Source organism: Cupriavidus taiwanensis LMG 19424 (genome assembly GCF_000069785.1).
Classification (GTDB): domain Bacteria; phylum Pseudomonadota; class Gammaproteobacteria; order Burkholderiales; family Burkholderiaceae; genus Cupriavidus; species Cupriavidus taiwanensis.
This window is the reverse complement of the sequence record NC_010530.1, coordinates 1,879,343-1,994,685: the sequence shown is the minus strand read 5'-3', so window position 1 is coordinate 1,994,685 and position 115,343 is coordinate 1,879,343. Positions and strand designations below refer to the sequence as shown.

Genomic DNA, 115,343 nt, shown 5'->3' with positions numbered 1-115,343 from the left:
TCGCGGTTGACCGCGCTCTGGATCTCGGTCTCGGCGCCCTTGCGGATCACCACCACGTTGTCGTGCTCGCCGGTGGTGACCAGCGTCTTTTTCAGCCCGGCGTCGAGCATCAGCATGGTGGCGAAGACAAAGACCACCAGCGCCAGGCCGGCCGCGGTCAGCGCGGTGGTGAGGCGCCTGGCCCACAGGTTGCGCGCGATATAGGTCAGCGGGATGGCCATGGCGGTCTCCTCGCGCTAGCCGATGGCCCGCAGGCCCTCGACGATGCGCACGCGCGCCGCCTGCACCGCCGGCACGATGCCGGCAAAGATACCCACCGCCAGCGCGCACGCCGCCTGCAACTGCATGGTCTGCGGCGACACCGTGAACACCGGGAATACGCCGCCTACCGCCTGCTTGAAAGCGCTGGCCACCGGCGGCGTGGCGAGCATGCCGAGCGCGCCGCCGGCCACGCACAGCGCCAGCGATTCGCCGAACACCAGCAGCGCCAGGAAGCCGGGGCCGAAGCCCAGCGCCTTGAGCGTGGCGTATTCCACGGTGCGCTCGCGCGCGCTCATTGCCATGGCGTTGGCCATGACCGCCATGATGATGACGATCACCACATACGACACCACGCGAATTGCCGCGATGATCTGGTTGGACATGGCGACAAAGCCCAGCTGGAAGGCCTGCTCGGTCTCGGTCAGCGTTTCGGCCAGCGAATTGCGGAACACGCCATCGACCTGGCGCGAGATCGCCGCGGTGTTGTCGGGATTGCCGACGCCCAAAATATAGACGCCGACCTGGTCGGCCTGGCGCGGCGTGCGCTTGCGCACGGTCTCGTTCAGGTATTCCCAGTGGAACACCATCTGTCGCGTGATGGTGCTCTCGTCGCGCCCGTCCATGATGCCGCGCACCACGAACTCCCAGGTGCCGGGATAGATGGTCCCCTTGATGGGGATCACGTCGCCCACCTTGAAGCCGAACTGGTCGGCCAGCTGGCGCCCAACCAGCGCGCCCTTGCGGTCGCGCTGGTAGTCGGCGCGCTGCGCATCCGGGACAATGAATTCGGGGTAGAGGTCCAGGTAGTTGTCGGACACCGCGAACTGCGCGAAGAAGTTCTTGGGATCGCGATAGACCCCGCCAAACCAGTTGGAGCGCGCCACCATCGTCACGCCGTCGATGCCCTTGATGCGGCTTTCGTAGCTGAGCGGCAGCGGAAACACCAGCGAGATCGCATTGCGCGTGACCAGCCGCGCGCTGGAGGCGGCCGAGGCGCCGGCATACCAGGCATCGATCACGGTCTGCAGCAGCCCGAACGCCAGCACCGCGATCACCAGCCCGAACACCGTCAGCGTGGTGCGCAGCTTGTGCCGCAGCGCATTGCGGGCGATCAGCTTGAGCGCGTACATGGTGAATGGAGGCTACGCCGGCTCGCCACGGATCAGCTCCCCCTTCTCCAGGTGGACCAGCGAGCCGGCCGCGGCGGCGGCGTGCGCATCGTGCGTGACCATGATGATGGTTTTGCCGGCATCAGCGTTGAGCCGCTGCAGCATCGCCAGGATCTCGGCCGCCGAGGTGCGGTCGAGGTCGCCGGTGGGCTCGTCGGCGACGATCAGCGCGGGGTCGGTGATCAGCGCGCGCGCGATCGCCACGCGCTGCTGCTGGCCGCCCGACAGCTCCGACGGATAGTGGCTCATGCGGTCGGCCAGGTTGACCATGTCCAGCACCAGTTCCACGCGCGCGCGCCGCTCCGCCCGCGGCAGGCGCGTCAGCATCAGCGGCAGCTCGACGTTCTCGAACGCGGTCAGCACCGGCATCAGGTTGTAGAACTGGAAGATAAAGCCGACATTGGCGGCGCGCCAGTCGGCCAGCGCCGCTTCCGGCAGCTGCGTGATGTCCAGCCCGGCGACGCGCAGCGTGCCGCTGTCGGGCCGGTCGATGCCGGCAATCAGGTTCAGCAGCGTGCTCTTGCCCGAGCCGGAGGGGCCCATCAGCGCGACGAAATCGCCTTCGCCGATCTCCAGCGAGATATCGGTCAGCACCGGCACCGTCTGCACGCCGCGCCGGTACGACTTGGCGACGTGCGCGATCTGCACCAGCGGCGCCGTGCTCATGCGGCGCCCCTCATGGCTTGGACGTGGCGACGCGGCTGCCGTCGCCGATCTGGTCGCCGGGCGACAGCACCACCACGTCGCCGGGCTTGACGCCCTGCACGGCCACCAGTTCGCCCAGCTTGTTGCCGGTCTTGACCGTCATCTCGTGCGCCTTGCCGTCCCGCACCACGTAGACCACCTGGCGGCCGTCGCGCGTGGCGATTGCCGCCGGCTGCACCGCGACCACCGGCTGGCGGTCCTGCGCGGTGGCCGCGCGCGACAGGAAGGCAATCTTGGCGCTCATGTCCGGCAGTACGCGCGCATCGCGGTCGACAAAGCGCACCTTGACCAGCACGGTGGCCTTGGAGCGGTCCACCGTCGGCACGATGCGCGAGACCTGCCCGGCCAGCCGCAGGCCGGGCAGGGCATCGAGCAGCAGCTCGCACGGCTGGTCGACGCGGATCCTGGCGATATTGGATTCGGCGACATCGGCTTCGACTTCCAGCGTTTCCATGTCGGCGATGGTGACGATCGCACCCTTGGTGTCGGCCGCGGCCGAGAAAGGCGTGATGTTGTCGCCCACGTTGGCATGCTTGACCAGCACCACGCCGTCGAACGGCGCGCGCACCACGGTCTGCTCGACCGCCACCTCGGCCGCGCGCGCATTGGCCTGCGCCGACACCACCGACGCGCGCGAACTGTTCACCGACGCCCGTGCCTTGTCGAAGCGCGCCACGTCGGCGTCGTACTGGGTGCGCGAGATCGCGTTCGGCACGATCAATATCCTGGAGCGGCGCAGGTTCACCTCCGCGTCCTTCAGCTCGGCCTGCTGCAGCGCCAGGTTGGCCTGCGCCACCTGGACCTGCGCCTGGGCCTGCGCGAACGACGCGGCCACGTCCTTGCTTTCCAGCCGCGCGATCACTTCGTCCTTCTTCACGCGCGAGCCTTCCAGCACGCCCAGCCATTCCAGCCGGCCCTGCGCCTTCGACGCAACCGCCGCCTTGCGTTGCGGCACGACATAGCCGGTGGCGTTCAGCAGCGTGAAGTTCTGCGTAGGGAAGGCCGAGGTGACGGTGGCGGTCTGCACCGGCCGCGGGCTGGCCAGCCGGATGGCAATGCCGGCCAGCGCCAGCAGCACCACCGCGATGGCCGCGTAGCGCAGCCATCGGCGCCGCGGGCGCAGACGCACGCCGGCCGCGGCGGCTTGCCGGTCGATCTTGAGCCTGGACAGGTCGTGGTCAGCCACTGCGCGCTTCCTCTCGCTGGAATGGGCGGGCTGTCAGTATAGCGGTGATAAGGCGGGACTTCGTGACCTGCGAGGCAGCCAGCGACCGCTTGTTTGCTCCCTCTACGGCTTGTGGGCGACAGGAGAAAGCCAGCTAGTGCTCTCCTTCCACCGCCATCTTCAACTTGCCCAGCGCAAACTCCCATTGCCGCCCGATCGCCTCCAGCGACCGGCGCGCGGCTTCCAGCTGGCCCGGCTCGAATTGCCACAAGCGCTCGCGTCCCGCGCGGCTGTCGTGCACCAGCCCCGCCTGCGCCAGCACCTGCAGGTGCTTGGTCACCGCCTGCCGCGTCATGGCGCTGCCCGCCGTCAGCTGCGCGATCGACATCGCGCCGCCGGCGCACAACGCCGCCACCAGCCGCAGCCGGGTCTCGTCGCCGAGCGCGGCAAACACCGCGGCGGACTGCCGCAGTTCCGGCGCGTCCGGCAGCGCTTCAGGCAACGCCGGCAACATGCTCGCGGATATTGTTGACCTGCGCGTCCCAGCCGCCGCTGTTGATGCGGAAGGCTTCCTGCCGGCGTTCGGGCGGGATCTGGTCAAAGCCGGACTCGACCACGGTCAGCATGGTCCCGCCTTCCACCTCGCGCAGTGTGAATTCCACCAGCGTGGCCGGCTCGTCCGAGTAATCGCGCCCGCGTTCCAGCGGCGCCGGATGCCAGCGCCACGACAGCAGCCGTTCCGGCTCCATGCGTTCGACGTGGACATCGAACTTCAGGTATTCATAACCCGGATAGGTGATGCTGCCCACCACGCGTGCGCCCGGGGCGAAGGTGGCGCCGTCGAAGCGGACGCCGAACCAGCTGCCGAAGGTATCGGCATCGGTCAGCGCGTGCCAGACGCGCGCGACCGGGGCTTCGATCAGGATGCTGCGTTCGATGCGGTCGGTGTTGGAAGGCATGGGCGGTCTCCTGGTTCAGGTATCAACATGCAACGCGATGGTTGCATCGTAGGAGCTCCGCCCGTGAAATGCAACCAAAAGGTTGCAGTTCTGCCATTCCCTCACAGATCCAGCACCAGCCGCTGCCCCTTGCACCGCGACACGCACAGCATCATGGTCTTCTGTGCCGCCTTCTCGGCGTCGGACAGGTACTGGTCGCGATGGTCGGCCTCGCCCTCGACGATGGCGGTCTCGCACGAGCCGCAGATGCCCTCGCGGCACATGCAGTCCACCTTGATCCCGGCCTTCTCGATCGCGCGCAGCAGCGATTCGTCGGCGCCGACCTGCAGCGTCTTCCCGCTCTTTTGCAGCACGGCCTCGAAGGCGCCGCCGGTGGCGTCGACCTCGTTGCGGAATTGCTCGAAGTGGATGCGCGCGGGGTCCCAGCCGGCGGCGCGTGCGGCGTTGACTACGGCATCGTTGAGCGGGGCCGGGCCGCATACGTAGACGTGGGTGTCGGCGGGCTGTGCGGCGATCAGCGCGGCGATGTCGAGCAGGGTGCCGTTGTCGCTCTCGTACCGGTGCAGCTGGCCGGGCAGCAGCGTGGCGGGCAGCACGTCGAGGAAGGCGGCGGACTGCGTGTTGCGGAAGCAGTAATGCAACTCGAAGGCGGCGCCGTGCGCGGCCAGCGCCTGGATATGCGTCATGAACGGCGTGATGCCGATGCCGCCGGCGATCAGCAGGTGGCGGCCGGCGCCGTGGTCCAGGCTGAACAGGTTGCCGGGCGTGCCGATATGCAGTTCATCGCCTTCGCGCACCTGTTCGTGCATGAAGCGCGAGCCGCCGCGCGAGGCTTCTTCCAGCCGCACGGCGATCTGGTAGTGGCCGGGTTCGCCGAGCGTGCTGGTGAGCGAGTAGGCGTTGCGCAGGCGTCCGCCGTCCATGTGGACGACGACGTGGCTGCCGCTGTCGAAGGCAGGCAGCGCGCCGCCGTCGCAAGGTTGCAGGGTGAAGCGCTTGATGCCGGCGGCCAGCGGTTCGACGCGGCCGACGCGTACGCGGAGCGTGTCAGTCATGGCGGTACCTCGGAAATCAGGAAAGGCGGGAAATGCGGGAGGGAAGGCGGGTCGGCATGGTGCCGGCCCGCCCAGGGCGATCAGGTGATCACCGTCAGCCTGGCGGCAATCCACACCACCAGCGCGCCGACGACCAGCGCCACATAGGGCAGGACGCCGGCGCGCGCGTTGGGCAGTTCCATGTCGCGGCGCATCGACTCGGGGAAGCGGCCCTTGTCCTGAATGTAGTGGCGGTAGATGAAGACCGGCACGATCAGCAGCGCGGCGATCAGGCCGTTGCGCAGCGTGTGTTCGCCCTGGAAGTTGGCGCCGGCGCCGACAAAGGCCAGGTCGAAGAAGCCGAGGAACGCGCCCAGCGCCAGCAGCCAGTTCTTGCACTTGTACGGCCGCGGCCAGTCGGGACGGTCCATGCGGTGGATCCAGCCAGACTGCAGGTTCAGGAACACGAAGATCATGTAGCAGACGTTGCTGATCGACAGTACTGCCATGTAGTTCGACATCAGCAGCAGGAACAGGTTGAACAGCAGGTCCGTCCACATCGCGCGCGTGGGCGAGCCGTGCTCGTTCACGTGCGAAAGGTAGCGCGGCAGCCAGCCGTCGACCGACGCCTGGTACAGCGTGCGGGACGAGCCCATCATCGAGGTCATCACGATCAGCAGGATCGCCAGCACCAGCATCACCACGATCACGTTGAATACCACCGCGCCGCCGCCGACGAACCTGGCCATCGCCGCGCCCACGCCGGATCCGTCGATGATGTCGGGTGCCAGCATGCCCTGCAGACCGAGCGAACCCTGGAAGGCGATCGGCACCGCGATGAACATGAACAGGCACAGCACGCCGGACCAGAAGATCGCCTTGAAGGTGTCCTTCTGCGGGTCCTTGAACTCGCGGGTGTAGCACACCGCGGTCTCGAAGCCGAAGGTCGACCAGCAAGCCAGGAACATCGCGCCCATCGCCGTGCTGATGCCGGCGGCGTTCCAGCCGCCCAGCACCGCGGCGCCGGAAGCGTCATGCGTCAGCGGCAGCAGCGGGAAGAAGCTGGTCGAGGGCATGTCGCCGGTGAACAGCGGCACCAGCGCGATCACCACCAGCGGCGTCAGCGAGGCGATGCCCAGGATGCGCTGCGTGGTCGCCGCCGCGGAGGCGCCGCTGTGCTGCAGCTTGAAGGTAATCAGCAGGAACGCGGTGGCGAGCAGGAAGGTGGAATTCACCCGCAGCGTCAGGCCCTTGCTGACGAAGCCCAGGTCCACCAGCGTCAGCTGCCAGGTGTTGATGACGGAATCGGCCGGGAACAGCGCGCTCAGCATATAGCCGGCCGCCAGGCTGGTGCCGAGCGCCAGCATCGGCGACCACGCCACCCAGTTGCACCAGACCGAAACCGGTGCGACGAACTTGCTGTAGCGGACCCAGCCCATCGCGCCGTACACCGACGCGCCGCCCGACTTGTGCGGATACAGGCCCGAGATCTCGGCGTAGACGAAGCACTGGGCAAAGCCGACCAGGATGGCCAGGATCCAGATCACCCAGGCCGGGTTGCCGATGGTGGCGGACACGCCGCCGATGGTGAAGAGCACGCCCGCGGGCACGCCGCTGGTGACCCAGAAGGCGTCCTTCCAGGTCAGCGTGCGCTGCAGTTCATGCGATGGGGCTTGTTGCTGGGTTTGCTGCTGCGGTTGCTGCGCGGGGGCGAGCGGCGCCTGCGCGCCGAGCGACAGCACGTCTTTCTGTGAATACACGATGTCTCCTTGCTTCCCGGGTCGCCGTGTTGCGGGAGCTAGGCTCCGTCACGGTCTGCCGTCTGCGGTCTGGGTGGGTACGTTGCGGTACTGCCTGCCGGGATTACGACGGTCGGGAATGTCTGGCGGGGATTCTGGGGGCGTTTCTCATGGTTGTCTCCTGTTGTCATCCCGGGTTGCCAGTTGCCCGATTCGCAGGGCGCCTGGCATCCCGGTCTGTTGATTTACCAAAAGTAAATTAGATCACCTACGGTGTTTTGGTGAGTATAGGAACGGCGCCGGGCCAAGGCAACGGAAGTTTTGTATCGCGCTGCGAAGTGCCCGGACGTCCCGCTTTGCTACTGCTGCACGGGCTGTCCGGGGCGCGGGCCGCCCAGCGTTTCCACCAGCGGGCGCCCAGCGCGTCCGGCCCGGCGATTGCGCCACCAGCCCAGCAATGTCAGGACCAGCCAGAAGCACTGGGTCAGGAACGACGCGAGGTTGAACGCGCCCGCCAGCGAGATCAGGATGCAGCTCGGCCCGATCACGTTGAGGACGACGGCCAGCCTGCCGGTCGGGGATTTGTGCAGGACCTGCACGGCAAAATGCGCGGCAACGTAGGCGGCAACGCCGACAAGTCCGGTTGCGTCGGTAAGACCCAGGGAGGCCATGGTGGTGTGCTTCGTCAGGCAGTGGTACAGCGGTTGATGAATGCCGTCAGAACGTCTTGGTCAGCGAGACCAGGAACGTGCTTTTCAGCGGATTGGAAACGGACGGATTGCCGGAGGAATCCAGCGCGCCGGTGGTGTATTTGTCGTAGACGTCGGTGCGGCCCCAGCCGCGCGTGTAGGCGCCGGTCACGGTCCAGCCACCCTCGAAGGCCTTGGACAGCGCCACGCGCACGTCGCGGAAGCTGTAGGCGGCGAAGTTGCGCACGCGCTCCTGGCCGTAGTGCAGCAGCAGCGTGACGCCATGGCCCAGGTCGAAGGTGCCGTTGATGTCCAGGTAGCCGGAGCCGCGGCTGTGCAGGTCGTTGCCGGACAGCAGCGAGGCGCTGTTGTAGCCGAAGTAGTCGGGCGTATAGGTCAGCCAGTACTTGACGTTGAACCACTTGTACGTCAGCGACGCGACCGCTTCGCCATAGTTGTATTTGGTCTGCGCGTATTGCAGCTTCGCGCCGGGGTAGAGGTAGTAGTAGACCTGGCCCGCATAGACGAAGTCACCGACGCTGCCCGTATAGCCGGCATACAGGTCCCATTCGACCGTGCCGCCCTCGATGAACTTGTCGCTGATGCTCGACATCCAGGTGCCGGCGGAAAATCCGCTCGGGTGGCTGTAGTCGACGCCGCCCTGCACCGCGGGCTTGCCCCAGGTCTGGCGGAAACCGCGCGACACGTACTGGGACGTCAGCGTCATGTTGGCGCTCCAGGGCGAAGTTGCCGCGGCGGCCTCGGCGGGCGGAACGGTGGCGGTGACCTGCGGCACTGGCGCGACAGCCAGCGTAGTGTCACCGTCGGCCTGCGCCAGCGCGGGCAGCGCCTGGCACAGCAGCAGAGGCAAGGCGCCTGACAGGGCGCAGGACAGCGCTGGTCTGGCGGCAAAGGTTTTGCGCAACATGGTTGTGTCTCCTCCGTGCAGCCGGTCTGGGTTTGTGTGTTGGGTTGCCGGCTTTGGTGGGGGTGGAGGCGCGGCGCGTCCGACCGGGCGCACGCTGCCCGCCGGGACGCTGGTCCCGGCAGCACAGGTGCCGCAGTCAGGGTTCGGGCCGAAGGCCCGCGCGCCGCGCCGCTGGGGTCAGGCAGGCATCGGCAGCGGCATGCGCGCGGCAGGCGGTTGCCCGCGCTCCGCCACCGTCTGCATGCGCGCGGGCGTCGCCTTGTAGTAAGGCGCGGTCGAACGCTGCAGCGGCGCGCGGCCACGGATCACGTCGGCGAGCTTCTCGGCCATCATGATGGTGGGCGCGTTCAGGTTGCCGGTGACGATCTTCGGCATGATCGACGCGTCGACCACGCGCAGGCCCGACAGCCCGTGCACGCGGCCCTGGTTGTCGACCACGGCCATCGGGTCGGAGGCGTCGCCCATCTTGCAGGTGCAGGACGGATGCAGCGCGGTCTCGGCATGCTCGCGCACGAAGGCGTCGATCTCGGCGTCGCTCTGCACCATCATGCCGGGCTTGATCTCGCGGCCGCGGAACTGGTCCATCGCCTGCTGGCCGATGATCTCGCGCGTCAGCCGCACCCCGGCACGGAACTCACGCCAGTCGACGTCGTGCGCCATGTAGTTGAACAACAGGCGGGGCTTGACGCGGGGATCGCGGCTGGCCAGCTTGACGAAGCCGGTGCTGGGCGAGCGCATCGAGCCCACGTGGCACTGGAAGCCGTGCGACTTCACCGGGTTGCTGCCGTCGTAGTTCATCGCCAGCGGGATGAAGTGGTACTGCAGGTTGGGCCAGGCGAACTCGTCGCTGCTGCGGATAAAGCCGCCGGCCTCGAAGTGGTTGGACGCCGCCGTGCCGGTGCCGCGCAGGTACCACTCGATGCCGATCGCCGGCTTGTTCCACCACTGCAGCGCCGGATACAGCGAGACCGGTTTGGTGCATTCGTACTGCAGGTACATCTCCAGGTGGTCCTGCAGGTTTTCGCCCACGCCCCTCAGGTCGACGACCGGATCGATGCCGAACGCCCGCAGTTCGTCGGCATTGCCCACGCCGGAGCGCAACAGCAGCTGCGGCGACGCGATCGCGCCGTTGCTGACGATTACTTCGCGCCGCGCCCGGGCTTCGCGCACGTGGTCGCCCTGGAGATACGACACGCCGATGGCGCGCTGCCCGGCGAACAGGATGCGGTCGGCCAGCGCACGCGTATGCACGGTCAGGTTGGGACGCTCGCGGGCCTGGTCGAGGTAGGCGAGCGAGGTGCTGCAGCGGCGCCCACCCGCGGTGGTGGTGCGGTCCATCGGGCCGAAACCTTCCTGCCGGAAGCCGTTGAGGTCGTCGGTGCGGCCGTAGCCGGCCTGCTCGCCGGCCTTGATAAAGGCGTCGAACAGCGGGCTGATGCCGGCCTTGGGCGTGGTCACGTGTAGCGGGCCGTTGCCGCCGTGGTAGTCGTTGGCGCCCTTGTCGTAGGTCTCGGCCTTGCGGAAGTAGGGCAGGCAGTCGGCGTAGCTCCAGTTCTCCAGCGACCGGGTTTCCGCCCAGCCGTCATAGTCCATCGCATTGCCGCGGATATAGCACATGCCGTTGATCAGCGATGACCCGCCCAGGCCCTTGCCGCGGCCCTGCGTCATGCGCCGGTTGTTCATGTGCGGCTCGGGCTCGGTGACATAGGCCCAGTTGTAGGTGGTGCCCTGCAGCGGATACGCCAGCGCGGCCGGCATCTGCGTGCGCCAGTCCAGGCGCCAGTCGGGGCCGCCGGCCTCCAGCAGCAGCACCGAGACACCGGCGTCCTCGCTCAGCCGCGCCGCCAGCACGCAGCCGGCCGAGCCGGCGCCGACGATGATGTAGTCGTATTCATGGATTGCCTGCATGGTGCAATCTCCTTGTTTGCGTGACGCCGTGCGTGGCGGCCCATGGGGCGGTGCCGCCGCGCACGCGATTGCGAAGTCGGCTGCGCTCAGGCGCCGAACCAGCCCATCGCCTTCGGGGCGAGATTGATATAGCTGTGCTTGAGCTCGGTGTACTCGTCCAGGCCGATACGGGCCAGCTCGCGGCCGATGCCGCTCGCCTTGTAGCCGCCCCACGGCGCTTCCGGGAAGTACGGGTGGTAGTCGTTGACCCACACCGTGCCGAAGCGCAGCGCGCGCGACATGCGGTTGGCCTTGTCCAGGTCGCGGGTCCACACCGCGGCGGCCAGGCCGTATGGCGTGTCGTTGGCGGCACGCAGCGCTTCGGCTTCGGAGCGGAAGCGCTCGGCAGTGATCACCGGCCCGAAAATCTCCTCCTTCGCAATCTTCATCCCGGCCGTCACGTCGGCCAGCAGCGTCGGTTCCAGCCAGTAGCCCTTCCTGAACACGTCGCCCGCCGGCCGCTTGCCGCCGTGGACCAGGCGCGCGCCCTCGGCGATGCCGGCCTGCACCATGCCGAGGATCTTCTCGTGCTGTTGCGCCGACTGCACCGGGCCCATCTGGGTTTCGCCATGGAAGCCGTTGCCGATCACGATGCGCGGCAGGCGTTCGGCCAGCCGGCCGATGAATGCATCATAGATGCTGTCTTCCACCATCAGGCGCGAACCGGCGGAACAGACCTGGCCGGCGTGGAAGAACGCGGCGTTGAGCGCGTAGTCGACCGCGGCATCGAGGTCGGCATCGGCAAAGACGATATTCGGATTCTTGCCGCCCAGCTCCAGGCCGATGCGCTTGAAGTTGCCAGTGGCGGCCTTCATGATGCTTTCGCCGGCAAACGCGCCGCCCGTGAAAGACACCAGGTCCACGTCGAGGCTTTCGGCCAGTTCCGCGCCCACTTCGGCGCCGCCGGTCACCAGGTTGAACACGCCCGGCGGCAGGTCCAGCTCGGCGATCAGCTGCGTGAAATGATGCGTGGTCAGCGGCGTCAGGTTGCTGGGCTTGATCACCACGGTATTGCCGGCGCCCAGCGCGGGCGCGATCTTCCACGCGGCTTGCAGCAGCGGGTAGTTCCACGGCGTGATCAGGCCGCACACGCCGACCGGCTCGCGCAGCGTGCGGCTGATGACATGGTGCGGCGCTTCGTTGACGGCGCCCGATTCCGACGCCACCAGCCCGGCAAAGTAGCGGAAGGTGGCGGCGATATCGCCCATGTCGGTGCGGCTTTCGGTCAGCGTCTTGCCGGTGTTGAGCGATTCCAGATGGGCGAGCTTTTCGGCATCGCGGTCGATCAGGTCGGCGATCTTGTTCAGCAGCCTGGCGCGGTCGCGGATCGTGGTCTGACGCCACGGGCCGTCAAAGGCCCGGCGCGCGGCCGCAATCGCCAGGCGCGCATCGGCGCGGGTGGCTTCGGCGGCCTGGGCAATCACCGATTCGTCGGCCGGGCTGACGATGGCGCGCGTGCCTTGGTCGATGGGCGACTGCCACTGGCCGTCGATATAGAGCTGGGTCTGGATCATTGCTGCGGTTCCGGTTGATCTGGTAGGTTCAGGCGGCCAGGGCGTCGAGCACCATCTGCTGGAAGTGCTGCACGCCGTGCTCGCCGATGGCGGAGGTCTTGTCGTCGGTGACCAGCAGCGGGCCTTGCCCGTTGCGGTAGCCGCGCGACTTCAGGCCGCGCTGCACCGATTCGACGATGCTCAGGTCTTCGGGCTTCAGCACGTTCTTGTAGTACTCGATCAGCTGTTCCTGCTCGGCCGTGGGCGTGCTGTCGCGGAAGTAGAACTCGAAGTGCTGGATGGTGGTGTCGGCATCCACCGGGAACATGTAGAACACGCCGTAGTTGCCGTCGCCCGGCAGCACGTTCAGCGTGACGTTGGGCCACAGCCAGTAGGCGGCGAAGTCGGTGTTGGGGGCGTCGCTGTCATAGGTGAAGGCATCGCTGCCCGAGCGCGTCTGGCCGACCTGGCTGGTGTAGAGGCCGCGCACTTCGTGCTTGTAGGTCTCCATCTTGATCGACTCGACCAGCGCCGGGTGCGCGGTCTGGCAGTGCAGGCATTCCAGGTAGTTGTCGACCACCACCTTCCAGTTGGCCTTCATCTCGTAGGTGAGCTTGTGCGCCGGCACCAGCTTGTCGACGTCCGGGCAGCGTGCGCGGATCTCGTCGTTCAGGCCCGCGGCCAGTTCGGCCAGCGGCTTCGCGTCCATGTCCAGGTTGACAAACACCAGGCCGCAGAACTCTTCCACGCGCACCGGCGTCAGGCCGGCGTTGTCCTTGCAGAAGCCCGGCACGTTCTCGGCGTTGCGCACGTGGATCAGCTTGCCGTCCAGTCCGAACGACCAGGCGTGATAAGGGCAGGTGATCACGTTTTTCGCCTTGCCGGCGCCATCGGCGAACAGCTCGTGCGCGCGGTGCGGGCACACGTTGTAGAACGCGCGCAGCACGCCGTCGCGGCCGCGCACCACGAAGATGTTCTCGCCTGCCACCTGGGCGGTGGCGTACTGGTTGTTCTCGGCCACCTGGCTCTTGTGCATCACGCACACCCAGCTGCGCGCGAAGATGGTCTTCTTTTCCTGCTCGAAGACCTCCTGCGAGGTGTAGTAGTGGGCCGGCAGCGTGTAGGCGAGCGGCGGCGTGGTGCTGCAGGCGGGGGCGGCGGTCTGTTGCATGGGGTGTCTCCTCGTTGATCTTTGGTGCTTTGTTAATTCACTGTCAGTAAATTAAATTACCATCAGTGATGTGAGGGAAAGTCTAGTGAGAAGAGTTGGGGTGTTGCAATTCAAAAAAGCGATTCGAAGTGAAGGGATAATTGTCTTAGCCTATCGATTCGCGTGATTTGCAGCGATGGTGTAAGGTTCGAGTTACTCAATTCACCATCGGTTGAAAAAAAGCGGAGGAGCGCCCATGACCGAAGACACTTTTGCCACGCGCCTGAAGGGGGTGCTGGAAGGCAAAAGGATCATGCTTAAGCAGGTGGCCGAGGCCCTGTCGGTATCGCCGTCGGCCGTGCACAAGTGGACGCGCGGCGGCGAGATCGAATACGAGCGCCTGCTGGCGCTGGCCCGCTATCTGGGCGTCAACTGGCTGTGGCTGCGCTACGGCGAGCAGGCCATTGCCGATCTCGAGGCCAGCACCGCGTCCGACCCGCACATCAAGGAACTGCGCCAGAAACACCTCGCCGAGATCATGGAGAGCGAAGCGCGGATGAAGTTTGCGCAGGAGGTCTCGGGCATCGTCACCTGGGAATGGAACGTGCTGACCGATGGCCTGACCTATTCGTCCAACGACGTCTCGCTATTCGGCCGCCATATCCGCAGCATGGACGATTTCTGGGCCTGCGTGCATCCCGGCGACGTGGCGCGGCTGAAGGAAGTGCTGGCGCGCACGCTGGGCGCGCAGGAGATGCACGAGTGGGAATTCCGCGTGGTGCATGAGGACAACACGCGCTGGATCTCGTCGCGGGCCACGCTGGTGCGTGACTTCGACCAGCGCCCGGTCAAGATGATTGGCGTCAGCCTGGACATTACCGAGCGCCGCCGCGCCGAGGCCGCGCTGCGCCAGAGCGAGGCGCTGCTGGCCAAGGCGCAGCAGATTGCCCACCTGGGCGGCTGGTACTGGAACATCCAGACCGACGACTGCGCCTGGACCGATGAGGCCTATCGCATCTTCGGCTGGGCCCCGCAGGCGTTCAAGGTGACCATGGAGCGCTACCTGGCGTCGATCGTCGAAGCGGACCGCCCGCGCGTGCAGGCCGCGATCCGCGCCGCCATCGTCGACAAGGCGCCGTATCGGGTCGACTACCGCATCCAGCTGCCGGACGGCAGCCTGCGCGACATCCACGAGGAAGGCGAGGTCACGCTGGACGAGCACGGCAACGCGCTGACCATGGTGGGGGCGTCGCAGGACGTTACCCCCTGAAACGGCGGGTCGTACAAGGGGGGCGGGCACGGGCCAGATCATGACAGGGCGGCAGGCATTGCCGCCCTGTTTCATTTGGGCGCGTCGTTTGCGGCACTTGGAGCTCGGAAAGTATCGTTTGTTTCAGTGTTAACCATGACTGGAACATATGTTTCAGGCTCGGCTATGATGGCATCTCCTGGCGCCGGCCCCCGCGCGCCTGTACAAGGAGGAGAAACCATCATGTCCCTGGCCAAGCCAGCCATGCCCCAGTCGCCGGGTCACGCCGGCGCGCTGCCGGACGCTGCAGACACGGCGTTCGCCAAGGTCACGCGCCGCATCGTGCCGTTCATCGTGCTGTGCTACTTCTTCAGCTACCTCGACCGGGTCAACGTGGGCTTTGCCAAGCTGCAGATGCAGCAGCGCTCGGGCTCAGCGACGTGGTCTACGGCTTCGGCGCCGGCATCTTCTTCTGGGGCTACATGCTGTGCCAGGTGCCGAGCAGCCTGCTGATCTACCGCTTCGGCATGCGCCGCTGCATGGCGGCGATCATGATCCTGTGGGGGCTGGTGTCGGCCGCCACCATGTTCGTGACCACGCCGGTGGAGTTCTACGCGGCGCGCTTCCTGCTGGGCGTGACCGAGGCCGGCTTCTTTCCGGCGGCGGTGATGTACCTGAACAAGTGGTATCCGGCGGACCGCCAGTCGCGCATCATGTCGATCCTGTTCCTGGCGATGCCGCTGGGCATGGTGCTGGGCGGGCCGGTGTCCGGCGCGCTGATGTCGGTCACGCACGATCTGCACGGGCTCGACGGCTGGCAATGGATGTTCCTGATCGAGGCGCTGCCGGCCATCCTGCTGGGCCTGCTGCTGTTGCGCATGCTGCCCGAAGCCCCGGAGGCCGCGTCCTGGCTCACGCCGGCCGAAGCCGCCACCATCACGCGCACGCTCAGCACAGAGAACGCGAAGAAGAACACACGCTTCGTCGCCGCGCTGAAATCGCCGATCCTGTGGGTGCTGATGGCGATCTGCCTGCTCTTCAATATCGGCAACTACGGGCTGGTGTTCTGGCTGCCCACCATCATCCAGTCGACCGGGATGTCGTCGCCGCTGGAGATCGCGATGCTGACGGCGATCCCCTACGCCGTGGCCTGCGTGGCGATGAACCTCAACGCCGCGCACGCCGAGCGCACCGGCGAGCGCCGGCTGCACGCCGCGCTGCCGCTGCTGGTGGCAGCGGCGGGCATGTGGGCCAGCACGCTGTTCCCGCACGACACGGTGCTGGCGATGGTGTTCCTGACCATCGGCATTTCCGGCCTGATGTCCACGCTGTCGATGTTCTGGAGCCTGCCTGGCCGCGTGCTGGCAGGCACCGCCGCGGCCGGCGGCATCGCCATGATCAACAGCGCCGCCAGTCTTGCCGGCCTGATCGGTCCGGTGCTGATGGGCGGCATCAAGCAGAGCACCGGCAGCATCTCGCTGGGCGTGCTGGCGCTGGCGGGGCTGATGCTGGCCGCGGCGGTTCTGCTGCTGGCAATCCCGCGCCAGCTGATGCAATCGCGGAGTTGAGCCATGGACCTCGCACAAGGCGCCGATGCCGTCGGTCTGGTGGCGCAAGCCGCGGCAAACTTGCAAGGTCCCGTAGGGCGGCAGGATTGCGAGCACGCCGCCGCGCTGCTGGCCGGCATGGCAGCAATGGTGGCGCGCTTGCGCGAGGCGCTGGCGCAAGGGGAAGGGCAGAATGACCGCTGATACCCTGACCGCTGCCGCCATGGCGGCGCAAGTGCGCAGCGGCGCGCGCCGTGCCACCGATCTGGTGCGCGAGGCATTGCAGCGCGCCGAAGCCGCCGCACCGCTCAATGCCTGCTCGGCGCTGCTGGCGCAGGGCGCGCTGGCGCAAGCCGCGGCGCTGGAGCGCCGGCGCGACCAGGGCCGGCCGCTGCCGCCGCTGGCCGGCGTGCCGTTCGTGGTGAAGAACCTGCTGGACGTGCGCGGCCACGCCACCCTCGCAGGCGCCGCGCCGCGTGCGCAGGAGCCGGCGGCCACGCGCCATGCGGATGCCGTCGAGGCGCTGGCCGCCGCGGGCGCGGTGCCGGTCGCGCTGGCGTCGATGGACGAATACGCTTGCGGCGCCACCGGCGAGAACGTGATCGGCGGCCCGGTGCGCAATCCGCTCGACCCGGCGCGCATCACCGGCGGCTCGTCGGCGGGTACCGCTGCGCTGGTGGCCGCGGGCGTGGTGCCGTTCGGGCTGGGTTCGGATACCAATGGCTCGATCCGCGCGCCGGCCGCGTTCTGCGGCATCTGGGGGCTGCGCCCGACCACGGGCCGCTTGTCCCTGGCGGGATGCGTGCCGTATGCGCAGAGCCTGGATACAGTCGGACCGATGGCCGGCAGCGCCGGAGATCTCGCGCTGGCCTATGCGGCGATGCTCGGCATCGACGTGGCCCCGGCGGGGCAAGCCAGTGGCGTGGCCACCCTGCGCGTCGGCGTGCTGGGCCGCGGCTTTTCCGATTTTGCCGAGCCCGCGGTGCAGGCCGCCGTGCGGCGCATGGCGTCGGCCTTCGGCGCGGTGCGCACCATCGACCTGCCCGACGCGGATGCCGCGCGCGATGCCGCGTCGGTGATCTCCGCCTATGAAGTCGGACGCAACCACCAGGCCATGGATTTCTCCGCGCGCCATGGCGGCTACAGTGCCTTCGTGCGCCAGCGCATCCTGGCCGGTCTGGCCATGCCGCGCGAATGGTATGACACGGCGCGCCTTTACCAGTCGGCGTGGCGGCAGCGGCTGCTGGCGCTGTTCGATGACGTCGACTTGCTGCTGGCGCCTTCAACGCCCTACGCGGCAACGCCGATTGGCGCCGAGACCGTCGAAGGTGCCAGCCGCCTCTACCGGCCGCGTGCCGATGCCGGCCACATGACGCGCCCGTTATCGCTGGCGGGCCTGCCGGTGGTGGCCGCGCCTTGCGCGGGCGAAGGCTTGCCAGTGGGCGTCCAGGTCGTCGCCCCGCCGTGGCAAGAGAGCCTGGTGCTGGCGGCGGCCCGTTTTCTTGAGGCGGAAGGATTGTGCAGACGTGCGGTGGCGCGCTCGATGTAACGACTGTTTCATCAATGCGAATCGTCAAAAACCAGCGGTGTGGCGTCATCGTGCCATTCAATTGGTTCGAGTTTCGAATAACTAAGAAACAAATGTTGCATTGGCTGGGGCCGTGCCCCTATACTGACAACGCGGAGCCGGGTCCGGCAATGACGGGATATCGAGATGCAGAATCAAATGCAGCAGCAAATGCAGCAGCAAATGCAGCAGCAAATGCGGCAGCAACGGCGGCGATCCCTGGCCACCCTGTTGTTGCTGGGCGCAGCAGTGCTGGCCGGCCCCGCGGCGGCGGATACCTATCCGTCGCGTCCGATCCGCCTGGTGGTGCCATCGGCGGCCGGCGGCAGCCCTGACGTGCTGATGCGCGCGCTGGGCGCCGAGGCCGGCAAGTCGCTGGGCCAGTCGTTCGTGATCGACAACAAGCCCGGTGCTTCGGGCGTGATCGGCATTTCCGAGCTGGAGCGCGCCGCGCCTGACGGCTACACGCTCGGTTACGCCAACAACGTTACGCTGTCGATCAACAAGAGCACCTTCCGCAAGCTGCCGTACCGGCCCGACGCCTTCGTGCCGGTGGTGCTGCTGTTCAAGGTGCCGAACGTGATCGCCGTCCGTCCGGACATGCCGGTGAAGACCTTTGCCGAGCTGGTGGCTTACATCAGGGCCAACCCGGACAAGGTTACCTACGCCTCGCCCGGGCAAGGCACGTCCGGCCACCTCACCGGGCAGCTGCTGGCCGACAAGGCCGGCCTTGCCTGGACCCACGTCGGCTACAAGGGCAGCCCGCAGGCCGCGACCGATGTCGTCGGCGGCCAGGTCAATGTGCTGATCGACAACATGCCGACCATCCTGCCGCTGATCAAGGCCGGCAAGCTCAAGCCACTCGCCGTCACCAGCCTGGCACGCTCGCCGTTGCTGCCGGCGCTGCCGACCATCGCGGCGTCGGGCGTGCCCGGTTTCGAGGGCGTGGCCTGGGGCGGCCTGGTTGCGCCGCAAGGCACCCACGCCGACGTGGTGGCTAAGCTCAACCACGCCTTCAACCGGGCGCTGGCCGATCCGGCCATCCGCGAGAAATTCGCCGCGCTGGGGGCCGAAACCGTCGGCGGCACGCCGCAGGCGCTGGCCGGCTATGCCGCACAGGAAACCGACAAATGGGCGGCCGTGGTCAGGCAAGCCGGCATTGCGCCGCAGTAGCGCCGACGACCAGACAAGGACTGACAATGGCATCGCAATCCCCGGCGCCGCAACGCGCCGACCTGCTCTTTCGTCACGCCACGGTGGTGGACGGCACGGGCGCAACCCGCCGCACTGCCGATGTCGCGGTCACGGGTGACCGCATCATTGCCGTAGGCGACTGCGCCGGCATCGCCGCCGACCACACCGTCGACTGCAGCGGACGTGTACTGGCCCCGGGCTTCATCGACGCCCATACGCACGACGACGGCTACCTGCTGGTGCACCGGGACATGACGCCCAAGGTGTCGCAGGGCATTACCACGGTGGTGACGGGCAACTGCGGCATCAGCGTGGCGCCGCTGGTCAGCGGCGCGCCCCCGCAGCCGCTGGACCTGCTGGGCCCGCCCGCGCTGTTCCGCTTCGATACCTTCGCGCAGTGGCTCGACGCGCTGCGCGCGGCGCCGGCCAATGTCAACGTGGTGCCGCTGCTGGGGCACTCCACGCTGCGCGTGCGCGCGATGCCGGAACTGGACCGTCCCGCCAATGACGCGGAGATCGCCGCGATGCGCGACGAGGTCAGGCTGGCGATGGAGGCGGGCGCCTTCGGGGTGTCGACCGGCACCTTCTATCCGCCCGCGGCTGCTGCGACCGAGGCGGAGATCATCGCAGTGTGCGGGCCGGTCCGCAGCCATGGCGGCATCTATTCCACGCACCTGCGCGACGAGACCGACGCCATCGTGCCGTCGATCGAAGAGGCACTGCGCATTGGCCGCGCGCTGGACTGCCCGGTGGTGTTCTCGCACCACAAGGTGGCTGGCAAGCGCAATCATGGCCGCTCGGTCGAAACGCTGGGGCTGCTGGCCGAGGCCGCGCGCCTGCAGCCGTTGTGCCTGGACTGCCATCCCTATCCCGCCACTTCGACCATGCTGCGGCTGGACCGCGTGCGCCAGTCCACGCGCACGCTGATCACGTGGTCCACCGGCTACCCCGCGGCGGGCGGCCGCGATTTCCACGAGCTGATGCAGGAACTCGGGCTGGACGAGGAAGCGCTGCTCGCCAGGCTGCGCCCCGCGGCGGCGATCTATTTCATCATGGACGAACGCGACGTCGCGCGCATCGCGCAGTTCCCGCTGACCATCTTCGGCTCCGACGGCCTGCCGTTCGACCCGCGTCCGCATCCGCGGCAATGGGGCACCTTCCCGCGCATCCTGGCGCGCATGGTGCGCGAAGACCAACTGATGACGCTCGAGGCCGCGATCCACAAGATGTCCGGGCTGGCCGCGCAGCAATACGGCCTGGAAGACCGCGGCCGGATTGCGCCGGGCGCGTTCGCCGACCTGGTCCTGTTCGATGCCGGGCGCGTGCAGGACCGCGCCACCTTCGAAGACCCGCTGCAGCTCAGCACCGGCATCGACGGCGTCTGGGTCAACGGCGCGCGGGTCTGGCAACAGTCCGCGCAGGACGGCGCCGGAGACACCGCCGGCAGCGCGCTGCCCGCATTCTCCGGCCGCGTGCTGCGTCGCCTTGCATCCGACAACCCTTCCGCCGCGCGCCGCTGACGCGCGGCCAGGCACTGCCACCACCACCTCATCATGACCCACGTATTCCATCGCAATCCGCGCCAGCAGTTGCCCGTTGCCGTCGCCGGGCAGGGCATCGAACTGATCGACAGCACCGGCCGGCGCTACCTGGACGCCTCCGGCGGCGCCGCCGTGTCGTGCCTGGGGCACGGCCATCCGCGCGTGATCGAGGCGATCAAGGCGCAGCTCGATACCATCGCCTATGCGCACACCTCCTTCTTTACCACCGAGGTGTCGGAGGCGCTCGCCGAAACCCTGGCGCAGGCCGCGCCTGGCGATCTCGATCATGTCTACTTCGTCTCGGGCGGCTCCGAGGCGGTGGAATCGGCGCTGAAGCTGGCGCGCCAGTACTTTGTCGAAGTGGGACAGCCCGCGCGCCGCCACTTCATCGCGCGCCGCCAGAGCTATCACGGCAATACGCTCGGCGCGCTTGCCATCGGCGGCAACGCCTGGCGGCGCGAGCCCTTCCTGCCGTTGCTGGTGCCGGCGCACCACGTGTCGCCTTGCTACGCCTACCGCGACCGGCTGGCGGGCGAGACCGATGCGCAATACGCGCAGCGCCTGGCCGACGAACTGGAAGCGAAGATCCTGGACCTGGGACCCGAAAGCGTCGCCGCGTTCGTCGCCGAAACCGTGGTGGGCGCCACCGCCGGCGCGGTGCCGCCGGTGGGCGACTACCTGAAGCGCATCCGCGCGGTGTGCGACAAGTACGGCGTGCTGCTGATCCTCGATGAAGTGATGTCAGGCATGGGCCGCACCGGCTACCTGTTCGCCTGCGAAGAGGACGGCGTGGTGCCGGACATCGTCACCATCGCCAAGGGCCTGGGCGCCGGCTACCAGCCCATCGGCGCGATGCTGTCTACGCGCCGGATCTATGACGCCATCGTCGGCGGCAGCGGCTTCTTCCAGCACGGCCACACTTATATCGGGCACGCCACCGCTTGCGCCGCGGCGCTGGCGGTGCAGCGCACCATCGCCGAAGACAAGCTGCTGGCCAACGTGCTGGCTCGCGGCGAGCAATTGCGCACCCGGCTGCGCGAGGCGCTCGGCGACCACCCCAACCTGGGCGATGTGCGCGGACGCGGCCTGTTCGTCGGCGTGGAATTCGTCGCCGACCGCGACAGCAAGGCCACGCTCGCCCCCGCGTTGAAGACGCATGCGCGGCTGAAATCCGCGGCGATGCAGAACGGGCTGCTGGTCTATCCGATGGGCGGCACGGTGGACGGCGTGCATGGCGACCACGTGCTGTTCGCACCGCCGTTTATTTGCACGCCGCGGGATATCGACAATATCGTCGACCGCTTTGTCGCGGCAGTGCAGGCGGTGCTGCCGGTGAGTGTTGCGGCGTGAGGCACTGAGAGCCAGCGCGGGCTTGCGCCAGCGCGCACCCCTACAGCCTGAACTCCCCGACCACCTGCTGCAACTCCGTCGCCCGACCGGCCAGCGCCTGCGACGCGCTGGCCGCCTGCTCCACCAGCGCGGCGTTCTGCTGCGTGACGGTGTCCATCTGTGCCACGGCTTCGTTGACCTGGGCGATGCCGGCGCTTTGCTGTTCCGATGCCGCGGTGATCTCGCCCAGCAGCCCGGTGACGCTGGCCACCGCCTGGACGATTTCCTGCATGGTTGCACCGGCCTGGCCGACCAGTGCGGAGCCGCTGTCGACCTGCTGCACCGAATCGTCGATCAGCTGCTTGATCTCGCGCGCCGCGGCGGCGCTGCGCTGTGCCAGCGTGCGCACTTCGCCCGCGACCACGGCGAAGCCGCGGCCCTGTTCGCCCGCGCGCGCTGCTTCCACCGCCGCGTTCAGCGCCAGGATGTTGGTCTGGAAGGCAATGCCTTCGATCACTTCGATGATGTCGGTGACCTTGCGCGAGCTGGCGCTGATCGCCGACATGGTCCGCACCACGTTGCCCACCACTTCGCCGCCGCGCGCGGCGATGCCCGAGGCGCTGGCGGCCATGCCGTTGGCGGTGCGGGCGCGTTCGGTGTTCTGCTGCACCATCGCGGTCAGCTCGCCCATGCTCGATGCCGTTTGCTGCAGCGCCGCGGCCTGCTCTTCGGTGCGTTGCGACAGGTCGGTATTGCCGGCGGCAATCTGGTGCGAGGCGTCGGTAATGGAGTCGGTGGCGGTGCGGATGCGGGTGACCAGGTCGGTCAGCATGTCTTCCATCTCGCCCAGCCCGCCGAGCAGGCGGCCGAACTCGCCGCCCCGGTCGGTGTTGAATTCCTGGCTGAGGTCGCCGGCGGCCACGGTTTCGGCAATGTGGACGGCTTCGGACAGCGGCGCCTCGATGCCGCGCGCCAGCCCCCAGACCGCGCCCACGGCCAGGCATAGGCCCGCCGCGGCCAGCGCGATCAGCAGGCGCCGCGCATCGGCGCCGTCCTGCATGCGCGGCACGGCCACCGCGGTCCCGATCGCCATCAGCGACCACATGGCGCCAAACGCCGCGCCCAGGCGTATGCGAATGCCAAGATTCTGCATCTCTGTCTCCCGTGTCCCAATGCGACCCCATTGCTTAACGGCCGGGAGGGGCGAGAGCTTTAGCCGCTTCTTTGTAACGAAGGCGACCGGCGGTCGGCTGGCCGGCATGGGGCGCCCGCGACGGGGAATATGGGCAATGCGTCCCGGGCTGTCATTGACTCAATCCAGTCGCTTGCCCGCGGTCTCGGGCACCATCGCCAGCCCGACCAGCGAAATCAGGCCGCAGCCGATCACATAGAGCGCCGGCGCACTGGCATTGCCCGTCAGTTCAATGAGCCAGGTGGCAATCAACTGGGCAAAGCCGCCGAATATCAGCACGCCGATGCAATAGACCACCGACAGCCCGCTTGCGCGGATGCGGCGCGGGAACAGCTCAGTGATCAGCACCACCGATGGCACCGTATTCAACACCAGCAGCAAGGCCAGCACCGCGACCACTGCCAGCAGCATCCCCAGCGACGGCCGCGCGTTAAGCAGCATGAAGGCAGGGTAGATCAGCGCCAGCATGGCCACGCGCGACCACAGGATGGCGGGCTTGCGGCCGATGCGGTCCGACAGCCGGCCGGCTTGCGCCGACAGTGCCACCTGCACCAGCGCGGCCACGCACCCTGCAGCCATGCTGAGCCCGAGCGGGATCTTCAGCACCGTCGCCGCGTAGCTGGTCATGTAGTGCAGCACGATGTAGGTCGCCGAGGTGCCGCCTATTGTCACCAGCACGCCGGCAACCACGACGCGTCCGTGCGCACCGAAGATCCCGGCCAGGCCGGCGCCTTCATGGCCCGGCGCGCCGGCGGCCGGCGCCCCGGCGGTTTCCTCCAGGTGGCGGCGAATATAGAGGCCCAGCGGGATGACCAGGATGCCGATGGCGAACGGCACGCGCCACCCCCAGCTTTGCAGGGCGTCGGGCGACAGCCCGTTGGTCAGCGACAGCCCGACGACCGCGCCCAGCAGCACGCTGACGCCCTGGCTGAACAGCTGCCAGCTGCCGTAGTAGCCGCGCGAGTGGTCATCGGCGTACTCCATCAGCAGCGCCGTCGAGGCGCCGACTTCACCGCCGAGCGCGAAGCCCTGCAGCAGCCGCGCCAGCACGATCAGCAGCGGCGCCGCCATGCCGGCCTGCGCGTAGGTGGGCGCGACCACGAACAGCAGCGAACCCAGCCCCATCAGCCACAGCGTCAGCGCCATCGCCGGCTTGCGGCCGACACGGTCGGCATAGAGCCCGATCAGCAAGCCCCCGAGCGGGCGCGCGACAAAGCCCACGCCAAAGGTCGCCAGGGACAGCATCAGCTGGCCAATGCCGCCGGAAACCGGAAAGAACAGCTTGCCGATCAGCACGGCGAAGAAGCTGTAGACCGTGAAATCGTAGAACTCGAGGCCATTGCCGATGGTGATGGCGGCAATCACGCGGCGGCGGGGCGCGGCGCGCGGGACCGGCGCGACGAAGGCGCCGTCCAGCGGCTGCGCGGGAAGTGGTGTCGACATGCGGTGTCTCCATGAAGGGTGGCGCCGGCCTGCGGGCCGGTCTTGGCAGATGGCGGGCGCGGGTCAGCCCAGGTAGCGCTCGACCAGCTTTACCCAGTAGGTGGCCGCGAGCGGCAGGCATTCGTCGTTGAAGTCATAGCCGGGGTTGTGGACCATGCAGCCGCCCTCGCCGTCGCCGTTGCCGACGATCAGATAGCAGCCCGGGCACGCTTCCAGCATGAAAGAGAAATCCTCGCTGCCGGTCAGCGGCGCCATGTCTTCGATCAGGCCGTCCGCGCCCAGCCAGTCGCGTGCAACCTCGCGTGCGAACTCGGTGATGGCCGGGTCGTTGACCAGCACGGGGTAGCGGCGGTCGTAGCGCACTTCGGCGGTGGCACCGAAGCTCTCGGCCTGCGCATGGGCCAGCGCGGTGATGCGTGCCTGCAGCAGGTCGCGCACGCCGGCCTTCAGCGCGCGCACCGACAGGCGCAGCTCGGCGCTTTCCGGAATCACGTTGGGCGCCTTGCCGGCTTCGATCGCGCCGACGGTGACGATCGCCATGTCGAGCGGATTGACGTTGCGCGCCACCACGGATTGCAAGGCCATCACCATCGACGCGCACGCCACCACCGGATCGACCGCCCGGTGCGGCACCGCGCCGTGGCCGCCGCGCCCGCTGACGCGGATCGTGACGGTGTCTGACGACGCCATGAACGGCCCGCCCAGGAAGCCGAACTTGCCGGTGGGATGGCCGGGCATGTTGTGCAGCGCGAACACCGCATCGCACGGGAACAGCCGAAACAGGCCGTCGCGGATCATCTCGCGGGCACCGCCCATGCCTTCCTCGGCCGGCTGGAAGATGACATGCAGCGTGCCCTGGAAGGGCTTGTGTTCGGCGAGGTAGCGGGCGGCGGCCAGCAGCGTCGCGGTATGGCCGTCATGGCCGCACGCATGCATCTTGCCGTCGAGCTTGCTGGCATACGGCAGGCCCGTGGTTTCCTGGATCGGCAAGGCATCCATGTCGGCACGCAGGCCGATGGCGCGGCCCTCGCCATGACGCAGCGTGCCGACTACGCCGGTGCCGCCCAGGCCGCGATGCACGGCATAGCCCCAGCCCTGCAGGCATTCGGCCACGAGGTCGCTGGTGGCGAATTCCTCGAAGCCCAGTTCGGGGTGGGCGTGGATGCGGTGGCGCAGGTCCACCATTTCTGCTTCGATGGCGCGGATGCCGGGCAGGACGGGATCGGGGTGCATGGCGTCTCCGGTAGGTGCTGGCGCGGAATGATGTGTGCCGATCTTATGCAGCGCCCGCACGAGCCGCCAGCCGCAATACTGTTATCCTGACAACTACTGGTTGTCACCCTGCCGGAGACCCATGCCGATGAAACTGCACCAGATCCAGGCCCTTGTCGCGGTGGCCGATGCCGGCAGCATCCGCGCCGCCGCCCGGCTGGTCGGGCTATCGCAGGCAGCGTTGACCAAGGCGCTGCGCGAGCTGGAAAGCGAGGCGCGACTGCCGTTGCTGTCGCGCACTGCCACCGGCGTGGCGCTGACCGAAGCGGGGCAGCGCATGCTGGGCCATGCCAGGCTGGTGGTCGGGCAGCTCGCCCGCGCCAGTGAAGAACTGGCTACGCTGCGCGGCGAAGGGGTGGGGCGGGTGAGCCTGAGCGTCACGCCGTGGGTCATGCTGACGTTCCTGCCGCGCGTGATGCTGCGCTTTCGCGAGCGCATGCCGGGTGTGCAGGTCGAGATCTTCGAAGGACTGACCGCGGTGGCCTTGCCGCGCTTGCGCGAAGGCACCCTGGACTTCGCGGTGGGGCCGTTTACGGCGGCGATGTCCACGCAGGAGTTCGAATGCGAGCCGTTGTTGTCCTATGGCTCATGCGTCATCGCGCGGCGCGGGCATCCGTGCGCGCAAGCGCGCTCGCTGCACGGGTTGCTGGAGCAGGACTGGGTCGTGAACTACACCGCGGCCAGCTACGAACCCTTTATGCGCAACCTGTTCTGGCAGCATGAGGCGCGCATCGACCCGGCCCGCCTGCATTGCGCGCATTCGACCGCATTGCTGCTGGAGTTGGTGCGCAACGCCGGCATGATCAGCTATTGTCCGCAGCCGCTGCTGTTGGCCGAGCCGATGCGGGGCTGGGTCCACGCCCTGCCGCTGGCCGAGCGGTTCGAGACCAGCCGGCTTGGCATCATTACACGCCATAACGCCATGCGCAGCCCCGCCGCGCAATGCTTCACCGACTGCCTGCTGGAGGAAATCCGGCGCCGCGCGCGTTCGGCGGCGCAAAGGGACATCGAGCTGTTCGATGCGCTGGAGGTCCTGTACTGAGCGCACGGCCGTCGCAGGAATCGGGCCTCGGACAGCGGGGGCCAGTGCCCCGCTTGCCGGCCCGGCCGGGACTGGCGCCCGGCCGGCCCTGCGATCAGGCCGCTTCCTTCAGCGCCGCCAGCGCCTGCCGCCCCGCGACCAGCTGCTGCGCGACTTCGGCCACGCGCGCACCCAGGTGCTCGGCGGTGCGCAGGTCCGCCGGCGGCGGCGCCACCTCGGCGCTGACATCCGCATCCGATTGCGCGGCCGCGCCCAGGAAGAAGCCGTGGCGGTTCAGCGAGTCCTCGGTCGACTTGGAATTGTTGTGGCCCGGGGGCAGGCCCAGGTTGACCCAGTGCATGCCGTGCTGCGCCGCGAAGATGGCGATCTGCTGCAGCGTCGCCAGCTTGTCGCCGGAGCGCGAGGCGGCGTTGGTAAAGCCGGCGGCCACCTTGTTGGCCCACTTGCCGCCCTTGGCGAACACGTTGCGCGAGGTCGCGTCCATGAAGCCCTTGAACTGGGCCGAGGCGCTGCCCATGTAGGTCGGCGCGCCAAAGATGATGGCATCGACCTGTTCCAGGGTGTCCCAGTGCTGGTCGATGTCCTCGACCGGGATCAGCAGGCTTTCGGCGCCCGCAACGCTGCCGGCGCCGCGCGCGACGGCCTGGGCCTGGCGGGCGGTGTGGCCGTAGCCGCTGTGGTAGACGATGGCAACGCGGGTGGAGGCGGTGGTCATGATTTCGATCCTTTTGATTTCGAAAATCTGAATATCGTTATGCTGCGTGGCCTGGCTGAAAGTTTGCGGGCTGCAGCGGCTGGTGAAGGAAGTGTAGGGGGGCGAAGCGGCGCCGGCAGAGGGAGATCCGCAATAAGTTGTTGAAATTATCTGAATGTTGGTGTGGATATGTTACTGGCGCCGGTCCACGGGTTTTCCCCGCGCCTCGGCGCGTAGCCATGGGGCCACGGCCGGGATAAAGTTGCGCTATATCCACCCACGCCCCGGCGCTGCCCGACTTCGCGCCCCCAACCGCTTCCGATTCCCATGAACCAAGGCGGCAGGCAGATTCCGGCGATGCAGCAGCAGCGCCGCTCCCCTTATCGTTTCCCGGCGTTTTCCAAGCTGGCGTGCGCGGCGATGCTGCTGGCCAGTGCCGCCGCGCGGGCGGCGGATGCGCCCGGCACGGCCGTCGCCGCGGCCACCGGCGAGACCTTACCGGACGTGGTGGTCAGCGCCACCCGCAGCGAGCAGCGCCGCTTCGACGCGCCCGCCGCGGTCGACAGCGTGCCGGTCGACCCGCTGCGCAGCGCCACGCCGCTGGTGAACCTGTCGGAGGTGCTGGCCGGCGTGCCGGGCGTGGCGGTGCGCGACCGGCAGAACTATTCGCAGGACCTGCAGCTGGCAGTGCGGGGCTTCGGCACGCGCTCGACCTTCGGCGTGCGTGGCGTGCGGCTGTATGTCGACGGTATTCCCGCCACCATGCCGGACGGGCAAGGGCAGGCATCGACGGCGGACCTGGCCAATGCCAGCCGGGTCGAGGTGCTGCGCGGCCCGTTCGCGCAGCTGTATGGCAATGCCTCGGGCGGGGTGGTGCAGGTGTTCACGCCCGATCCGCCCAAGGATGGGTTCACCGGGCGCGTCTCGACCGGCTTCGGCTCCGACGGCCAGTGGCAGGCCGGCGTGGCGCTGGCCGGCGGCGATGAGCGGCTCGGCGGCTCGCTCGACGCGTGGACCTACCAGACAGATGGCTATCGCGAGCACAGCGCCGCGCGCCGTTACCAGCTCAATGCCCGCGTGGTGGCGCAGCCGGCCAGCGGCACGCGCGTGACCGGCCAGTTCAATTACTTCAACCAGCCGCTGGCGCAGGACCCCCTCGGCTTGACCCGCGCGCAGGCCGACGCCAACCCGCGCCAGGCAGTGGCCGCGGCCACGCAGTTCGATACCGGCAAGACCGTCGAACAGGCCCAGGCCGGGGTGGTGGTGGACCACCAGGTCAGCGGCACCGACAGCGTGTCGGCACGGCTGTACGGCGGCACGCGCAACCTGTACCAGCGGCTGGGCTTCAGCGGCGCCGCGCCGACCTCGTCCGGCGGCATCGTCGACCTCGACCGCACGTTCGGCGGTGCCGCGCTGTCCTGGAGCCGGCACACCACCACTGGCGCGGGTCTGCCGTTGCTGTGGAGCGCCGGGCTCGAAGCCAACGGCATGCGCGACGGCCGCAATGGCTACGTCAACCAGAACGGCGCGCAAGGGGCGCTGCGCCGCGACGAGACCAATACCGCGACCGACCTCGGCGCCTTCGCGCAGTTCGACTGGAGCTTCCATCCGGCTTGGCAACTGGTGGGCGGGGCGCGCGCCAGCCGGGTGCGGCTGGGTATCGACGACCATTTCATCACCGCGGCCAGCCCTGACGACAGCGGCCACGCGAGCTACAGCAATGTCAGCCCGGTGCTCGGCGTGGTCTGGCATGCGCTGGATTCGCTCAACGTCTACGCCAACCTGGGCCGCGGCTTCGAGACCCCCACGCTGACCGAGGTCGCCTACGGCCCCGGTGGCGTGGGCAGCAACCTTGGACTGCAGGCGTCGACCAGCCGCCAGGGCGAGATCGGCATCAAGTGGCAAGGGTCGGGGCAGCGGCTGGAAGCGGCGCTGTTCGATGCCGACAGCCATGACGAGGTGGTGCCGCAATCGAACAATGCCGGGCGCACGGTCTACCAGAACGTCAGCGGCGTGCGCCGGCGCGGGCTGGAGCTGGGCTGGCGCGGCGGCTTCCTCGATCAGGTCGGCACACCTGGCCAGGGCGGCGGCAGCCGCATCGAGGCGGGGCTGGCCTATACCTGGCTGGATGCCTATTTCGGCGATGGCTTTGTCAATGCGCAGGGCCAGGCCGTGGCGGCCGGCAACCGCCTGCCCGGCACCGCGCGCCACAGCCTGGCGGCCGACCTGTCGTGGCGGCCGCTCGCACCACTGACGCTGGGGGCCGAGCTGCGCGTCGACAGCCGCGTCTATGCCGACGACCTCAACACCCAGGCGGCGCCGGGCTATGCCGTGATCAACCTGCGCGCGGGCTACGCCTTCCGCATCGGCCCGACGCGCCTTTACCTGTTCGGGCGCATCGACAACCTGGCCGACCGGCGCTACATCGGCTCAGTCATCGTCAACGAGGCCAACGGCCGCTACTTCGAGCCGGCGCCGGGCCGGCGCTTCTTCATCGGGCTGCGGGCCGCGCTGTAAGCGTGGCGCCGATTGCCTCGGCCGTCTTTGCCCTTTAAGGTGTTGGCTTTGGCCGGCGCGCCCTGGTTCACCGCGGCGCTGGCCGGACCCGGAGCCGCATCATGACCTCGCCCGCGCCCGACGACCGCACCCGCCGCATCATGCTGTGGGTGGTGGCGGTCGGCTTCTTCATGCAGACGCTGGATTCGACCATCGTCAATACCGCGCTGCCTTCAATGGCGCACAGCCTGGGCGAGAGCCCGCTGCGGATGCAGTCGGTGGTGATCGCCTACTCGCTGACGATGGCGGTGATCATCCCGGCCTCAGGCTGGCTGGCCGACCGCTTCGGCACCCGCACCATCTTTCAGACCGCCATCGGCCTGTTCGTGGCCGGCTCGCTGCTGTGCGCCTACGCGCCGACGCTGAACTTCCTGATCGGCGCGCGCGTGGTGCAGGGCGTGGGCGGCGCGATGCTGCTGCCCGTGGGGCGGCTCTCGGTGCTGCGCACCTTCCCGCGCGAGCAGTACCTGCAGGCGCTCAGCTTCGTCGCCATCCCCGGCATGATCGGCCCGCTGATCGGCCCCACGCTTGGGGGCTGGCTGACGCAGGCGCTGTCGTGGCACTGGATCTTCCTGATCAACGTGCCGGTCGGCGTGCTGGGGGCGCTGGCCACCGTGCGCTACATGCCCAATGCGCGGCTGGCCGGCGTCGGCCGCTTCGACATCGCGGGCTACCTGCTGCTGGCCACCGCCATGCTGGCGCTGTCGTTCTCGCTCGACGGGCTGGCCGGGCTGGGCTTCCAGCACGCCACCGTGCTGATGCTGCTGATTGCCAGCATGGCCGCGCTGACCGCCTACGGCCTGCACGCCAACCGGCGCAAGCAGCCGCTGTTCCCGTTGCGGCTGTTCCGCATCCACAGCTTCAGCGTGGGGCTGCTGGGCAACCTGTTCGCGCGCATCGGCAACGGCTCGATGCCGTTCCTGATCCCGCTGACGCTGCAGGTCAGCCTGGGCTATGCGCCGTTCGACGCCGGCCTGATGATGTTGCCGGTGACCGCGGCCGGCATGGCGTCCAAGCGGCTCGCCACCCGGCTGATCCAGCGCCATGGCTACCGGCGCGTGCTGGTGTCGAACACCTTCGTGGTGGGCGTGGTGATGGCGTCCTTTGCGCTGATCACGCCGCAACTGCCGCTGTGGCTGCTGGTGCCGCTGCTGGCCGTGTTCGGCATGGTCAATTCGATCCAGTTCACGGCGATGAACACGGTCACGCTGAAGGACCTAAGCGGCGCCGGTGCCAGCAGCGGCAACAGCATGCTGTCGATGGTGCAGATGCTGTCGATGAGCCTGGCCGTGACGGCCGCGGGGGCGCTGCTGGCAACGTTCCAGTACCGCTTTGGCGGAGATCCCGCGGCGGTGCTGCCGGCCTTCCATGCCACCTTTGTCTGCATGGGGCTGATTACCTGCGCCTCGGCCTGGATCTTCATGCAGCTGGGTGCGCGCGAGGCCGCGCCGGCGATCCCGGTGCAGCATGGCGAGAAGGAGGTGTAGCGCGCGGGCTTGTCCCCGCGTGGCACATGCGCCGCTTTGCGGTACGGCGGCGAACTTCCGGTGCGCGCTCCGGCTCCTATTTCTAAACCATCGGAGCCGGCCGCGGCCGGTAAAAGGAGGCGTCCATGCGGCCGACCGGAAAGCCTGATACCGATTCCGCGGTGCCGCCGTCACCCGCCGCCGCAAGCGGCAGCACGGTGCCGCGCAGCGCTCCGGCCACGCCCGACGGCGCCGGCGCCGTGGCCGGGCCCGCCGCGGCGCCCGGCAAGATCCACAGGGCGGCGCAGCCCGGTTTGATCACGCACCGCGACTGCCCGCCGCCGCACGCGCTGCCGGGCTGCGCCTGCGCCGACATGCTGTCGCCCGCGGCGCGCTATTGCGAGCTGTTCGTCGACGTCCAGCACAGCGGCCTGTTCGCCGACAGCAAGACCTTCCCGGACTGCATCCCCAACTGCGACCCCGACCTGATTGTGGCGCGCTATCGCGAGACGCGCGACACGCCCGGCTTCTCGCTGGCGGATTTCGTGCAGGCGCATTTCACCCGCGCCACCGTGCCGGACAGCCACTACGTGTCCGATCCCGACAGCACCCTGCGCGAGCATATCGACGGCCTGTGGCCGGTGCTGACGCGCGCGCCCGTCGCCCATCCGCCGCTGTCGTCGCTGTTGCCGCTGCCGCACCGCTACGTGGTGCCGGGCGGGCGCTTCGGTGAACTCTATTACTGGGATTCCTACTTCACCATGCACGGGCTCGCCCGCAGCGGGCATGGCGACCTGATGGTGGAGATGACGCGGAATTTCGCCTACCTGATCGACACTTACGGCCTGGTGCCGAACGGCACCCGCAACTACTACCTGAGCCGCTCGCAGCCGCCCGTGTTTGCGCTGATGGTGGACCTGCTCGAACGCGAGCGACTCGCCAGCGCGCTCGACTTCCTGCCGCAGCTGCGCCGCGAATACGCGTTCTGGATGGATGGCGCCGACGGCCTGTGTGCCGGCCATGCGCACCGCCGCGTGGTCTGCCTGCCCGACGGCGCGCTGCTCAACCGCTTCAGGGACGACCGCCCATGGCCCCGCGAGGAGGCTTTTTTGGAGGACATGGAGACCGCGCTGCGCAGCGGCCGCCCGCACCATATGGTGTTCCGCGACCTGCGCGCCGCGGCGGAGTCGGGATGGGACTTCAGTTCGCGCTGGCTGGATGCACCTGACCCGCGCGCCGGCCAGCCCGCTGACCTCGCCACCATCCGCGCCACGGCGATGCTGCCGGTCGACCTCAATGCGCTGCTGTGGCACCTGGAAACGCGGCTTGCGGCGCTGTGCGAGCAGGCCGGCGATGCCGCGGCGCAGGCCTACCGCGCCGCGGCGCAGCGGCGCGAGGCGGCCATCCTGCAATACCTGTGGGACGGCGCCGCCGGCGTCTTCGTCGACTACGACTGGTGCCGCGCCGCGCCGCGCCAGTACCTGACCGCGGCCACCGTGATGCCGCTCTATCTCGGCCTGGCCAGTCCGCAGCAGGCCCAGGCGGTGGCGCAGGCGGTGCAGGCGCGGCTGCTGGTCGACGGTGGCCTGGCCACGACGGAATGCGCCTCGGGCCAGCAATGGGACCAGCCCAACGGCTGGGCGCCGCTGCAGTGGCTGGCGGTGGGCGGCCTGGAGCGCTATGGCCACGAGGCGCTGGCGCGCGAAATTGCGCAGCGCTGGCTGGCCACCGTGGCCAGCCTGTACACGCACGAATGCAAGCTGGTCGAGAAATACCGCATCCGGCGTATCGAAGGCGCCGCCCACGGAGGGGGCGGCGGCGAGTATCCGCTGCAGGACGGGTTTGGGTGGACCAATGCGGTGGCTGGTGCGTTGATGGCGCGCTATGGAGAGGTGCCGGCAACGTGCCGGGCGGGGGATGTGGGGGCTTCTTGGTGAGCGTACCGTTGCTCACGGGGGGTTGGTTGCTGTTGGTGACATGCTGTCGGCTTTTGAACCGCCTGGTTCCGCCCTGCTGGGCGGGTCACTTTTTGGCCGAGCGCCAAAAAGATGGAATGAACGCGCCCCGGCCCGCTCCGATTAAAGGCGCCGGCAATTCAAGTTGTGACATCTGGGGAACGTGAAGGGTAGGCGGGTCCCCCCATCACGAAACGGCATCGATGTGCCAGAGTGGGAGTGTGAGCAACCACGCGAGGATGGAGGGACCCGAGATGAATACTACGACTTACGGCCTCGACATTGCAAAGACTGTCTTCCAGCTCTATTGGGTCGAGCCTTCCGGCAAGTGTTGCAACCGCCGCTTCAACCGTACGAAGCTGATCGAGTTCCTGGCCAAGCGCGAGCCGGGACGGGTAGCGCTGGAAGCGTGCGCGAGCGCGCATTGGTGGGCGCGTCAGTTGCAGGGCTTGGGCCACAAGCCGGTGCTGCTGCACGCGCGCTATGTGCGCCCGTTCGTGCAGACCAATAAAACCGATGCGGCCGATGCGAAGGCAATCTGGACTGCAGCGCAACAGCCGGGCATGCGCGAGGTGGCGCCAAAGTCCGAAACCCAGCAGTGCGTGCTGGCGGTGCATGCCATGCGTTCGCTGCGCATCAAGATGCGAACGATGCTGGTCAACCAGTTGCGAGGCATGCTGGTTGAATTCGGCATCCACTTCCGACGCGGCCGCCAGGCCGGGCTCGACGAGATCGTGCAACGTCTGCCGGAGATCGAGTCTCGCGTACCGCCGACGCTGTTCGAGGCCGTACATCAGCAGTTGCGCAGCCTGGAGAGTCTGGACCGTGAGATTGCCGAGTACGACCGTCAGATCACTGCCTGGGGTCGTCAGGATCGCGCCTGTCAGACTATCAGCGCCATCCCTGGCATAGGGATGCTCACTGCCACGGCCTTGGTGGCGACGATCGGTGAAGCGCGCACGTTCAAGTCCGGGCGGCAGCTGGCGGCATTCCTGGGTCTAGTGCCCAAGCAGACCGGTACCGGCGGCAAGGTCCGACTGGGTGGCATCAGCAAACGCGGCAATCCCTACCTGCGCACCTTGCTCATCCACGGCGCACGGACGGTGCTGAGCCATCTGCGACGCAAGAACCAGGGTGGCTGGAGCCAGGCATTGGCCCAGAAACGCCCCACTAACGTCGTGGCGGTTGCCATGGCCAACAAGACGGTACGCACGGTCTGGGCGCTGTTGGCCCACGAGCGGACCTATGACCGAGACTACGTCTCGGTCAGGCCTGCCTGATGGCAGGCTGAGCAAGCAAGGAAGAATCCGTCCACAGGTTGCGACGGTAATGTCAGCGTGATGGCAAAACAGGTTGGACCGCGGGAGTGCAAGCCCAATTGGTTACTGGTGCGGCAAGCACGGCAAAAAGATAGGGACACTCCCGGCGAAATCCATCAGGGCCCGCAGGCGTGGCCTGCACCGCAAGGCCGGATATAAGTCTGCAGCCAATCCTGTCCCGCCTGATGTTGGCGTTATCTTGCAAACCGGGCGCGTTCATATAAGTAACCAAAAAGCGCGTCGCCTAAGCGGCTGGCTAAGGCGGCGTTGGTGGTTCTGGCGGTTGTGACTTGCGGTCGTGCTGGTGGTGGTTCGACCCTCCTGACGCTACCGGGAGGTGCCTGGCGTCCAAGGTCGGATGGACGAACCCGACTTTAGGTCGGTGGCAGCCTACTAACGGCGTTATTGGTGGGACGCCTTCGGCTGCGCTGCGCGCGCGCCCTATCTCAGGTCTATTGCTCTGGCACGGAGTGCGTCGCTGCGCTCGCACGCGTTGTCGCAGGCGAGCGCAAGGGATTTTCGCTTCCCGCTTGTTTTCTCCCCTCTCCCGCTTGCGGGAGAGGGGCGGGGGAGAGGGCGGGAGCCTCAACGAAGTCGAGCCTTCAACAGCCTCGGAGGCCGAGACCTGTCAGCGCCAAGCGAGCGGCGACGCGTTCCGTGCCACAACCCCAAAACCCATCCTTCAAAACTTGACCGCCACACTCATCCAGTAGCGTCGGCCGTCCTCGACATAGCCGTAGTCGGTGTAGTTCACCTGCTTGTCGAACAGGTTGTAGATGCCGGCGAACACCGAAACGTTCTTGGTCAGTGCATAGGTCGCACCCAGGTCGACAAAGGTGTATGACGGCGCAACCACGGTGCTGGACGACGGTCCGGTGATCGGCTGGCTTTCCTTGCCGCGGTAGTTGACGCGCGCCCAGGCGTTGAGCTTTTCCGACGGGCTCCAGTTCAGCGTGGCCACCAGCAGGTGCATCGGCAGTTGGTTCAGCGGCTGGCCCTGGTACTGGCCGGACTTCTGTTCCGAGCGGGTGTAGGTATAGCTGCCGGTCAGCGACCACGCCTGCGCGATGGGCCAGCGCAGGCTGGCTTCCACGCCGCGCGAGTAGGCGCGGTCCACGTTCATGTACGTGGTCGGGGCCGCGCCGAACTGGTTGGGCCCGTCGGTGCATTGCATAAGCGGGCAGGCCACGCGCGTGATCTTGTCCTTGAAGTCATTGTTGAACAGCGTCACGCCGGCCTGCAGGCCGTTGCCCTTGTCGTAGAGCAGGCCCAGTTCCTGCGACACCATGGTCTCGGGCTTCAGGTCCGGATTGCCGTACATGTTGCCGCCGCGGCTGGTCTGGCCCCAGCCGGCCACGGTCTGGCGCAGGTCCGGCGCGCGGAAGCCGGTGGACACGCCGCCCTTGACGGTCCAGCGCTCGGCCGCGTGCCAGACGCCATACAGGCGCGGGCTGTAGTGCTGGCCGAAGTTCTGGTCATGGTCCATGCGCACGCCGCCGGTCAGCGCAAAGCTCTGCGCCAGGCGCCATTCGTCCTCGGCAAACATGGCCCACTGGTAGCGCTCGACCCGGTTCGGGCCGCCCGCGATCTGATTGCCGGTCTGGTCGTTCAGGCGCTGGTTCAGGTATTCGGCGCCGACCGACAGCATGTGGTTGCCCAGCGGCATGGCCCAGCTGGTGCGCGCGTTCAGGTTCTTGATTTTCATCCGGCGGCTGCGGTTGTCGAACTCCTCTTGCTGGATATAGCTGTCGGAGACGCCGAAGCCCCAGCGGCCGGTATGCGACAACGCGTACTTTTCGCTGCGGTAGTCGGTTTCGGACGAGGTTGGGCAGCCGGTGCGCGGGCACGGCGTGCCGGGCGGCAGCGGCGGCACGGTCTTGCCCACGGTCTCGCTGCGCTGCTGGCGCATGCCGGTGGCCTCGAACACGATGTCGTGCTGGCGCGTGGGCGTCAGCGCCAGCTTGGCGGTCAGGCTCTCGGCGCGGCGGCCGCGGAAGCCGTAATCGATGTCGTCCTCGATGCGGTGCGTGCTCTGGCCGTACAGCTGCAGCCCCAGCAGGTCGCTCTTGAGCGGTCCGGCCAGGTAGAAGTTGCCCTGGTACTGGTTGCCCGAGTCGCTGTGCTGCTGCAGCGTGGCATCGCCGCGCAGCTCGCCGGTCCATTGCTTCGGCACCTTGCGCGTAATGATGTTGACCACGCCGCCCATGGCATCGGAGCCATACAGCGAGGACATCGGGCCACGCACCACCTCGATGCGCTCGATCGCGGCCAGCGGCGGGGTCCAGCTGCTCTCGACGCCGGACGAATCGGAGTTGGTGCGGGTCTCGCGCGAACTCTGCCGCTTGCCGTCGATCAGCACCTGTGTGTACTTGGCGCCCATGCCGCGCAGGCTGATGTCGGTGCGGTCGCCGCCGCCGCTGACGATCACGCCCGGCACGTCCACCAGCGCGTCATTGATGTCGCGGTAAGCCTTGTTTTCCAGGTCCGAGCGCGTTACCACGCTGATCGACGCGGGCGCATCGCGGATGTCCTGCGCGCTGCCCGACGCGGTCACCACCACGGTGGCAAGGGTAGCTTCCGCCTTGGATTCCTGCGCCTGGGCCCAGGCGCCCGCCATGCCCGAGGCTGCGCAGACCGCTGCCAGACCCTTCATCCATTGGCCCCGCGGAATGCCCCGCGGCATGCCACCCGATGATGCCGCCCCAACCATTGCCCGTGCTGCCGCCATCAATGCCGAACCGCTTGCGGCCGCCTGCCTGTCCCTCATTATTTTCCCCACTGCATGCAAATAACAATCATTCTCATATTAGAATTGTGTATGCAAATTGCTTACCAGTCACTTTGGAAAGCTTTTGTTTTCTTGACGTTTCTTGACGGAACCGGGGACCGGCTGCCACCGACTTGCCTGCCAGGCTCCCGGCAAGCTGATGCTGATGTGCTCACACACGCCGCCCGCGCGCGTGCTGCTGATCGACGATGACCTTGAGCTGGCGCAGATGCTGCGCGAGTACCTGGAGCCCGACCACTGCACCGTCACGCTGGCGCACACCCGCGAACAGGGCGAGACCCTGCTCGCCCGCAATGACTACGATGTCGCGCTGCTGGACCTGATGCTGCCCGACGGCAATGGCCTGGACCTGCTGCGGCTGCACCGGGCGCGCTCGCAGCGGCCGGTGATCATGTTCACCGCGCATGGCGACGAGGCCGACCGCGTGCTCGGACTGGAACTGGGCGCCGACGACTACCTGAGCAAGCCCTTCAGCCCGCGCGAACTGCGCGCGCGCATGCACGCCGTGCTGCGCCGCTTCCAGTGCGCGATGCCGGCCGCCGGCGCCAGTCCGTGGCTGGAGGCCGGCGCGCTGCGCCTGAACCTGGCCTCCGGCGAAGCCATCCACGGCGCGGCGCGGTCCACGCTGACCGGCGCCGAGCAGCGCGTGCTGGAAATCCTGATGCGCTCGGCGGGCAGGGTGGTCGCGCGCGAAGAAATCGGCCGCTTCGCGCTGGGACGTGCGCCCGAGCGCTACGACAGAAGCCTCGACACACACGTCAGCGCGCTGCGCCGCAAGCTGTCGCTCGACGGCACCACGTCGCCGCTGCGCATCCGCAACCTGCGCGGCCAGGGCTATCTGCTGGTGCAGGCGCCGTGAACGGCTGGCGGCGCGTGCGCGCGCTGTTTCCGCTGCCGCTGTTCTGGCGCAACTTCCTCACCTTCTGGCTCGGCATGGCCGCGATCGTCGGCATCGGCATGGCGCTGACTGCGGCGGTGGCCTGGTACCGCTTCGAGGCGCTCGACGGCCTGAGCCCCGCCGCGCTGACGCAGGACGCGGTCGAGGTCGCGCGGACCCAGGGGCGTCCCGGGCTGCGGCGCTGGCTGCGGGCGATGGATTCGCATGACTCGGCGCTGGACGTCTATATCGTCGACCACGCGCTGCAGGACATGCTGGGCCGGCAGCTGCCGACACGGCTGCGCAACCACCTCGCCGACCGCATCGTGCCGATGTGGCGCGCGGGCATGATCGGCCATGCGGTTGCGCATGTCCCCCGGCCCGGCGCGCGCGTGTCATGGTGGGACCCGCAGCCGATCGCGCTGCCGGATGGCAGCGAGGTGCTGCTGCTGTTCCTGCCCTTCGATTCGTCGCGCTGGGAGGTGCTGCACCTGTCGCCGGTGGCGCTGGCGCTCGGCCTGTTCGCGCTGGCGGTGTCGGCGCCGCTGTGCTGGGCCCTGACGCGGCACGTGGCTGGCCCGGTGCGGCGCTTGCGCGAAGCCACGCAGGCGCTGGCCGATGGCGCCCTGGCCACGCGCACGCCGCCGGTGCTGGCCCGCCGCGCCGACGAACTCGGGCAGCTCGCGCGCGATTTCGACGCCATGGCGGACCGGCTGCAGCGCCTGGTGGACTGGCGCGAGCAACTGCTGCGCAATATTGCGCATGAGCTGCGCTCGCCGCTGGGGCGGCTGCGCCTGTCGCTGGAGCTGGCGCGCCGGCGAGATGCCACGCTCGCGCTGCAGTTCGATCGCATCGAGCGCGAGACCGGGCGGCTCGATGCGCTGGTCGAGCGCACGCTGCAGCTGGCGCGGCTGCATGCCATGGCGCCGGTGCGCAGCCCCATCGACCTTGCCGAACTGGTCGGCGTGATCGTCGCCGACGCGCGCTTCGAGGCCGCGGCGCGCGACGTGGCAATCCACTGGACCGCGCCGGACGAACTGATCTTCGACGCCGATGCCGTGGCGCTGGGCAGCGCCATCGAGAACATCCTGCGCAATGCCATCCGGTACACCGACCCGGCCGTGCCGGTGAGTGTGACACTGGAGGCCGACGCGGAAGCGATCCGGCTTGACATCGTCGACGGCGGACCCGGCGTGCCGGCCGAGGCGCTGGCCAGCCTGTTCGAACCGTTCTATCGCGTGCGCAGCGGCCCCGGCGATCCGTCGGGCGCAGGGCTTGGGCTCAGCATTGCCCACGCCGGCATCACCTCGCATGGCGGCACGGTGTGGGCCCGCAATGCGATGCCGCGCGGGCTGGCGGTTTCGGTGCGTCTGCCGCGACAGGCCTGACACGCGCCGCAACGCCCGCGCAGCCGCGCGGCCCGTAAGGAGCCGTCTGCGCCTGGCTGCCGCGCTCCAGCCCAGGCGCCATCTCTCTCTCGCAGCCGCGGGCATCTCCTGAAGCCAGCCTCGCCCCGATCGGGCATCCGGACGGGCTCCGGTGGCGTCAACGCATCATGGCGTTATCTGCGCCTGTCAAAGGGAAAATTCCGAACGAGATCTAAGGCTTGCCTGATTGGTGGCATTAAGCGCCATCCCTATATTCCACTTGTCCCCGGGGCGGCCGGCAACTGCACAACCTGATCGGCAGTTGCACGCAGCACGGGGCAAGGCGGGATCCCCCGGATCCGCAAGCCATTGACCTACCAACCTCTGAATCACCCATCATGACCCATCACAAGCTTCTCGCCGCTCTGATCGTCGCCGGTACCGCCATGGGCGCGCAGTTTGCCCATGCCGCCGATGGCACCATCACCTTCAATGGCAACATCACCGCCCAGACTTGCACCATCAACGGCAACGGCACGAACAGCCATGACTTCACCGTGACACTTCCGGTGGTTTCTGCCTCGACCCTGAACGGGATCGGCAAGGTTGCGGGGCAAACGCCGTTCAATATTGCGCTGACCAACTGCACGCCGAACACCGGCAACGTGCATACGTTCTTCGAGGCAGGCCCTACCACGGACGCCGCCACTGGCAACCTGATCCTGGACGCAGGCGGCGCCCAGAACGTGCAGATCCGCCTGCTGAACGGCGGCACCGCCAACACGCCGATCAAGGCCGGCTTCACCGATGCGGCGCAGAACTCGAATTCGGTTCCGCTTACCAACGGCGCGGCCACGCTGTGGTACTACGCGCAGTACTACGCCACCGGCCAGGCAACGGCCGGTGCCGCCAACTCCAGCGTGATGTACTCCATCGCCTACGAGTAAGCCCTGCGTCCCAGGTGCGCAGCGTGATACCGGCGCGCTCCGCACCTTGCACCACCCGATGTCGCGCCGGTAAACCCCTCTGGCGGCCCTCCCCGTTGCCGGTTCGTCCGAACCAGGCGTCCGCTGCCATCAAGAATATGAAGATCAAGTCCCTGATTTCCGCCGGCGTTGTTGCGCTGGGACTCTTGAGTGCAGTGTACGCGCAGGCCTCTGTGGTCATCGCTGGTACGCGGGTCATCTATCGCGCTCAGGAGACCGAGACCACCATCAAGCTGACCAACGAAGGCAAGACGCCCGCATTGACGCAGGTGTGGATCGACAAAGGCGATGCCAAGGCCGCGCCCGCAGCCATCGAGGTGCCGTTCACCGTCATGCCGCCGGTGGCGCGCATCGACCCCGGCAAGGGCCAGACGCTGCGCATCCTTTACACCGGCGAGCCGCTGGCGCAGGACCGTGAAACCGTGTTCTGGCTCAACGTGCTGGAGATCCCGCCCAAGCCAGGCCCGGACCAGGCCGATGCCAACAAGCTGCAGCTGGCCTTTCGTTCCCGCATCAAGCTGTTCTTCCGCCCTGCGGGCCTGAAGGGCACGGCAGACGAAGCCCCGGGCATGATTCGCTGGCGCATCGTCCAGTCGGGCGGCAAGCCTGCGCTGGAAGGCAGCAACCCGAGCGCGTATCACGTTTCATTCTCCAGGATCGAACTGGCCGCTGGCGGCAGGACCGCCCGCTATGAAGACGGCGGCATGATCGGGCCGGGCGAAACCAGGAGCTTCCCGCTGACCGGCGAGGTGGCGCAGGGCCCCGACGCCAGGGTGCGCTTCAACACCATCAATGATTACGGCGGCTCCGCGCACGGCGAAGCCGCGCTCGACGGCGGCAGCGCCCAGGCCCTTTAGCGCTGAACTCCGCGCTGACCTTGTGCCGGGCGGCGCCCGGCGATCTTCCAGGCTGCAAGCCTTCGACTGACGATGCCGCGCAGGCGGCAAGGGCAAGTCTTGCCCGCGCAGTGCCCGTTATCCGGCATAGACCATGAAAACCCAGAAGACCTCGTCGTTCCCGTCGCGGCTGCGTCCGGCCAGCGCGGTGGTGTTGTCCTTGTTTGCCGGCGTGCACGCGTGGGCGGCGCCCGATTCCGGCGGCTCGACCCTGGTCGCCGAAGTGGAATTCAACGACACCTTCCTGCAACAGCCGGGCGGGGTCCGCATCGATGTGAGCCGCTTCAACAAGGGCAACGTGGCCTTGCCGGGCACCTATCGCGCGGAGCTCTATGTGAACGGCCTCTGGCTGGGCAGGGCCGAGGCGACGTTGCGCCAGGTCGGCGCCGATACCCGCAACGTGCAGCCCTGCTTTGACCGTGCCGCGGTCGAGCGCATCGGCATAGACCTGTCGAAGCTGTCGCCCGAGGCCTCGGCCAAACTGGTGGCGGGCTGCGTGGCGCTGCCCGAGCTGGTGCCCGATGCCACCGCCAGCTTCGACAACGGCGAGCAGCGGCTGGAGGTGTCGGTGCCGCAGATTGCCATGTCGCGCACGGCGCGCGGCTATGTCGATCCCAAATACTGGGACGAGGGCGTCACCGCGGCGCGGCTGCAGTACAACGCCAACGTCTACCACTCCGATACGAGCGGCCTGTCGAGCACGCAAAGCTACGTCGGCCTGAACGCCGGCTTCAATGTCGGCGGCTGGCGCTTCCGTCATGTGGGCAACCTGACGCATGGCGATGTCGAGGGCAGCCGCTACCAGAGCGTGCAGACCAGCCTGCAGCGCTCGCTGGCGCCGATCCGCAGCCAGCTCGTCATCGGCGAGGCCTATACGGACGGGGCGCTGTTCGACAGCTTCGGCTTTCGCGGCGTGCAGGTCGCCAGCGACGACCGCATGTATCCGGAGTCGCAGCGCGGCTATGCACCGGTCGTGCGCGGCATTGCCAACAGCAATGCCCGCGTGCAGGTGCGCCAGGGCGGCAACATCATCTACGAAACCACGGTCGCGCCCGGCGCGTTCGAGATCACCGACCTGTACCCGACCGGATACGGCGGCGACCTGGAGCTGGTGATCACGGAAGCCGACGGCAGCGTGCGGACCTCGCGCCTGCCCTATGCCGCGGCCGTCAATGCGCTGCGCCCCGGCATCACGCGCTACAGCATTACCGTGGGGCAGTATCGCAATGTCTCGCTGCACAGCCAGCCGATGATGATGCAGGCAACGGTCCAGCACGGCATCAACAATATGGTGACGGGCTATGGCGGCTTTATCGCGGCGCAGGACTACACGGCCGTGATGGGCGGCGGGGCGTTGAACACGGACCTGGGTGCGTTCGGTGCCGACATCACGCAGGCCTGGACCACCTTGCAGGACGCAGGCGAACGCAACGGCCAGAGCGTGCGGCTGTCATACAGCAAGCTGGTGGCGCCGACCAATACCAACCTGACGCTGGCCGCGTACCGGTACTCCAGCAGCGGCTATCTCAGCATGGCCGATGCCATGGCGCTGCGCGACCTGGAGCAGCGCGGCATGGCCGCCGGCATGTTCATGGGCGGCATCCAGCGCGGCCGGCTGCAAGTCACCATCAACCAGATGCTGCCTCAGGGCTACGGCTCGTTCTACCTGACCGGGTCCACGCAGAACTACTGGAACCGCAACGGCAGCGACACCCAGTTCCAGGCGGGCTACAACAACAGCTACAAGCGCATCAACTACGGGGTGTCGGCATCGCGTCAGTTCAACGTCAACGCCGGCAAATGGGATAACCGGGTGATGCTCACGGTAGGCATCCCGCTCGGCACCGGCCAGCATGTGCCGCACTCGATGACCAGCTTGTCCCACGACTCCACTGGCGGCGCCTCGCTGCAGGAATCGGTGACCGGCACGCTGGGCGAGGACAACGCGTTCACCTACGGCGTCAATGCGGGCTACACCGGCGGGGGCAACAATGTCGACACCGCCACCGTCGGCGCCAATGTCGGCTATGTGTCGCCCTTTGCGACCGTCACCGCCAGCGCCAGCAAGGGCCGCAACTACTCGCAGACCGGCTTCGGCATCAGCGGCGGCATCGTTGCGTATGCCGGCGGCGTGGCGTTCACGCCGATGCCCGGCGACACCATGGCCATCGTCGAGGCCGCGGACGCGGCCGGCGCGCGCCTGGCCAACGGCAGCGGCCTGCGCGTGGATCCGTGGGGCCACGCCATCGTGCCGAGCCTGACGCCGTTCTCGAGCAACCAGATCGAGATCGATCCCAAGGGGCTGCCGATCAGCGTGGCGCTGAAGACCACGCAGCAGAACACGGCTCCCACCGCGGGCGCCATCGTGAAGATGAAGTTCGAGACCGATAACCCCGGGCGTGCCGCGATCCTGCGGGTCATGGGCCCGGATGGGGCGCCGCTGCCGTTCGGGGCGGAAGTCACCGATGCCCAGGGCCAGGCGGCCGGCACCGTGGGGCAGGGCGGGCGCATCATCGTGCGCGGATTGAAGCAGGACAGCGGCGAACTGCTGGTGAAATGGGGCAGCGACGCCAATTCCTCGTGCGTGCTGCGCTATGCGCTGCCGCCCAAGGCGTCGCAGCCGGCCAGTGCGTTGACGGTGCTCGACGCGGTGTGCGTGGCGGCGGCGCGCTGACGTAGGGCCGCGAATTGTCCACTGGCATCCCAGCCGGCCGCGGTGCGGCTGAGGGCCGGGAAGAGCGGGATGTTGATGCATAATCCGTAGGCAAATTCACTGGCCAACGGGTGCCGGCAAACGCCGGCACCGAGCGGCGTCAGGCAAGTTGCTGAGGAGGAGCTTCGCCAATGGCCAATTGGCTGTCTCGCGCAAATAAGCAGTTTCCCGGTCGCCTTCTCGCCGTTGTCGCCGCCTTGCTCATCGTGGTGATCAGCGGCTGTCTTGCCTTGTTTCTGCATAGCCGGTTCCAGCGCGTGGTATGGGAGCAGGCATGGGCCTCGCGCCAGCACTTTGGCGCCGTGCTCGCGGCCAAGGCGACCCACGAGTACTTTATCCGGCGCATGGCCAAGATCACCGGCCCCGAGTACCGGCTGGTGCGCAGCGACCGGCCTGCGACCGAGCTGGAAGCCTCGCTGATGGCCGTGCCCGCGGGCAGTGCGCGCGCAGTCGATGCGCCCGGACTGATCAATGCCGCGACGCTGATGCGCGGCGCGCCGGTGCCCGGCGCCGAGCGGTCCGCGGCGGTGTCGCACATGATCCGCTTTGCCATCTTCGAGCGCGCGTACTGGGGTGCGGCGCCGCAAGGCGTGCGCTCGGTGTTTCTGATGGCGGACGGCAGCGAGGCGCTGGTGACCCCGGCGCTGCCGGCGGCGCTGCCGCTGAGCGGCCCGCTGGTTGCCGATGCCGTCAGCAACTGGGCCAAGGCGCTGGCGCGCCGGACCCGCGAGGCATCGGCCACGACGCCGGCCGGCACGCCGCTGTGGGCCGGACCCTATCCGGACATCAGCGGGCAAGAGCCCATGCTCAGTTGCTTCCTTCCCGTTCGCAACGCCACCGGAGCCCTGCTCGGCTATGCCGCGACGGCCATTCCCGTTCGCGCGCTGATGGGCGGGGGCGGCGTGCCGGGGACCACTCCGGCAGGCGAGCCGGTGGCCGGCAAGCGCGCCATATTCTTCGATGAACGCGGCAAGCTGCTGTTCCAGGGCCGCGATGCCGGCTGGTTGCTGCCACATGCCCTGAGCGAGCGCGTCGCGCGTGAGCTGGCCGGAAGCGAGCATGGCGTGGGCTACTGGTTCGAGCAGGGCAGCTTGATGATCGGCAGCATCGCGCCCGGCCAGGGCTGGCGCGCGGCCTACGCCTATCCGCTGTCGCAGGCGCTGGCGGACCACGGACTGGCGCTGGCGGCGGCGCTGCTGCTCTACGGGCTTGGCATCGCCGCGGTGCTGCAAGGCGCGCGCATGGTCCGTCACCGGATCCTGGTGCCGATGCAGCGCAACGCCGAGCGCATCGAAGACAGCGAGCGCTTCAACCGGACCGTGATGCAGGCCGCGCCGGTGGGTTTGCGGGTGGTGCGTACCGCCGACGCGCATGTGCGGGCCGAGAACGCGCTGGCGGCGCAATGGCTGCCGCTGGATGCCCGCACGCAAGGCCGGCCGTGGCTCGATGCGATGCTGGCGCAGCGTGGCGAGACGCCCGTGCGGCTGGAAGTCAGGGTGCCGGCGGGCGCCGGCGCCGCGCGCGACGTGCTGGTGGTCGGCCGCCGTACCCGCTTCGAAGGCCAGGACGCATTGCTGTGCGCGATCCATGACGTCACGGAAGAACGCGAGGCGCACCGCGAGCTGGCGCGGGCGCGCCAGCTCGCCGACGAGGCCAGCGCCGCCAAATTGCGTTTCCTGGCCACCATGAGCCATGAGATCCGCACGCCGTTGTACGGCATGCTGGGCACCCTGGAACTGCTGTCGCTGACGAGCCTCGCGCACGGCCAGCGCGAAATGCTGTCGACCATCCAGGCATCATCGCAGGTCCTGCTGCAGATCCTGGACGACCTGCTCGACTATTCGCGCGCGGAAGCCGGCCGGATGCACCTGGACAGCGTGCCGTTCGATCCGGTCGACCTGCTCGAATCGACGGTCCGCGGGCACGCGCCGCTTGCGCTGCAAAAGGGCCTGGCCCTGTCGTGCTATCCCGAGCCTGGCCTGCCGTGCCTGTCCGGCGACCCGGTGCGGGTGCGCCAGATCATTGGCAACCTGCTCGGCAACGCGCTGAAGTTCACGGCCTCTGGCCATGTCATCGTGCGCCTGCGACGCGCCCCGGCGAGTGACCAGCCCGATGTGCCGCGTCCCGCCGACGCGGCGGGCACGGTCGCCCTCCTGATCGAGGTGGCGGACACCGGGCCAGGCATCGCGCCCGAGGTGCAGGAAAAGCTGTTCGAGCCATTCGTGCAGGCTGACCCCTCCACCGCGAGGCGCTATGGCGGGACGGGCCTGGGCTTGTCGATCTGTCGGCGCTTGGCCGCGCTGATGGATGGCAGCGTGTCGGTGCACAGCGAGCCCGGCAAGGGCAGCGTGTTCCGCGCCCTGCTGAGGTTGCCGCCGGCGGGGCCGCGCCCGGCGCTGGAGCCGGTGCTGCCGCCGGTGGCCGTGCTGACCGAGGACGACGAGATCCGCAACCATGCCATCGCGACGCTGCGTGCGGCGGGGTGCAAGGCGATCGCCTGCGGCGGACCGGCGCCGGAAGCCGGCATGGTGCTGCTGGTCGCCACCCGGCGTATCGCGGCCATTCCCGAGGGCTACGCCGGCGTGGTGTTCGTACGCGCCGATGGTCCGGCCGAACCGCAGTTCGTGGGCGGCAGCTGGGTGGTCAACGCCTATCACCAGGCCGGCATCATGCGCGCGCTGTGCCTGGCCGCCGGCATGACGCCGGCGAGCGCGCCGCCAGTCGTTTCGGCAGCGGAACCCGTCCCGCAGCTTGGCCTCGAGATCCTCGTGGTCGACGACCATCCCTATAACCGGCTGCTGATGGAGCAGCAACTCGACCGCCTTGGCTGCCGCGCCACGCTGGCGGATAGTGGCGAAGCAGCGCTGGCGCTATGGCCGCAGCGCAGGTTCGACCTGGTGCTGACCGACGTCCACATGCCGGGCATGGACGGCAACGAACTTTGCCGCAGGCTGCGCGCGCGAGGGGTCACCGTGCCGATCGTGGGCCTGACCGCGAGCATCGCGCAGGGAGAAGCCGAGCGCTGCATCGAAGCCGGCATGGACCGCTACCTGTCAAAGCCCGTCCTGTTGGGGCCCCTTGCGGAGTGCCTGCGGGCAGTGCTGCCGGCGCATGCCGCCGGCGCGACGCCATCCGTCGAGCCGCAGGACGAGTTGTCGCGCAGGCCTGACAGCGCCGCCAGCCTGGCGCTGCTCGCGCACACCATGCGCGAGGACTTTGCAGCGCTGTCCGCCGCCGCGGGCAGCGGGGAATGGCAGGCGCTCCGCCACCACGCCCATCGCATGCGCGGCGCCATGGCGCTTGCCGAAGACGGCGACGAAATCGTCGCCCTGTGCCGCGAACTGGAACTGGACGTGGTAAAGGCGCAGGAGGCGGTGCAGGCCCATGTCGATAACCTGGCTTTGTATCTTGCAGCGTACTTCGACGAGCCCGACGATCCGGCAAGTTACCTGAAAGACGGTCCGATCGACCAGCAACGCGATTGGCGGAGTACTATTTAAGGAATACCTTAATTCGGGTTTTTCGGAAGACTCCTAATATTCAAGTCACCGAAGATGACCGGTATCGAATACCGGCTCAGTTCCCGGGCGCAACGATGGTCGGCCGCGGAACAGAAAAAAATCAGGGGGTTAAGCATGATCAAGATAATCATCGCCGACGACCACCCCGTCGTCCTCGACGGGATGAGTCGTGTGCTGGCCCTTGAAGTCGGCATGCAAGTCGTCGGCAGCGCCACCAATTCGACGCAGCTGGTCGCGTTGCTCGAAAGCACCGATTGCGACGTCATCGTGACGGATTACTCCATGCCCGGCGGGCAATTTGGCGACGGCTTGCCGATGCTGCAGATGCTGCGCCGCCGTTATCCCACCACGCGCATCGTGGTCATGACCATGCTGGATAATCCGGCGCTGATCCGCAATATCCAGAAAATCGGCATCTCGGTGATTCTCAACAAGACCGATCCGGTCCAGGAACTGATTCCCGCGGTGCGCGCCGCGTTCAGCGGTTTGAGCTACCAGCCGGCATCGGTGCGCGCCATCCTTGCCTCGGGCGGGCTCGATGAAATATCGCGGCGCCCGATCCTGACGCGGCGCGAACTGGAAGTGATCCGGCAATGCGCGGCCGGCGTGCCGGTCATCGAGATTGCGCGCCAGGCCAACCGCAGCAGCAAGACCATCAGCGCGCAAAAGAGCATCGCCATGAAGAAGCTGGGCCTGGCCAACGATTACGAACTGTACGAATATGCCCGGACCAACGGCTTGCTGGGCGGTGCGGGCTAATCGCGGCCGCCTGGCGGCCGCGGCTGCATGAGCATCCGGTTTTCCGCTTCAGGTCCTTTCCCTCTTTTTCTCCCTGCCGATTCCAGCCGCCGCTGACCGCAGAGGTGATTGGCGGCCCGTGTCCGGCCGCGCGCCGCTCGGCAGTTGCTGATCGGAAAATACCGCGGACATTTCAGGCTTGGCTGATTTCGAAAGCCAGGCGCATGGCCCATCCTGAAAACGGGATAACGCTGGAGCGTAAGGCGGCCATGGAAAAAATCCGGGTGATCGTCGCGGACTCGCAACCTGTGATGCGGCGGCTGCTGGGCCGGCGGCTCGCGGCCAGCGCCTGCATTGAACTGGCAGGCCTGGTTGCAGACGAGCACAGCCTGGTGCAAGCGCTGGGGCAAGGCATCTGCGATGTGGTGGCGCTGCGGTTTCCGCTCGGCAACGGCAACGATCCGGGTAGCGGAGGCTACGCGCGCCTGGGCGCGCGGCTGGCCGCGCTGGGGCGGCAACGCGTGGTCGCCATCGCCAACATCGCGGATCGCGCCGGCGTGCTCCAGCTCATCAAGGATGGCTGCCGCAACGTCGTCACCGCGCGCGACCACGCCGACGAGGTCGTGAAGGCGGTCCGGATGGCACATCTGGAACTGGCCTCGGTCTCGGAAATCGCCTGTGACCTGATCTGGGGCCGGCGCTTGCGCGGCCTCTCCGACCACGACGACTGGGCCGAGCTGCTCACCACCCGCGAAAGCGAGGTGCTGCGGCTCTATCTGTCCGGCCTGTCCGTGACGGAGATCGCGGTGCGCACCGGGCGCACCGTCAAGACCATCAGTACGCAGAAGCAGAGCGTCATGCGCAAGATCGGCGCCGACAACGACGTCGAGCTCGCCGCCTTCGCCATCCAGCGCGGCATGTTGTGAGACGCCTGGCGCCGCGTGCGTGCGGGCTTGTCGGCTATTGAACCGGCCCGGCGCGCCGGCCGGCGTGAATATGAGGTAAGCGATGAAAAGGCTGATGCCGGCCGACAGCAGCGCCGCATTGCCGTTGAGCATTCGCCAGATCCGCTATCTGGTTTACCTGTTCTCGGCCTGCGTGGTGGGCCTGACCGTATTGTCCTGGGGCGTGCTGATCCATTACCGCCTGCGCGAGGCGATCGACCGGCAGGGCATGGTGTTGCGCGCGCAGTCCGAAGCGCTGCAGTCCACGCTGCACCGGGCCGAGGCGCTGACCGTACGCGCGCAGGGCTCGCTGGCGCGGCTCTCCGATATCGGTCTGGCCGACGATGTCGCTGCAGTGAGCGACGCGCAGTGGACCGACCGCCTGCAGCGCCGCGGCGACCGGCCGTATATCGCGTTGCTGGTGCCGCCCGCGACCGCGAGCCAGCCGGGCAAGCGGCTGAAGGACCTGGCTGACGTGATGACGTTCACCTTCCGCGTCAACAACCTGCAATACCGCGACGTGCAGAACGCCTACCTGATCGACCTGCACGCCGACCAGCTGTACGTCATCCCGCGCCGGCTGAATCCGGCGCGCATGCTGTTGCAGCGTGACGACGCGCGCCAGGCCTTCCTGCGCGACACGCTGCAGCGGCTGCGCAGCGAAGACATGGTGGCGCGCCTGCGCGCCCATCCGGGCCAGGCGGTCATGCTGCCGCCGGCACAGGACTGGATCAGCGGCATCCGCACGGTCACCTTTGCCATCCTGGTACAGGATGGCGGCGATCCGGCCGCGGTGCTGGCGATGGAGTTCCCGCTATCACCGATGCTGCCCGACGGCCAGGCCATGGATGGCGACTTCATGCTGCTGACCGACTCCGGCATGGTGCTGAGCGCGGATGGCATGCCGGCCAGTCCGCTCGAGGCGCCCGTCGCCGCGGCGCTCGCGGCCGACGGCGCGCGCCCGGGCAAGGTGCGTTCATCGCTGGTGCGGTACGGGTTGCTGCAGCACGTGATCGTGCTCGACTATCCGCTCGACGCCTGGGGCTGGCGCACCGTGGGCGTGGTCGATCTCGGCCGCGTGTGGCGGCAGTTCCGGGAGAACACGCTGTGGATGGTGGGGCTGACGGGATCGCTGTCGCTGCTGATCTTCGGGTGGATCTGGCTGATCGACCGGCGCATCATGCGTCCGGCGCAGCGCCAGTCCCGGCGCCTGCAGGAGAGCGATGCGCTGGGTCGCTTCGTGATCGAAGTGGCCGGCGTGGGCCTGATGATCGTCGAGCGCAACACGCGCCAGGTGCTGCTGGCCAATGCCGCGGCCCAGTCGCTCATCGACCAGGCCGCGCCTGCCGGCCTGGCACAACTGCAGGACGCCTGCGAAGCGCGCCTGGCGAGCTGCGATACCAGTCCCGAGGGCCCGCCGCAGGTGTTGCCTCGCTTCGATGTCGACATGGCCTGCGCCAATGGCGAGACGCGCTACCTGGAAGTGCGCCTGGTGCAGATCACCTACGACGTGCGCGCGGCCTTGCTGTGCGCGCTCAACGACGTCACCGAGGCGCGGCGCGGCGAGGCGCGCCTGCGTGAGGCCATCCGCGCGGCGGATGCCGCCAACCGGGCCAAGTCTTCGTTCCTGGCCACCATGAGCCATGAAATCCGCACCCCGCTCAACGGCATGCTCGGCAGCATCGAACTGCTGAGCCTGTCGCGGCTCGACCCGCGCCAGCGCGACCAGCTGGCCGTCATGCAGCACGCCTCGCAATCGCTGATCGACATCATCAACGACGTACTCGACTTCAGCAAGATCGAGGCCGGACAGATGTCGCTGCAGCCGCGGCCGTGCCGCCTCGACGAGGTGGTCGAGGAAGTGACGCGCAACTTTGCCGCCGAAGCTGCCCGCAAGCGCTTGCGCCTGCTGTGCATCAACGACCCGTCGCTGTCCGAGCCGGTGATGGCCGACGCGGTGAAACTCGAGCAGATCCTGAACAATCTGATCAGCAACGCGGTCAAGTTCACCGAACAAGGCAAGGTGATCGTCACCGCCAGGCGCAAGCGTTCTGCCCATGGCGGCGGCGCCGAAGGCGTCGAGCTCCGCGTTGTCGATACCGGCATCGGCATCGCGGCGCACGACCAGCGCCGCCTGTTCGAACCGTTCGTGCAGGCCGAACAGTCCGATACGCGCCACTATGGCGGCACGGGGCTGGGTTTGTCGATCTGCCGGCGGCTGGTCGAACTGATGCGCGGCGAGATCCGCGTGGTCAGCGAGCCGGGCCTGGGCAGCTGCTTTATCGTCAGCCTGCCGCTGGCCAGCGCCGGCATCGCGGCACCGGCGGAAGCCTGGCCGCATGCCGCGCTGCGCGGCCTGAGCGTCGGCCTGAACGTCACCTTGCAGGAACTCTACCAGGGCGTTGAGCAGTTGCTGCGTTGCTACGGCGCGCGCGCCGTCAGGTACGATCCCGGCGCGCCGCCGGTCACGCCGGTCGACGTGCTGGTCTGCGACGAAGAGGCCCTGTCGGCCTGCCCGGATGCCGATGTGGTGATCTCCGCGCTGGCGCCGATGGCGCCGGACCTGACCCAGACCCCGGTGGTGGCCTCGCCTTACGCGGCGCAAGGCTTGCTCGCCGCGATCGCGGCCGCGGCGGGCGCGGAGGTCGCGGCGGTGCCCGCCACGGCGTCCGTTCGCACGGAGGCGCCCGCCGCGCAGCTCGCGTTGCTGCTGGTCGAAGACCATCCCATCAACCAGGTGGTCATGCGCGAGCAGCTGGAAAGCCTTGGTCAGTCGGTGGAACTGGCCAGCGACGGCCCCGAGGCGCTGTCGCTGGCGTCGGCCGGGCACTACGACCTGATCCTCACCGACCTGCAGATGCCGGGCATGGACGGCTTCACGCTGGCGCGGCGCTTGCGCGAGGCGGGACAGGCCATGCCCATCGTCGCCATCACCGCGAGCGTGGGGCCCGACGTGGCCGAGCGCTGCCGGCAAGCGGGCATCGACCGCTGCCTGACCAAGCCGGTAGGCCTGGCCACGCTGCGCGAACTGCTCGAGGAGTTCTCCCACAAGTGCGTTGCCGCGCGTACGGAGCCCGACCGGCACGCCGGCGGCGCCGTGCTGCATGCCGATGCGCTGCGCAGCGACCAGCGCGCCCTGGCCGAGGCGCTGCGCGCCGGCGATGCCGACACCTTCGCCCGGCGCCTGCACGGGCTGGCCGGAGCCCTGTCGGTGATGGGCCATCCGGTGCAGAGCCAGGCCTGCCGCTGGCTGGAGCAGACCGTGCGGCGCGCGGGACTGGGCGCCATCGGAGCCGACTGGCAGGCCATCGACGCGGAACTGGAGCAACTGGCGGAGCGGCTGGCATCGCAACGCGGCAGCCACGCCGCCTGACGCACGCGCGCCGTGCCGCGCGTGCCTCACTGCAGATCGGCCAGGCGCTGGCGGCACAGGCTCACGAATTGCTGTGCCGCGGTGGATTGACCCAGGCTCGGATGGAAAGCGAGGATGGCGCGGAATCGGATGGGAACCCCCAGGGGCACGCTGCGCAGGCCGAGCGCGACATAGGTGCGGGCGACCAGGGGATTGGTGATGGCCAGGCCGGCGCCAGCCAGGGCCAGTGAGCATTGCGTATGGCTGTACGGTGTCGTCGCCACGAAACGCGGCGCAATGCCGAGTTCGGCAAAGCACGCCTGCAGCCGTCGTTGCGCCGGGTCGCCGGCATCCAGGCCGATCAGCGGGACGTCGACCAGATCCTCGATGCCCACTTTTGCGCGCGCCGCGAACGGGTGCGTCGCCGGCGCGACGCAAACCGCCTGCACCGCATAGAACTCGGAAGCGGTCAGTCCGCTGGTGTCCGCTTCGTCGCCCATGAAAGCGATATCGAGTTCGCGCTGAAGCAAGCGCTCGCGCAAGCCCCTGGAGCTGTCGACTTCCAGCTGGCAACGAACCCGCGGATAGCGGTGGACGAAGTCCGCCACCGCCGCAGGCGCGACGCTGGACGCCATGGCGTGCAACACCCCCACGCGCAGCACCGTATCTTCATGGGCGCGCAGTTGATCGATCCTGCGCTGCACGGCGTCGAGGCCGACATAGACGCGTTCGACTTCGTCCATCAGGGACGCCGCTTCAGGCGTCGGCACCATGCGCCCCTTGCTGCGGTCGAACAGCCTCAGCCGCGCCGCCTTTTCCAGCTGCAGCACGATCTGCGTCACGGCGGGCTGGCTGATATGCAGCGCTTCGGCGGCCCGTCGTGCCGATCCGAGGCGCATCACCATGCGGAACACCTCGATCTGCCGGGCGCTGATGCCGGTGTCGGCGGCTGTCTCCATCTCGATTCCTGCAGTATAAGTTTTACTTAAGTCGATCATCGGCGCGCCTGCTCACCCCGGGCCTGGCTTCGCATAGACTCGAGCCACTCTCACTCGGGCCTTTACCATGCGCGCCAGCCGCCATCCGTCTCCGGCGAAACCGCTCTCCAATCCGGCAATGCAAGTGCTGCGATGCATCACATGCGAGACCAGCTACCCGATTGCCGATATGCCGGAAGGCTGCCCGGCCTGCGCGGACGCCGGCCGGCCAAGCAGTCTCGAAGTGGTCTACGACACTCAGGCACTGGATTTTGCACCGAAAAGCGGAAGTTATATATGGGGCCATTGGCAACCCTACCTGCACGGCGTGTCCCTGGGCGAGGGCGCCACGCCATGCGTCCTGGTGCCGGCCCTGGCGTCGCTGGCGGGCGTGGCGTCGGTCTGGATCAAGAATGAAGGCGCTAACCCCACCGGCTCGCACAAGGACCGCATGTCGGCGCAAGCCATTAGCCGGGCACTGGACATGGGCGCGCGCGAGGTAGTGCTGGCGTCCAGCGGCAACGCCGCGGTCTCGGCCGCGGCCTATTGCGCCGCCGCCGGACTGGAGTGCGAAGTCGCGACTTACCAGGCGCTGCCAGCAGTGTTTGACGCGGCGCTGCGCCACTACGGCGCACGGCGCGTGGTCTGCGATGACGGCCATGCGCGCTGGGCGCATGTGCGCCGGCGCGTCCGGCAGGACGGTGCGTTTGCGCTGACCAACTACAGCGTGCCCGCGGTAGGCAGCCCCGTATTCGGCGTGGAGGGCTACCGGGCTGTCGCGCTCGAGTGGGTCGCGCAAGGGTGCCGACCCGACCATGTCGTCGTGCCAACCGCACGCGGCGACCTGCTGTGGGGCATCTACAGTGCGTTGCGGGACCTGGTCGCGCTGGGGCACCTGTCGACACTGCCGCGCCTCTGGGCGGTCGAGCCGTTTCCGCGGCTGTCACGGGTGCTGGCGGGCGCGTCGCAGCAGGCCGACTTCGCTGGCACAACGCGGCAATTTTCCACGGCAGGCTCGACCGTGACGGCCCAGCAGGTCCTGGCCGTCAGGCGCTCGGGCGGCGGCGCTGTGGTTATCGACGACGCCGCGGCACGCGCCGGCACGCGCCATCTCGCCGCCGCGGGATTCTGGGTGGAGCTGTGCGCCGGCGCAGGCTTCGCCGCGGCGCAGGCATTACGCGCCGACGGGCGCATCGACAAGACCGAATCCGTGATGCTGATGCTGACCGCGCGCGGCGACCGGGATCCCGGACAAGCATGAACTTCAAGACCTGGCGGAGACCCTTCATGACACTGCGTTACCTGCTGACTGCCATCACCTGCTGCCTCGCGCTGCACGTACCGCCGGCCCTGGCCGGCTATCCGGAAAAACCGATCCGCCTGATCGTGCCCTGGGCTGCCGGCGGCAGTACCGATGCGCTGGCCCGTGCGGTAGCGCAGCGCATGAGCGAATCGATGGGCCAGCCCGTGGTGGTCGACAACCGCGCCGGCGCGTCCGGCCGTATCGGCGCCGACATGCTGGCCAAGTCCGCGCCCGACGGCTACACGCTGGGCGTGATCGAGCTGGCGCACACGGTGGCGCCATCCGTGTTCCGCCAGATGCCCTACGATGTGCTGCGCGATTTCACGCCGGTGTCGCTGCTGGGCGAGGCGCCGCTGATCCTGTTCGCGGATAGCGCGCAATATCGTGCCGGAGAGATCCAGCGCTTTTTGGCGGACTCGCGCAAGACCGGAAAGCCGTTGCAGCTTGCCACCAGCGGCAACGGGTCGATCAGCCATCTGGCCGCGAAGATGCTTGAGGGACAGGCCGGCATTCCGGTCGACCCGGTGCCGTACCGCGGCTCGGCGCCGGCGCTGACCGATGTCTCCGCGCAACTGGTCAAGGGCCATTTCGCCACGCTGGCAAGCGGCAGCAGCCTGCTTGGCGGCAACAAGATCTCGGCGCTGATGGTGACCGGCCCGGTGCGCGTGGCCGCGCTGCCCGGCGTGCCGACCGCCGCCGAAGCCAGGTTGCCCGGCATGCAGGTCAGCCAGTGGTGGGCGCTGGTCGCGCCGGCGCGGACACCGACGGCGGTGGTGAGCAGGCTTGCCGACGAGGTCCGCTCGGCGCTGGCGAATCCGCAGACCAGGGCCCGGCTCGACACGCAGGGCATCGACCTGAAAGCGTCCACGCCCGCCCAACTCGGCGACCGGCTGCGCACGGAGGTGGACCGCTGGGGGAATCTGGTGAAGCAATCGGGTATCCAGCCCGAATAATCACGCGGGCCAGCGGGGCCTTGCGACTATCCATATCGACTGCGGATTATCGGGAAATCCAGGCGTCAAGCGTGCTTGTTGTGGCGGATTGTCGGTCAACATGAATTTCGATCGGCAATTCTTTCAGGAAATTTGGGATTCGTTGTTGCGGAAGGACGGATTGCGGCAATGCTTGCGCGAAAAACAAGGATATCGCGGCAAGCGATCCGTGCAGGGGATCATTTCCAGGTGCCAGGAAAAGCCAAAAAATATTCTTAAATCGCGCATAAGAAACATTCAATGCGAACGCGCGTTTCAATAAGCATATTATCGGTCTGCTCCTGAAAACGCAGAATAAAAAAACGCCCCTTGGAGATTCAAACTTGGCAAGACATCTTGTCTATGCGTCGCTGCTGGCGGCATCCGCTTTTCATTGCAAGGCATACAGTGCCTGCGTCACCACCACCGGTCCCGGCGACCCCTACAACCCGGCTTCAGGCGAGAGCGTCTCCTGTAGCAGCACAGCACCCAACCCGGACCCGCAGCGGATCGACGCCGTCGCGGGGGCCAGTAATGTCAGCGTCAGCGTGGCGCAAGGCGCCGCGCTCAATGTCGCTGGCGCCGATGCGGTGCGGCTGCGCAATACCAGCACGTTGACCAACGCCGGCCAGACGTCCGCGGCCGCGGGATTTGCCGGCGTCTCGCTGGCCGGCAACGGCAACACCCTGACCAATGCCGGCACGATCACGGGCGGCACCGGCGTGCTGGGCGGCGGCAGCGGCAACGCGGTGGTCAACCGCGGCACCATCACCGGCACGGCGGGCGCCGGTGTGTCGCTGACTGGCGGCGACAGCAGCCTGGTCAACAGCGGCAGCATTGCCGGCAGCGGCGCCACCGCGGTGCAGTTCGGCGCGGGCGCTGACAGCTTCACCATGGAGGGCGGGACCATCCAGGGGGCGGTCAGCCAGGGCGATGGCGTCAACCGGGCTGTCATCAGCGGCGGCACCATCACCGGTGCGGTGACGCAGGGCAATATGCCGGACGATTTCCGCATGACGGGCGGGCAGATCGGCTCGCTGGCGCAGGGGGACGCGCGTGACACCTTCTTCATGTCCGGCGGCACCATTGTCGGTGCCTTCGAAGACGGCGACGTCGCAACCATGACCGGCGGCACCATCGGCCGGGTCGACATGAAACTCGACAACAACATCTTCGACATGTCGGGCGGCACCATTCGCGGCAACCTGGTGGCGGGTTTCGGCAACGACACCATCCGCCTGTCGGACGGCGTGATCGGCGGCAATATCAGCGTCAGCGGCGGCACGGATAGCCTCACCATCACCGGCGGGCGGCTGGAGGGTTCGGCGTTGATGAGCTTCGGCAGCGACACCCTGACCTGGGATGGCGGCGGCACCGTCCTTGGCCGCATCGACATGGGCCCGGACAGCGACACCGCCACGCTGCGCAACCTCGGCGCCGCGCAGCTGGCGCCGACCGCTTCCTTCGACGGCGGTCTCGGCACCGATACGCTGACGCTGGACAACACGCAGGCCGGCGGCGTGGCCCGTTTCGTCAACTGGGAGTCGGTGGCGCTGCAGCGCGGCTCGGGCCTGTCGATGGACGGTGACCTGGTGCTGGGCGACAGCGGCACCGGAACCGGCGTGCTGACACTCGATGCGACCAGCACGCTGAAGGCGGTGCCGGGCACGGTGGCGTCGATTCGCGCGATGACGGCGGGGCAACTTGCCAGCGTAACCAACGCCGGCACGATCGACCTTACCGGCGGCAGCGCCGCCAACCGGCTTACCATCGCCGGCAACTACACCGGCAACGGCGGCACGCTGAAGGTCGATGCGGTGCTGGCCGGCGACGGCGCCGCGGCCGACCGGCTGATCGTGTCGCAGGGGCGCATCGGCGGGCAGTCCCTGCTGTCGGTCAACAACCTCGGCGGTGCCGGGGCGGCGACGGTCACCGACGGCATCATGGTGGTCCAGGCCACCAACGGCGCCACCAGCGATGCCGCGGCATTTAGCATGCCGCAGACGGTCAAGGCCGGCCCGTACCAGTATTTCCTGTACAAGGGCGGCGTCAGCGCCGGCTCGCAGGAGAACTGGTACCTGCGCTCCACCGTTCCGGTGGTGCCGCCACCCACTGCGCCTGCTGATCCGCAACAGCCGGCACCGCAACAGGCACCGGGCGCTCCGGTGGTGCTGCCCCCCGCGATCGTGCTGGCGCAGCCGCAGCAAACGCCGATGGAAGTGCCGATCTATCGCCCCGAGGTGGCAGTGCAGGGCGCGGTGGTGGCAACGTCGCGACAGCTGGCCATCACCACGCTCGACACCTTCCACCAGCGCCAGGGCGAGCAGTCGCTGCTGACCGGCAAGGGCCGCTGGACCGGCAGCTGGGGCCGCGTCTTTGGCGAGACCATCGACAACCGCTACAGCGGCGGCGCAGCGCCGCAGCTCGATGGGCATATCGCCGGTTTCCAGCTGGGGCAGGATCTCTACACCTGGCAGCGGGACAACCAACACCAGGACCGCATCGGCTTGCTGGCCAGCTATGCGCGGGCCAAGGGCGACGTGCGCGGCTTCACGCTGGCGCAGTCCGGCGCGCTCAGCGGCTCGCTCGATATCGATGGCTACAGCCTGGGCGCCTACTGGACCCACATCGGGCCCACCAACTGGTACACCGACGCCGTGGCCCTGGTCACCTGGCTGTCGGCCGATATGAAGTCGCGCGACGGCATGGACCGCAGCACCCGCGGCACCGCCACCACGCTGTCGCTCGAAGGCGGCTATCCGTTGCCGCTGGGCAGCAGGCTGACGCTGGAGCCGCAGGCGCAGCTGATCGCGCAGTACATGTCGATGAACGGCTTCAACGACGGCGTGGCGCAGGTCAGCTTCAGTGAATCGAACGCCTATGTGGGGCGGCTCGGGCTGCGGCTGAAGAGCACCTTCGAGTCCGGCGGCCGCCTGGTGGAACCGTACCTGCGCGCCAACCTGTGGCGCGAGTTCTCCGGCACCGACCAGACCGTGTACGACGGCGGCGCGGCCGTGCCCACGCGCTTCGGCTCGACCTCGCTGCAGTTCGGCCTGGGCGTGGCGGCACGCGTGCAGGAACGTGTCAGCCTGTATGCGGAGGTGGACTACCTGACCGATGTGTCCGGCGATTACCGCCAGGGCTGGACCGGCAACCTCGGCATGCGGATCCGGTGGTAGTCGCGCACGGCACGTACATCGCCTGAGCCAGACGTTACGCCCAGTCCGTCCGGCTCAGGCGATAAACGCGCGCGCTGTGGAGAGCGGCTTCAAACTCGACACCGGCACCACGCACCATCCGGCAAGGCCTCCGGACTTGCCCTATAATTCTTGACAATGCAACGATTGATCGCGCAATAAAATGCCCCTCGAACCACATACCCCCCAGCCGACCGGCCAGGTCCTGCCCTTTCGCGAATCGCTGCTGGCCATGCTGGGCGTGGCCTTCGTGGTGATGCTGGTGGCGCTGGACCAGACCGTGGTCGGCACGGCGCTGCCGACGGTGGTGGCGGAGTTGCAAGGGTTCGAGTACTACGCATGGGTGGCCACGGCCTACCTGCTGACCTCGGTGATCACCGTGCCGGTGTTTGGCCGGCTGGGCGACTACTACGGGCGCAAGCCGTTCGTGCTGGCTTCGATCGTGGTGTTCTCGGTGGCGTCGGCGCTGTGCGGCATGGCGCCGAACATGCCCTTCCTGGTGGCGGCGCGAGCGCTGCAGGGCATTGGCGGCGGCATGCTGGTCGGTACGGCCTTTGCCTGCATCGCCGACCTGTTTCCGGATTCGCATGTGCGGCTGCGCTGGCAGGTGATGCTGAGCGCCGCATTCGGCATTGCCAATGCGATCGGCCCGTCGCTGGGCGGCCTGCTCACGGAGTGGTACGGCTGGCGCGCGGTGTTCTACGTCAACCTGCCGGTTGGGGCGCTGGGCCTGTGGTTCGCCTGGCGCTACCTGCCGCACCTGCGCCAGCAGGCGCATCGCGGGCCGATCCGGGTGGACTGGCTGGGGGCGCTGCTGATCGCGGCGGGTCTCGGCAGCTTGCAGATGAGCGTGGAACTGTTGCCGGCGCGCGGCCTCGACGCCTACACCGCGGGCCTGCTGGTGGTGGCGGCGGTGGCACTGGTGGTGTTGTGGCAGTGGGAGCGGCGCTGCGCCAATCCGATCCTGCCGGTCGAAATGTTCCGCGATCCTGGGCTCGCGCCGCTGTTCAAGCTTTCCGTGTTCGCTGGTTTCACCATGTTTGCGCTGCTGTTGTATGCGCCGCTGCTGTTCCAGGGCGGCTTCGGCTATTCGCCGAAGGAGGCCGGGGTATTGATCACGCCGCTGGTGGTCTGCATCACTGTCGGCAGCATCCTGAACGGTCGCATCGTGACCCGCATACGCCGGCCGAACACCATGCTTTATGCCGGCTTCGGCATGCTGGCGCTGGCGTGCCTGGGCCTGTCGCAGGCCACGCGCGGCATGCCGCATGGCGTGCTGATGGGCATCATGCTGATTGGCGGCCTGGGCCTTGGCTTTATCATGCCCAACCTGACGGTGTTCGCGCAGCAGACCGCGGGACGCGAGCACCTTGGCATCGCCACGGCCATGCTGCAGTCGCTGCGCATGGTCGGCGGCATGGTGGGCACGGCGATCGTGGGCACGCTGGTGACGCGCAGCTACACCGGCAGCGTTGAACAGGCGTTGTCAGGCGCCAATGCCACCCAATGGGCGTCGCGCATGGCCGACCCGCAGGTGCTGATCGACAAGGCATCGCAGCTGGCGTTGCTCGGCCAGCTGGAACAGGCCGGGCACAATGGCGCATTGCTGCTGGAGCAGGCGCGCGTGTCGCTGGTGGGTTCCATCCACCTCGGTCTGATCGTGGCGGGGGCTGCGGCCGCGCTGGGCGTGTGGTGCGCGCGCCAGGTGCCGTCGATCAAGCTGACCCGCAGCCCGGCACCGGCGATGGCCGCCGACTGAAGTCCGGCGGCAACTTACCTGAGGAGTATGGATGGAACTGGAGCGACAGAGCGTGGCCGTATTGCAGCAGTTCGGTCGAACCTACCGCGCCTATGCGGGGGCGTTCGAGCAGCGCATGGGACTGCCCTTGCCGCGCTGGCGCATCCTGCATGCGCTGCATCACCAGGAGGGCGCCATCGGCCAGAAGGCGCTGGCCGACCTCGTCGTCATGGACCCCGGTGCGCTGACGCGCCAGCTCAAGGCCATGCAGGAACTGGGCTGGGTCGAGCGCACCACGTCCGAACGCGACAACCGCGTGACCCATGTCACGCTGTCGCCGGCCGGCCGCGAGGTGGTGGCACGTGCCATGCCGCTGCGCGCTGCTTTCCTTGAAGATGTGCTGTCCGAGGTTTCGCCCACGACCATGCGTGAACTGTCCCGCGGCCTGGCGCGCCTGGAGGCGGGCATTGCCCACGCGCAGGCCCGCGCGGCGGAGCAGGCCGACGCGGCCTGATGCCGATGGTGCCATCATGCCGTGGCGCCGTCTGCCTGGTGTGGCTCAGCCGCTCAGCAGCAGGCCGTTGAGCGCGGCAAACTCGAACAGCTCGCGGTCGTTGGTCACGCCGAGCTTCTGCATGGCGCAGTTCTTCTGCCGGCTGATGGTCTTGACGCTGCGGCACAGCTGGATGGCGATCTCGCTGACCGAGCGCCCGGTCAGGTATAGCCGCAGTACTTCCATTTCACGCCGCGACAGGCGTTCCGCGCCCGCCGGGCCCGCACCCACCAGGCGACCGGGGTCGGCCTGCGACAGGACTTCCATGGCGGACTTGCCGATGTAATGGAAGCCGCGCTGTATGCGGTATACCACCGTTACAAGTTCGGTGAGCGGGGCGTCCTTCAGCACCAGTCCATGCACCTGGGTGTCGAGGATGGAGCGCAGCACCAGCGGGTTGGTGATCATGGTCAGTACGATCACGGCCATCGACGGATGCCGTCGCCGCAGGCTCGCCAGCAGGCGCAGCCCGTCGCAGTTGCGTTCGCCGTGCGCCGGCATGTGGTAGTCCGTGATGACCACATCGGGGCGCAGGCTGTCGATGCTGTTGAGCAGCGCCGTGGCGCTGGTAACGCTGCCGCAGACTTCCCAGCCGGTCTGGGTATGCAAGCGGTCGGCAACGGCCGCCGACACCAGCGGGTGATCGTCGGCAAGCAGGATCCTCAATGCCATCGGGTTGCTCCTCGATTCTTGTTCAGGCGGCGCAGCCTTCGGCGAACGTCAAGAAAACGCCGCACGCCAGGGCGACGTGCGGCGCAAAAATGACGCCCAGTCATGGAGGCGCCGGACAACTGCTCGCATCGCCGCGGTCCGGGCCAAACGGGAGACGGCCGGACCGAGGCAACGCCATGGCAGCATAGCGCCGAGCTGGTCCGGCGAAACTAGGAGGATTCGTAAATCACTGTGCGAGACGATGCCTGCGCCAGGCTGGTGGTCGGAACATTCGTCTCAGGAATGTGAGGGGCGGCGCGGGCGTTGCCGAGCCGTGACAAGAACGGCGGGCATGGCGCCATGCGGCGGACAGTGCCCCATTTGCCCTTCGGTATCGCGCCTGGCCTCAGGTCGTCGCAGCCTCGGCGGGCACGGCGGGGCGGCCGTTGCGGCGTCCGTCAATGGCCTTGAGCGGGTCGCGCAGCACCGCGCTGCCAACTTCCATGACGTCGCGCAGCACGCCCTGGTCGTGATTGCGCTCGGGTCCCCAGAAATGCAGGGCGGCCCATTCGGGGAAGCTGGTTGGGGGCGCAAGCAGCCGGGTCTGGCTCTCGCGCGTGACCAGCGGCACGTTGAAATCCAGCACCGGGCAGATGCCGCCGGCGGAATGCAGCAGCGTAATCTGCGTATGCCACGAGGGCACCACGGTCTCGCGATGGCCAGGGGTGCTGGCCTGCCGGCTCAGGAAGGTGCGCAGCGGGCTGCCGGCCTCGCTGTCTTCCTGCAGCAGGATCCAGGCACTCTCGCTTTCGTCCTGGCTGCCCCCGCGCGTAGCGCTGACCAGCCGGCGCGGCGTGGCCATGATGTTGTACTGGCGCACGCGTTCGGGATCATGTCCGCTGTCGACCACGAAGGCACAGTCGAGCTTGCCCTCGCCGAGCTGGCCGGCAAGGGCGGCGTCGGCAATTACCGGACGCGTGACGAAGCTGTCTTGCGGGAACTGCTCGCACAGCGCGGTCAGGATCTCGGTGATGACAGGGTCGCCGATGGATGACGAAAAGCCGATGGAGACACGCCTGCCGCTGTCGCGGCGCTTGCCCAGGCCCGGCTCGCCGGGCCGCACCAGGTGGTTCCATTTGGCCAGGATCTGGCGCGCGGTCTGTTCCAGGCGCAGGGCGTGCGGAGTGGGTTCGAGAATGCCGTTGCGCTTGACGAACAATGGGTCGCCGGTGATCTCGCGCAGCCGCGCCAGGCTGTAGGCCACGGTAGGCACCCGTCCCTGGGTGCAGGCGGCAACCGCGCTCAGGTCACGGTACTCCATGACCAGAACAAAGACATGCAACAACTTCGTGCTGACATGACGCATTCCGACTTCTCCTGATTACATGACTTCGCTTTTCTTGTTGTTGTCGGTCCGAACCAAACAGCGATGCGCCAATGATGGCGCGCATGAATCCAGGTTGCTCCGCGGCACGCTTGCCACGGGGGCTCGCTATCGGCGCCACGCCGCGCGAGGGTTTAACAAGTACGAAGCCCCGCACGCAAACCTTACGGCAGCATGCTTCACCACACGCGTGACAACCTGGTGATGGTGCGCGCTGCCCTGGACCGCGCTTCTGCCGGCGCCGCATGGGCGTCGCGCGAAGGCGTGTGAAATTTAGTTATGCCGAGGAATCTTAATACATGCTTAGCAAAAGTCATAGAAACTTGAATTGATGGCAGACCTGTCAAATGCTTTCCCCATGTCTTTGTATCGCTCGAAATACATGGCGTGATATCAGCGTTTGCAGGCGGATCTGGCGTCAAATGCCTATCTCCGCCATGGCATTTCGTCCCCCGCTTGGGTGACATTTGGTGTCAATAAGTGCACCCACTTTCCAAATTGGAATGACGAAATTTGGTAACGCGTGCCAAGGGTCGGCGCCGGTGCCCCACGTTAATTTTCTTAACTCGCACTGCGAAGACACTGAATTGCCTTTCGCGGCGGCCCTGCGCTAACTTACGGCCAGAGTCGGCACGCTTGGCCTTGCCGCTGTGCGACGCCTGGGCCCCCGCAGTTGCGAAGCGGAGAGATTCGTGAACAGACGGTATTCGGAAGAACAGATCCGCGGTTATCTGGCCGAGGCGGCCAGCGGCGTGCCGGTGCGCGAGTTGTGCGCGCGCTATGGCTTCAGCGATGCATCGTTCTACGGATGGCGCAGCCGCTACGGCCAGCCAGGCACTGGTGAGGCGCGCGATGGGCGCAAGCTGCGCGAACTGCAGGAAGAGAACGCCAGGCTGAAGAGTATGCTTGCGGACGCGCTGCTCAAGCTTGAGTTGATGCGCAACCGTTCCGGCCGCCGTGGCGGCAACAGCAAGGACCGCTAGCGGCGGACGGTTCCTGCAACATGCCCACGGCGGAAGCCTCGCCGTGGATGGCTCTGGAGTGATGGGTTTGAAGACGGGTTTGAAGACGTTTCTGATCAAGGCGGGCATGCTGGCATGCATCGCCACGGTGGCTGCTCCGTTATGGGCGGCCGGTAATGCCAGCGCGGCTTCGGCTGCTTCGGCCGCCGGTACGCCGATGGTGGCGCCGCCACCGCCGCGGATGCTGGATGAAGCCACCGCGGTGGTAGAGGGGCCTGGCGGCACGCTGTCGGCATCACAGCGCCAGCACTGCCAGCGCTTGCTGGACCAGATCAATGCATTGCCCGGCGGGCCGCAATGGTCCTCCGGTAAAGGGTCGGTGACCACGGCTGACGGTCGGACCTACCCGACACTGGAACGCCAGGCGGATCGCAAGCGCCTGGAAGAGGCGTATCGCCAGCAGTGCGCCCAGGAGCGTCGCTGAGCGGTGCGCTCCATTCGGCCCGCTGCTGCTTGCGCACTTGTGGAGCGTCCCAACATGCATCGTTTTCAACAGCTCTTCGCATGGTGCCTGGCACTGATGCTGATGGCGCCCCTGCAGCCGGCGCGGGCGCAAACCACGCTAAGCCAGGCGCAACTGGACCAGCTGACCGCGCCGGTGGCGCTGTATCCGGATGCGCTGCTGTCCCAGGTGTTGATGGCGGCGACGTATCCCGCCGACGTGGCCGCGGCCGTGCAATGGTCCAAGGCCAATCCCAGCCTGTCCGGCGACGCCGCGACCAAGGCGGTGGCTGGCCAGAACTGGGATCCAAGCGTGCAGTCGCTGGCCGCCTTCCCGTCGGTGCTCGACATGATGGGACGCCAGCCGCAGTGGGTGCAGTCGATTGGCGATGCGTTCCTGGCGCAGCCCAACGATGTCATGGATTCGGTGCAGCGGCTGCGCTTGCAGGCGCAGAAAGCCGGCACGCTCAAGACCACCGAACAGCAGAAGGTGGTGACCCAGAGTTCCGGGGGCACCACCGTCGTGCAGATCGAGCCGGCCAATCCGCAAGTCGTCTACGTGCCGGCCTATAACCCGACCACCGTCTACGGCACCTGGCCCTATCCGGCCTATCCGCCGGCGTATTACCCGCCGCCGCCAGGCTCGGCGTTCGCCACGGCGCTGGTGTCCGGCATCGGTTTCGGGCTGGGTGTGGCCGCGGTCGACGCCATGTGGGGCGGATTCGACTGGCACGATCACGATGTCAACATCAACGTGAACCGCTACAACAACATCAACGTCAACCAGCGCCTCGACGTGAACCGCGCCAACGTGAACTGGCAGCACAACCCGGCCCGGCGGGGCGATGTGCCCTACAACAATGCGGCGGTGCGCGGCCGCTATGATCAGCAACGCCAGGCCGGTCTTGCCAATCGCCAGGCGAGCGCTCGGCCCGGCGAGCGCGCCGGTGGCACCGCACAGCGCCAGCCTTCCGAGCGCGACCTGGCACGCGATCGCGCCGCCCAGTCGTTCGAAGGCCGTACCGGCCAGGCGATTCCCGGCCATGCCGGGGCCGCCGCCGCCCGCAATGAAGGCACGAGACCCGGCGCAGGCAGTGCCGGCACCCGCAATCCGCGGCCTGCGGGAGCCGATCACCAGCGGGCCGATCAGGCCGCGGCGCGCGAGCGCGCGCGCAATGCCAATCGTGACAGCGCACTGCGCGACGCTGGCAATGGCGAACGCGTGCGCCAGCAGACGCAGCGCGCCGCGGTGTCTCAGCACCACGCGCCGGAGCGCGCGGCCGGCTTCAACCAGGGGGGCATGCGCCACGCCGGCGGGGAGCTGGGCGGTGGGGGCGGCCGGCACGGCGGCGAACATTTTGGCCATGGCCGGAGGTAAAGCATGATGCGCAAGACCGGTAACCTGATTTCTGCCCTGGCGGTGGCCCGCGGCGCGCGCGTGCTGCCCGTGCTGGCTGCCGCACTGGTGCTGTCGCTGAGCGTTCCGGTGTCGGCGCAGCAGGTCTTCCCGAGCCCGCAAGCCGCGGCCGATGCGCTCGGCGATGCCATCGCTCGCAGCGATACCGACGCGCTGCAGCGAGTACTTGGCCGGCAATACCGGTTGCTGGTGCCGCAAGGGTCGATCGACCAGGACGACATCTATGCATTCCTGGGTGCGTGGGCACGCCACCACGCCATCCAGCCCGAAGGCGAACGCCGTGCGCGCATTGCGGTGGGCGAAAGCGGATGGACCTTCCCCGTGCCATTGGCCCGGCAGAAAGACGGGTGGCAGTTCGACCTGCGCGCAGGCGAACAGGAAGTGCGCCGTCGGCGCCTGGGGCGCAACGAGCTGGTGACCATGGAGACGCTGCTGCAGCTGGCCGACGCGCAGCAGCGCTATGCCGAACAGGTGGGCCAGGGCCGCTATGCCAGGCGGCTCGTCAGCATGCCAGGCAAGACCGACGGACTCTACTGGCCGGCAGCCAGCGAGCAGGACGCAAGCCCGCTCGGGCCGGATGCGCTGGCGATGGGCCCCGAGACACCCGCCGCGGACGCGTTCTACGGCTATCACTACCGCATCCTGCCGCCAGCCCGGGGCAGCGAGGGCGGGTACGGCCTGATCGCGTGGCCGGCACGCTATGGCGATACCGGCATCAATACCTTCCTGCTCGGCAGCGACCGGGTGTTCTACGAACGAGACCTTGGCGCCGGCACGGCATCGCGCGCCCGGGCCATGCGCAGCTTTTCAACGGAAGGCTGGAAGCGGGTGGCCGACCGCTGACCGCCCCCGGCCTTGCAACGCCTGCCGGCCTTGGCCGCCGGCGCCCGGCTCTACCCGTTTCCCCGGCTTTGCCGCATTCGCCCAATGCGTGACCGCCAATGGCGGGTCGGCGTCGCTTGGCTGTGGTATGCTGCAACGCAACAATAAGGCATTAGGAGGAGATTCCGTCATACAGGAGTCCTCATGACCAAGAGCCTTGCCGCCGACTGGCATGCCCGCATGCGGCGTTTGAGCCGCGTCCAGGCCCGCACGGAAGCCCAGGTAAAGTCCTGGCTCTCGCGCATGGATTCGCTGAATCCGCTCACGCCCGCGCGCCCGTCCGAGCCACGCAGGCCCGCCAGGCCCGCAAGCCCGGCCGCCGAGCCGGACGGCCTGCGCGGTACCTGGCAGGCGCATCGCCTGCGCCTGGCCCCGATGCCGGGCGAACTGGTGCCGCAACTGTCTTATCACCTGTACACCCCGTCGAAGGCCCATCGTGGCCCGCTCCCGGTGGTGGTGGTGCTGCACGGCTGTCGCCAGACCCCGGATGACCTGGCCGCCGGCACGCGCCTGAATGCACTGGCCGAACGCGAAGGTTTTATCGTCGCGTACCCGCAACAGCCATTGCGCCGCCAGGTGCAGCGCTGCTGGCAGTGGTTCGACCTCGGCGCGGCCGAAGGCGGACGCGAGGCGCAGGCAGTGGCCGCGCTGATCGACGCGCTGGCGGCGCGCCATGAAGTCCGCGAGCGCGAGATCTACCTGGCCGGCATGTCCGCCGGCGCGGCCATGGCTGCGGTGGTAGCGTTGCGCTACCCGGACAAGGTGGCGGCCGTGGCCCTTCATTCCGGTGTGGTCATCGGCGCGGCCGGCAACCCGCGCGCCGGCTTGCGCGCAATGCAGGAAGGCTCTGAAGCCGAGCCCGCCTGGCTGCTCGATGCCGCCGGCGTCACGCCGGGCGGCCCCGAGATGCCCGCGCTGGTGATCCATGGGCTGGCCGATGAAGCGGTGCATCCGCTCAACGGACGCCTGCTGGCGCGCCAGTTCCTGGCCTACAACGGCCTGGAAGACCGCCTCGCCGGCCGCCCCGCGCGCGTCGAGGCGCAAGGCGACGTACCGGGACGGTCACATGAATACCGCTTTGGCCGCTGGCACCGCGACCTGGTGACGCTGGTCGAGGTGGAAGGCCTGGGGCACGCGTGGAGCGGCGGCGACGACCGCTACAGCTACCATAGCGATATCGGGCCCGACGCCAGCACGATGATGTGGCAGTTCTTCCTGCAGCACCGGCGCTGAACCCGCGCCCGCGCGCGGCGCATAAGCAGCACGGGCACCGGCGTTGCGCCGGCGCTAGACCGGCCGGCGGCCAGCGCCATTTTCGGCAGCAATGGCTCGGGCAACCCCCGGGAAATGGGATCGGCCGGATATCCCGCCAGCGCGCGTTCGCTGTATTCGGCAATGAAATCCCATGTTTCCGCCATCACTCCCGCGACCGATCCTTGACGAACAGCGCCGTCGCCATCCCCAACACGCACAGCGCCACCACATAATGCGCCGGCGCCAGCGGGTCGTTCTTCAGCATCAGCGTCACCACCATCGGCGTCAGGCCGCCGAAGATGGCATAGGACACGTTGTAGGAGAAAGACAGCCCGGAGAAACGCACCTGCGCCGGGAACGCGTTGACCAGCACGAACGGCACCGCGCCGATGGTGCCGACCAGGAAGCCGGCCAGCGCATAGAGCGGCAGCAGCAGGTCGGGACGGGTGAAGATGGTGGTGTAGAACGCGTAGGCGCAGGCCGCCAGCAGCAGGCCGCCGAAAAACAGCGTGCGGCGCGCGCCGATGCGGTCGGCCAGCGCACCCGAGACGATGCAGCCAACGGTCAGGCACAGCGTGGCCACGCTGTTGGCGACCAGCGCGGTGCGTGCGTCGAAGCCATACAGCTTCTGCAGGAAAGTCGGGGTCATCAGGATCACCACCACGATGCCGGCCGACAGCATCCAGGTCAGCAGCATCGAGACCGCGACGCTGCCGCCGTGGTCGCGCATCACCGACTTCAGCGGCATCTCCGCCGCCAGCGCCTTGCGCTGCTGCAATTCGGCGAAGACCGGGGTCTCATGCAGCCAGCGGCGCAGGTACATCGAGGCAATGCCGAACACGCCGCCGATCAGGAAAGGCACGCGCCAGCCGTAATCGGCCAGCTCGGCGGGCGTGAAGACGGTGTTGATGCCGGTGGCGACCAGCGAGCCGAGCAGGATGCCGGCGGTCAGTCCCGCGGTCAGCGTGCCGCAGGCGTAGCCGACATGGCGCGCCGGCACGTGTTCGGAGACGAAGACCCAGGCGCCCGGCACTTCGCCGCCGACGGCGGCGCCTTGCAGGATGCGCAGCACCAGCAGCAGCACCGGTGCCGCCAGCCCGATCGACTGGTAGGTCGGCATCAGGCCCATCAGCAGCGTGGGCACGGACATCAGCAGGATCGACAGCGTGAACATCTTCTTGCGGCCGAGCAGGTCGCCGAAGTGCGCCATGATGATGCCGCCCAGAGGCCGCGCCAGGTAGCCCGCCGCGAAGATGCCGAAGGTCTGCAGCTGGCGCAGCCAGTCGGGCACCGACGGCGGGAAGAACAGCTGGCCGATCACCGTCGCGAAGAACACGAAGATGATGAAGTCGTAGAATTCGAGCGCGCCGCCCAGGGCGGCAAGGGAAAGGGTCTTGTAATCCTGGCCGGTGAGCGCACGCGCGCCGGCGCGCGGTGTGCCGACACCCGCGGCGGTACTGCTGGTGGTAGACATGGAATGGACTCGCATGGAAGAGGACGCATGCGAAGCGCGCAGCACGGAATAACGTGATGGGTGTGGCCGGAGGGTACAGCGCGGGAGAGGCAGGCACGACGCGGCGGGTAAGCCACAGGCTTGCGACGGAACGCTTCGCAAAGGACGTAAAGATACCAGATCGGCTCACCGGCCGTTGAGCGCTCAATGATGGCGCCAGGTCTGGCTTCTTTGCTTTGTCCGAAAGCGTTGCCATAATGTCGAAAAATGTGAAATCCGGGGCACAAAGAAGCGTGCAGCGCCGGTGCGCGGGGTCAGAATTTCTGGAACGTCATGGCATTCAAGCAATCCATCCAGGCGGCGGCCACGGTGGCTGCCACGCCCCGCGGCCGGCTGGCCATGCGGGTCGCGGGCGGCGTCGCGGCGGCGCTCGCGGTGTTCGGGCTGGCAGGTTATTTCGGCGGTCCGCCGCTGATCAAGCACCTGGTCGAGAAGCAGGCGACCGAGGCGCTCGGGCGCAAGGTCACGCTGGGGCAGGCGCAGGTACGGCCCTTTGAACTGGCGGCCACACTGACGGACCTGACCATCTATGAGCGTGATGGCAAGACCCCGGCACTGACGCTGGGCGAGGTGCAGGCCGATACCTCGCTGGCCTCGGTCTGGCACCTGGCCCCGGTGGTCGATAACCTGCATGTCGACCGGCTGGCCGTGCACGTGGTGCGCGGCGCCGACGGCCGCATGAGCTTTGCCGATGTGCAGGAAAAGTTCGCGGCGCTGCCGCCCAAGCCTGCCGATGCCGAGCCGGCGCGCTTCTCGGTGAACAACATCGCGGTGACCGGCAGCAGCGTGCGCTATGACGACAAGCTGCTCGACACCACCCTGCGCGTCGACAACCTGACGCTGACGCTGCCGTTCCTGTCCAACCTGCCGCACGACGTCGAGATCGTGACCCGGCCCACGCTGAGCGCGCAGGTCAACGGCACGCCGCTGGCGCTGGACGGCGAGGTGCTGCCTTTCGCCGATTCGCGCCAGACCCGGCTCAACATCAACCTCGACGGGCTCGAGGTGGCGCGGATGATGGCGTTCGCGCCGACGCTGCGCGACGCCGAGGTCAAGTCCGGCAAGCTCGATACGCGCCTGACGGTGGCGTTCCGCCAGCAGCAGGACACGCAGGAGATGGTGGTGACGGGCAGCGCCGCGCTGCGAGATGCCGAGGTGCGCACGCGCGCCGGGCAGCCGCTGATCCGCAGCGGCAAGCTGGCGGTCGATATCGCCAGGCTGGAGCCGCTGGCGCACCGCGCGCAGCTGCGCAGCGTCGAGATCGAAGGGCTGGCGGTAGAGGCGGCGCGCCGCGCCGACGGCTCGCTGAACCTGGCCACGGCATTCCTGCCGCAGGCGGTAAGCCGATCCACCGATGGCGTGGCCCCGGCACCCGCGCCGGCCTCGGCCGTGCCGGCGGCGCCCGCGACGGCGGCAAAGGAGGTGCCATGGCGCTATGCGGTCGACCGCATCGTCGTCAGGCAGGCCCGGCTGGGATTCGAAGATGCGCTGGCGCCATCGGGCCCGGGCAAGCTCGCGCTCGGGCCGCTCGATGCCGAGGTCAAGGGTTTTGCCGGCACCGACGGCGACAAGCCCGTGCGCGTCGAGGCCACGCTGACCGTGGCCGACGGCCAGACCCTGCACCACACCGGCGACCTGCTGCTACGCGACGGATCGATGGCCGGCACGCTGGAAACCACCGGATTGCGCCCGCAGGGATTTGCCGCCTGGTGGCCGCGCGAGCTGCGCAGCCAGTTCGGCACCACCGCCGTCAATGCGGAACTGCACTACCGCATGGCGTGGGGCACGCCGCAGTTCCAGTTCGTGCTGGAAAAATCGCGGCTGGAGCTGGCGCCGCTGTACGTTGCCACGCGCGACCCGGTGGTGATGCCGGCTGGCGCCGCACCGCGCGCGAGCGAGGCGAATGCGCAAGCCGCGGAGCAGGGTCCCGCCCGCCGCACGCGCGACCGCAACGCCGACCGCAACGCCGACCGCAACGCTGACCGCGACGGTGCCGCGCTGCCGCTGCTGCAGGCGCAGAAGCTGGTGCTGGACGATATCCAGTTCGACCTCGCCAAACAGACCTTTGCCACCAGCCAGGTTACGCTGGCGCAGCCGCAGATCGCCGCCACCCGCGATCATCGCGGTGAATTGCTCGAGATGGCGCGGTTGTGGGCGACGGAATCCGCGCAGCAGGCGCGCGCGGCGCCGCGGCGCGCCGCGGCGGCCAGCGCGAATGGCGCCAATGGAGCCAATGGCGCTGCGGCGGGCGGCGGCTGGAAGGCCAGTATTGGCAAGGTGGTGGTGGAAGGCGGCAGTGCCCGGCTGGCGGACTACCAGCCGGCCCAGGCCAACCGCGGCCGCCCGGTGATCCACCAGTTCCGCAATATCGGCCTGACCACCGGCGCGGTGGCCTGGCCGCTCACGCCGGCGGCGGTGCCGGTCAGGCTGCATGCCGAATCCGGCCGCCGCGGCGTGATCGGCGTCGATGGCACGGTGTTGCCGGCGCTGCCGGCCAGCCGTCTGCAGCTGGACCTGCGCCAGGTCGATGTCAGCCCGTTGCAGCCTTACCTGGCTGACCGCTTCAACGCCGCGCTGCGCAGCGGCACGCTCACGGTCAAGGGCCGGCTCAATGTCGATGCGCCTGCCGGCAAGCCGCTTGCCGCGCATTTCAACGGCAATGTGCAGGCCGGCAATGTGCGCACGGTCGATCGCGTCAGCGGCGACGATTTCTTGCGCTGGCGCTCGCTGGCGGTGTCCGGCATCGACTTTGCGATGGACGAGAGCAAGGGGCCGATGCGCGTGGGCCTCGGCAATATCGCGCTGTCGGATTTCTACGCCCGCGTGATCCTGAACGCCAACGGCCGCCTGAACCTGCAGGACGTGCTGGCCGGCGGCGCGGAGAAGGGCGAGGCGGCGCCGTCCACCAGCCTGACGCAAGCCAACCCGGCCTCGGCCCCGGCGTCAGCCGTGCCGGTGCAGGCCGGCGACACGCGCACGGCCCAGGTCGAGCAGAAGCCGGGCGGCCCCAAGCCGCAGATCCGCATTGGCGGGGTCTCGGTCGACAAGGGCAACATCAATTTCTCGGACTTCTTCGTCAAGCCGAACTACACCGCCAACCTGACCGGCATGAAGGGTTCGGTGTCCAAGGTATCGTCGGGCGATCCCACGCCGGCCGACCTGGTGCTGGACGGCCGCATCGACGACGACGCGCCGGTCAATATCAGCGGCAAGCTCAATCCGCTTGGCGAGCAGCTGTTCCTGGATATTGCCGCCAAGGCCTCGGGCGTCGAGCTGACGCGGCTCACGCCCTATGCCGCCAAGTACGCGGGCTACCCCATCACCAAGGGCAAGCTGACCGTCGACGTGGCCTACAAGATCGAGAACGGCAAGCTCGATGCGCGCAACCACCTGTTCCTGGACCAGCTGACCTTCGGCGATCGTGTCGACAGCCCGGATGCGACCAAGCTCCCGGTGCTGCTGGCGGTGTCGCTGCTCAAGGACCGCAACGGCGTGATCGACGTGAACCTGCCGGTGTCGGGCTCGCTGTCGGATCCGGAGTTCAGCATCGGCGGCGTGATCGTGCGCGTGATCGTCAACCTGCTGACCAAGGCGATCACGTCGCCGTTCTCGCTGATCGCCTCGGCCTTCGGCGGCAGCGGCGAGGAATTGGGCTATGTCGAGTTCGCGCCGGGCACCGCCACGCTGACTCCGGCGGCGAAGGACAAGATTGCCAAGCTGGGACAGGCGCTCAATGACCGGCCCTCGCTGCGGCTGGAAATCAGCGGCCGTATCGATCCCGCCACCGATGAGGCCGGCGCGCGCCGCGCGTGGCTGGATGCGCGCGTGGCCGAGCAAAAACGGCGCGAGCAGCGCGACAACGCGCAGGCGGGTGGCCAGGCCGGTGACGACGAGGCCGTCGAGCAGGGCGCCAACGTCAAGGTATCGAAGGCCGAGTACCCGAAATACCTGGAGCAGGTCTACAAGCGCACCTCGATGAAGAAGCCGCGCAACTTCGTCGGCTTTGCCAAGACGCTGCCGCCCGAGGAAATGGAAAAGCTGCTGATGGCCAACGCCACCGTCACCGACGCAGACCTGAAACGCCTGGCCGAACAGCGCGCGCTGGTGGTCAAGCAGGCACTGGAACGCGAAGGCAAGGTGCCGGAGAGCCGGCTGTTCCTGACCGCGCCCAGGCTCAGCGCCGAAGGCATCAAGGACAAGGGCACGCCCAACCGGGTGGATTTTTCCATCCGCGGCTGATCCGGGTGGCGGCGTTGCAGCGCGCGGCGCCGCCACGGGTCCTGCGGCGAAAACCGGTATGATTCGGCCCGGACAATCCGTTCCATCGCCGAATCAGGAGTGAATTTTGCAGCAGGAGCCAATGGAAGCCGCCGTCGCCTACAAGACGTGGGTGTGCGTGATCTGCGGCTGGGTGTACGACGAAGAACAGGGCTGGCCGGAAGACGGCATCGCCCCCGGCACGCGCTGGGAGGATATCCCCGATGACTGGCGCTGCCCGGAATGCGACGTCGGCAAGGGCGAATTCGCGATGATCGAGCTGTAACGCCGCAGGCACTTCTCAGTGGGTCCCGCTCGCGCGGCGTCTTCCTTCAGCCGTGCCCGCGCGCGCGTGCCGGCACAGCCCCGCGCGCTGGCGTTGCGCGACGCATCGCCGATACCGCATCCGGTACGGATGGCTGCAGCGCCATAGCGCCCGCAACACGGTAATGCACAGCAGCGCCGCCATGATGGCGGCTAGCAGGCCGATCGACATAGCGGCCCTCCTCCCACTACGCGTGCACAAGACCCCGGAGGGAGTCAGATCAGCAGCGGTAACGCCTCCAGCACCAGCACCGCGACCAGTGCGCCGATGAGCGCCCCCATGGTGCGGCAACTGATGCGCAGGAACCTGGCGGTCACCGGGATCGAACCCATGGCGATCACGCCAACCAGCGCCATCGGAATCAGGAATACAAGATCATGCGCGGTGAAGTGCATGGCGGTCTCCTGTCTCTCTCTTTTGTGATTCCAGTATAGGCAGTGTGTGTCGTATGGACCGTGTGCGCATCGGGATTGTCCCCGATGCGGCGCTTGCGCCAGGCCGCGCCGGTATCCGACGCCGCACTTGCCGCGCCTGCCCGTTGTGCGACGTACGCATTCCGAGCCTTTTTCGGCGAGCCGCCCCCGAAGCGCGGAACGCGTGTCCTATGCTGAGCAGAGACGCGGGGCGTATTTCCCCTTTCGTGCGATGCCCCGCCGACGAGAGAGACGGAGGTGGCTATGGAACTTCACATGCAATCGCACCACTACGTGCGGCGACTGCCGGACTGGACCGCGGCAGCGGTGTCAGGGCTGGCGGCGGGCGCGTTGCTGTTGGTGCTGGAACTGTTCTGGTCGTCGATGGTGTCGGGCGTCAACCCGTGGGTGGCCACGCGCATGATCGCGGCGATCGTGATGGGGCCCGAGGTGCTGCAGACGTCGCTGTTCAGCGTCGGCACCGTGGCCGCGGCACTGGTGATCCACTTTGTGCTGGGCGCCGTGTTGGGCATGATCCTGGCGGCGATCCTGGCGCCGTTCACGCTCGATTCCAGTCTCGGCCTCGCCATGCTGGCGGGCGCGGTGTTCGGCGTGGTGGTCTACGTCTTCAACTTCTATGTGATGACACGGGCGTTCCCGTGGTTCGTCGAGGTGCGCGGCTGGCATACCTTCGTCGGGCACCTGATCTTCGGCGTCGCCGCGGCGGCGTGCTACTGGAAGCTGGAGAGCAAGGACGTCTCGCACTGACCTGGTCCGGCCCGTACGCGGGCCGGCACGATCACTGCGGCGGCGCGAACCAAGGGTTCCCGCCGCCGCTTTTTCCTTGCGCCGCGCGCTTGTGCAGTGCGACACCAATGCTCCGGCGTGTCGCCTTGCAGTGACCTGACGGCATGCACTAGTCTTATCTCTACCTGCGTGACTTGCGCATCCCTCGCCGCAGGCGAGGAGGAGGGTGGATATGGCGATGGCCATCGCACTCGTGGTCATGGTTGCCGCATCGGTGCTCTTTCATTTCCTGAGCCCGTGGTGGGCAACGCCGCTGGCGTCCAACTGGAAACAGATGGACGACACGCTGACCATTACCCTCGTCATCACCGGTATCTTCTTTATCGGCATCAACCTGTTCGTCGGCTACATCGTCTGGCGCTTTCGCCATGATGCGCCGCATCCCCGCGGCGGCACCGGCCATCGCGCGTCCTACCACCCGGAGAACAGCAGGCTGGAGCTCTGGCTGATCGGCGGCACCACGCTGGGCGTGATCTTGCTGCTGGCCCCGGGCCTGTTCGTCTATGCCGACTACGTGCGCCCGCCGCGCGAGGCGATGGTGATGGAAGTGGTGGGGCAGCAGTGGTCGTGGGCGTTTCGCTTTCCCGGCAAGAGCGGACAGCTGGGCGCTTCGGACGCGCGCTTCGTCACCGGCGCGAATCCCCTTGGGCTGGACCCGGACGATCCGCGCGGGCTGGACAACATCGTGATCGTTGGCCCGGAGGTGCATCTGCCGCTGAACCAGCCGGTCAAGGTGCTGCTGCGCTCCAAGGACGTACTCCATGACTTTTACGTGCCGCCGTTCCGCGCGCGCATGAACATGGTGCCTGGCATGGTGACGTCGTTCTGGTTCACGCCCACGCAAACGGGACGCTTCGACATCCTGTGCGCGCAGCTGTGCGGCGTGGGGCATTACAACATGCGCGGCACGGTGGTGGTGGAGGAGCCGGCTGCCTTCGAGGCGTGGCTGGCGAAGCAGCAGACCTTTGCCATGACGCTGGCGAAGGCCGCGGCGCCGCCGGCGGCGATGGCCGCCGCAGCGCCCGGCGCCGCGGGCGCCGCAGGCACCATCGAGAAGGGCCGTGCGCTGGCGCAGAGCAAGGGCTGCGCCGGCTGCCACAGCATCGATGGCAATCCGGGGGTAGGGCCGACCTGGAAGGGCCTGTACGGCAAGACCGAGACCTTTGCCGACGGCAGCAGCGCCAGGGTGGACGATGCCTTCCTGCACAAGGAAATTGCCGACCCGCACGCGCGGCTGATCAAGGGCTACGGTCCGGTGATGCCCAAGCTGCCGATCAGCGACGACGAGATCGCGGCGCTGACCGCGTATATCAAGTCCGTCGGCAGCGGTGCCGCGGACGCCGGCATGGTGGCGCCGGTGGCGCCGGCGGACGTGCCGGCCGGCGCGGCCGCCACCACCAGCGCCGCGACCACGGCGGCCGCCGGTTCGGCAGCGCCCGCGGCCACGGCCGGCGCGGCGTCTGGCACCTATACCACTTCGACGGCCGTCGCGGTGCCGCCCACGGCCGCGCCCGCGCCGCCGCGCCAGTGAGGAGACCTGCATGGCCTACGCCGATGACGCCGCCCATCACGCGCCGCAGAGCTTCTGGACGCGCTATGTCTGGAGCCAGGACCACAAGGTCATCGCCGTGCAGTACACCATCGTGGCGATCGTGGTGGGCCTGGTGGGCGTCGCGCTGTCCAACCTGATGCGCATGCAGCTGGGATTCCCCGGCCGCTTCGAGTTCATCGACGCCAACCGCTACTACCAGTTCGTCACCATGCACGGCATGATCATGGTGATCTACCTGCTGACCGCGCTGTTCCTGGGCGGCTTTGGCAACTACCTGATCCCGCTGATGGTGGGGGCGCGCGACATGGTGTTCCCCTTCCTCAACATGCTCAGCTTCTGGGTCTACCTGCTGTCGGTGATCGTGCTGCTGGCCAGCTTCTTCGTGCCGGGCGGGCCCACCGGCGCGGGCTGGACGCTGTATCCGCCGCAGGCGATCCTGCCCGGCACGCCGGGGCATGACTGGGGCATCATCCTGATGCTGGTGTCGCTGGCGATCTTCATCGTCGCGGCGACGATGGGCGGCCTCAACTACGTCACCACCGTGCTGCAGGCGCGCACCGAAGGCATGACGCTGCTGCGCATGCCGCTGTCGGTATGGGGCATCTTCATGGCAACCATCCTGGCGCTGCTGGCGTTTCCGGCGTTGTTCGTGTCCGCGGTGATGATGCTGCTGGACAAGACCATGGGGACCAGCTTCTTCATGCCGGCGATGGTGTCGATGGGACAGCAGTTGACCTACAAGGGCGGCAGCCCGCTGCTGTTCCAGCACCTGTTCTGGTTCTTCGGCCACCCCGAGGTCTATATCGTCGCGCTGCCGGCATTCGGCATCGTCTCGGACCTGGTCAGCGTGCATTCGCGCAAGAGCATCTTTGGCTACCGCACCATGGTCTGGGCGATCCTGGCGATCGGCGTGCTGTCGGTGGTGGTGTGGGCGCACCACATGTTTGTCAGCGGCATGAACCCGTACTTTGGATTCTTCTTCGCCACCACCACGCTGATCATCGCCATCCCGACCGCGATCAAGGTCTACAACTGGGTCATCACGCTCTGGCGCGGCGATATCCACTTCACCGTGCCGATGCTGTTCGCCATCGCCTTCATCAGCACCTTCGTCATCGGCGGGCTGACCGGGCTGTTCCTGGGCAACGTCAGCGTCGATATCCCGCTGTCGAATACCTATTTCGTGGTGGCGCACTTCCACATGGTGATGGGCGTGTCGCCGATCCTGGTGGTGTTCGGCGGCCTCTACCACTGGTATCCCAAGGTCACCGGGCGGATGCTGGACGACAGCATGGGCCGCATTCATTTCTGGGTGACCTTCGTCGGCACCTATGCCATCTTCTTCCCGATGCACTACCTGGGCGTGCTGGGCATGCCGCGGCGCTACTACGCCTGGGAGAACTACGCGTTTATCCCGGAATCGGCGCATGTGATGAACATGTATATCTCGGTGGCAGCGTTCGTCGTCGCCACGGCGCAGCTGCTCTTTGTCTTCAACCTGTTCTGGAGCCTGCGGCACGGCCGCAAGGCCGACGGCAACCCGTGGCGTGCGGCGTCGCTGGAATGGCAGACACCGCAGACGCCGCCGGCGCACGGCAACTGGGGCCCGCACCTGCCGGTGGTGTACCGCTGGGCCTACGCCTACAGCGTGCCGGGAGCGCGCGAGGACTTTATCGCGCAGAACGCGCCGCCAGAAGAGGGCGGCGCGGAGCCTGAACCGCATGCCAGCCGCGGAGCCGTAGCATGAACGCCGACGCCGTCTTCAAGGTCAGCCGCGACGACTTCGGCGGCAACCCTTCGGGCGAGAACGCCGCCAACCGCCACCCGCACCGCCGCGCGCCGGCAAGCATCGGCCTGTGGGTATTCATGGGCGTGGTCACGTCGCTGTTCGCACTGTTCCTGACCGCCTATGCGCTGCGCATGGATAGCCCGGACTGGCACCGCATCGCGCTGCCCTGGCAGGTATGGCTGTCGACCGCGCTGCTGGCCGCGGGCAGCGTGGCGATGTCGGTGGCCTCGCGCGCCGCGGGCCGGGGCGAGATGGCCACGGCCAGGCGGGCACTGCGCCTGGGCGGTCTGGGGGCGGCCGCCTTCGTCGCCTCGCAGCTGTGGGCGTGGCAGGCGCTGGGCGCAATGCAGGTAATGCCGGCCGGCAATCCGGCGGGCAGCTTCTTCTACCTGCTGACCGCGATGCACGGCCTGCACGTGCTGGGCGGACTGGCGGGCTGGGGCTTTGCCATGTCGGCGCGCGGCAGTGGCGAGGCGGCGGTGCTGCGCCTGCGGCTGTGCGCGCGCTACTGGCACTTCCTGCTGGCGGTATGGGCGGTACTGCTGGCGGCGCTCGGGTGGCTCACGCCCGAACTGGTGCGCTATATCTGCGGCACGGCCTAGCGCCCGCGGCAAGGAGGACCGGCATGTCGACGCAACTGTCTTCACCCTCGGCAACCCCCGGCGTGGCGCCCGCGCCGCCCGCGCCACCGGTCGGCGGCCTGCGCGGCATGCTGGCCGACTGGTCGTCGGACCAGCAGGCGTTCAAGGTGTCGTGGGGCAAGGCGATGATGTGGATCTTCCTGCTGTCCGACACCTTCGTCTTCAGCTGCTTTCTGACCGGCTACATGACCGTGCGCATGTCGACAACGGTGCCGTGGCCCAACCCGAGCGAGGTGTTCGCGCTGCATGTGGGCGGCGCCGACATTCCGCTGCTGCTGATCGCGATCATGACCTTCGTGCTGATTACCAGCAGCGGCACCATGGCGATGGCGGTCAACTTTGCCTACCGGCGCGCGCGCCGCGAATGCGCGACGCTGATGTTCGTCACGGCCGCGTTTGGCGTGCTGTTCGTCGGCATGCAGGCCTTCGAATGGACCAAGCTGATCGTGGACGAGGGCGTGCGGCCCTGGAGCAATCCGATGGGGGCGGCGCAGTTCGGATCGACTTTCTTCATGATCACGGGTTTCCACGGCCTGCACGTGTCGTGCGGCGTGATCTACCTGCTGGTGGTGGCCACGCGCGTGCTGCGCGGGCGCTACGAAGCGACCGGCAACTACCAGATCGTCGAGATCGCCGGCCTGTACTGGCACTTCGTCGACCTGGTCTGGGTCTTCATCTTTGCGCTGTTCTATCTCTGGTGAGGGTGGCCATGGCATCGAATCCGGCAACACCCGCGGCAACCCCCGCGGCGCCAGCAACGCCCGCGCACGCCACCGGCGGCGACGCCGCGCACCACGGGCAGGAGCACCCGATCGGGTTGTACCTGAAAATCTGGCTGCTGCTGTTCGTGCTGTCGACGCTGTCGTACCTGGTCGACTATTTCCACGTCACCGGCTACCTGCGCTGGACCCTGATCCTGCTGTTCATGGGGCTGAAGGCAGGGCTGATCGTGGCGGTGTTCATGCACATGGCATGGGAACGCATGGCGCTGATCTGCGCCATCCTGATCCCGCCGCTGTGCCTGCTGGTGCTGGTCTGGCTGATGGCGGAAGAAGCGAATCATACGTTCCTGACGCGCGGCATCTTCTTCCGCTGACGGGGAGGCGCCGCCGGCCCCGGGAGGGAGCCGGCGGCAGGCCGCCCTGCACCGCGCCCGGGCGCTCAGGCCTGGGTGATGAACTTGGTCACCAGGTAGCCGTCGAAGGTCTCCAGCCCGCCTTCGCTGCCGATGCCCGAGTCCTTGATGCCGCCGAACGGGGTCTCGGCCAGTGCCATGCCGAAGTGGTTGATGTTGACCATGCCGGCTTCGAGGCCATTGGAGACCTCGGTCGCGGTCTTCAGCGAGTTGGTGAAGACATACGACGCCAGGCCGTAGGGCAGGCTGTTGGCGCGGCGCAGCACCTCGGCGGTGTCCTTGAAGCGCGTCACCGGCGCCACCGGGCCGAAGGGTTCGTCGGTCATCAGGCGCGCGTCGTCGGGCAGGTCGGTGACCACGGTCGGCGCGAAGAAGTAGCCCTTGTCGCCGAGGCGCGAGCCGCCCGCCACCACCTTGCCGCCGCGCTGGCTGGCATCGTCCAGGAACTGCTCCATCGACAGCACGCGGCGCTCGTGCGCCAGCGGGCCCATCTGGGTGCCGTCTTCCAGGCCGTTGCCGACCTTGATCGAGCCGATCACCTCGGTGAAGCGCGCCAGGAAGCGGTCATAGGCCTTGTCCTGGACGTAGAAACGCGTGGGCGACACGCACACCTGGCCGGCGTTGCGCAGCTTGAAGCGTGCCAGCATCTCGGCGGCCGGGTCGATGTCGGCATCGTCGAACACCAGCACCGGCGAGTGCCCGCCCAGCTCCATGGTGACGCGCTTCATGTGCGCGCCGGCCAGCGCCGCCAGCTGCTTGCCCACCGGCACCGAGCCGGTGAACGAGATCTTGCGCACGATCGGCGATTCGATCAGGTAAGTCGAGACCTCCGACGGCACGCCCCAGACGATATTGAGCACGCCCGGCGGCAGGCCGGCATCGTGGAACAGCTGCGCCAGCGCCACCACCGCGCTGGGCGAGTCCTCGGGCCCTTTCAGGATCAGCGTGCAGCCCGCGCCCACCGCGGCGACGATCTTGCGGATGGCCTGGTTGAAGGGGAAGTTCCACGGCGTGAACGCGGCGCAGACGCCGATCGGCTCGCGCACCACCAGCTGGCGCACATTGGGCTGGCGCGGCGGGATCACGCGGCCGTAGATGCGGCGGCATTCCTCGGCGTGCCAGTCGGCGTGCTCGGCGCAGACCATGATTTCGCCGACGGCCTCCGCCAGCGGCTTGCCCTGGTCCAGCGTGATATTGCGGCCGATGTCCCGGGCGCGCTCGCGCGCCAGCTCGCCGACGCGGCGCAGGATCTTGCCGCGTTCGAGCGGCGAGGTCTTCTTCCAGCTTTCGAAGGCGCGCTGCGCGGCGGCCAGGGCGCGGTCCAGGTCGGCGCGCGTGGCGTGCGGCAGCTGGCCCAGCACTTCCTGCGTGGCCGGGTTGATGACCTCCTGCTCGCGCCGGTCGCCTCCCTTGATGAATTCTCCGTCGATATAGAGGGCGAGATCCTGGTACATGCGTGTTCTCCTGGTGGGCGGTGAAACCGCAAGCTTAACCCGGCCGCCGTGTTCATGCAGCGCGCCGGGTGTTGGTCCGCCAGGAATGTGCGGGAACGGGCGCGCCGGCCCGTGAGCCCGATGTCAGGCGATATCGCGCGTGCGTGCCATCGCGGCCGCGCCGGTGCGCGTGGCCTCCACCACCAGGATCACCAGCAGCGTGATCAGGCTCAGGCCGAACACCGCATAGCCGATGCTGTCGCCCTCGATCGCAAACAGGCTGGGCGCGTAGGTCGGGCTGGTGCAGATCATGGTGCCGGCCGACATGCCGGTGTAGTGCATGCCGCAGACCGCCACGCCCATCACCAGGGCCGCCGCCAGCTGCTTGCCGCCGGTCTTCACGGTGATGGCCAGCCACAGCGCCACCACCGACACCACGACGGCGATCACCACCGACAGCCCGATGATGGCGAGATCCCAGTCGAAGCGGGTGTTGGAGCGGATCGCCGCCATGCCGGTGTAGTGCATCGCCACCACGCCCAGCCCGGTCAGCACGCCGCCCTGCACCACGTTGGCGGTGCGGCTGCCGCGCGGGCGCGACGCGACCGCCAGGCCGGCCCCGGCCAGCACCATCACCACCAGCAGCGAGGCCAGCGTGGTGAAGAGGCCGAACTCGCGGTGGGTCGGGGTCTGGTAGGCCACCATGCCGATGAAGTGCATCGACCAGACCGCGCCGCCGCCCAGCGCGACGCTGGCGCACAGCAGCCGGTCGATGTCCAGGCGCCCGTCGGGCTGGCGCACCCGGCGCGACCAGCGCAGGCCGACGTAGGCGCCGCACACCGAAATCAGGAACGACAGGCCCACCATCGGCCAGTCATAGGCAAACGGCACCAGGGCGCCGGCAACAGGCTCGAATCCGACAAACATGACCCCACCTCCTTGTTTTGACCGCGGCGGAAGGCGCTCGCATGCCGGATCCATCCGGATAAGCCCGGATAACCCCGTCCGGCAGCAGGCCCGGGACGCGCTGGTCCCAGCCGGAGTATGCGGCGGCGGTCGTTGTCCGGAAATAACTCATTCAGGTAAAAAGGGGCGGGCGGAGCCGTATGCCGTTCAGTACAGGCATTAAACACACCGTCATTCCCGCGCAGGCGGGACAATGCGCGGATGCGCATTGGACGTCTGGAGGACGGCCCGCAGGGTGAGCGTCAGCGAGCAATCCAGCGTCTTTCACGTCTCCTTCGGGGAAAAAGTCACTGGGTTCCCGCCTTAGCGGGAACGACGGGGTTAAGGCTCGGCGTGCTTGTAGACCAGCGGGGGGCAGGAATAGACTGGCCGGATTTCCGCCTCGCGACGCCCCATGAAGCCCGATGCCAGACTGACCACCGGCCCGATCGGCCGGACCTTGCTGCTGTTCTCGCTGCCGGTGCTGGGCAGCAACATCCTGCAGTCGCTGAATGCCTCCATCAATTCGGTCTGGGTCGGGCGCTTCCTGGGCGAGGCCGCGCTGACCGCCACCTCCAACGCCAACATCATCCTGTTCTTCCTGCTGGGCGTGGTGTTCGGCATCAGCATGGCCAACACCATCATGATCGGCCAGGCCGTCGGCGCGCGAGACGTGGACCAGGCGCGGCGCGTGGTCGGCACCAGCACTACCTTCTTCGTCGCGCTGTCGGTGCTGGCCTCGGCGCTGGGCTACTTCTTTACCCCCGACATCCTGGCCGCGATGCGCACGCCGCCCGATGCCGCGCCGCTGGCCGTGGCCTACCTGCGCATCATCTTCCTGGCGCTGCCGTTCATGTACTTCTACAACTTCGTGATGATGACGCTGCGCGGCGCCGGCGATTCGCGCACGCCGTTCTGGTTCATGCTGTTGTCCGTGGTGCTGGACGTGGTGCTCAACCCGATACTGATCTTCGGCGTGGGCCCGGTCCCGGCCATGGGCATCGCCGGCTCGGCGCTGGCCACGCTGATCGCGCAGCTGGCGAGCCTGGCGGCAATGATGGCGCTGCTGTACCGGCGCCGGCATTTCCTGCTGCTGCATCGCGGCCAGCTGGCGCTGCTGGTGCCGGATCCGGCCATCCTGCGCGCGCTGGTGGTCAAGGGCCTGCCGATGGGCCTGCAGATGGTGGTGATCTCGTCGTCCGCCATCGTGATGATGGCGCTGGTCAACGCCTATGGCTCGCAGACCACCGCCGCCTATGGCGTGGCCTCGCAGCTGTGGACCTATGTGCAGATGCCCGCGCTGGCGGTGGGCGCGAGCGTCTCGTCGATGGTGGCGCAGAACGTCGGCGCCGGGCTGTGGCAGCGCGTGGCGCGTATCACCCGCGTGGGGCTGCTGTTCAACGTGGCGATGACCGGCGCGCTGGTGGCGCTGATCTACCTGTTCAACCGCCATTCGCTGGGCCTGTTCCTCGGTACCGACGGTGTCGCCATCGGCATCGCGCAGCATATCAACGTGGTGGTGCTGTGGTCGTTCATCCTGTTCGGCTTCACCATCGTCATCTTCGGCACGGTGCGCGCCACCGGCGCGGTGATGGCGCCGCTGGTGATCCTGTTCCTGTCGATGTGGGTGATCCGGCTGCCGTTCGCCTGGGCGCTGGGCCCGCGCCTCGGCGCCGACGCGATCTGGTGGAGCTTTCCGCTCGGCTCGATGGTGTCGCTGGCACTGGCGTTCGGCTACTACCGCTTCGGCAACTGGCGTGGCAGCCGGATCCTGCCCGCCGCGCCGCATCCGGCGGAGGCCGTGGGGCAGGCGCCCGATACCAGCATGGGCACGCCCTGCGAAGACGCGGGCGAGGTCATCGATGCGCGCGGCAACGCAACGCCCGCGGCAGAGGCCGCGCGGTAATCGCCTCGGCATTCCGCATTGAAAGCCTTCCGAAAGATCGATGTGTCATCGTGTCGTCGCTGGCACTCCCTCCCAGTGCGCGCGTGCCCGCCGGTCCGGTAGCGGCGCGCGTCTTTGCGGCCGCGCCCTTGCGTTGATGCAAGGGTGCGCGCCGTCTTGTTCGCCTGACATTCCTGTCCGCTTTCCCTTCGGTCTTTTTTCGAAAAAATACATCACAACGTGATCTATTTTTTCGTATCGCGTTGCCAGATTTGCCTTGTTTTCAGGGCCTATCGGTAAATACCCCTAAAACAGGACAAATGAAAGGCACCTGAAAGATCACGTCTCTAAGGTTCGGGTCAACCGTCGGGAAGCATGCCCGCTTGCATTGCCGCTTGCATGTCTTTGGCGCCAGAGCCAGTGCGCCCCCGGCACGGCATTTCGTGAACTTTGAGGAGAATCGTTTTGCGCATACGCAGCCAAAAGGACTTTGCCTCCGGCCTGATGTTCATTCTGGTCGGGCTGGGCTTTTCCTGGGTCGCTCGCGGCTATTCCATGGGAACGGCCGCCAAGATGGGACCCGGATACTTTCCATTCCTGCTGGGCCTGGTGCTCGCGGTGCTGGGGGCGGTGGTGCTGCTGACCTCGCTGTCGCCCAAGGGCGAGCAAGACCACCTGGCGCGCTGGGACCTGAAGACGTTGCTGTGGATCCTCGGCTCGGTGGTGCTGTTCGGCCTGCTGCTCAAGCCGCTGGGCATGGTGCTGTCGGTGTTCGTGCTGGTGCTGGTGTCGTCGATGGCCAGCCACGAGTTCAGCTGGAAAGGGGCGCTGCTCAACGCGGTGGTGCTGGTGCTGATCAGCCTGGGCGCCTTCGTGTACGGCATCAACCTGCAGATGCCGGTGTGGCCGGCCTTCATTACCGGTTAAGGAGCGCCGCATCATGGAATTGTTTGATCACCTTGCGCTGGGTTTTTCCACCGCGCTGTCGCTGCAGAACCTGGCCTATGCCTTCCTGGGCTGCGTGCTGGGCACGCTGATCGGCGTGCTGCCGGGCCTGGGGCCGCTGGCTACCATCGCCATGCTGCTGCCGATCACCTACACGCTGCCGCCGGTGGCCGCGCTGATCATGCTGGCCGGCATCTACTACGGTGCGCAGTATGGCGGCTCGACCACCGCCATCCTGGTGAACCTGCCGGGCGAATCGTCGTCGGTGGTGACCACCATCGACGGTTACCAGATGGCGCGGCGCGGCCGCGCCGGGGTGGCGCTGGCCACCGCGGGCCTGGGCTCTTTCTTCGCCGGCTGCGTCGCCACGCTGATCCTGGCCGCGTTCGCCACGCCCCTGTCGGAAATCGCCTTCAAGTTTGGCCCCGCCGAGTACTTCTCGCTGATGGTGCTGGGCCTGATCGGCGCCGTGGTGCTGGCTTCCGGCTCGCTGCCCAAGGCCATCGCGATGATCGTGCTGGGCCTGCTGCTGGGCCTGATCGGCACCGACGTGAACTCGGGCGCCGCGCGCTTCTCGTTCGACGTGCCGGAACTGACCGACGGCATCGACTTCGTGGCGCTGGCAATGGGCATGTTCGGCTTTGCCGAGATCATCGCCAACCTGGAGCAGAAGGAAGCCCGCGAGACCTTCACCAACAAGGTCACCAACCTGTTCCCGACCAGGGAGGACTTCAAGCGCATGGCGCCGGCGGTGCTGCGCGGCACGGTGCTGGGCTCGGCGCTGGGCATCCTGCCGGGCGGCGGGGCCTCGCTGGCGTCGTTCGCGGCGTACTCGCTGGAGAAGAAGACGTCCAGGAACGCGCATGAATTCGGCAAGGGCGCGATCGAAGGCGTGGCCGGTCCGGAATCGGCCAACAACGCCGCGGCGCAGACGTCCTTCATTCCGCTGCTGACGCTGGGCATTCCGCCCAACGCGGTGATGGCGCTGATGGTGGGCGCGATGACCATCCACAACATCCAGCCCGGCCCGCAGGTGATGACCAGCAACCCGTCGCTGTTCTGGGGCCTGATCGCCTCGATGTGGATCGGCAACCTGATGCTGATCATCCTGAACCTGCCGATGATTGGCATCTGGGTGAAGCTGCTGACCGTGCCGTACCGCTTCCTGTATCCGGCGATCCTGGTGTTCTGCGGTATCGGCGTGTACTCGGTCAACAACCAGACCTTCGACGTGTTCATGGCCGCGGGATTCGGCGTGATCGGCTACCTGTTCCTGAAGCTGAAGTGCGAACCGGCACCGCTGCTGCTGGGCTTCGTGCTGGGACCGATGATGGAAGAGAACTTCCGTCGCACGCTGCTGCTGTCGCGCGGCGACTTCAGCGTGTTCGTGACCCGGCCGCTGTCGGTGGGCCTGCTGATCGCGGCCGCCGCGCTGGTGGCGGTGGTAGCGCTGCCGTCGATCAAGGCCAAGCGCGAGGAAGCGTTCCAGGAAGACTAGCGCCGCCGAGCGCCCCGGAATGGCGCCGGTCCCGCAAGCGGCCGGCGCGAGCAACGCAAGCTTTCGGGGTGCCTTCGCGCACCCCGTTTTCTTTCGCGGGCGCGTCGCGCGTGCCCCCCCTTGTTCCCAGAGAGTGCCCGACTGCGGCAGCAGTCATGGGCTGCGCATGATGATCAGGATTCCCGCACCATCGGGTGCGCCGACAGCGCCCATGAAACCGCCTACCCTTGACCGGTTTTTCTCCAGAATCTATGTGCTCAAGCTGGTCCAGTCGAGCCCCTCCACGGTGCTCAGCCTGGTCGACCGGCTGCGCGAGCGCGGCATCGACAAGAACATCCGTTCTCTGCGGCCCATCCTGCGCAGCCTGATGATGGCCCGTGCCATCACCGCCGAACTGGTGGAAGGCAGCGGCCGCGTGTATTGCATCACCGCGCAAGGGCGGGCCGAACTGGAAACCTATATCTCGCACCTGGCCGTGCTGAAGGCGGAGCTGGAGCCGGGCGAAGAAGCCCCGGCGCGGCCCGCCGGCGAGCCCTGAAAAAAAGAGGCCGGTCCCTCTGGACCGGCCTCCGCGCATGCTGCCCGCCTGCCACGGGCAACCGCGACAGCGGTTATTGCGTCGTCACCAGCTCCAGGCCGGCTTGCGACTCGTCGTCGCCACGCGCCACCAGCACCTTGATCTTGTTCGGCGTCAGGCCGGCGATGCCATCCGACGGAATCGTGGTGATCAGCCAGTCGGCGTTGTTGGCCAGCGTCAGCGCGCCCGAGTCGAAGATGACGGTCTTGGTGCCGGCCGGGGTGATGCGCAGGCGGTAAGTGGTGTTGCCGTCCAGGTCGATCGAATCCTGGCCCGACGCCGGCGAGGCCTGCTTGTAGCCCACGGCGGCAAAGGTCGGCGCCACCGAGTTCAGGTCGATCGCGGGCAGGGTCACGTAGATGTCGATGTTCTGCGCGTTGAAGGACGCGTTCAGCGAGCGCACGCGCGCCTTGTTCGACAGCAGGCCCTTGCCGAACGGATCGTCGATCGTCACCGTCTCCGCGGCGGACGCCCCCGGCACCGCCACCACGGTGTACTTGTGGCCGGTGGCGGCCACCAGGCTGCTGCGGGCCAGCTCGGTCTGCGTGCCGGCGGCGTTGAACGAGATCAGCTGGTTGCCGGTTTCAACGTTGAAGTAGGTCGAGACGAATTTGTAGGGCTTGTTGACCATGCTGGTCAGCGAGCCGTTCTGCAGCACGTCGACATTGGGTCCGCCGGTGACGGCGTGGATCACGCGCACGCTCGGCTTGCTCAGGCCGATGCGGTCGTCGATGCCGTCATCGCCACCGCCGCAGGCTGTCAGCACCGCGGTCGCGGCCAGCGCGAGGCCGAGGAAAAGGGTCTTGGATCGAAGCATGGGGTCACCTCTTGCTGTTAGAGTCAGAGACGAGCTGGCCCATGCCGGCGCGGATCGCGGCGGCCGCGTGGCCAGTTGCTATCTGGTATGCAGGCGCGGGATCACGCTTGCCGTGATGCAACGATAGGTTTGAACCGGTAGACCAGACAGGCGCGACGCTCCGAATTCAGTGTCGGACGATTCCCACAGGAAGTGATGCCTGCGCGGGCCTGCCAGGCGGCGCGCCTTGGCAGCGCAAGCGCGGCGGCGCGACGAGACGAGGCCGCAGGCCGCCATGTCGCCTGTGCAGATGTGTAACCGGTTGTTGCCGCGCGGCTCAGGCCGGCGACATCATGACCTGGTTGCGGCCATTGCGCTTGGCCTGGTAGAGGCCCGCGTCGGCCGCCTCCACCAGCTGGCTCGGCTGCGCGCCGGGCCGGGGCACCATCACCGCGCCGCCGATGCTGACGGTGACGCAGTCCAGGGTTGGCGAGCCGCTGTGGGCAATCGCCAGCCCCTGCACCGCGCGCCGAACCTTTTCGGCCAGCAGCCGCACGCCGCCGGGCGAGGTGGCAGGGAGCACCATGGCGAACTCTTCGCCGCCGAAGCGCGCGGGCAGGTCGGTGGCGCGCACGCAATTGTCGCGGATCACCGTGGCCACGCGGCGCAGCACGTCGTCGCCGGCGACGTGGCCGTAGGTGTCGTTATAGGCTTTGAACGCGTCGACATCGATCATCAGCAGCGCCACCTGGGTCTGCTCGCGCAGCGCGCGGCGCCATTCCGCGCCAAGGTATTCGTCGAAGTAACGCCGGTTGGACAAGCCCGTCAGACCGTCCGAGTTAGTGAGGCGCTGCAGCTCCAGGTTGGTCTCGAGCAGTTGCTGCTGGCTTTGGCGCAACGCGCGGTAGGCTTCGTCGCGCTGCAGCTGGTTCAGGTAAGAGCGCGAGTGGTAGCGGATACGCGCAATCAGCTCGATGCTGTCCGGCAGCTTGACCAGGTAATCGTTGGCGCCGGCGGCAAAGGCCGCGCCCTTGGTCGCGGCTTCTTCCTTGGTCGACAGCACGATGATCGGGATGTCGCGCGTGGCGGGGTTGTCGCGATAGCGCTGCACCAGGGTCAGGCCGTCCACGCCTGGCATCACCAGGTCTTGCAGGATCACGGTGGGCTTGGTGCGCTGCGCCACCGCCACCGCCTCATCCGGCTGCGAGCAGTAGTGGAAATCGATATCGGGCTCGGTGGCCAGCGCGCGGCGCACGGCTTCGCCGATCATGGCCTGGTCGTCCACCAGCAGCACCATGGCGAGGTACTCTTGCTTGTCGCCGGCGGACGCCGGCGCGGCCCCGGCCGATGGGTTGAAGGATTGCGGTTGCATGTTCAATTCCTGTTCTCGTGGTCCCGGCGCGGCCGGAGGACCCGTTGCATTCTTTCAGGCAGGCGGCGCCGGCCACGGCAGGGCCGCGAGGCCGCACGCCTGCACCAGCCGCGGCGCGATGCGCGGCAGCGGCAGGATCTCGGCGGCGGCGCCGAGCGCGGCGGCGGCCTTGGGCATGCCGTACACGGCGCTGGTCGCGCGGTCCTGGGCGATGGTGAGGAAGCCGCGGTCGCGCATGGCCTTCAGGCCCAGCGCGCCGTCGCGTCCCATGCCGGTGAGCAGCACGCCGATCACGTCGCCGCGCCAGTGTTCCACCACACTTTCGAAGAAGACGTCGATGGAAGGGCGGTAAAGGTAGTCGCAGGGCTGTTCGGTATAGGCCAGCCGGGTCGGGCTGGCCAGGCGCAGGTGGTCGTTGGTCCCGGCCAGCAGCACGGTGCCGGCCTGCGGGGTCTCGCCGGCGCGGGCGATGCGCACCGGCAGCGCGCACTGTCCGTCGAGCCACTCGGCCATGCCGGCGGCAAAGGCCTCGTCGACATGCTGCACGGTGACCACCGCGGCGCCAAGGTCCGCCGGCAGCGCGCCCAGCAGCGTGGCCAGCGCCGCCGGGCCGCCGGCCGAGGCGCCGATCGCCACCAGCCGCGGCGCGCTGCCGGCGCGCGGCGCCGCCGCCAGCGCGTGCTGCGGTGCCACCCGGCCGGCCAGCAGCCGAGCGATATTGCGCAGCTTGCGCAGCAGCGGCCCGGCGGCGAGCTGTGCATCGGCCTCGGCCAGCGTCGGCGTGTCGACCGCGTCGATGGCGCCGTGCCCCATGGCGTCGAAGACCTGCGAGGCGTTGCGTCCCAGGTCCATGGTCACCACCACGATGGCGCAGGGCGTGTCGGCCATGATCCGGCGCGTGGCCTCGACGCCGTCCATGACCGGCATCAGCAGGTCCATCAGGATCAGGTCCGGGGTCTGGCGCGCGGCCATCTGCACCGCCTGGGCGCCGTCGCCGGCAATCCACGCGATCTCGAACGACGGATCCAGCGCCAGCGCGCGGCGCAGCGCGGCCACCGCGAGCGGGGAATCATTGACGATGCCGATTTTCATGGACGTGCCTCGCCGATCAGGTCCTGGACCGCGTCGAGCAACGCGGCGTCGTGGAAACTGCCCTTGGCCAGATAATAGTCCGCGCCGGCCTCCAGGCCGCGCTGGCGGTCCTGTTCGCGGTCCTTGTACGACACCACCATCACCGGCAGCTGGCGCAGCGCGGCATCCTGGCGGATGCGGCGCACCAGCTCGATCCCGTCCATGCGCGGCATGTCGATGTCGGTGATGACGAGGTCGAAGGGCTCGGCGCGCAGCACGTTCCAGCCGTCCATGCCGTCGACCGCCACCGACACGTCATAGCCGCGCCCGGCCAGCAGCTTGCGCTGCAGCTCACGCACGGTCAGCGAGTCGTCCACTACCAGCACGCGGCGCGCGCGCGCCTGCACGCTGGCCGCCGTGGCCTGGCGCACGCCTTCGATGCGGCCTTCGGACACCAGTTTTTCGACCGAACGGATCATGTCCTCGACATCGAAGATCAGCACCGGCGTGCCGTCGTCGGTCAGGCTGCCGGCGGCAATGTCGCGGATCTTGCCGAGTGCGGCGGGCAGCGGCTGGACCACCAGCAGGCGTTCGCCCAGCATGCCGTCGACGGCAATACCGTAAACCCGCTCGCCCTCGCCGATGACCACCACCGGCACCTGCTCTCGCGCAGGCGCGGTGTCAGCACCGGGGCGCTGCAGCACCTGCGCCGCGCTGACCAGCCCGATGGCGCGGCCTTCGTGGCGGAAATGCTGGTGGCCCTCGGTCTGTTCGATGTCGCCGCGCGCCACCGACGTGGCGCGCAGCACGCGGCCCAGCGGGAAGGCATAGGCTTCGCCGGCCACGTCCACCAGCAGCGTGCGCACCACCGACAGCGTCAGCGGCAGCTCCAGGCTGAAGTGCAGGCCCTCGCCAGGCTGCTGCGTCAGGCGCAGGCTGCCGCGCACGCGGCGCACCATCTCCTGCACCGCGTCGAGGCCGACGCCGCGGCCCGAGACTTCGGAGACGGTGTCGCGCATGCTGAAGCCGGGCAGCAGCAGGAAGTCGAGCAACTCGGCCTGCGACAGCCGCGCCGCTGTGTCTTCCGAGGCCAGCCGCCGCCGCACGATGGCGCGCCGCAACGCTTCGAGGTCGACGCCGGCGCCGTCGTCGAAGATCTCGATCTGCAGGCGGCCGGCGTTGTGGCGCGCGCGCAGCGTCACGCGGCCCTCCGGCGGCTTGCCCGATGCCTCGCGCACCGCCGGGGGTTCGATGCCATGGTCCACCGCATTGCGCAGCAGGTGCGCCAGCGGCGCGTCCAGCGCCTCGAGGATGTCGCGGTCCACCTGCGTGCCGGCGCCGGACAGTTCCAGGTGCACCGGCTTGCCCAGCGAGCGGCCCAGGTCGCGCACCATGCGCGCGTAGCCGGCCAGGCCGTCGGACAGCGGGCGCATGCGCGAGGCCAGCGCGCTGTCGTAGAGCCGGCGTGCCAGCCGCGTGGCGCGATGGTCGTACTGCTCGAACTCGTTTAGCCGCGCCGCCAGCTGCTGGTGGCCATCGTCGAGCAGCTGGCGCAGCTCGGCCAGCGCCGTCTGCAGCGCGGACAACGGATGCGCATCGCCGCCATCCCGGGTCTCGCGCAAGGCCTGCTGCAGCGTGTCGGCCGCGCGCAGCGCGCGCGCCTGCTGGCGCCGCGCCTTTTGCAGCGATTCGCCGAATGGCCGCAGCCAGTGCGATTCGACCATGGCCTCGCCCGACAGCGCCAGCAACTGGTCCAGCGCGTCGGCATTGATGCGCAGCATGCGCTCGTGGCCGTCGGCGGCGTGGGCGGGCATCGGTGCCGATGGTGCCGATGGTGCCCGTTCAGGGTCGAGCGGGGGCGGCGGGGCGGGGCTGCGGACTGGGGCGGATGCGGGTGCGTCCGCTGCCGCTTGCCGCGCCGGCGCGCCGTCGCCGTCAAGCGAACCCAGCCGTTGTATCACCGCGTCGATTTCGGCGCGGCCGGCGTGCTCGGACCAGTCCGGGTCGCCGCCGGGCGGATGGCCGATGCGCAGCAGCAGGTCGGTGCCTTGCAGCAGCGCATCGATATGCGCGGCGGTCAGCGGCATGCCGCCCTGGGCCGCGACCAGGCAATCTTCCATGGCGTGCGCCAGCCGCACGCCGCCGTCGAGGCCGACGATGCGGGCCGCGCCCTTGAGCGAGTGGGCGGCGCGCATGCAGGCTTCCAGCTGCTCGGGCGCGCCCGGAGCGCGCTCCAGCGCCAGCAGGCCGGCATTGAGGATCTCGGCCTGGGCGTCGGCCTCGAGCGCAAACAACTCCAGCAGCGAGGCGTCGCGCAATTGTTCGGGGTTCATGCCAGGCTCCGTGCCATCGCCTGGCGGATTTGCGCGGCGTCGAGCAGGCCCACGCTGCGGCCCTGGTCGAGGAAGAGCGCCTCGGTATAGCGGGCCGAGCCGCGTGCCAGCGTGGCCGGCAGGGGCAGCAGCGCGGCGCGGCGCACGCGCACGATGCCGGCGATCTCGGCAACCGGCAGGGCGATCGCCGCGCGGCCTTGTCCCAGGATCAGGAAGCGGCTGCCGGCGGCACCGGGCTCGGCCCGGGCGGCGCCGCTGTCGAACAGGTGCGCCAGCGACAGGCAGGCCAGCAGGTTGCCGCGCACCGCGGCCAGCCCCAGCACCGCGGCATCGCGCCGGTGCGGCAGCGAATGGACCGGGCACGGCGCGGTCACTTCGCCCAGCGCGGCGGTCGGCAGCGCGAGCCATTCATCGCCGACGCGGAACACCAGGCAGGCCAGCGCGTTGGCGTCCTGGCCGGCGGCATTGTCGACGAGGCTCTCGTGGGCCGCGCCGGCGAGATCGTCGGCATCCGGCAATTCCAGCACGGACTGGTCGATCTGCTGCGCGTCCAGCAGCATCGCGGCGGCCTGCGCGTAGGTGGGGCAGTTGCGGCAGTGCGCATGCTCGGCCAGTGCCTGGCAGCTACCGTCGCCGCGCACGCCGATGCGCCGCCAGCAGTCGTCCACGCCCGTGGCGCGCACCACGGTGGCAAAGGGAGGGGCCTGGGTCTCAGCCATGGTGCTTGCGGGTGTGGCGCTGCGCGCGCTGGCGCAGGCGGGTGGCGCCATCGTGGTCGCCTTCGGTGTCGAGCAGCGCGGCCAGGTGGTACAGGCTTTCCTGGTGCGATGGATCCAGGTACAGCGCCTTGCGGTAAGCCGCGTGCGCCTGGGCGACGCGGCCGGCGGCGTCGTGCAGCACGCCGAGCATGCCATAGGCATCGGCCATGGCGGCGCCGCCGGTGTCCGGCGCGGCACGGTCGACCAGCGCCAGGCAGGCGGCGGTGGCCGCCTCCAGCTCCCCGCGGTCGGCCATGGCCGCGATGGCGGCCAGCGCCGCGGCGTGCGCATCGGCCGCAGAGGGTGCGGCCAGGGGTGCGGCAGGCATTGCGGCTGGCGCGGGCGCCCGGGCAGCCAGGGGACGCAGCGACGCGGGCGGGCGCGGCAGGCGCGGCGGCGCGGCCATGCGCGGGGGCTGCGTGGTGTGAACCGGCGGGTAGGACGGTGCGCGGGCACGGGGCGCGGCGGCTGCCGGCTTGCGGAAGGCAAACGACAGCGGGATGCCGACCGGCTCCAGCCCCTGCGCGCTCAGCACGCTGGCCTCGGCCGGCCCGACGAAGAGCAGGCCGTCGGCCATGGTCAGGCGCACCAGCGTCTGCACCGCCTGCCGCTGCCCGGCGGCGTCGAAGTAGATCAGCAGGTTGCGGCAGAACACAAAGTCATAAGGCGCTTCGCCCGACAGCAGGCCGGGCTCGACCAGGTTGCCCTGCAGCAGCCGCACCTGCGCGCGCACGCGCGAGTCGAGCACGTAGCCCGTGGGCGTGGCAGTGAAATAGCGGTCGCGGAAGTCCAGCGGCGCGCTGCGGAAGGCATTGGCGCCGTATTGCCCCTGGCGCGCGCGGGCCAGCGCACGCGCGCTGATGTCTACCGCGTCGATATAGAAGCGCCCCGGCGGCACGCCGGCGTCGAGCAGCGCCATGGCGATCGAGTACGGCTCTTCGCCGGTGGAGCAGGGCAGGCTCAGCAGGCGCAGCGTGCGTTTGCCGTCGGCAAAGGCGCGTTCGGCGGCAAAGCGGCCCAGCGCCAGCAAGGCTTCGCGGTGCCGGAAGAACCAGGTCTCGGGCACTACCACGGCCTCGATCAGCGCCTGGAACTCGTCGGCGGTGCCTTGCAGCAGCTGCCAGTAGGCTTCGGTATCGGGCGCCTGCCGCGCCTGCTGGCGTTCGCGCACCGCGCGCGCCACCGCGCCGCTGCCGATGGCGCCGGCGTCCAGGCCGATGCGGGCCTTGAGCAGGGCTTCGATATGCGCGGCGGTGCTCACGCGGCGGCCTCCCCGGCGGCGTCGGCGAACAGCATGGCGTGGACGTCGTCCGGCAGCAGCGCGCCGACCCTGACCCATTGCACCAGGCCGCGCGCGTCGTGCCGTACCGGACCGAGATAGCGCGGGCTGGCGCCCGCCATGCCGGCATCGACGAACGATTCCGCCGGACAGCGCAGCGTCTGGGTGGCCGCTTCCAGGCGCAGGCCGAGCAGCCGCACCGGCTCGCTTTCATCGCGGCGGTAATGGACCAGCACCGTCCGGGTGCTGGTGCGCAGCGCGGCGGGCACGCCGGTGGCCAGCGCGGGCAAGTCGATCACCGGCACCGGCTGGCCGCGCCGCTCCATCAGTCCCGCCACCCAGGCCGGCGCGCCGGGAATCTGCTTCAGGCGCGTCAGCGGCAGCACCTCGGCGACCTCGGCGGCTTCAAGCGCGTAGTGGTCGGCGCCAAGGCGGAACAGCAGGAAGAGTTTCATGGCGGCGGCGCGCAACGGCCCGGTGCGGGAACCGGCAGCCTAGACCTTGAAGCGCGACACGCCGCTGCGCAGGTCGTTGGCGACCAGCGTCAGCTCGTCGATCGCCTGGCTCGACTGGCGCAGCGATTCCACGGTCTGCTGCGCGGCCTCGGACAACTGCATCAGCGCCTGGTTGATCTGCTCGGCGCCGCCGGCCTGGGCCTGCATGCCTTCGTTGACCATCAGCACGCGCGGCGCGAGCGACTGCACCTGGGCGATGATCTGCGACAGCTGGTCGCCTACCTGCGTGACCTCGGACATGCCGCGGCGCACTTCCTCCGAGAACTTGTCCATGCCCATCACGCCGGCCGACACCGCCGACTGGATCTCGCGCACCATCTGCTCGATGTCGTAGGTGGCTACCGCGGTCTGGTCGGCCAGGCGGCGGATTTCGGTGGCCACCACGGCAAAGCCGCGGCCGTATTCGCCGGCCTTCTCGGCCTCGATCGCGGCGTTCAGCGACAGCAGGTTGGTCTGGTCGGCCACCTTGGCGATGGTGGTCACCACCTGGTTGATATTGCCGGCCTTCTCGTTGAGCGTGGCCAGCTTGGCGTTGACCGAGCCGGCGGCCTCCATCACATGCTGCATGGTGCCTTCCATGCGCGAGAGCCCGACCTGGCCGGTGCCGGCCAGCCCCGCGGCCTGCTCGGCGGCGCTGGAGACTTCGTGGATGGTGCGCACCAGGTCGCGCGCGGTGGCCGAGATCTCGCGCGACGTTGCACCGATCTGCGTGGTGGTGGCGGCGGTTTCGGTGGCGGTGGCCTGCTGCTGGCGTGCCGTGGCGGCGATCTCGTTGACCGAGGTGGTGACCTGGATCGCGGTGCGCTGGGCCTGACCCACCAGCGAGGTCAGCTCGCCGGTCATCTGGTTAAAGCCTTCTTCGACCTCCAGGAATTCATCCTTGCGGCGCAGCGCCATGCGCAGGCGCAGGTCGCCGCCGCGGATGCCGGCCAGCAGGCCGACGATCGACTGCATCGGCACCGTGATCGCGCGCAGCAGCAGGTAGCCGCAAACCACCGCCACCACAACGGCCACGATCAGCGACGCTTCGATGCCGATCTTCGCGGCATTGACGGCATCGTCGATGCCCTGCGCGGCGCGCGCGCTGACCGCGCTGTTGTCGTCCACCAGGCGCTGGGCGGCCTTGCGCGCGTCGAGCCAGCGGTCATGGGCCTCGCCGCGCAACGCCGTCGCGGCGGCGGCGCCGTTCCAGTCGGCCTGGCCCTTCAGGACCTGGGCCGCCTGTTCGTAGCGGGCGCGTATGTCGCGATAGGCCTGGAAGGCAGCCCGGTCGTCGGCGCGCGTGATGCTGCTTTCGTATTGCTGCTCCAGCTTGTCGAGGCGGCCAGCCGCATCACGGGCATCCTGCTGGAAGCGCTGGCGCTCGGCCTGGTCGGCGGCATTGATGGTCTGCCAGGCCAGCACGTAGCGCTCGCCCCAGACGCCGCGGATGCCCGTGCTGTAGTTCAGTCCGGGCAGCGCGTCGTGCAGCATCAGCGCGGTTTCCCGCTCGATCGCGACCAGGCGGGTATAGGCGACCACGCCCATCAGCGCCATGACCAGCAGGATCAGCGAAAAGCTTGCCAGGATGCGCGTGCGGATGGTCCATTGATTCACGGTGAAATCCCGGTGATGTTCTTGTTGAAGGCGCAACGATGCCCGCCAGGCGGGCCGCTTGGGCAGGTCGGGGGCGGTGGCGGGCGCCGATGCGCGGTAGGGTACTGTATGCGGCGGGCTGATTCAACGCGCGCCATGGTTGCGGCGGGCCCGGCGTTGCGCCGGCGCCTAGGGGTTTGGGCGTGGATCGGAACTGCTTGATTTTTTCCAAGTTTTCGTCACACTTGCTAAATTGCTAGCGGGTAACAATGTCGACAATTACAGATGGGGCAGGGATGGTGGCCAAGTCGGGGGCGAAGTCGGCTGGCGCCTCGCCAGGCTCGGATCTCGATCCGCTGACCGGCGTTGACAATCGCCAGGGCTTTCTGAAACGGCTGGAGGCACGCCTGCATAGCGAGGCTGTGCCGCGCTGCGCATTGCTGCTGATCGGCATTGACGACTTCCGCGCCTTCAACGACATGCATGGCCATGCCGAAGGCGACATCATCCTGCAGCGCGTGGCCCGCCGCCTGCGCGATGCCTCGCCGCGCGACGCTGTCATCGGCCGCATCGGCAGCGACGAATTCGGCGTGCTGCTGCCCTCCATTGCCGATCCCACGCTGGTGCGCCACGTCGGCGCCGCGATCCTGTCGATGCTGTCCTCCCCCCACGAACATGCCGGGCGGCGCCATCACGTGCTGGCCAGCATCGGCGCGTGCGTCGCGCCAGCGGCCGGCGAACAGGGTTCGGACATGCTGGCGGCGGCCAGCCTGGCGCTGGCGCGGGCCAAGCACGATGGCGGCCGCACCATCCGTTTCTTCAAGCCGCAGATGCGCTCGGACGTGACCACGCGGCTGTCGCTGGTGCAGGCCCTGCACGAAGCCTATGCCCAGCGCCAGTTCGAGCTGCTGTACCAGCCGCAGATCGACCTGCGCGACGGCCGCGTCCATGGCGCCGAGGCGCTGATGCGCTGGCGCCATCCCACCCGCGGCCTGCTGTCGCCGGCCGCTTTCATCGACGCGCTGGCCGGCAGCAGCATCGCCAGCGATGTCGGCATGTGGCTGCTGCAGACTGCGTGCGCCCAGGCCCGTGCCTGGGCGCTGGCGTTTCCACGGCCGCCGCGCGTGGCGATCAACCTGTTCGCGGCCCAGCTGTCCGAAGCCCGGCTGCTGACCGAGGTCCGCCACGTGCTGCGGGCGCTGGAGCTGGCGCCCGACTGCCTCGAGATCGAGATCACCGAGACCATCGCCCTGCAGCAGGGCGACGAGGTCGCGGACCAGCTGCAGGCGCTGCGCCGCGACGGCATCACGCTGACCTGCGATGACTTCGGCACGGGCTATGCCTCGCTCAGCTTCCTGAAGTCGTTCCCGGTGGACCGGCTCAAGATCGACCAGTCCTTTATCCGCAACGTGACCGAGGACCCGGTCGATGCGGCGATCGTGCGCTCGGTGATCAGTGTGGGCGCCAGCCTGCACATCGGCGTGGTGGCCGAAGGCGTGGAAACGCCCGAACAGCGGGATTTCCTGCTGGCAAATGGCTGCCATGAGGCGCAGGGCTACCTGTACGGGCGCCCGATGCCGGCCGAGCGCCTGACCGAGATGCTGCGCCAGCAAGCCGGCCGCTGAGCCGCCTCCGTTCCGGGATCCGTCCGTCCCGGGCAGCGAAGTTGTTTCCACCTTTGACGGCGAAGCAGGCCCCGCCACGGCGGCGCTGGCCGCGGGGCCGCCCGCAGCCTGCCGCGGACACCGGCACGGCTGCCCGTGCCTGCCGCATGGCGAAATACGAGCTTACAAATGTGCCGCGCCGGGTGCGCCGCGACATCCGGCGGCCATGTATGGTGACAATAGGGTGACTGGGTGGCCGCCGGCGTGGGCCGGCCTGCCCGGTGGCCCGTGTCTTGTCCCGCTCCTGCCTTCCATGTCCGATCCTTCCCAATCCGCTGGCTTGATTCCGCCTCGCCCTGGCGGCCGGCTGGCGCTGACCGCGCTGGCAACCGTGGCCAGCCTTGCCGTGGCGGCTGCTGCACTGGCGCAGGCCCCCGCCACCCCGGGTGAACCCTATCTCGATGCGCCGGTTGCCGACGCCGCGCTGCAGCAGGCCGATCCTTCCTCGCGCATTGCCACGCTGACCGCGGTCGAAGGCAGCCTGAGCTTTGCACCCGCCGGCTCGGACGCCTGGGCCGCGGCCGGGCTGAACCGGCCGGTGACCACCGGCGACCGGCTCTGGATGGAGCCGGGCGGACGCGCCGAGCTGCACGCCGGCACGGTGGCGCTGCGCATGGGCGGCGCCTCCGCCGCCAGCATCCTGAACCTGGACGACAGCACCACGCAGGTCAAGCTGACGCAGGGCACGCTGCAGGTGCGCGTGCGCGCGCTGCCGCCGGGCCAGACGGTCGAGGTCGATACCCCCAACCTGGCCTTCGTGCCGCGCGAACCGGGCGACTACCGGCTGGACGTGGCGCCCGACGGCAGTACCACCACCGTGACCCTGCGCCATGGCAGCGCGGTGGTCTACGGCGACAGCCGCACGATCGAGCTGCAGCGCGGCGACCGCATGCGCTTTGCCGGCACCGACCTCGCCGATGCGGGCGGCGGCCCGGTGCCCGAAGATGCTTTCGACCGCTGGACCGCGGCGCGCGACGCACGCGAAGACGCTTCGCCGTCGGCGCGCTACGTGCCGCGCGAGATGCCGGGCTACGCCGCGCTGGACGGCTATGGCGACTGGCAGGAAGACCCGGGCTACGGCGCGATCTGGTTCCCGCGCGTGGTCAGCGCGGGATGGGCGCCGTACAGCACCGGCCACTGGGCCTGGATCGCGCCCTGGGGCTGGACCTGGATCGACGATGCGCCGTGGGGCTTCGCGCCCTCGCACTATGGCCGCTGGGCCTATGTGGGCTCGCGCTGGGGCTGGGTCCCCGGGCCGCGCGTGCGTCCATGCTATGCCCCGGCGCTGGTGGCCTTTGTCGGCGCCGCCGGGCCCGGCTGGAGCGTGCGCGCAGGCAGCGGGCCGGGCGTGGCCTGGTATCCGCTGGGGCCGCGCGACGCCTACCGGCCGGTCTATCGCGCCAGTCCCACCTACGTGGCGCGCATCAACCGGGTGACGGTCAACAACTTCGTGATGGGCGACCGCCGCCCGCCGCCTTACGTCAATCGCACCGTGCCCGGCGCCATCACCGGCATGCCGGCGCGCAATTTTGTCGAAGGGCGCCCCGCGCGCGGCCTGCATCGCCCCGAATGGCGCAACGTGCCGGCGGGCGAGGCCCATGGCGCGCCGCCGGTGGCACCGGTCAAGGGCAGCCTGGTGGGCGCTGCGCCGCCGCGGCCGCTGCCGCCGCAGGCGCGCCATGGCTTTGAACGCCAGGCCATCGCCGCGCGCCCGCCGGGCCGCCCGGCCACGGAAGACCTGGCCCGGCGCTTTGCGCGCGAGGGCGGGGTCGTGCCCGGTGCCGGCCCGGCCTGGCGCGGCGGCAACGAGCGCCGGCCCGGCCGCGACGCACGGCCGGTGCCGGACGTGCGCATGAGCCAGGCCGCGATCGCATCGCGCGACCACGCTCCGGTCCAGCCGCGCCCGGGGCGTATCGATGCCGACGGCGACGGCCGCGCGGATCGCAACGATGCACAGGCCCGGGGTGAGCCCTGGCGCGGCCCTGGCCGTGGCCAGAGCAACCGGCCCGACGAGGCGCGCGGGTTTGCCGGGCAGCCGGGCGTGGCAGGCGACGCGCAGCGGCAGCAACAGGCCATGCAGCGCGAGCAGCAGCAGGCGCTGCAGCGCCAGCAGATGGAGCAGCAGCGCGCCCTGCGCGAGCAGCAACGGCAGCTGGAAGAGCAGCGCCAGCAGCGCATGCCGCCGCGCCAATGGGCCGACGGGCAGGAACGCCCCGATGCGGGGCGCCAGTCGCAGGAGATGCAGCGCCAGCGCTTCGAGCAGCAGCGGCAGATGCAGGAAGGGCAGCAGCGCCAGGCCGAACAGCAGCAGCGGCAGATGCAAGACCAGCAGCGCGCGGCGCAGGAACAGCAGCGCCAGCAGGCCATGCAGCGGCACGCGGACCAGCAGCGGCAGATGCAGGACCAGCAGCGCGCGGCGCAGGAGCAGCAGCGCCAGCAGGCCATGCAGCGCCAGGCAGACCAGCAGCGGCAGATGCAGGACCAGCAGCGCGCGGTGCAGGAGCAGCAGCGCCAGCAGGCCATGCAGCGGCAGGCGGACCAGCAGCGGCAGATGCAGGACCAGCAGCGCGCGGCGCAGGAACAGCAGCGCCAGCAGGCCATGCAGCGGCACGCGGACCAGCAGCGGCAGATGCAGGACCAGCAGCGCGCGGCGCAGGAGCAGCAGCGCGCGGCGCAGGAGCAGCAGCGCCAGCAGGCCATGCAGCGCCAGGCCGAGCAGCAGCAGCGTCAGATGCAGGAGCAGCAGCGGGCCATGCAGGAGCAGCAGCGCCAGCAGGCGATGCAGCGGCAGGCCGAGCAGCAGCAGCGTCATATGCAGGAGCAGCAGCGGGCCATGCAGGAGCAGCAGCGCCAGCAAGCCATGCAGCGGCAGGCCGAGCAGCAGCAACGTCAGATGCACGAGCAGCAACGGCAGATGCAGGAGCACCAGCGCCAGCAAATGGACCAGCAGCGGCAGATGCAACAGCAGCAACGCGCGCAGCACGAGCGTGGCCAGATGGAGGCGCGCCAGGGCCGCGACGGCGACCGCCGCTAGTCGCGCCCGAGCGCCGCAATGAAAAACCCCGGCATGCCTGTCGGCATGCCGGGGTTTGCTACGCGGTGCAGTACCGGCAGCGTTTCTCGCTTTACTTGGCCAGCTCGGACAAGCGGACCTGCGAGATCTTGCCGTTCTGTACCCAGCCCACCACGGTGTCGGCCATCGAGCCGCCCTTGGCGTCGATGCCGTCGACTTCGTTGGGATTGACCTCCTTGGCCAGGCCCTTGACCGCATCCGGCATCTTCGCGCGGATCGCGGCGGCGTCGCTGGTGGTACCCGCCAGCTTCATCGCGCCGGCCAGCGCATACACCATGGTGTAGTTCAGCGACATCTCGGTGGTGGCATCGCGCCCGTCATGCAGCTTCTTGTACCGCGCGTTGAAGGCCTGCGCTGCGGGGCGGCTGTCATTGACCAGCGGCAGCACGCCGATCGAGCCCTCCAGCATGCCCAGGCCGTTGGTGACGCGGGCCATCTCGTCCATCTTGGCCTGGTCCATCACGATAAAGCCGCCCTTGAAGCCGAGTTCGCGCGCTTGCTTGACCACCAGCGCGGTCGGCTCCGACGGGCCGCCGACGAACATCACGTCCGGCTTTTCGCTGATGGCGCGCGACACGCCGCTGTAGAAGTCAGTGGCCTTGGTATACGACATCGGGTTGTTCGCCACCACCTTGCCGCCCGCGGCTTCCCACGCCGGCAGGAAGGCCTGCACCCAGGCCTTGGCGTAGTCGTGGTCGGCCGGCGCCAGCGCCACGTTCTTGCCGTAGCGCTTCATCTGCGCCTTGATGAACGGCTCGATATAGCCCGTATAGGCCGGCGGGATGCGGATGGTCAGCTTGTTGCCGGCATCGGTGATGCGGGGCACGCTGGAGTAGGCCATCACCAGGAATTTCTCCTGCTCGTTGAAGGCCTGCAGCGCGAAGATGCCGCCCGAATGCGGCACGAATACCGCCGGGGTCTTGTGCTGCTGCACCAGCCGGCGCCCGTTGATGGCGGCCTCGGCGGGCGAATACTTGTCGTCCAGCGCCACCACTTCCAGCTTCACCTTCTTGCCCTTGACTTCCAGGCCCGAGGCATTGATCTCGTCCACCGCCATCTGCACGCCAGACAGCACGTTCTTGCCATACAGCGCGGCGCCGCCGGACAGCGGGCCGGTGTAGCCGATCTTGACGACTTCCTGCGCCAGCGCGGCGCCCGATGCCAGCATCGCGGCCACGGCGGTGGCGGCCAACGGGAAGATGCGGCGCATGAGGTTGTGTTGCATGGTGTTGTCTCCTGAAAGTACGGCATCTATTCGATCTGCCATCTCTGGCCGACCGCTTGTTTTCTCCCCTCTCCCGCAAGCGGGAGAGGGAGCATGCTTGCGGTACAGCAAGCTCATCGCGTCGAGCCTGCCGGCTACCCCCCGATGTACGCCTTGCGAATCCCTTCATCCTTCAGCAACGCATCCCGATCCCCCTCCATCACTATCCTTCCGCTCTCGATCACATAGGCGCGATGCGCAATCCCCAGCGCCGCATAGGCGTTCTGTTCCGCCAGCAGCACCGTGGTTCCCGCGCGGTTGATGCGCTGGATGATCTCGAACATCTGCTTGACCACCAGCGGCGCCAGGCCCAGCGACGGTTCGTCCAGCAGCAGCGCACGCGGGCGGCTCATCAGCGCGCGTCCCAGCGCCACCATCTGCTGCTGCCCACCCGACAGCGAGCCGGCCGGGTCATCCTTCTTTTGCCGCAGGATCGGGAACAGTTCATAGACCTCGTCCAGCGTCTTGCGGATGCCGGCGCCGTCGCGCCGGTGCACGTAGGCGCCCAGCACCAGGTTCTTCTCCACGCTCATGGCCGGGAACAGCTTGCGGCCCTCCGGACAATGCACCAGGCCCGCCTGCACGATCTGCGACGGCTTCATGCCGGACAGCTCGCGGCCGTCGAAGCGCATGCTGCCGCCGCTGATGCGGTGGATCGCGCTCATTGCCAGGAAGATCGAACTCTTGCCGGCGCCGTTGGCGCCCAGCAGCACCACCAGTTCGCCGGCGCCGGCGTGCAGGGTGATGTTGTCCAGCGCGCGGAAGCTGCCGTACGACAGCGAGACGCGTTCAAGCTGCAACATGGTCGGCTCCCAGGTAGGCCTCGATGACATGCGGATCCTGCTGGATCTGCGCGGGGGTGCCCTCGGCAATCTTCTCGCCGTAGTTCAGCACCATGATCTTGTCCGCCAGCCGCATGATCATGTCCATCTTGTGTTCGATCAGGCAGACCGTCTTGCCATGGCGCACCATCTTGCGGATCAGCTCGGCCAGGCCGACGGTTTCTTCCGGGTTGACGCCGCCGGCGGGTTCGTCGAGCAGCAGCAGCTCGGGGTCCGTCGCCAGTGCGAGCGCGAACGCCACGCGCTTGCGCGCCTCCTGCGTGATATCGGCCGCGACCTCGTGCGCCAGGTGCGACAGGCCGACGAAGTCCAGCGCGGCCTCGGCCTTGTCGCGGCACAGCCGCTCTTCCTCGCGCAGGCGCCGCGTGTTGAACAGCACGTCGCCCAGTCCGGAGCGGGTGCGCAGGCGATGGCCGACGATCAGGTTGTCGAGCACCGTGGCGCGGTCGAACAGCGCCGTGGCCTGGAAGGTGCGGGCCACGCCGAGGCGCGCGATCTGGTCGGCACGCAGCCCGGCCACGTCCTGGCCCTTGAACAGGATCTGCCCGGAGGACGGCGCATGGGTGCCCGCGACCAGGTTGAAGAAGGTAGTCTTGCCGGCGCCGTTGGGGCCGATGATGGCGTTGATGTGGCCCTGCTCGAAGGTCACCGAGACATCGTGCACCGCGGTCAGGCCGCCGAATTTCTTGGTCAGGTTGCGGATCTCAAGCATGGTCGGCTCCGGCGCGGGTGGTGGGGACGGGCGCTGCGGCGGGCTGTGCCGCGCCGTGCGCGCCCGGTTGCGCGGCCAGCTTGCCGCGCCGTTCGGCGGCGGCCTTGCGCGCCTGCTTCTTCAGGTAAGAGCCGACGATGCCGTCGGGCACGAAGATGATCAGCAGGATCAGCACCGGGCCAAACACCAGCATGCGATAGTCCTGCATGAACTGCAGCGACTGCGTGATCCACGGCACCAGCACCGCGCCCAGCAGCGGCCCGAACAGCGTGCCGATGCCGCCCACCAGCATCGACATCACCATGTCGAAGGTCAGGTCGGTGCGGGCGATGTCAGGGCCCAGGAAGCGCACCTGGCCCGCGTAGAGCGCGCCGGCGAAGCCGGCGTAGCCCACCGACAGCACGAACGACAGCACCTTGGTGCGCATCAGGTTGATGCCCAGCGCCTCGGCCAGCGCGTCGCTGTTGCGCACGGCCATGAAGCTGCGGCCCAGCAGCGAGGTGACGATGCGGTGCATCAGGAAGACGCCGAGCGCCAGGAAGGCCAGCACCAGGTAATACTGCGCCTGCACGCTGTCGAAGCTGAGCGGCCCGATCGCCGCCGGCACCGGGATGCCGATCAGGCCCACGGTGCCGTGCGTCAGGCTTTCCCACTTCTCGATCAGCAGATAGATGATGTAGCCCACGCACATGGTGAAGATCGAGAAGTAATGGCCCTTCAGGCGCAGCGACACCACGCCGACCACGTAGCCCAGCACCATGCACAGCACTCCGGCCAGCACGAAGGCCAGCCAGAACGGCACCTGGTGGTCCACGGTCAGGATGCCCAGCGTGTAGGCGCCGATGGCCATGAAGCCGCCGTGCGCCAGGTTCAGCTGGCCGGTATAGCCGGTGATCAGGTTCAGCCCGAGCGTGGCGATGGCATAGATGAAGGCCAGCGTCATCACGGTCAGGTAGTAGCTGTTGGGCGTGACCAGCGGGAAGGCGATGGCCAGGGCCAGCAACAGTGTCCAGCCGGTCTTTCCTTGCAGTGCTTTCATGTCTTGGACTCCTCAGGCTGCCTTGCCGGCAAACAGGCCCTGCGGCCGGATCGACAGGATCACCACCAGCAGCACGAAGGCAATGATGTCCTTGTAGTCGGTGGAAACGTAGAAGCCGCCGAAGCTCTCGGCCATGCCGATGATCAGTCCGCCGACGATTGCGCCGGGGATGCTGCCCATGCCGCCGAGGATGATGATGACGAAGGCCTTGGTGATCACCAGGTTGCCCATGCTGGGGTAGACCAGGTTGATCGGCGCGTAGAGCGTGGCGGCGATCGCCGCCAGCGCGCCCGAGATGGCGAAGACCAGCAGCGTCACGCGCGTGGCGTCGATGCCGACCAGTGCCGCGCCTTCGCGGTTCTGCGCCATCGCCATGATGGTGGCGCCCGTCATGGTGCGCGTCAGGAACAGGTGCAGCAGCACCATCAGCGCAAACGCCGCGCCGATGATCAGCAGACGCTGCAGCGGCGCGGTCAGGCCGAACACATCGACGATCTGGCCATAGGGCGTGGGCATGCGGTGGAAGTCCGCGCCCCACAGCGCCTGCGCGCCGGCTTCCAGGAACAGCAGGATGCCGATGGCGGCGATCATGTCGTGCAGCTCGGGCGAGTTGCGCAGCGGGTGGAACACCAGCCGGTCGGCCAGCATCGACAGCACCGCCACCGCCAGCGCGGCGCCCAGCATCGCCAGCCAGTAGTTCACGCCCAGCGCGGTCATCAGGTAGTACGACACGTAGGCGCCGGCCATGTAGAAGGCGCCATGCGCAAAATTGGGCACGTGCAGGATGCCGTAGACCAGCGTCAGGCCAAGCGCCACCAGGCTGTACACGCCGCCCAGCGTCAGGCCGTTCAGGATCTGTTGAAGGAACAATGCCACGGGGGTACCTCGTACGGTTCGAAAAACCAGGCACGCGGCGGCAATGGCCGCGCGTGTTCCGTCGCGGCGGCGCCAGGCGCGGCCGCGCGGATCCAAATCCGGTGCTCGGGGGTCAGGCCGGCCGCAGCGCGGGCTGTCGGACCGGGATGCGCGCAATCGCGCGTGCGGTGGTGCCGGCACCGGTACGCCGGCGCGCAAGGTTCACGTGCGTGCCGTGGCAATCGCGGTGCGCAATGGGATGCTGCAAAAGCTGCATGGCGGTGTCTCCTGTGCGATGCGGCGCGATGGCCGCCCGGCAAGCCGGACGGCGGTGCCGCCCGGTGACGCCGTGTCGGGAAGTATTCCCGCACGATCGTTCGTTTTCGCCGACTTTTGCATAGGCCCGCGGGCACCGTCAAGGAAAGCGGCTCGCTATTCCGCAGCGCGAAATAGGAGCCGCCGCGCCTCCGGGTAAGTCCTGACTGCAAGGACCGCCACCATGGCCGTGCCGCATGGTTTCCATGCCTGCCCTGCATGGTCCGGACCAGCTTGAAAAAGCCGCCGCCGCTTTCTATGGTGCCTTCATCAGCCCAGGCACTGTCGCGGCAATCCACCCTGCAGTTTGCTGATCACACGGGGGGACCGCCGATGAAGATTGCGCAGATTGCACCACTCGCCGAGCGCTGTCCGCCGAGCCTGTATGGCGGAACCGAGCGCATCGTGTCTTACCTGACGGAAGAACTGGTGCGCCAGGGCCACGAGGTCACGCTGTTCGCCAGCGGTGACTCGGCCACGCGTGCCGAGCTGGTGCCTTGCTGCGACATGGCACTGCGCCATGCCGGCGCCGGCGACCATCTGCCCTACTACGTGATGATGCTGGACCGCGTGATGGCGGCCGCCACGCGCTTCGACGTCCTGCATTTCCATATCGACATGCTGCAATTCCCGCTGCTGCGGCGCCTGCCCGTGCGGGCGCTGACAACCTTGCACGGCCGGCTGGACCTGCCTGAACTGCGGACCTTCTACACGCATTTCCGGCAGTTTCCGCTGGTGTCGGTTTCCGATGCGCAGCGCGCGCCGATGCCACCGGTCAACTGGGTGGGTACGGTGCACCACGGCATTCCCGCGACTGTGCTGGACTACTGCGCCAATCCCGCGGGCGATTACCTGGCATTCCTCGGCCGCATCTCGCCGGAGAAGCGTCCCGACCACGCCATCGAGGTTGCCGAGCGAGCGGGATTGCCGCTGAAGATGGCGGCCAAGGTGGACCGTATCGACCGCGCCTACTGGCAGAAGGTGATCCGTCCGCTGGTGGCGGCGCACCCCAACGTCGAGTACGTCGGTGAAATCGACGAGTCCGCCAAATCGGCCTTCCTTGGCAACGCGCGCGCGCTGCTGTTCCCGATCGCATGGCCCGAGCCGTTCGGCCTGGTGATGATCGAGGCCATGGCCTGCGGCACGCCGGTGATTGCGTTCGCCTGCGGCTCGGTGCCGGAGGTGATCGAGGCCGGCGTGAGCGGCTATGTCGTGCACAGCGTCGACGAAGCGGTGGCCGCCGTCGACAACGTGGCAAGGCTGCCGCGCGCCGGCGTGCGCGCCGCGTTCGAGGCGCGCTTTACCGCCGAGCGGATGGCGCGCGACTACGTGCGCATCTACCTGGGCCTGCCAGACCCCGGCGACGCCGGCGAGGCACATGGCGAGGCCGGCGGACTGGCGCTCGCGTAACCCATCACGACTCCTGCTGGAGGAACTCCTCATGCCTGCGGATTCCACGGAACATCCCAACCGCTCGGTGGCGGTCGCCGGCGCCGGCGACGTTGCGCAGTTCTATATTCCCGCAGCCGCGTCGCTGCAGGAGCGGCGCCCGCGCACGCTCAAGCATGGCGACACCTTTGCGCTGTTCGACCATAACGGCGACGCAATCGGCGCGCCGGGCAGCCCGGAGGGGCTGTTCCATTTCGATACCCGCCATCTGTCCTTCCTGCGCCTGACGGTGGAAGGCCAGCGCCCGATGCTGCTGTCGTCCACGCTGCGCGACGACAATGCCGCGCTGACGTGCGACCTGACCAATCCGGACCTGTTCGACCAGGAGGGCGGACTATGGCTGGAGCATGACCTGATCCACCTGCGCCGGTCGCGCTTCCTGTGGAACGGCGCCTGCTATGAACGGCTGAGCGTGCGCAACTTCGACGACCGGCCGCGGCGCGTGTGCATCGACATTGCCTTCGATGCGGACTTTGCCGACCTGTTCGAAGTGCGCGGCACGCAGCGGTTGCGGCGCGGCACCCTGCACGCACCGCAAGTCGAAAACGCCGCGGTCACGCTGAGCTATACCGGGCTGGACCAGGCGCTGCGCGAAACCCGCCTCTCGTTCGATCCTGTGCCGCAGGCGCTGAGCGGCAGCCGTGCCAGCTTCACGCTGCTGCTCAAGCCCTCGTGCATGCAGCTGCTGCGCATGGAAATCCGTTGCAAGTCGGTGGACCGGGAAGAGCGCGAGAGCCAGTCCTTTCTGGGTGCGCTGCTGCAGTCGAGGCGCGAGCTGCGACGCTCGTCGGGGCGTGCGGCGTCGATCAGCACGTCGAATGAGCTGTTTAACGAAGTCGCGCGGCGCAGCGTCTCCGACCTGTACATGCTGCTGACCAACACCGTGCATGGGCCTTACCCGTATGCCGGCATCCCGTGGTTCAGCACGGTGTTCGGCAGGGATGCGCTGATCACCGCGTTGCAGACGCTATGGCTCGATCCCGAGATTGCCCGCGGCGTGTTGCAGTACCTTGCCGCGATGCAGGCCGAATCGGTCGACCCCGGCGCCGATGCCGAGCCAGGCAAGATCCTGCACGAGATGCGCCATGGCGAAATGGCCCGCCTAGGCGAGGTGCCGTTCGCGCTGTACTACGGCAGCGTCGACGCCACGCCGCTGTTCGTGCTGCTGGCGGGCGCGTATCTGCGGCGCACCGGCGACCTCGACACCATCCGCGGCTTGTGGCCGCGGCTGCGGGCCGCGCTGGGCTGGATCAGCGATCATGGCGACCGCGATGGCGACCTGTTCGTCGAATACGGCCGGCTGTCGCCGGAGGGCCTGATCAACCAGGGATGGAAAGACAGCCGCGATTCGGTGTTCCACGAGGACGGGCGGCTCGCCGCCGGCCCGATCGCGCTGGCCGAAGTCCAGGCCTACGCCTATGGCGCGTGGCAGGCCGCGGCGCAGATATGCGCGGCGCTGGACGACAGCGAGGGCGCGGCCCGCTATGCCGCCAGGGCGGAAGTGCTGCGCGACGCCTTCGACGCGCGGTTCTATGATCCGGCGCTTGGCACCTATGTGCTGGCGCTGGATGGCAGCAAGCAGCCGTGCCGCGTCCGCGCCTCCAACGCGGGACATACGCTCTATACCGGCATCGCGCTGCCGGAGCGCGTGCCGTCCGTGGTGGCCGCGCTGATGCAGAGCACGTCATTCTGCGGCTGGGGCATACGCACCGTCGCCGCGGACGCGGCGCGCTTCAACCCGATGAGCTACCACAACGGCTCGGTATGGCCCCACGACAATGCACTGATCGCGGCGGGCATGGCGCGCTACGGCTACCACCAGGAGGCCAGCCGCATTTTCGAGGGCCTGTTCGCGGCCTCCAGCTATATCGACCTGCGTCGCCTGCCCGAGCTGTTCTGCGGCTTCTCGCGCCAGCGCAGCCAGGGGCCGACCTTCTATCCGGTAGCATGCGCGCCACAGGCCTGGGCCGCGGCGGCGCCGCTGCTGATGCTGCAGGCCTGCCTCGGGCTGGACTTCGACACGCAGGAGCCGGCCATCACCTTCGAGAACCCGTCGCTGCCCCCGTTCCTGGACGAGGTGGTGTTCCGCAACCTGGGGGTCGGTGGCGGCAGCGCCGACGTGGCGGTGCGGCGTTCCGGCGAGCGCGTGGTGGTCGACGTGCTGGACCGGCGCGGGCCGGTGCGGGTGTTGACGCGGAATTAGTCTCCGGCCTGTCGGCGGGTGCGGCCTTCGTCCGGGCGTGCCGGCAGGCTGGGCCAGGTCTGCCGGCAGCGCGCCCAGGGACGCCAGCGCCCGCTAACGCTGCCCGGCGCCGCATGACAGGCTGGCACTGCCCTGAGTGCGAGCGTTGTCCGATCCTTCCATTGCGTCACGGCGCGGGGTTCAGGATACGCTCGGTATCCTCGCCCAGATTGGGAGCGGCCTTATAGATGGAGGCAGGCGTTCTCGAAAAAAGCGCTGTCGGCCTGGTCGTCACCACTTCGCCTTCAGTGGGGTGCGTCATGGTTTGGAACAAGCCTGTGCTCTGCACCTGGGGATGGTTCTGGATGGTGTGGATCGAGTACATCTCCGCGACCGGGATGTCCATCTCCCGGCAAACGTCCATCATTTCACGGGTGGTGTATTGCGCGGTGATCTTGCGCAACTCCGCGTAGATGGCCTGGATGTTCTTGTTGCGCTCTATGCGGCTGCTGATATTGAACCGGTCGATGAACTCGCCGCGCCCGAAGCGGTGGAAGAAGGCCTTCCAGTGCTGCTCGGTGTAGGGCAGCACGGCGATATAGCCATCCCTTGTCGGCGAGGGCTTGCGCCCGCCCTTGAGCAGCCGCGCATAGCCGGCATCGCCGATGGGCGGATGGAACCCATGGCCGCCCAGGTGTTCGGTCATGGTAAAGGCGACCATGGTCTCGAACATCGGCACCTCCACGTACTGGCCTTCGCCGGTGCGGGCCTTGTGCACCAGTGCGCCGAGGATGGCGTTGGCCGTGGCCAGGCCGGCGATCTTGTCGGCCAATAGCGTGGGCGGATAGTCGGGCACGCCGCTCTCGTGGCCCACCAGATGGGCCAGGCCGCAGGCCCCCTGAATAATGTCGTCGAAGGCGGGCTGGCCGGCAAAGGCGCCACCCTCGCCAAAGCCCGTGGCGGCGCAATAGATGATGTCCGGGTTGATCCGTGCCACCGCATCGTAGTCAAAGCCCAGCCGCTGGATCGCCTTGACGCGGATGTTGTGCACCAGCACGTCGCAGCGGGCAATCAGATGGCGCAACTGCGCCTTGCCTTGCTCCGTCTTCAGGTCGATGCAGACCGAACTCTTGTTGCGGTTGATATTCATGAAGGTCGAGCTCATGCCGGGCGTGCGGCTTACGCCGTTGGCACGCATCAGGTCGCCCTCGGGCGGCTCTACCTTGATCACCTCCGCGCCGTAGTCGGCCAGTACCTGGGTCGCCACCGGACCCAGCACCACGGCGGTCAGGTCCAGCACGCGGATACCGGCAAGCGGGCCTCGCGGCGCGGCGGCTTGCGGTTGGGTCGGGTCGGTCGTGTCGCTTGCTTTCATGGTGGACTGGCTTCTCCTCGTAATTACCTAGAGCGGATTCGATGGGTTCACTATAAAGTGTTGCTTGTTCGCAAGCAAGTAAGGATAAACATGGATACGTTGCACATCACGGTAGGCGACTTGCCGCCGGAATGCGAAGCGCTCCGCGCGGAGGCCAGGGCGTTTGCCAAAGCGCACATGACCCGGTATTCCCGCGTCGAGCGTGCGCACAACTGGGCCGGGCGCGACCCCGAGTTCTCGAAAAAGATGGGCGAGCAGGGCTGGCTTGGGATGACCTGGCCGACCGACGTCGGCGGCGGCGGCAAGAGCATGCTGGAGCGCTATGTGATGCTGGAAGAACTACTGGCCGTCGGCGCGCCAATGGGCGCGCACTGGGCCGCGGACCGGCAGATGGGGCCGCTGCTGATCCGCTACAGCCGCGACCAGCTTGCTCCGAAAATCATTCCGCAGATCCGCCGCGGCGAGGCCTTTATCTGCATCGGCATGAGCGAGCCGGACTCGGGCTCGGACCTGGCCTCCATCCGTACCCGCGGCACCAAGGTGGAAGGGGGCTGGAAGATCAATGGCCGCAAGGTATGGACGTCGGGCGCCCACCATGCGCACTACATGGTGGCACTGGTGCGCACCAGCGAGCGCGGCGACGACCGCCATGCCGGTATGAGCCAGATCTTCATCGAGATGGACCGCCCCGGTGTGACCGTGCGCCCGATCGTGTCGCAACTGGGCACGCGCATCTTCAACGAGGTGATCCTCGACGATGTCTTCGTCCCCGACGACCACCTCGTCGGTGAAGAAGGCAAGGGCTGGAGCCAGGTCATCAACGAGCTGAAGTACGAGCGCTCCGGCGCCGAGCGCTTCCTGAGCGGCACGCAGCTGCTGCTGGAGATGCTCGATGCGGCGGAGACAGGCAACCGCCAGCAGGCCGTGGCCATCGGCAAGGTGATTGCGCGCTACGCCACCTTGCGCCAGATGTCGCAGGGCATCGCGCTGATGATGGCCGAGGGGCAGGACCCGTCGCTGGCCGCCTCCATCGTCAAGGATCAGGGCGCGCTGCTGGAGCAGTCGCTGCCCGACATTGCCTATGAGGTGTTTCCCGAGCGGCTGGGCGACGGCAGCGAGTTCGACCAGGTGCTGAACCTGGTAACGCTGGCGGCGCCGTCGTTCTCGCTGCGCGGGGGCACGAGAGAGATTTTGCGCGGAATTATTGCGAAAGGACTGGGGCTGCGATGAGCGACAACATGATTGAAGAGACCGTCAAGCGACTGCTGGCCAACGAGGTGAGCCGCGAACTGCTGACGGCGGTCGAGGCCGGCGCATTCGCCGGCGCGCTGTGGCAAACCATTGCCGAAAGCGGCATGACCAAGATCCTGTGCCGCGAGGCCCACGGCGGGATCGAGGCGTCCTGGCCCGAGGCGTTGCCCCTTTTCTACCAGGTGGGTTACACCCAGGCGCCGGTGCCGCTGGCGCAGGCCGTGGTGGGCCAGTACCTGGCATCGCGCTGCGGGCTGGACCTGGCAGCCGACACCGTGTTCGCCCTCGCAGCGGGCGCGCAGGCGCGGTCACTGGTATGGACGAACCATGGAGCCGGTACGCCCGCCACCCTCTCAGGCACGATGACCGCCGTGAAATGGGCGCGCCATGCCCACTGGCTGGTGATCGAGGCAGCGGGTCAGCTGTGCCTGGTCGACGCGAACGGACCCGGCGTGCGGATCGAACCGAAAGCCGATGCGGCATCGCTGCCGGCCGATACGGTGGTGCTGGACCAGGCACCGGCGGCGCATGCGCTGGCTGCCGGCATTGCGGGCCTGAGCCGCCCGCTGGAGGTGTTCTACGCCGCCACCATCGCCGCGCAGCTGACGGGCGCGCTGGAATACGCGCTCGACCTGGCAGTGCAGTATGTGCAGGACCGCGTGCAGTTCGGCAAGCCCATCGGCAAGAACCAGGCGATCCAGCAGCAGCTCGCCGTGCTGGCCGGAGAGGTGGCGTGCAGCTATGCGGCGGCCGCCACCGCGTTGCGCGACCTGCCTGCGATCCACCAGCACAGCGCGCCGCAGGCGGAATTCAGCGCCGCGGTGGCCAAGGTAACGACCAGCGACGCGGTCCGCACGGGGGCCTCGATCGCGCACCAGGTCCATGGCGCCATCGGCTTCACCTACGAATATCCGCTGAACTTCGCCACCCGGCGCCTGTGGGCCTGGCGCGCCGAGGCCGGCACCAGCACCGAATGGGCCGAGCGCCTTGGCGAAGCCTTTATCCGGGCAGGCTCCGAGCAGTTCTGGCCGCACCTGACGGCGCGCACGCTACCGTGCGGTGACGCCTCGGCAAGCCCGGCTGCCCCTCACGCCGCTTACATGCCGGCAGCAAGGAGCGCAACCCATGTCTGATATGCCCGATACGGTCATCCTGACCCGCCGCGATGGCCATGTCGCCATCATTGAGCTGAACCGCCCGCCGCACAACTTTTTCGATGTCGACATGATTGCCCGGATCGCTGACGAGCTGGACCGGCTGCAGGACGACAAGACTTGCCGCGCGGTGCTGCTGCAAGCGGGCGGCAGCGCGTTCTGCGCGGGCGCGGACTT

At 68.1% G+C, this 115,343-nt stretch carries 92 protein-coding genes (2 of these 92 running past the window's edge); 51 read left to right on the top strand and 41 right to left on the bottom strand.

The annotated features are described in order from the left end of the window. The 13 genes from RALTA_RS24460 to RALTA_RS24400 form a co-directional block, all read right to left on the bottom strand. A protein-coding gene (locus RALTA_RS24460; RefSeq protein ID WP_012356639.1) for an ABC transporter permease crosses the window boundary here: on the bottom strand, positions 1–221 show its 5' portion. It extends 946 nt beyond the left edge of the window; 221 of the gene's 1,167 nt are visible here — the first part of the coding sequence; the start codon lies at positions 219–221; the stop codon falls past the left edge of the window. Positions 222–236: 15 nt separating this feature from the next. Further along, on the bottom strand, positions 237–1,391 hold the full coding sequence (locus RALTA_RS24455) for an ABC transporter permease (protein WP_012356638.1): 1,155 nt from the start codon (positions 1,389–1,391) through the stop codon (positions 237–239). Positions 1,392–1,403: 12 nt separating this feature from the next. Next, on the bottom strand, positions 1,404–2,096 hold the full coding sequence (locus RALTA_RS24450) for an ABC transporter ATP-binding protein (RefSeq protein WP_012356637.1): 693 nt from the start codon (positions 2,094–2,096) through the stop codon (positions 1,404–1,406). 10 nt (positions 2,097–2,106) lie between these two features. Continuing rightward, a complete protein-coding gene (locus RALTA_RS24445; protein WP_012356636.1) occupies positions 2,107–3,321 on the bottom strand; it encodes an efflux RND transporter periplasmic adaptor subunit in 1,215 nt (404 codons plus the stop codon). 133 nt (positions 3,322–3,454) lie between these two features. Continuing rightward, entirely contained in the window at positions 3,455–3,814 is a 360-nt protein-coding gene (locus RALTA_RS24440; RefSeq protein WP_025585381.1) for an ArsR/SmtB family transcription factor, read from the bottom strand. Then, positions 3,795–4,259 carry an SRPBCC family protein gene (locus tag RALTA_RS24435; protein ID WP_012356634.1) on the bottom strand — a complete coding sequence of 155 codons (465 nt, stop codon included), beginning with the start codon at positions 4,257–4,259 and terminating at the stop codon, positions 3,795–3,797. Before RALTA_RS24435 ends, RALTA_RS24440 begins: the two co-directional genes overlap by 20 nt. A 101-nt stretch (positions 4,260–4,360) precedes the next feature. Further along, positions 4,361–5,314, bottom strand: coding sequence for a PDR/VanB family oxidoreductase (locus RALTA_RS24430; protein ID WP_012356633.1), 954 nt, complete (start codon positions 5,312–5,314; stop codon positions 4,361–4,363). Positions 5,315–5,394: 80 nt separating this feature from the next. Next, complete coding sequence (locus RALTA_RS24425; protein WP_012356632.1) at positions 5,395–7,053, bottom strand: APC family permease; 1,659 nt, start codon at positions 7,051–7,053, stop codon at positions 5,395–5,397. 338 nt (positions 7,054–7,391) lie between these two features. Further along, a complete protein-coding gene (locus RALTA_RS24420; protein ID WP_012356631.1) occupies positions 7,392–7,703 on the bottom strand; it encodes a CBU_0592 family membrane protein in 312 nt (103 codons plus the stop codon). A gap of 46 nt (positions 7,704–7,749) precedes the next feature. After that, entirely contained in the window at positions 7,750–8,649 is a 900-nt protein-coding gene (locus RALTA_RS24415; RefSeq protein ID WP_041232617.1) for a TorF family putative porin, read from the bottom strand. 177 nt (positions 8,650–8,826) lie between these two features. Beyond that, positions 8,827–10,557: a choline dehydrogenase gene (gene betA / locus RALTA_RS24410; protein WP_012356629.1), complete on the bottom strand. Its 1,731-nt coding sequence runs from the start codon at positions 10,555–10,557 to the stop codon at positions 8,827–8,829. 86 nt (positions 10,558–10,643) lie between these two features. Then, positions 10,644–12,110, bottom strand: a complete 1,467-nt coding sequence (locus RALTA_RS24405; protein ID WP_012356628.1) for an aldehyde dehydrogenase family protein — start codon at positions 12,108–12,110, stop codon at positions 10,644–10,646. A 28-nt stretch (positions 12,111–12,138) separates the two neighbouring features. Continuing rightward, complete coding sequence (locus tag RALTA_RS24400) at positions 12,139–13,260, bottom strand: aromatic ring-hydroxylating oxygenase subunit alpha (protein ID WP_012356627.1); 1,122 nt, start codon at positions 13,258–13,260, stop codon at positions 12,139–12,141. Between the two features lie 235 nt (positions 13,261–13,495). On the opposite strand from RALTA_RS24400, the gene RALTA_RS24395 reads away from it, so the two are divergent. From RALTA_RS24395 to RALTA_RS24365, 8 genes are all read left to right on the top strand, one after another. Then, positions 13,496–14,509 (top strand): helix-turn-helix domain-containing protein, encoded by a 1,014-nt coding sequence (locus RALTA_RS24395; protein ID WP_041232616.1) that lies wholly within the window; start codon positions 13,496–13,498, stop codon positions 14,507–14,509. Positions 14,510–14,731: 222 nt separating this feature from the next. After that, positions 14,732–15,001: a hypothetical protein gene (locus tag RALTA_RS30830; protein WP_242405283.1), complete on the top strand. Its 270-nt coding sequence runs from the start codon at positions 14,732–14,734 to the stop codon at positions 14,999–15,001. Then, a complete protein-coding gene (locus RALTA_RS24390) occupies positions 14,929–16,056 on the top strand; it encodes an MFS transporter (protein WP_242405282.1) in 1,128 nt (375 codons plus the stop codon). The genes RALTA_RS30830 and RALTA_RS24390 overlap by 73 nt, the downstream gene beginning before the upstream one ends. 3 nt (positions 16,057–16,059) lie before the next feature. After that, on the top strand, positions 16,060–16,239 hold the full coding sequence (locus tag RALTA_RS24385) for a hypothetical protein (RefSeq protein WP_012356625.1): 180 nt from the start codon (positions 16,060–16,062) through the stop codon (positions 16,237–16,239). After that, positions 16,229–17,584 (top strand): AtzE family amidohydrolase, encoded by a 1,356-nt coding sequence (locus RALTA_RS24380; protein WP_012356624.1) that lies wholly within the window; start codon positions 16,229–16,231, stop codon positions 17,582–17,584. Before RALTA_RS24385 ends, RALTA_RS24380 begins: the two co-directional genes overlap by 11 nt. A gap of 177 nt (positions 17,585–17,761) precedes the next feature. Then, a complete protein-coding gene (locus RALTA_RS24375; RefSeq protein ID WP_242405281.1) occupies positions 17,762–18,775 on the top strand; it encodes a Bug family tripartite tricarboxylate transporter substrate binding protein in 1,014 nt (337 codons plus the stop codon). A 26-nt stretch (positions 18,776–18,801) separates the two neighbouring features. Further along, a complete protein-coding gene (locus RALTA_RS24370; protein ID WP_012356622.1) occupies positions 18,802–20,316 on the top strand; it encodes an N-acyl-D-amino-acid deacylase family protein in 1,515 nt (504 codons plus the stop codon). Positions 20,317–20,349: 33 nt separating this feature from the next. After that, complete coding sequence (locus RALTA_RS24365; RefSeq protein ID WP_012356621.1) at positions 20,350–21,687, top strand: aspartate aminotransferase family protein; 1,338 nt, start codon at positions 20,350–20,352, stop codon at positions 21,685–21,687. Between the two features lie 40 nt (positions 21,688–21,727). Here RALTA_RS24365 and RALTA_RS24360 read toward each other — a convergent pair whose 3' ends face one another. The 3 genes from RALTA_RS24360 to RALTA_RS24350 form a co-directional block, all read right to left on the bottom strand. Further along, positions 21,728–22,819, bottom strand: a complete 1,092-nt coding sequence (locus RALTA_RS24360; RefSeq protein WP_012356620.1) for a methyl-accepting chemotaxis protein — start codon at positions 22,817–22,819, stop codon at positions 21,728–21,730. A 159-nt stretch (positions 22,820–22,978) separates the two neighbouring features. Beyond that, complete coding sequence (locus RALTA_RS24355; RefSeq protein ID WP_012356619.1) at positions 22,979–24,301, bottom strand: MFS transporter; 1,323 nt, start codon at positions 24,299–24,301, stop codon at positions 22,979–22,981. A gap of 63 nt (positions 24,302–24,364) precedes the next feature. After that, positions 24,365–25,534: a M20 aminoacylase family protein gene (locus RALTA_RS24350; protein ID WP_025585359.1), complete on the bottom strand. Its 1,170-nt coding sequence runs from the start codon at positions 25,532–25,534 to the stop codon at positions 24,365–24,367. 121 nt (positions 25,535–25,655) lie between these two features. On the opposite strand from RALTA_RS24350, the gene RALTA_RS24345 reads away from it, so the two are divergent. Next, on the top strand, positions 25,656–26,615 hold the full coding sequence (locus RALTA_RS24345) for a LysR family transcriptional regulator (protein ID WP_012356617.1): 960 nt from the start codon (positions 25,656–25,658) through the stop codon (positions 26,613–26,615). Positions 26,616–26,709: 94 nt separating this feature from the next. On the opposite strand, the gene RALTA_RS24340 is transcribed toward RALTA_RS24345, so the two are convergent. Beyond that, positions 26,710–27,477, bottom strand: coding sequence for a flavodoxin family protein (locus RALTA_RS24340; protein ID WP_081479518.1), 768 nt, complete (start codon positions 27,475–27,477; stop codon positions 26,710–26,712). A gap of 159 nt (positions 27,478–27,636) precedes the next feature. Between RALTA_RS24340 and RALTA_RS24335 the strand changes: the two genes are divergently transcribed. The 4 genes from RALTA_RS24335 to RALTA_RS24320 all read left to right on the top strand — a co-directional run bounded on the left by RALTA_RS24335 (position 27,637) and on the right by RALTA_RS24320 (position 34,566). Then, positions 27,637–29,826 carry a TonB-dependent receptor family protein gene (locus RALTA_RS24335; protein ID WP_012356615.1) on the top strand — a complete coding sequence of 730 codons (2,190 nt, stop codon included), beginning with the start codon at positions 27,637–27,639 and terminating at the stop codon, positions 29,824–29,826. 101 nt (positions 29,827–29,927) lie between these two features. Then, positions 29,928–31,352, top strand: a complete 1,425-nt coding sequence (gene mdtD, locus RALTA_RS24330; RefSeq protein ID WP_012356614.1) for a multidrug transporter subunit MdtD — start codon at positions 29,928–29,930, stop codon at positions 31,350–31,352. A gap of 125 nt (positions 31,353–31,477) precedes the next feature. Then, positions 31,478–33,268, top strand: coding sequence for an alpha,alpha-trehalase TreF (gene treF, locus RALTA_RS24325; RefSeq protein WP_012356613.1), 1,791 nt, complete (start codon positions 31,478–31,480; stop codon positions 33,266–33,268). A gap of 272 nt (positions 33,269–33,540) precedes the next feature. Beyond that, positions 33,541–34,566: an IS110-like element ISRta3 family transposase gene (locus RALTA_RS24320; RefSeq protein ID WP_012356612.1), complete on the top strand. Its 1,026-nt coding sequence runs from the start codon at positions 33,541–33,543 to the stop codon at positions 34,564–34,566. A 721-nt stretch (positions 34,567–35,287) separates the two neighbouring features. Here the strand turns inward: RALTA_RS24320 and RALTA_RS24315 are convergent. Then, positions 35,288–37,258: a ligand-gated channel protein gene (locus RALTA_RS24315; protein ID WP_012356611.1), complete on the bottom strand. Its 1,971-nt coding sequence runs from the start codon at positions 37,256–37,258 to the stop codon at positions 35,288–35,290. 274 nt (positions 37,259–37,532) lie between these two features. On the opposite strand from RALTA_RS24315, the gene RALTA_RS24310 reads away from it, so the two are divergent. From RALTA_RS24310 to RALTA_RS24270, 9 genes are all read left to right on the top strand, one after another. After that, positions 37,533–38,252 (top strand): response regulator transcription factor, encoded by a 720-nt coding sequence (locus RALTA_RS24310; RefSeq protein WP_012356610.1) that lies wholly within the window; start codon positions 37,533–37,535, stop codon positions 38,250–38,252. Next, positions 38,249–39,658 (top strand): sensor histidine kinase, encoded by a 1,410-nt coding sequence (locus tag RALTA_RS24305; RefSeq protein WP_012356609.1) that lies wholly within the window; start codon positions 38,249–38,251, stop codon positions 39,656–39,658. Before RALTA_RS24310 ends, RALTA_RS24305 begins: the two co-directional genes overlap by 4 nt. Before the next feature lie 377 nt (positions 39,659–40,035). Then, positions 40,036–40,584 (top strand): fimbrial protein, encoded by a 549-nt coding sequence (locus RALTA_RS24300; protein WP_012356608.1) that lies wholly within the window; start codon positions 40,036–40,038, stop codon positions 40,582–40,584. Between the two features lie 137 nt (positions 40,585–40,721). Continuing rightward, positions 40,722–41,480 (top strand): fimbria/pilus periplasmic chaperone, encoded by a 759-nt coding sequence (locus RALTA_RS24295; protein WP_012356607.1) that lies wholly within the window; start codon positions 40,722–40,724, stop codon positions 41,478–41,480. 133 nt (positions 41,481–41,613) lie between these two features. Continuing rightward, positions 41,614–44,193, top strand: coding sequence for a fimbria/pilus outer membrane usher protein (locus tag RALTA_RS24290; RefSeq protein ID WP_012356606.1), 2,580 nt, complete (start codon positions 41,614–41,616; stop codon positions 44,191–44,193). 269 nt (positions 44,194–44,462) lie between these two features. Beyond that, positions 44,463–47,732, top strand: a complete 3,270-nt coding sequence (locus RALTA_RS24285) for a hybrid sensor histidine kinase/response regulator (protein WP_242405280.1) — start codon at positions 44,463–44,465, stop codon at positions 47,730–47,732. 135 nt (positions 47,733–47,867) lie between these two features. Beyond that, positions 47,868–48,512, top strand: coding sequence for a response regulator transcription factor (locus RALTA_RS24280; protein WP_025585346.1), 645 nt, complete (start codon positions 47,868–47,870; stop codon positions 48,510–48,512). 203 nt (positions 48,513–48,715) lie between these two features. After that, positions 48,716–49,417, top strand: coding sequence for a response regulator transcription factor (locus tag RALTA_RS24275; RefSeq protein ID WP_242405279.1), 702 nt, complete (start codon positions 48,716–48,718; stop codon positions 49,415–49,417). 82 nt (positions 49,418–49,499) lie between these two features. Beyond that, on the top strand, positions 49,500–52,808 hold the full coding sequence (locus RALTA_RS24270; protein WP_012356602.1) for a hybrid sensor histidine kinase/response regulator: 3,309 nt from the start codon (positions 49,500–49,502) through the stop codon (positions 52,806–52,808). A gap of 26 nt (positions 52,809–52,834) precedes the next feature. Here RALTA_RS24270 and RALTA_RS24265 read toward each other — a convergent pair whose 3' ends face one another. Further along, a complete protein-coding gene (locus RALTA_RS24265) occupies positions 52,835–53,746 on the bottom strand; it encodes a LysR family transcriptional regulator (protein ID WP_012356601.1) in 912 nt (303 codons plus the stop codon). A 106-nt stretch (positions 53,747–53,852) separates the two neighbouring features. Here RALTA_RS24265 and RALTA_RS24260 point away from each other — a divergent pair, with 106 nt between their 5' ends. From RALTA_RS24260 to RALTA_RS24240, 5 genes are all read left to right on the top strand, one after another. Continuing rightward, on the top strand, positions 53,853–55,025 hold the full coding sequence (locus tag RALTA_RS24260; protein ID WP_012356600.1) for a pyridoxal-phosphate dependent enzyme: 1,173 nt from the start codon (positions 53,853–53,855) through the stop codon (positions 55,023–55,025). Positions 55,026–55,051: 26 nt separating this feature from the next. After that, entirely contained in the window at positions 55,052–56,020 is a 969-nt protein-coding gene (locus RALTA_RS24255; protein WP_012356599.1) for a tripartite tricarboxylate transporter substrate binding protein, read from the top strand. 362 nt (positions 56,021–56,382) lie between these two features. After that, the gene (locus RALTA_RS24250) at positions 56,383–59,217 is read left to right on the top strand and encodes an autotransporter family protein (RefSeq protein ID WP_157877235.1); all 2,835 of its coding nucleotides are present in this window, start codon (positions 56,383–56,385) and stop codon (positions 59,215–59,217) included. A 181-nt stretch (positions 59,218–59,398) separates the two neighbouring features. After that, positions 59,399–60,994: an MDR family MFS transporter gene (locus RALTA_RS24245; RefSeq protein WP_012356597.1), complete on the top strand. Its 1,596-nt coding sequence runs from the start codon at positions 59,399–59,401 to the stop codon at positions 60,992–60,994. Between the two features lie 31 nt (positions 60,995–61,025). Continuing rightward, positions 61,026–61,487, top strand: a complete 462-nt coding sequence (locus RALTA_RS24240; RefSeq protein WP_012356596.1) for a MarR family winged helix-turn-helix transcriptional regulator — start codon at positions 61,026–61,028, stop codon at positions 61,485–61,487. A gap of 45 nt (positions 61,488–61,532) precedes the next feature. On the opposite strand, the gene RALTA_RS24235 is transcribed toward RALTA_RS24240, so the two are convergent. Then, positions 61,533–62,198, bottom strand: a complete 666-nt coding sequence (locus RALTA_RS24235) for a response regulator (protein ID WP_012356595.1) — start codon at positions 62,196–62,198, stop codon at positions 61,533–61,535. Between the two features lie 385 nt (positions 62,199–62,583). Further along, positions 62,584–63,543 carry a LysR family transcriptional regulator gene (locus RALTA_RS24230; protein ID WP_012356594.1) on the bottom strand — a complete coding sequence of 320 codons (960 nt, stop codon included), beginning with the start codon at positions 63,541–63,543 and terminating at the stop codon, positions 62,584–62,586. A 710-nt stretch (positions 63,544–64,253) separates the two neighbouring features. On the opposite strand from RALTA_RS24230, the gene RALTA_RS24225 reads away from it, so the two are divergent. The 5 genes from RALTA_RS24225 (at position 64,254) to RALTA_RS24205 (ending at position 68,556) form a co-directional block, all read left to right on the top strand. Next, positions 64,254–64,544 carry a transposase gene (locus tag RALTA_RS24225; RefSeq protein ID WP_012356593.1) on the top strand — a complete coding sequence of 97 codons (291 nt, stop codon included), beginning with the start codon at positions 64,254–64,256 and terminating at the stop codon, positions 64,542–64,544. 61 nt (positions 64,545–64,605) lie between these two features. Next, positions 64,606–65,007, top strand: coding sequence for a hypothetical protein (locus tag RALTA_RS24220; protein WP_242405278.1), 402 nt, complete (start codon positions 64,606–64,608; stop codon positions 65,005–65,007). A gap of 54 nt (positions 65,008–65,061) precedes the next feature. Continuing rightward, positions 65,062–66,402 carry a DUF3300 domain-containing protein gene (locus tag RALTA_RS24215; RefSeq protein WP_012356591.1) on the top strand — a complete coding sequence of 447 codons (1,341 nt, stop codon included), beginning with the start codon at positions 65,062–65,064 and terminating at the stop codon, positions 66,400–66,402. Between the two features lie 3 nt (positions 66,403–66,405). Then, a complete protein-coding gene (locus RALTA_RS24210) occupies positions 66,406–67,284 on the top strand; it encodes a DUF2950 domain-containing protein (protein WP_012356590.1) in 879 nt (292 codons plus the stop codon). A 183-nt stretch (positions 67,285–67,467) separates the two neighbouring features. Next, positions 67,468–68,556, top strand: a complete 1,089-nt coding sequence (locus RALTA_RS24205) for an extracellular catalytic domain type 1 short-chain-length polyhydroxyalkanoate depolymerase (protein ID WP_012356589.1) — start codon at positions 67,468–67,470, stop codon at positions 68,554–68,556. Between the two features lie 184 nt (positions 68,557–68,740). Here RALTA_RS24205 and RALTA_RS24200 read toward each other — a convergent pair whose 3' ends face one another. Further along, positions 68,741–70,051, bottom strand: coding sequence for an MFS transporter (locus tag RALTA_RS24200; RefSeq protein WP_012356588.1), 1,311 nt, complete (start codon positions 70,049–70,051; stop codon positions 68,741–68,743). A gap of 312 nt (positions 70,052–70,363) precedes the next feature. Here RALTA_RS24200 and RALTA_RS24195 point away from each other — a divergent pair, with 312 nt between their 5' ends. Both RALTA_RS24195 and RALTA_RS24190 read left to right on the top strand, forming a co-directional pair. Then, a complete protein-coding gene (locus RALTA_RS24195) occupies positions 70,364–74,329 on the top strand; it encodes a DUF748 domain-containing protein (RefSeq protein WP_012356587.1) in 3,966 nt (1,321 codons plus the stop codon). Positions 74,330–74,435: 106 nt separating this feature from the next. After that, the gene (locus RALTA_RS24190; RefSeq protein WP_018008339.1) at positions 74,436–74,633 is read left to right on the top strand and encodes a rubredoxin; all 198 of its coding nucleotides are present in this window, start codon (positions 74,436–74,438) and stop codon (positions 74,631–74,633) included. A gap of 15 nt (positions 74,634–74,648) precedes the next feature. On the opposite strand, the gene RALTA_RS29235 is transcribed toward RALTA_RS24190, so the two are convergent. Both RALTA_RS29235 and RALTA_RS24185 read right to left on the bottom strand, forming a co-directional pair. Continuing rightward, positions 74,649–74,843, bottom strand: a complete 195-nt coding sequence (locus tag RALTA_RS29235; protein ID WP_081479516.1) for a hypothetical protein — start codon at positions 74,841–74,843, stop codon at positions 74,649–74,651. Between the two features lie 44 nt (positions 74,844–74,887). Beyond that, positions 74,888–75,067: a hypothetical protein gene (locus RALTA_RS24185; RefSeq protein ID WP_012356585.1), complete on the bottom strand. Its 180-nt coding sequence runs from the start codon at positions 75,065–75,067 to the stop codon at positions 74,888–74,890. A gap of 282 nt (positions 75,068–75,349) precedes the next feature. On the opposite strand from RALTA_RS24185, the gene RALTA_RS24180 reads away from it, so the two are divergent. The 6 genes from RALTA_RS24180 to RALTA_RS24155 all read left to right on the top strand — a co-directional run bounded on the left by RALTA_RS24180 (position 75,350) and on the right by RALTA_RS24155 (position 80,970). Further along, positions 75,350–75,853, top strand: a complete 504-nt coding sequence (locus tag RALTA_RS24180) for a hypothetical protein (protein WP_012356584.1) — start codon at positions 75,350–75,352, stop codon at positions 75,851–75,853. 211 nt (positions 75,854–76,064) lie between these two features. Continuing rightward, positions 76,065–77,423: a cytochrome c oxidase subunit II gene (locus RALTA_RS24175; protein WP_025585330.1), complete on the top strand. Its 1,359-nt coding sequence runs from the start codon at positions 76,065–76,067 to the stop codon at positions 77,421–77,423. 10 nt (positions 77,424–77,433) lie between these two features. After that, positions 77,434–79,191, top strand: coding sequence for a cytochrome c oxidase subunit I (gene ctaD / locus RALTA_RS24170; RefSeq protein ID WP_012356582.1), 1,758 nt, complete (start codon positions 77,434–77,436; stop codon positions 79,189–79,191). Continuing rightward, positions 79,188–79,835, top strand: a complete 648-nt coding sequence (locus RALTA_RS24165) for a cytochrome c oxidase subunit 3 family protein (RefSeq protein WP_012356581.1) — start codon at positions 79,188–79,190, stop codon at positions 79,833–79,835. The genes ctaD and RALTA_RS24165 overlap by 4 nt, the downstream gene beginning before the upstream one ends. Before the next feature lie 23 nt (positions 79,836–79,858). After that, positions 79,859–80,575 carry a heme-copper oxidase subunit III family protein gene (locus tag RALTA_RS24160; RefSeq protein ID WP_012356580.1) on the top strand — a complete coding sequence of 239 codons (717 nt, stop codon included), beginning with the start codon at positions 79,859–79,861 and terminating at the stop codon, positions 80,573–80,575. A gap of 8 nt (positions 80,576–80,583) precedes the next feature. Continuing rightward, on the top strand, positions 80,584–80,970 hold the full coding sequence (locus RALTA_RS24155; RefSeq protein ID WP_012356579.1) for a cytochrome C oxidase subunit IV family protein: 387 nt from the start codon (positions 80,584–80,586) through the stop codon (positions 80,968–80,970). A 65-nt stretch (positions 80,971–81,035) separates the two neighbouring features. Here RALTA_RS24155 and RALTA_RS24150 read toward each other — a convergent pair whose 3' ends face one another. Beyond that, positions 81,036–82,463 carry an NAD-dependent succinate-semialdehyde dehydrogenase gene (locus RALTA_RS24150; protein WP_012356578.1) on the bottom strand — a complete coding sequence of 476 codons (1,428 nt, stop codon included), beginning with the start codon at positions 82,461–82,463 and terminating at the stop codon, positions 81,036–81,038. A gap of 123 nt (positions 82,464–82,586) precedes the next feature. Continuing rightward, positions 82,587–83,369, bottom strand: coding sequence for an MHYT domain-containing protein (locus tag RALTA_RS24145; RefSeq protein WP_012356577.1), 783 nt, complete (start codon positions 83,367–83,369; stop codon positions 82,587–82,589). Positions 83,370–83,802: 433 nt separating this feature from the next. Between RALTA_RS24145 and RALTA_RS24140 the strand changes: the two genes are divergently transcribed. The 4 genes from RALTA_RS24140 to RALTA_RS24125 all read left to right on the top strand — a co-directional run bounded on the left by RALTA_RS24140 (position 83,803) and on the right by RALTA_RS24125 (position 88,253). Next, positions 83,803–85,293, top strand: coding sequence for an MATE family efflux transporter (locus RALTA_RS24140; RefSeq protein ID WP_012356576.1), 1,491 nt, complete (start codon positions 83,803–83,805; stop codon positions 85,291–85,293). 444 nt (positions 85,294–85,737) lie between these two features. Further along, the gene (locus RALTA_RS24135) at positions 85,738–86,199 is read left to right on the top strand and encodes a tripartite tricarboxylate transporter TctB family protein (protein ID WP_025585326.1); all 462 of its coding nucleotides are present in this window, start codon (positions 85,738–85,740) and stop codon (positions 86,197–86,199) included. Positions 86,200–86,212: 13 nt separating this feature from the next. Then, complete coding sequence (locus RALTA_RS24130; RefSeq protein ID WP_012356574.1) at positions 86,213–87,715, top strand: tripartite tricarboxylate transporter permease; 1,503 nt, start codon at positions 86,213–86,215, stop codon at positions 87,713–87,715. Between the two features lie 211 nt (positions 87,716–87,926). Next, positions 87,927–88,253 (top strand): helix-turn-helix transcriptional regulator, encoded by a 327-nt coding sequence (locus RALTA_RS24125; protein WP_012356573.1) that lies wholly within the window; start codon positions 87,927–87,929, stop codon positions 88,251–88,253. Between the two features lie 73 nt (positions 88,254–88,326). On the opposite strand, the gene RALTA_RS24120 is transcribed toward RALTA_RS24125, so the two are convergent. The 8 genes from RALTA_RS24120 to RALTA_RS24085 all read right to left on the bottom strand — a co-directional run bounded on the left by RALTA_RS24120 (position 88,327) and on the right by RALTA_RS24085 (position 98,012). After that, positions 88,327–89,109 carry a DUF4397 domain-containing protein gene (locus tag RALTA_RS24120; protein ID WP_012356572.1) on the bottom strand — a complete coding sequence of 261 codons (783 nt, stop codon included), beginning with the start codon at positions 89,107–89,109 and terminating at the stop codon, positions 88,327–88,329. Positions 89,110–89,425: 316 nt separating this feature from the next. After that, positions 89,426–90,460, bottom strand: a complete 1,035-nt coding sequence (locus RALTA_RS24115; RefSeq protein WP_041232615.1) for a diguanylate cyclase domain-containing protein — start codon at positions 90,458–90,460, stop codon at positions 89,426–89,428. 54 nt (positions 90,461–90,514) lie between these two features. Next, the gene (gene cheB / locus RALTA_RS24110; RefSeq protein WP_012356569.1) at positions 90,515–91,552 is read right to left on the bottom strand and encodes a chemotaxis response regulator protein-glutamate methylesterase; all 1,038 of its coding nucleotides are present in this window, start codon (positions 91,550–91,552) and stop codon (positions 90,515–90,517) included. Continuing rightward, positions 91,549–93,864 (bottom strand): hybrid sensor histidine kinase/response regulator, encoded by a 2,316-nt coding sequence (locus RALTA_RS24105; protein ID WP_012356568.1) that lies wholly within the window; start codon positions 93,862–93,864, stop codon positions 91,549–91,551. The genes cheB and RALTA_RS24105 overlap by 4 nt, the downstream gene beginning before the upstream one ends. Then, positions 93,861–94,583, bottom strand: coding sequence for a chemotaxis protein CheW (locus RALTA_RS24100; RefSeq protein ID WP_012356567.1), 723 nt, complete (start codon positions 94,581–94,583; stop codon positions 93,861–93,863). The genes RALTA_RS24105 and RALTA_RS24100 overlap by 4 nt, the downstream gene beginning before the upstream one ends. Continuing rightward, entirely contained in the window at positions 94,576–95,883 is a 1,308-nt protein-coding gene (locus RALTA_RS24095) for a CheR family methyltransferase (protein WP_012356566.1), read from the bottom strand. Before RALTA_RS24095 ends, RALTA_RS24100 begins: the two co-directional genes overlap by 8 nt. Then, positions 95,880–96,356 (bottom strand): chemotaxis protein CheW, encoded by a 477-nt coding sequence (locus RALTA_RS24090; RefSeq protein ID WP_025585319.1) that lies wholly within the window; start codon positions 96,354–96,356, stop codon positions 95,880–95,882. Before RALTA_RS24090 ends, RALTA_RS24095 begins: the two co-directional genes overlap by 4 nt. A 39-nt stretch (positions 96,357–96,395) precedes the next feature. Further along, entirely contained in the window at positions 96,396–98,012 is a 1,617-nt protein-coding gene (locus RALTA_RS24085; protein ID WP_172583111.1) for a methyl-accepting chemotaxis protein, read from the bottom strand. Between the two features lie 275 nt (positions 98,013–98,287). On the opposite strand from RALTA_RS24085, the gene RALTA_RS24080 reads away from it, so the two are divergent. Together RALTA_RS24080 and RALTA_RS24075 are read left to right on the top strand one after the other, a co-directional pair. After that, positions 98,288–99,616, top strand: a complete 1,329-nt coding sequence (locus RALTA_RS24080; protein ID WP_012356563.1) for a putative bifunctional diguanylate cyclase/phosphodiesterase — start codon at positions 98,288–98,290, stop codon at positions 99,614–99,616. A 292-nt stretch (positions 99,617–99,908) separates the two neighbouring features. Then, entirely contained in the window at positions 99,909–102,689 is a 2,781-nt protein-coding gene (locus RALTA_RS24075) for a DUF6600 domain-containing protein (protein ID WP_041232614.1), read from the top strand. A gap of 91 nt (positions 102,690–102,780) precedes the next feature. On the opposite strand, the gene RALTA_RS24070 is transcribed toward RALTA_RS24075, so the two are convergent. From RALTA_RS24070 to RALTA_RS30420, 6 genes are all read right to left on the bottom strand, one after another. Continuing rightward, positions 102,781–103,953 (bottom strand): ABC transporter substrate-binding protein, encoded by a 1,173-nt coding sequence (locus tag RALTA_RS24070; protein WP_012356561.1) that lies wholly within the window; start codon positions 103,951–103,953, stop codon positions 102,781–102,783. Positions 103,954–104,087: 134 nt separating this feature from the next. Then, the gene (locus RALTA_RS24065) at positions 104,088–104,795 is read right to left on the bottom strand and encodes an ABC transporter ATP-binding protein (protein ID WP_025585316.1); all 708 of its coding nucleotides are present in this window, start codon (positions 104,793–104,795) and stop codon (positions 104,088–104,090) included. Then, the gene (locus RALTA_RS24060; RefSeq protein ID WP_012356559.1) at positions 104,782–105,546 is read right to left on the bottom strand and encodes an ABC transporter ATP-binding protein; all 765 of its coding nucleotides are present in this window, start codon (positions 105,544–105,546) and stop codon (positions 104,782–104,784) included. The genes RALTA_RS24065 and RALTA_RS24060 overlap by 14 nt, the downstream gene beginning before the upstream one ends. Next, a complete protein-coding gene (locus RALTA_RS24055) occupies positions 105,539–106,585 on the bottom strand; it encodes a branched-chain amino acid ABC transporter permease (RefSeq protein ID WP_012356558.1) in 1,047 nt (348 codons plus the stop codon). The genes RALTA_RS24060 and RALTA_RS24055 overlap by 8 nt, the downstream gene beginning before the upstream one ends. Positions 106,586–106,597: 12 nt before the next feature. Next, positions 106,598–107,461, bottom strand: a complete 864-nt coding sequence (locus RALTA_RS24050; RefSeq protein WP_041232613.1) for a branched-chain amino acid ABC transporter permease — start codon at positions 107,459–107,461, stop codon at positions 106,598–106,600. A gap of 112 nt (positions 107,462–107,573) precedes the next feature. Beyond that, positions 107,574–107,717: a hypothetical protein gene (locus tag RALTA_RS30420; protein ID WP_157877233.1), complete on the bottom strand. Its 144-nt coding sequence runs from the start codon at positions 107,715–107,717 to the stop codon at positions 107,574–107,576. A 371-nt stretch (positions 107,718–108,088) separates the two neighbouring features. Here RALTA_RS30420 and RALTA_RS24045 point away from each other — a divergent pair, with 371 nt between their 5' ends. Both RALTA_RS24045 and RALTA_RS24040 read left to right on the top strand, forming a co-directional pair. Beyond that, positions 108,089–109,165, top strand: coding sequence for a glycosyltransferase family 4 protein (locus RALTA_RS24045; RefSeq protein WP_012356556.1), 1,077 nt, complete (start codon positions 108,089–108,091; stop codon positions 109,163–109,165). Between the two features lie 31 nt (positions 109,166–109,196). Beyond that, positions 109,197–111,407, top strand: a complete 2,211-nt coding sequence (locus tag RALTA_RS24040; protein WP_012356555.1) for an amylo-alpha-1,6-glucosidase — start codon at positions 109,197–109,199, stop codon at positions 111,405–111,407. A 166-nt stretch (positions 111,408–111,573) separates the two neighbouring features. On the opposite strand, the gene RALTA_RS24035 is transcribed toward RALTA_RS24040, so the two are convergent. Further along, on the bottom strand, positions 111,574–112,761 hold the full coding sequence (locus RALTA_RS24035; protein WP_012356554.1) for a CaiB/BaiF CoA transferase family protein: 1,188 nt from the start codon (positions 112,759–112,761) through the stop codon (positions 111,574–111,576). A 90-nt stretch (positions 112,762–112,851) separates the two neighbouring features. Here RALTA_RS24035 and RALTA_RS24030 point away from each other — a divergent pair, with 90 nt between their 5' ends. The 3 genes in view from RALTA_RS24030 to RALTA_RS24020 are tightly spaced (at most 8 nt apart) and all read left to right on the top strand, a layout consistent with a single transcriptional unit that may run on beyond the window. Further along, on the top strand, positions 112,852–113,991 hold the full coding sequence (locus RALTA_RS24030) for an acyl-CoA dehydrogenase family protein (RefSeq protein WP_041232612.1): 1,140 nt from the start codon (positions 112,852–112,854) through the stop codon (positions 113,989–113,991). Between the two features lie 8 nt (positions 113,992–113,999). After that, positions 114,000–115,145, top strand: a complete 1,146-nt coding sequence (locus RALTA_RS24025; protein WP_242405276.1) for an acyl-CoA dehydrogenase family protein — start codon at positions 114,000–114,002, stop codon at positions 115,143–115,145. Between the two features lies 1 nt (position 115,146). Further along, on the top strand, positions 115,147–115,343 hold the 5' end (the start) of the coding sequence (locus RALTA_RS24020; RefSeq protein ID WP_012356551.1) for an enoyl-CoA hydratase/isomerase family protein. Its footprint extends 577 nt past the window's final position; only the first 197 of its 774 coding nucleotides appear in the window; its start codon is at positions 115,147–115,149; the stop codon falls past the right edge of the window.

Bases quoted from the DNA above. Each gene is read 5' to 3' on its own strand.
- RALTA_RS24120 (WP_012356572.1), bottom strand. From the start codon at position 89,109: ATGCTTCGATCCAAGACCCTTTTCCTCGGCCTCGCGCTGGCCGCGACC.
- RALTA_RS24345 (WP_012356617.1), top strand. From the start codon at position 25,656: ATGCCGATGAAACTGCACCAGATCCAGGCCCTTGTCGCGGTGGCCGAT.
- RALTA_RS24215 (WP_012356591.1), top strand. From the start codon at position 65,062: ATGCATCGTTTTCAACAGCTCTTCGCATGGTGCCTGGCACTGATGCTG.
- RALTA_RS24280 (WP_025585346.1), top strand. From the start codon at position 47,868: ATGATCAAGATAATCATCGCCGACGACCACCCCGTCGTCCTCGACGGG.
- RALTA_RS24455 (WP_012356638.1), bottom strand. From the start codon at position 1,391: ATGTACGCGCTCAAGCTGATCGCCCGCAATGCGCTGCGGCACAAGCTG.
- RALTA_RS24090 (WP_025585319.1), bottom strand. From the start codon at position 96,356: ATGAAACTCTTCCTGCTGTTCCGCCTTGGCGCCGACCACTACGCGCTT.
- RALTA_RS24045 (WP_012356556.1), top strand. From the start codon at position 108,089: ATGAAGATTGCGCAGATTGCACCACTCGCCGAGCGCTGTCCGCCGAGC.
- RALTA_RS24155 (WP_012356579.1), top strand. From the start codon at position 80,584: ATGGCATCGAATCCGGCAACACCCGCGGCAACCCCCGCGGCGCCAGCA.
- RALTA_RS24255 (WP_012356599.1), top strand. From the start codon at position 55,052: ATGACACTGCGTTACCTGCTGACTGCCATCACCTGCTGCCTCGCGCTG.
- cheB (WP_012356569.1), bottom strand. From the start codon at position 91,552: ATGAAAATCGGCATCGTCAATGATTCCCCGCTCGCGGTGGCCGCGCTG.
- RALTA_RS24375 (WP_242405281.1), top strand. From the start codon at position 17,762: ATGCAGCAGCAAATGCAGCAGCAAATGCAGCAGCAAATGCGGCAGCAA.
- RALTA_RS24200 (WP_012356588.1), bottom strand. From the start codon at position 70,051: ATGTCTACCACCAGCAGTACCGCCGCGGGTGTCGGCACACCGCGCGCC.
- RALTA_RS24185 (WP_012356585.1), bottom strand. From the start codon at position 75,067: ATGCACTTCACCGCGCATGATCTTGTATTCCTGATTCCGATGGCGCTG.
- RALTA_RS24430 (WP_012356633.1), bottom strand. From the start codon at position 5,314: ATGACTGACACGCTCCGCGTACGCGTCGGCCGCGTCGAACCGCTGGCC.
- RALTA_RS24070 (WP_012356561.1), bottom strand. From the start codon at position 103,953: ATGCAACACAACCTCATGCGCCGCATCTTCCCGTTGGCCGCCACCGCC.
- RALTA_RS24270 (WP_012356602.1), top strand. From the start codon at position 49,500: ATGAAAAGGCTGATGCCGGCCGACAGCAGCGCCGCATTGCCGTTGAGC.
- RALTA_RS24165 (WP_012356581.1), top strand. From the start codon at position 79,188: ATGAACGCCGACGCCGTCTTCAAGGTCAGCCGCGACGACTTCGGCGGC.
- RALTA_RS24160 (WP_012356580.1), top strand. From the start codon at position 79,859: ATGTCGACGCAACTGTCTTCACCCTCGGCAACCCCCGGCGTGGCGCCC.
- RALTA_RS24395 (WP_041232616.1), top strand. From the start codon at position 13,496: ATGACCGAAGACACTTTTGCCACGCGCCTGAAGGGGGTGCTGGAAGGC.
- RALTA_RS24245 (WP_012356597.1), top strand. From the start codon at position 59,399: ATGCCCCTCGAACCACATACCCCCCAGCCGACCGGCCAGGTCCTGCCC.
- RALTA_RS24080 (WP_012356563.1), top strand. From the start codon at position 98,288: ATGGTGGCCAAGTCGGGGGCGAAGTCGGCTGGCGCCTCGCCAGGCTCG.
- RALTA_RS24440 (WP_025585381.1), bottom strand. From the start codon at position 3,814: ATGTTGCCGGCGTTGCCTGAAGCGCTGCCGGACGCGCCGGAACTGCGG.
- RALTA_RS24180 (WP_012356584.1), top strand. From the start codon at position 75,350: ATGGAACTTCACATGCAATCGCACCACTACGTGCGGCGACTGCCGGAC.
- RALTA_RS24065 (WP_025585316.1), bottom strand. From the start codon at position 104,795: ATGTTGCAGCTTGAACGCGTCTCGCTGTCGTACGGCAGCTTCCGCGCG.
- RALTA_RS24100 (WP_012356567.1), bottom strand. From the start codon at position 94,583: ATGGCTGAGACCCAGGCCCCTCCCTTTGCCACCGTGGTGCGCGCCACG.
- RALTA_RS24435 (WP_012356634.1), bottom strand. From the start codon at position 4,259: ATGCCTTCCAACACCGACCGCATCGAACGCAGCATCCTGATCGAAGCC.
- RALTA_RS24450 (WP_012356637.1), bottom strand. From the start codon at position 2,096: ATGAGCACGGCGCCGCTGGTGCAGATCGCGCACGTCGCCAAGTCGTAC.
- RALTA_RS24115 (WP_041232615.1), bottom strand. From the start codon at position 90,460: ATGCAACCGCAATCCTTCAACCCATCGGCCGGGGCCGCGCCGGCGTCC.
- RALTA_RS24235 (WP_012356595.1), bottom strand. From the start codon at position 62,198: ATGGCATTGAGGATCCTGCTTGCCGACGATCACCCGCTGGTGTCGGCG.
- RALTA_RS24290 (WP_012356606.1), top strand. From the start codon at position 41,614: ATGAAAACCCAGAAGACCTCGTCGTTCCCGTCGCGGCTGCGTCCGGCC.
- RALTA_RS30830 (WP_242405283.1), top strand. From the start codon at position 14,732: ATGTCCCTGGCCAAGCCAGCCATGCCCCAGTCGCCGGGTCACGCCGGC.
- RALTA_RS24260 (WP_012356600.1), top strand. From the start codon at position 53,853: ATGCGCGCCAGCCGCCATCCGTCTCCGGCGAAACCGCTCTCCAATCCG.
- RALTA_RS24175 (WP_025585330.1), top strand. From the start codon at position 76,065: ATGGCGATGGCCATCGCACTCGTGGTCATGGTTGCCGCATCGGTGCTC.
- RALTA_RS24380 (WP_012356624.1), top strand. From the start codon at position 16,229: ATGACCGCTGATACCCTGACCGCTGCCGCCATGGCGGCGCAAGTGCGC.
- RALTA_RS24075 (WP_041232614.1), top strand. From the start codon at position 99,909: ATGTCCGATCCTTCCCAATCCGCTGGCTTGATTCCGCCTCGCCCTGGC.
- RALTA_RS24350 (WP_025585359.1), bottom strand. From the start codon at position 25,534: ATGCACCCCGATCCCGTCCTGCCCGGCATCCGCGCCATCGAAGCAGAA.
- RALTA_RS24360 (WP_012356620.1), bottom strand. From the start codon at position 22,819: ATGCAGAATCTTGGCATTCGCATACGCCTGGGCGCGGCGTTTGGCGCC.
- RALTA_RS24230 (WP_012356594.1), bottom strand. From the start codon at position 63,543: ATGCGTCATGTCAGCACGAAGTTGTTGCATGTCTTTGTTCTGGTCATG.
- RALTA_RS24195 (WP_012356587.1), top strand. From the start codon at position 70,364: ATGGCATTCAAGCAATCCATCCAGGCGGCGGCCACGGTGGCTGCCACG.
- RALTA_RS24320 (WP_012356612.1), top strand. From the start codon at position 33,541: ATGAATACTACGACTTACGGCCTCGACATTGCAAAGACTGTCTTCCAG.
- RALTA_RS24140 (WP_012356576.1), top strand. From the start codon at position 83,803: ATGAAGCCCGATGCCAGACTGACCACCGGCCCGATCGGCCGGACCTTG.
- RALTA_RS24315 (WP_012356611.1), bottom strand. From the start codon at position 37,258: ATGAAGGGTCTGGCAGCGGTCTGCGCAGCCTCGGGCATGGCGGGCGCC.
- RALTA_RS24150 (WP_012356578.1), bottom strand. From the start codon at position 82,463: ATGTACCAGGATCTCGCCCTCTATATCGACGGAGAATTCATCAAGGGA.
- RALTA_RS24130 (WP_012356574.1), top strand. From the start codon at position 86,213: ATGGAATTGTTTGATCACCTTGCGCTGGGTTTTTCCACCGCGCTGTCG.
- RALTA_RS24035 (WP_012356554.1), bottom strand. From the start codon at position 112,761: ATGAAAGCAAGCGACACGACCGACCCGACCCAACCGCAAGCCGCCGCG.
- mdtD (WP_012356614.1), top strand. From the start codon at position 29,928: ATGACCTCGCCCGCGCCCGACGACCGCACCCGCCGCATCATGCTGTGG.
- RALTA_RS24295 (WP_012356607.1), top strand. From the start codon at position 40,722: ATGAAGATCAAGTCCCTGATTTCCGCCGGCGTTGTTGCGCTGGGACTC.
- RALTA_RS24205 (WP_012356589.1), top strand. From the start codon at position 67,468: ATGACCAAGAGCCTTGCCGCCGACTGGCATGCCCGCATGCGGCGTTTG.
- RALTA_RS24105 (WP_012356568.1), bottom strand. From the start codon at position 93,864: ATGAACCCCGAACAATTGCGCGACGCCTCGCTGCTGGAGTTGTTTGCG.
- RALTA_RS24240 (WP_012356596.1), top strand. From the start codon at position 61,026: ATGGAACTGGAGCGACAGAGCGTGGCCGTATTGCAGCAGTTCGGTCGA.
- RALTA_RS24145 (WP_012356577.1), bottom strand. From the start codon at position 83,369: ATGTTTGTCGGATTCGAGCCTGTTGCCGGCGCCCTGGTGCCGTTTGCC.
- RALTA_RS24220 (WP_242405278.1), top strand. From the start codon at position 64,606: ATGGGTTTGAAGACGGGTTTGAAGACGTTTCTGATCAAGGCGGGCATG.
- RALTA_RS24125 (WP_012356573.1), top strand. From the start codon at position 87,927: ATGAAACCGCCTACCCTTGACCGGTTTTTCTCCAGAATCTATGTGCTC.
- RALTA_RS24275 (WP_242405279.1), top strand. From the start codon at position 48,716: ATGGCCCATCCTGAAAACGGGATAACGCTGGAGCGTAAGGCGGCCATG.
- RALTA_RS24040 (WP_012356555.1), top strand. From the start codon at position 109,197: ATGCCTGCGGATTCCACGGAACATCCCAACCGCTCGGTGGCGGTCGCC.
- betA (WP_012356629.1), bottom strand. From the start codon at position 10,557: ATGCAGGCAATCCATGAATACGACTACATCATCGTCGGCGCCGGCTCG.
- RALTA_RS24355 (WP_012356619.1), bottom strand. From the start codon at position 24,301: ATGTCGACACCACTTCCCGCGCAGCCGCTGGACGGCGCCTTCGTCGCG.
- RALTA_RS24370 (WP_012356622.1), top strand. From the start codon at position 18,802: ATGGCATCGCAATCCCCGGCGCCGCAACGCGCCGACCTGCTCTTTCGT.
- RALTA_RS24210 (WP_012356590.1), top strand. From the start codon at position 66,406: ATGATGCGCAAGACCGGTAACCTGATTTCTGCCCTGGCGGTGGCCCGC.
- RALTA_RS24025 (WP_242405276.1), top strand. From the start codon at position 114,000: ATGATTGAAGAGACCGTCAAGCGACTGCTGGCCAACGAGGTGAGCCGC.
- RALTA_RS24415 (WP_041232617.1), bottom strand. From the start codon at position 8,649: ATGTTGCGCAAAACCTTTGCCGCCAGACCAGCGCTGTCCTGCGCCCTG.
- RALTA_RS24300 (WP_012356608.1), top strand. From the start codon at position 40,036: ATGACCCATCACAAGCTTCTCGCCGCTCTGATCGTCGCCGGTACCGCC.
- RALTA_RS24310 (WP_012356610.1), top strand. From the start codon at position 37,533: ATGCTGATGTGCTCACACACGCCGCCCGCGCGCGTGCTGCTGATCGAC.
- RALTA_RS24420 (WP_012356631.1), bottom strand. From the start codon at position 7,703: ATGGCCTCCCTGGGTCTTACCGACGCAACCGGACTTGTCGGCGTTGCC.
- RALTA_RS24265 (WP_012356601.1), bottom strand. From the start codon at position 53,746: ATGGAGACAGCCGCCGACACCGGCATCAGCGCCCGGCAGATCGAGGTG.
- RALTA_RS29235 (WP_081479516.1), bottom strand. From the start codon at position 74,843: ATGTCGATCGGCCTGCTAGCCGCCATCATGGCGGCGCTGCTGTGCATT.
- RALTA_RS24385 (WP_012356625.1), top strand. From the start codon at position 16,060: ATGGACCTCGCACAAGGCGCCGATGCCGTCGGTCTGGTGGCGCAAGCC.
- RALTA_RS30420 (WP_157877233.1), bottom strand. From the start codon at position 107,717: ATGCAGCTTTTGCAGCATCCCATTGCGCACCGCGATTGCCACGGCACG.
- RALTA_RS24365 (WP_012356621.1), top strand. From the start codon at position 20,350: ATGACCCACGTATTCCATCGCAATCCGCGCCAGCAGTTGCCCGTTGCC.
- RALTA_RS24335 (WP_012356615.1), top strand. From the start codon at position 27,637: ATGAACCAAGGCGGCAGGCAGATTCCGGCGATGCAGCAGCAGCGCCGC.
- RALTA_RS24055 (WP_012356558.1), bottom strand. From the start codon at position 106,585: ATGAAAGCACTGCAAGGAAAGACCGGCTGGACACTGTTGCTGGCCCTG.
- RALTA_RS24060 (WP_012356559.1), bottom strand. From the start codon at position 105,546: ATGCTTGAGATCCGCAACCTGACCAAGAAATTCGGCGGCCTGACCGCG.
- RALTA_RS24405 (WP_012356628.1), bottom strand. From the start codon at position 12,110: ATGATCCAGACCCAGCTCTATATCGACGGCCAGTGGCAGTCGCCCATC.
- ctaD (WP_012356582.1), top strand. From the start codon at position 77,434: ATGGCCTACGCCGATGACGCCGCCCATCACGCGCCGCAGAGCTTCTGG.
- RALTA_RS24400 (WP_012356627.1), bottom strand. From the start codon at position 13,260: ATGCAACAGACCGCCGCCCCCGCCTGCAGCACCACGCCGCCGCTCGCC.
- treF (WP_012356613.1), top strand. From the start codon at position 31,478: ATGCGGCCGACCGGAAAGCCTGATACCGATTCCGCGGTGCCGCCGTCA.
- RALTA_RS24030 (WP_041232612.1), top strand. From the start codon at position 112,852: ATGGATACGTTGCACATCACGGTAGGCGACTTGCCGCCGGAATGCGAA.